Annotated in this window: 99 protein-coding genes, 3 pseudogenes and 1 riboswitch (2 of these 103 running past the window's edge); of the genes and pseudogenes, 83 read left to right on the forward strand and 19 right to left on the reverse strand. The window is 40.2% G+C overall.

Annotated features, from left to right (window positions below; all coding sequences use genetic code 11):
- The 8 genes from RCG24_RS20635 to kapD all read left to right on the forward strand — a co-directional run.
- Nucleotides 1–855, forward strand: the 3' portion of a protein-coding gene (locus RCG24_RS20635; protein WP_308077930.1) for an NAD(P)/FAD-dependent oxidoreductase. It extends 372 nt beyond the left edge of the window; 855 of the gene's 1,227 nt are visible here — the last part of the coding sequence; its start codon lies beyond the left edge, outside the window; the stop codon is at nucleotides 853–855.
- 187 nt (nucleotides 856–1,042) lie between these two features.
- The gene (locus RCG24_RS20640; RefSeq protein ID WP_202655661.1) at nucleotides 1,043–1,360 is read left to right on the forward strand and encodes a YuiB family protein; all 318 of its coding nucleotides are present in this window, start codon (nucleotides 1,043–1,045) and stop codon (nucleotides 1,358–1,360) included.
- A 113-nt stretch (nucleotides 1,361–1,473) separates the two neighbouring features.
- Nucleotides 1,474–2,079: a 3D domain-containing protein gene (locus RCG24_RS20645; RefSeq protein WP_202655662.1), complete on the forward strand. Its 606-nt coding sequence runs from the start codon at nucleotides 1,474–1,476 to the stop codon at nucleotides 2,077–2,079.
- A 129-nt stretch (nucleotides 2,080–2,208) separates the two neighbouring features.
- Nucleotides 2,209–2,589, forward strand: coding sequence for a DUF309 domain-containing protein (locus tag RCG24_RS20650; RefSeq protein WP_202655663.1), 381 nt, complete (start codon nucleotides 2,209–2,211; stop codon nucleotides 2,587–2,589).
- 61 nt (nucleotides 2,590–2,650) lie between these two features.
- On the forward strand, nucleotides 2,651–4,159 hold the full coding sequence (locus RCG24_RS20655; protein WP_308077931.1) for a leucyl aminopeptidase: 1,509 nt from the start codon (nucleotides 2,651–2,653) through the stop codon (nucleotides 4,157–4,159).
- Between the two features lie 258 nt (nucleotides 4,160–4,417).
- Nucleotides 4,418–4,636 (forward strand): hypothetical protein, encoded by a 219-nt coding sequence (locus tag RCG24_RS20660; protein ID WP_308077932.1) that lies wholly within the window; start codon nucleotides 4,418–4,420, stop codon nucleotides 4,634–4,636.
- Nucleotides 4,637–4,763: 127 nt separating this feature from the next.
- Nucleotides 4,764–5,147, forward strand: coding sequence for a hotdog fold thioesterase (locus RCG24_RS20665; RefSeq protein ID WP_202655666.1), 384 nt, complete (start codon nucleotides 4,764–4,766; stop codon nucleotides 5,145–5,147).
- Nucleotides 5,148–5,307: 160 nt separating this feature from the next.
- The gene (gene kapD / locus RCG24_RS20670) at nucleotides 5,308–5,931 is read left to right on the forward strand and encodes a 3'-5' exonuclease KapD (protein ID WP_202655667.1); all 624 of its coding nucleotides are present in this window, start codon (nucleotides 5,308–5,310) and stop codon (nucleotides 5,929–5,931) included.
- A 36-nt stretch (nucleotides 5,932–5,967) separates the two neighbouring features.
- Here the strand turns inward: kapD and RCG24_RS20675 are convergent, their stop codons facing one another.
- Nucleotides 5,968–6,351, reverse strand: a complete 384-nt coding sequence (locus tag RCG24_RS20675; RefSeq protein ID WP_308077933.1) for a kinase-associated lipoprotein KapB — start codon at nucleotides 6,349–6,351, stop codon at nucleotides 5,968–5,970.
- Between the two features lie 275 nt (nucleotides 6,352–6,626).
- Between RCG24_RS20675 and RCG24_RS20680 the strand changes: the two genes are divergently transcribed.
- From RCG24_RS20680 to gndA, 6 genes are all read left to right on the forward strand, one after another.
- The gene (locus RCG24_RS20680) at nucleotides 6,627–7,163 is read left to right on the forward strand and encodes a peptidylprolyl isomerase (protein ID WP_202655761.1); all 537 of its coding nucleotides are present in this window, start codon (nucleotides 6,627–6,629) and stop codon (nucleotides 7,161–7,163) included.
- Between the two features lie 77 nt (nucleotides 7,164–7,240).
- A complete protein-coding gene (locus RCG24_RS20685; RefSeq protein WP_202655669.1) occupies nucleotides 7,241–7,450 on the forward strand; it encodes a hypothetical protein in 210 nt (69 codons plus the stop codon).
- A 130-nt stretch (nucleotides 7,451–7,580) separates the two neighbouring features.
- Nucleotides 7,581–8,078 (forward strand): superoxide dismutase family protein, encoded by a 498-nt coding sequence (locus RCG24_RS20690; protein WP_202655762.1) that lies wholly within the window; start codon nucleotides 7,581–7,583, stop codon nucleotides 8,076–8,078.
- 170 nt (nucleotides 8,079–8,248) lie between these two features.
- Nucleotides 8,249–8,452, forward strand: coding sequence for a hypothetical protein (locus RCG24_RS20695; RefSeq protein WP_308077934.1), 204 nt, complete (start codon nucleotides 8,249–8,251; stop codon nucleotides 8,450–8,452).
- Nucleotides 8,453–8,654: 202 nt separating this feature from the next.
- Nucleotides 8,655–9,866: an alanyl-tRNA editing protein gene (locus RCG24_RS20700; protein WP_308077935.1), complete on the forward strand. Its 1,212-nt coding sequence runs from the start codon at nucleotides 8,655–8,657 to the stop codon at nucleotides 9,864–9,866.
- 70 nt (nucleotides 9,867–9,936) lie between these two features.
- Complete coding sequence (gene gndA, locus RCG24_RS20705; protein WP_308077936.1) at nucleotides 9,937–11,349, forward strand: NADP-dependent phosphogluconate dehydrogenase; 1,413 nt, start codon at nucleotides 9,937–9,939, stop codon at nucleotides 11,347–11,349.
- Nucleotides 11,350–11,408: 59 nt separating this feature from the next.
- On the opposite strand, the gene RCG24_RS20710 is transcribed toward gndA, so the two are convergent.
- Nucleotides 11,409–12,572 carry a MalY/PatB family protein gene (locus RCG24_RS20710; RefSeq protein ID WP_308077937.1) on the reverse strand — a complete coding sequence of 388 codons (1,164 nt, stop codon included), beginning with the start codon at nucleotides 12,570–12,572 and terminating at the stop codon, nucleotides 11,409–11,411.
- A 229-nt stretch (nucleotides 12,573–12,801) separates the two neighbouring features.
- A complete protein-coding gene (locus tag RCG24_RS20715) occupies nucleotides 12,802–13,029 on the reverse strand; it encodes a helix-turn-helix domain-containing protein (RefSeq protein WP_308077938.1) in 228 nt (75 codons plus the stop codon).
- 231 nt (nucleotides 13,030–13,260) lie between these two features.
- Between RCG24_RS20715 and yugI the strand changes: the two genes are divergently transcribed.
- Entirely contained in the window at nucleotides 13,261–13,659 is a 399-nt protein-coding gene (yugI, locus tag RCG24_RS20720; RefSeq protein WP_308077939.1) for a S1 domain-containing post-transcriptional regulator GSP13, read from the forward strand.
- A 165-nt stretch (nucleotides 13,660–13,824) separates the two neighbouring features.
- A complete protein-coding gene (locus RCG24_RS20725) occupies nucleotides 13,825–15,027 on the forward strand; it encodes an ornithine--oxo-acid transaminase (protein ID WP_308077940.1) in 1,203 nt (400 codons plus the stop codon).
- Between the two features lie 91 nt (nucleotides 15,028–15,118).
- Here the strand turns inward: RCG24_RS20725 and RCG24_RS20730 are convergent, their stop codons facing one another.
- Nucleotides 15,119–15,349, reverse strand: coding sequence for a DUF378 domain-containing protein (locus RCG24_RS20730; RefSeq protein WP_202655677.1), 231 nt, complete (start codon nucleotides 15,347–15,349; stop codon nucleotides 15,119–15,121).
- Nucleotides 15,350–15,480: 131 nt separating this feature from the next.
- Between RCG24_RS20730 and RCG24_RS20735 the strand changes: the two genes are divergently transcribed.
- From RCG24_RS20735 to RCG24_RS20760, 6 genes are all read left to right on the forward strand, one after another.
- The gene (locus RCG24_RS20735; protein WP_308077941.1) at nucleotides 15,481–16,644 is read left to right on the forward strand and encodes an iron-containing alcohol dehydrogenase; all 1,164 of its coding nucleotides are present in this window, start codon (nucleotides 15,481–15,483) and stop codon (nucleotides 16,642–16,644) included.
- A 169-nt stretch (nucleotides 16,645–16,813) separates the two neighbouring features.
- Nucleotides 16,814–18,112 carry an IS110 family RNA-guided transposase gene (locus tag RCG24_RS20740; protein WP_308077942.1) on the forward strand — a complete coding sequence of 433 codons (1,299 nt, stop codon included), beginning with the start codon at nucleotides 16,814–16,816 and terminating at the stop codon, nucleotides 18,110–18,112.
- A gap of 866 nt (nucleotides 18,113–18,978) precedes the next feature.
- Complete coding sequence (locus RCG24_RS20745; protein WP_202655679.1) at nucleotides 18,979–20,328, forward strand: glucose-6-phosphate isomerase; 1,350 nt, start codon at nucleotides 18,979–18,981, stop codon at nucleotides 20,326–20,328.
- A gap of 168 nt (nucleotides 20,329–20,496) precedes the next feature.
- Nucleotides 20,497–22,167: a DUF6044 family protein gene (locus RCG24_RS20750; protein WP_308079230.1), complete on the forward strand. Its 1,671-nt coding sequence runs from the start codon at nucleotides 20,497–20,499 to the stop codon at nucleotides 22,165–22,167.
- A 20-nt stretch (nucleotides 22,168–22,187) separates the two neighbouring features.
- Nucleotides 22,188–23,228 carry a glycosyltransferase family 2 protein gene (locus tag RCG24_RS20755; protein WP_308077943.1) on the forward strand — a complete coding sequence of 347 codons (1,041 nt, stop codon included), beginning with the start codon at nucleotides 22,188–22,190 and terminating at the stop codon, nucleotides 23,226–23,228.
- A 93-nt stretch (nucleotides 23,229–23,321) separates the two neighbouring features.
- A complete protein-coding gene (locus RCG24_RS20760) occupies nucleotides 23,322–23,948 on the forward strand; it encodes a LysE family transporter (protein WP_202655681.1) in 627 nt (208 codons plus the stop codon).
- A gap of 135 nt (nucleotides 23,949–24,083) precedes the next feature.
- Here RCG24_RS20760 and RCG24_RS20765 read toward each other — a convergent pair whose 3' ends face one another.
- Both RCG24_RS20765 and RCG24_RS20770 read right to left on the reverse strand, forming a co-directional pair.
- Complete coding sequence (locus RCG24_RS20765; RefSeq protein ID WP_308077944.1) at nucleotides 24,084–25,436, reverse strand: amino acid permease; 1,353 nt, start codon at nucleotides 25,434–25,436, stop codon at nucleotides 24,084–24,086.
- 14 nt (nucleotides 25,437–25,450) lie between these two features.
- Nucleotides 25,451–25,606, reverse strand: a complete 156-nt coding sequence (locus RCG24_RS20770) for a hypothetical protein (RefSeq protein ID WP_308077945.1) — start codon at nucleotides 25,604–25,606, stop codon at nucleotides 25,451–25,453.
- A gap of 208 nt (nucleotides 25,607–25,814) precedes the next feature.
- Between RCG24_RS20770 and RCG24_RS20775 the strand changes: the two genes are divergently transcribed.
- Nucleotides 25,815–26,570, forward strand: coding sequence for a TraR/DksA C4-type zinc finger protein (locus tag RCG24_RS20775; RefSeq protein ID WP_308077946.1), 756 nt, complete (start codon nucleotides 25,815–25,817; stop codon nucleotides 26,568–26,570).
- Nucleotides 26,571–26,711: 141 nt separating this feature from the next.
- On the opposite strand, the gene RCG24_RS20780 is transcribed toward RCG24_RS20775, so the two are convergent.
- Entirely contained in the window at nucleotides 26,712–26,924 is a 213-nt protein-coding gene (locus RCG24_RS20780; protein WP_202655685.1) for a YozQ family protein, read from the reverse strand.
- Between the two features lie 89 nt (nucleotides 26,925–27,013).
- Here RCG24_RS20780 and RCG24_RS20785 point away from each other — a divergent pair, with 89 nt between their 5' ends.
- The 5 genes from RCG24_RS20785 to RCG24_RS20805 all read left to right on the forward strand — a co-directional run bounded on the left by RCG24_RS20785 (nucleotide 27,014) and on the right by RCG24_RS20805 (nucleotide 31,367).
- Nucleotides 27,014–27,157: a hypothetical protein gene (locus RCG24_RS20785; protein WP_202655686.1), complete on the forward strand. Its 144-nt coding sequence runs from the start codon at nucleotides 27,014–27,016 to the stop codon at nucleotides 27,155–27,157.
- 82 nt (nucleotides 27,158–27,239) lie between these two features.
- Entirely contained in the window at nucleotides 27,240–28,136 is an 897-nt protein-coding gene (locus tag RCG24_RS20790) for a cation diffusion facilitator family transporter (protein ID WP_308077947.1), read from the forward strand.
- Between the two features lie 266 nt (nucleotides 28,137–28,402).
- A complete protein-coding gene (locus RCG24_RS20795; protein ID WP_308077948.1) occupies nucleotides 28,403–29,341 on the forward strand; it encodes a magnesium transporter CorA family protein in 939 nt (312 codons plus the stop codon).
- Nucleotides 29,342–29,517: 176 nt separating this feature from the next.
- Nucleotides 29,518–30,744 carry a tetratricopeptide repeat protein gene (locus RCG24_RS20800; RefSeq protein ID WP_308077949.1) on the forward strand — a complete coding sequence of 409 codons (1,227 nt, stop codon included), beginning with the start codon at nucleotides 29,518–29,520 and terminating at the stop codon, nucleotides 30,742–30,744.
- 221 nt (nucleotides 30,745–30,965) lie between these two features.
- Nucleotides 30,966–31,367 carry a cytosolic protein gene (locus tag RCG24_RS20805; RefSeq protein WP_308077950.1) on the forward strand — a complete coding sequence of 134 codons (402 nt, stop codon included), beginning with the start codon at nucleotides 30,966–30,968 and terminating at the stop codon, nucleotides 31,365–31,367.
- A gap of 39 nt (nucleotides 31,368–31,406) precedes the next feature.
- Here RCG24_RS20805 and RCG24_RS20810 read toward each other — a convergent pair whose 3' ends face one another.
- The 7 genes from RCG24_RS20810 to RCG24_RS20840 all read right to left on the reverse strand — a co-directional run bounded on the left by RCG24_RS20810 (nucleotide 31,407) and on the right by RCG24_RS20840 (nucleotide 43,615).
- Nucleotides 31,407–32,924 carry an MDR family MFS transporter gene (locus tag RCG24_RS20810; protein ID WP_202655691.1) on the reverse strand — a complete coding sequence of 506 codons (1,518 nt, stop codon included), beginning with the start codon at nucleotides 32,922–32,924 and terminating at the stop codon, nucleotides 31,407–31,409.
- Nucleotides 32,925–33,054: 130 nt separating this feature from the next.
- On the reverse strand, nucleotides 33,055–33,618 hold the full coding sequence (locus tag RCG24_RS20815) for an FAD-dependent oxidoreductase (protein WP_202655692.1): 564 nt from the start codon (nucleotides 33,616–33,618) through the stop codon (nucleotides 33,055–33,057).
- Between the two features lie 877 nt (nucleotides 33,619–34,495).
- Nucleotides 34,496–35,812: an IS1380 family transposase gene (locus tag RCG24_RS20820; protein WP_308077951.1), complete on the reverse strand. Its 1,317-nt coding sequence runs from the start codon at nucleotides 35,810–35,812 to the stop codon at nucleotides 34,496–34,498.
- Between the two features lie 209 nt (nucleotides 35,813–36,021).
- Nucleotides 36,022–39,471 (reverse strand): methionine synthase, encoded by a 3,450-nt coding sequence (gene metH, locus RCG24_RS20825; protein WP_308077952.1) that lies wholly within the window; start codon nucleotides 39,469–39,471, stop codon nucleotides 36,022–36,024.
- A complete protein-coding gene (locus RCG24_RS20830; protein WP_308077953.1) occupies nucleotides 39,449–41,317 on the reverse strand; it encodes a bifunctional homocysteine S-methyltransferase/methylenetetrahydrofolate reductase in 1,869 nt (622 codons plus the stop codon). Before RCG24_RS20830 ends, metH begins: the two co-directional genes overlap by 23 nt.
- Nucleotides 41,318–41,321: 4 nt before the next feature.
- Nucleotides 41,322–42,503, reverse strand: a complete 1,182-nt coding sequence (gene metC / locus RCG24_RS20835) for a cystathionine beta-lyase (protein WP_308077954.1) — start codon at nucleotides 42,501–42,503, stop codon at nucleotides 41,322–41,324.
- Nucleotides 42,503–43,615 carry a methionine biosynthesis PLP-dependent protein gene (locus RCG24_RS20840; RefSeq protein ID WP_308077955.1) on the reverse strand — a complete coding sequence of 371 codons (1,113 nt, stop codon included), beginning with the start codon at nucleotides 43,613–43,615 and terminating at the stop codon, nucleotides 42,503–42,505. Before RCG24_RS20840 ends, metC begins: the two co-directional genes overlap by 1 nt.
- Before the next feature lie 183 nt (nucleotides 43,616–43,798).
- A riboswitch (SAM riboswitch) is annotated at nucleotides 43,799–43,912 on the reverse strand.
- A gap of 484 nt (nucleotides 43,913–44,396) precedes the next feature.
- Here RCG24_RS20840 and RCG24_RS20845 point away from each other — a divergent pair.
- From RCG24_RS20845 to RCG24_RS20985, 29 genes are all read left to right on the forward strand, one after another.
- Nucleotides 44,397–46,220: a polysaccharide biosynthesis protein gene (locus tag RCG24_RS20845; RefSeq protein WP_308077956.1), complete on the forward strand. Its 1,824-nt coding sequence runs from the start codon at nucleotides 44,397–44,399 to the stop codon at nucleotides 46,218–46,220.
- 59 nt (nucleotides 46,221–46,279) lie between these two features.
- Complete coding sequence (galE, locus tag RCG24_RS20850; protein WP_308077957.1) at nucleotides 46,280–47,344, forward strand: UDP-glucose 4-epimerase GalE; 1,065 nt, start codon at nucleotides 46,280–46,282, stop codon at nucleotides 47,342–47,344.
- Between the two features lie 118 nt (nucleotides 47,345–47,462).
- Entirely contained in the window at nucleotides 47,463–48,077 is a 615-nt protein-coding gene (locus RCG24_RS20855) for a sugar transferase (protein WP_308077958.1), read from the forward strand.
- A 38-nt stretch (nucleotides 48,078–48,115) separates the two neighbouring features.
- Nucleotides 48,116–49,282, forward strand: a complete 1,167-nt coding sequence (locus RCG24_RS20860) for a DegT/DnrJ/EryC1/StrS family aminotransferase (RefSeq protein ID WP_308077959.1) — start codon at nucleotides 48,116–48,118, stop codon at nucleotides 49,280–49,282.
- A gap of 12 nt (nucleotides 49,283–49,294) precedes the next feature.
- On the forward strand, nucleotides 49,295–49,636 hold the full coding sequence (locus RCG24_RS20865; protein ID WP_308077960.1) for a helix-turn-helix domain-containing protein: 342 nt from the start codon (nucleotides 49,295–49,297) through the stop codon (nucleotides 49,634–49,636).
- A 33-nt stretch (nucleotides 49,637–49,669) separates the two neighbouring features.
- Nucleotides 49,670–50,407: a YveK family protein gene (locus tag RCG24_RS20870; RefSeq protein ID WP_308077961.1), complete on the forward strand. Its 738-nt coding sequence runs from the start codon at nucleotides 49,670–49,672 to the stop codon at nucleotides 50,405–50,407.
- Nucleotides 50,397–51,086 (forward strand): CpsD/CapB family tyrosine-protein kinase, encoded by a 690-nt coding sequence (locus RCG24_RS20875; RefSeq protein WP_308077962.1) that lies wholly within the window; start codon nucleotides 50,397–50,399, stop codon nucleotides 51,084–51,086. The genes RCG24_RS20870 and RCG24_RS20875 overlap by 11 nt, the downstream gene beginning before the upstream one ends.
- A gap of 49 nt (nucleotides 51,087–51,135) precedes the next feature.
- Nucleotides 51,136–51,900, forward strand: coding sequence for a tyrosine-protein phosphatase (locus RCG24_RS20880; protein WP_308077963.1), 765 nt, complete (start codon nucleotides 51,136–51,138; stop codon nucleotides 51,898–51,900).
- A gap of 83 nt (nucleotides 51,901–51,983) precedes the next feature.
- Entirely contained in the window at nucleotides 51,984–53,159 is a 1,176-nt protein-coding gene (locus RCG24_RS20885) for a glycosyltransferase family 4 protein (RefSeq protein ID WP_308077964.1), read from the forward strand.
- 23 nt (nucleotides 53,160–53,182) lie between these two features.
- Entirely contained in the window at nucleotides 53,183–54,217 is a 1,035-nt protein-coding gene (locus RCG24_RS20890; RefSeq protein WP_308077965.1) for a polysaccharide biosynthesis protein, read from the forward strand.
- Nucleotides 54,218–54,250: 33 nt separating this feature from the next.
- Nucleotides 54,251–55,360, forward strand: a complete 1,110-nt coding sequence (locus tag RCG24_RS20895; RefSeq protein WP_308077966.1) for a capsular polysaccharide biosynthesis protein CapF — start codon at nucleotides 54,251–54,253, stop codon at nucleotides 55,358–55,360.
- Nucleotides 55,361–55,365: 5 nt separating this feature from the next.
- Nucleotides 55,366–56,502, forward strand: coding sequence for a non-hydrolyzing UDP-N-acetylglucosamine 2-epimerase (gene wecB, locus RCG24_RS20900; protein ID WP_308077967.1), 1,137 nt, complete (start codon nucleotides 55,366–55,368; stop codon nucleotides 56,500–56,502).
- Entirely contained in the window at nucleotides 56,493–57,725 is a 1,233-nt protein-coding gene (locus RCG24_RS20905) for a glycosyltransferase (RefSeq protein ID WP_202655709.1), read from the forward strand. The genes wecB and RCG24_RS20905 overlap by 10 nt, the downstream gene beginning before the upstream one ends.
- Nucleotides 57,726–57,805: 80 nt before the next feature.
- Complete coding sequence (locus tag RCG24_RS20910; RefSeq protein ID WP_202655710.1) at nucleotides 57,806–59,134, forward strand: O-antigen ligase family protein; 1,329 nt, start codon at nucleotides 57,806–57,808, stop codon at nucleotides 59,132–59,134.
- A complete protein-coding gene (locus tag RCG24_RS20915) occupies nucleotides 59,131–60,444 on the forward strand; it encodes a glycosyltransferase family 4 protein (RefSeq protein WP_308077968.1) in 1,314 nt (437 codons plus the stop codon). Before RCG24_RS20910 ends, RCG24_RS20915 begins: the two co-directional genes overlap by 4 nt.
- Nucleotides 60,441–61,604 carry a glycosyltransferase gene (locus RCG24_RS20920; RefSeq protein WP_202655712.1) on the forward strand — a complete coding sequence of 388 codons (1,164 nt, stop codon included), beginning with the start codon at nucleotides 60,441–60,443 and terminating at the stop codon, nucleotides 61,602–61,604. Before RCG24_RS20915 ends, RCG24_RS20920 begins: the two co-directional genes overlap by 4 nt.
- Nucleotides 61,605–61,637: 33 nt before the next feature.
- A complete protein-coding gene (locus tag RCG24_RS20925) occupies nucleotides 61,638–62,657 on the forward strand; it encodes a glycosyltransferase (protein ID WP_202655713.1) in 1,020 nt (339 codons plus the stop codon).
- Nucleotides 62,650–64,137 (forward strand): lipopolysaccharide biosynthesis protein, encoded by a 1,488-nt coding sequence (locus tag RCG24_RS20930; protein ID WP_308077969.1) that lies wholly within the window; start codon nucleotides 62,650–62,652, stop codon nucleotides 64,135–64,137. The genes RCG24_RS20925 and RCG24_RS20930 overlap by 8 nt, the downstream gene beginning before the upstream one ends.
- Before the next feature lie 100 nt (nucleotides 64,138–64,237).
- A complete protein-coding gene (gene rfbA / locus RCG24_RS20935; protein ID WP_202655716.1) occupies nucleotides 64,238–65,149 on the forward strand; it encodes a glucose-1-phosphate thymidylyltransferase RfbA in 912 nt (303 codons plus the stop codon).
- Nucleotides 65,106–66,227: a DegT/DnrJ/EryC1/StrS family aminotransferase gene (locus RCG24_RS20940; protein ID WP_308077970.1), complete on the forward strand. Its 1,122-nt coding sequence runs from the start codon at nucleotides 65,106–65,108 to the stop codon at nucleotides 66,225–66,227. The genes rfbA and RCG24_RS20940 overlap by 44 nt, the downstream gene beginning before the upstream one ends.
- Nucleotides 66,184–67,221, forward strand: coding sequence for a dTDP-glucose 4,6-dehydratase (gene rfbB, locus RCG24_RS20945; protein WP_308077971.1), 1,038 nt, complete (start codon nucleotides 66,184–66,186; stop codon nucleotides 67,219–67,221). Before RCG24_RS20940 ends, rfbB begins: the two co-directional genes overlap by 44 nt.
- Before the next feature lie 37 nt (nucleotides 67,222–67,258).
- Nucleotides 67,259–68,959, forward strand: a complete 1,701-nt coding sequence (locus RCG24_RS20950) for a M28 family peptidase (protein ID WP_308077972.1) — start codon at nucleotides 67,259–67,261, stop codon at nucleotides 68,957–68,959.
- Between the two features lie 14 nt (nucleotides 68,960–68,973).
- Entirely contained in the window at nucleotides 68,974–69,315 is a 342-nt protein-coding gene (locus RCG24_RS20955; protein ID WP_308077973.1) for a hypothetical protein, read from the forward strand.
- 320 nt (nucleotides 69,316–69,635) lie between these two features.
- Nucleotides 69,636–70,862, forward strand: coding sequence for an ATP-grasp domain-containing protein (locus RCG24_RS20960; protein WP_308077974.1), 1,227 nt, complete (start codon nucleotides 69,636–69,638; stop codon nucleotides 70,860–70,862).
- Nucleotides 70,863–70,884: 22 nt separating this feature from the next.
- Nucleotides 70,885–71,805: a beta-1,6-N-acetylglucosaminyltransferase gene (locus RCG24_RS20965; RefSeq protein WP_308077976.1), complete on the forward strand. Its 921-nt coding sequence runs from the start codon at nucleotides 70,885–70,887 to the stop codon at nucleotides 71,803–71,805.
- Nucleotides 71,806–71,823: 18 nt separating this feature from the next.
- Nucleotides 71,824–73,074, forward strand: a complete 1,251-nt coding sequence (locus RCG24_RS20970) for a type III PLP-dependent enzyme domain-containing protein (protein ID WP_308077977.1) — start codon at nucleotides 71,824–71,826, stop codon at nucleotides 73,072–73,074.
- A gap of 17 nt (nucleotides 73,075–73,091) precedes the next feature.
- Nucleotides 73,092–74,105, forward strand: a complete 1,014-nt coding sequence (locus tag RCG24_RS20975; RefSeq protein ID WP_202655722.1) for an ATP-grasp domain-containing protein — start codon at nucleotides 73,092–73,094, stop codon at nucleotides 74,103–74,105.
- Nucleotides 74,106–74,175: 70 nt separating this feature from the next.
- Nucleotides 74,176–75,252 (forward strand): polysaccharide pyruvyl transferase family protein, encoded by a 1,077-nt coding sequence (locus RCG24_RS20980; protein ID WP_308077978.1) that lies wholly within the window; start codon nucleotides 74,176–74,178, stop codon nucleotides 75,250–75,252.
- Between the two features lie 74 nt (nucleotides 75,253–75,326).
- On the forward strand, nucleotides 75,327–75,740 hold the full coding sequence (locus RCG24_RS20985) for a VanZ family protein (RefSeq protein ID WP_308077979.1): 414 nt from the start codon (nucleotides 75,327–75,329) through the stop codon (nucleotides 75,738–75,740).
- A 56-nt stretch (nucleotides 75,741–75,796) separates the two neighbouring features.
- Here RCG24_RS20985 and RCG24_RS20990 read toward each other — a convergent pair whose 3' ends face one another.
- The gene (locus RCG24_RS20990) at nucleotides 75,797–76,849 is read right to left on the reverse strand and encodes a lactonase family protein (RefSeq protein ID WP_308077980.1); all 1,053 of its coding nucleotides are present in this window, start codon (nucleotides 76,847–76,849) and stop codon (nucleotides 75,797–75,799) included.
- A gap of 228 nt (nucleotides 76,850–77,077) precedes the next feature.
- Between RCG24_RS20990 and RCG24_RS20995 the strand changes: the two genes are divergently transcribed.
- Nucleotides 77,078–77,782, forward strand: a complete 705-nt coding sequence (locus RCG24_RS20995; protein ID WP_308077981.1) for a DsbA family protein — start codon at nucleotides 77,078–77,080, stop codon at nucleotides 77,780–77,782.
- Between the two features lies 1 nt (nucleotide 77,783).
- Nucleotides 77,784–78,200 (forward strand): disulfide oxidoreductase, encoded by a 417-nt coding sequence (locus RCG24_RS21000; RefSeq protein WP_202655726.1) that lies wholly within the window; start codon nucleotides 77,784–77,786, stop codon nucleotides 78,198–78,200.
- Between the two features lie 102 nt (nucleotides 78,201–78,302).
- Here the strand turns inward: RCG24_RS21000 and RCG24_RS21005 are convergent, their stop codons facing one another.
- A complete protein-coding gene (locus tag RCG24_RS21005; protein WP_308077982.1) occupies nucleotides 78,303–79,160 on the reverse strand; it encodes an alpha/beta hydrolase in 858 nt (285 codons plus the stop codon).
- A gap of 74 nt (nucleotides 79,161–79,234) precedes the next feature.
- Entirely contained in the window at nucleotides 79,235–80,848 is a 1,614-nt protein-coding gene (locus tag RCG24_RS21010; RefSeq protein WP_308077983.1) for a PucR family transcriptional regulator, read from the reverse strand.
- A gap of 212 nt (nucleotides 80,849–81,060) precedes the next feature.
- Here RCG24_RS21010 and fdrA point away from each other — a divergent pair.
- The 6 genes and pseudogenes from fdrA to RCG24_RS21040 form a co-directional block, all read left to right on the forward strand.
- Nucleotides 81,061–82,785: pseudogene (gene fdrA / locus RCG24_RS21015) on the forward strand (acyl-CoA synthetase FdrA); the annotation flags it as partial.
- Nucleotides 82,786–82,848: 63 nt separating this feature from the next.
- The gene (locus RCG24_RS21020) at nucleotides 82,849–84,066 is read left to right on the forward strand and encodes a YlbE family protein (RefSeq protein WP_308079231.1); all 1,218 of its coding nucleotides are present in this window, start codon (nucleotides 82,849–82,851) and stop codon (nucleotides 84,064–84,066) included.
- The gene (locus RCG24_RS21025) at nucleotides 84,035–84,955 is read left to right on the forward strand and encodes an oxamate carbamoyltransferase subunit AllH family protein (RefSeq protein WP_308077984.1); all 921 of its coding nucleotides are present in this window, start codon (nucleotides 84,035–84,037) and stop codon (nucleotides 84,953–84,955) included. Before RCG24_RS21020 ends, RCG24_RS21025 begins: the two co-directional genes overlap by 32 nt.
- On the forward strand, nucleotides 84,921–86,177 hold the full coding sequence (locus RCG24_RS21030; RefSeq protein WP_202655731.1) for an MFS transporter: 1,257 nt from the start codon (nucleotides 84,921–84,923) through the stop codon (nucleotides 86,175–86,177). The genes RCG24_RS21025 and RCG24_RS21030 overlap by 35 nt, the downstream gene beginning before the upstream one ends.
- Before the next feature lie 46 nt (nucleotides 86,178–86,223).
- Nucleotides 86,224–87,183, forward strand: a complete 960-nt coding sequence (arcC, locus tag RCG24_RS21035; RefSeq protein ID WP_202655732.1) for a carbamate kinase — start codon at nucleotides 86,224–86,226, stop codon at nucleotides 87,181–87,183.
- A 180-nt stretch (nucleotides 87,184–87,363) separates the two neighbouring features.
- Nucleotides 87,364–88,629: a dicarboxylate/amino acid:cation symporter gene (locus RCG24_RS21040; protein WP_308077985.1), complete on the forward strand. Its 1,266-nt coding sequence runs from the start codon at nucleotides 87,364–87,366 to the stop codon at nucleotides 88,627–88,629.
- A 120-nt stretch (nucleotides 88,630–88,749) separates the two neighbouring features.
- Here RCG24_RS21040 and RCG24_RS21045 read toward each other — a convergent pair.
- Nucleotides 88,750–89,197: pseudogene (locus tag RCG24_RS21045) on the reverse strand (Dps family protein).
- 462 nt (nucleotides 89,198–89,659) lie between these two features.
- Between RCG24_RS21045 and RCG24_RS21050 the strand changes: the two are divergent.
- From RCG24_RS21050 to RCG24_RS21105, 12 genes and pseudogenes are all read left to right on the forward strand, one after another.
- The gene (locus RCG24_RS21050) at nucleotides 89,660–90,259 is read left to right on the forward strand and encodes a cell wall hydrolase (protein ID WP_202655735.1); all 600 of its coding nucleotides are present in this window, start codon (nucleotides 89,660–89,662) and stop codon (nucleotides 90,257–90,259) included.
- Nucleotides 90,260–90,612: 353 nt separating this feature from the next.
- Nucleotides 90,613–91,968, forward strand: a complete 1,356-nt coding sequence (locus RCG24_RS21055) for an APC family permease (RefSeq protein WP_374049111.1) — start codon at nucleotides 90,613–90,615, stop codon at nucleotides 91,966–91,968.
- A gap of 255 nt (nucleotides 91,969–92,223) precedes the next feature.
- The gene (locus RCG24_RS21060) at nucleotides 92,224–93,510 is read left to right on the forward strand and encodes a Glu/Leu/Phe/Val family dehydrogenase (protein ID WP_308077986.1); all 1,287 of its coding nucleotides are present in this window, start codon (nucleotides 92,224–92,226) and stop codon (nucleotides 93,508–93,510) included.
- 22 nt (nucleotides 93,511–93,532) lie between these two features.
- Nucleotides 93,533–93,823 carry an SAV0927 family protein gene (locus RCG24_RS21065; RefSeq protein ID WP_202655738.1) on the forward strand — a complete coding sequence of 97 codons (291 nt, stop codon included), beginning with the start codon at nucleotides 93,533–93,535 and terminating at the stop codon, nucleotides 93,821–93,823.
- A 1-nt stretch (nucleotide 93,824) separates the two neighbouring features.
- Entirely contained in the window at nucleotides 93,825–94,094 is a 270-nt protein-coding gene (locus tag RCG24_RS21070; protein ID WP_308077987.1) for a biotin/lipoyl attachment domain-containing protein, read from the forward strand.
- A 118-nt stretch (nucleotides 94,095–94,212) separates the two neighbouring features.
- Nucleotides 94,213–96,339: a sigma 54-interacting transcriptional regulator gene (locus RCG24_RS21075; RefSeq protein WP_308079232.1), complete on the forward strand. Its 2,127-nt coding sequence runs from the start codon at nucleotides 94,213–94,215 to the stop codon at nucleotides 96,337–96,339.
- Nucleotides 96,340–96,610: 271 nt separating this feature from the next.
- Nucleotides 96,611–98,083, forward strand: a complete 1,473-nt coding sequence (locus RCG24_RS21080; RefSeq protein ID WP_308079233.1) for an aldehyde dehydrogenase family protein — start codon at nucleotides 96,611–96,613, stop codon at nucleotides 98,081–98,083.
- Nucleotides 98,084–98,204: 121 nt separating this feature from the next.
- Nucleotides 98,205–99,585, forward strand: a pseudogene (locus tag RCG24_RS21085) (putrescine aminotransferase).
- A 97-nt stretch (nucleotides 99,586–99,682) separates the two neighbouring features.
- The gene (gabT, locus tag RCG24_RS21090; protein WP_308077988.1) at nucleotides 99,683–101,053 is read left to right on the forward strand and encodes a 4-aminobutyrate--2-oxoglutarate transaminase; all 1,371 of its coding nucleotides are present in this window, start codon (nucleotides 99,683–99,685) and stop codon (nucleotides 101,051–101,053) included.
- Between the two features lie 4 nt (nucleotides 101,054–101,057).
- Nucleotides 101,058–102,518: an NAD-dependent succinate-semialdehyde dehydrogenase gene (locus tag RCG24_RS21095; protein WP_308077989.1), complete on the forward strand. Its 1,461-nt coding sequence runs from the start codon at nucleotides 101,058–101,060 to the stop codon at nucleotides 102,516–102,518.
- 141 nt (nucleotides 102,519–102,659) lie between these two features.
- Complete coding sequence (locus tag RCG24_RS21100; RefSeq protein ID WP_202655741.1) at nucleotides 102,660–103,787, forward strand: HAD family hydrolase; 1,128 nt, start codon at nucleotides 102,660–102,662, stop codon at nucleotides 103,785–103,787.
- Nucleotides 103,788–103,946: 159 nt separating this feature from the next.
- Nucleotides 103,947–105,182, forward strand: a complete 1,236-nt coding sequence (locus tag RCG24_RS21105) for a sensor domain-containing diguanylate cyclase (RefSeq protein WP_308077990.1) — start codon at nucleotides 103,947–103,949, stop codon at nucleotides 105,180–105,182.
- A 65-nt stretch (nucleotides 105,183–105,247) separates the two neighbouring features.
- On the opposite strand, the gene serA is transcribed toward RCG24_RS21105, so the two are convergent.
- Complete coding sequence (gene serA / locus RCG24_RS21110) at nucleotides 105,248–106,891, reverse strand: phosphoglycerate dehydrogenase (RefSeq protein ID WP_308077991.1); 1,644 nt, start codon at nucleotides 106,889–106,891, stop codon at nucleotides 105,248–105,250.
- A 246-nt stretch (nucleotides 106,892–107,137) separates the two neighbouring features.
- On the opposite strand from serA, the gene RCG24_RS21115 reads away from it, so the two are divergent.
- From RCG24_RS21115 to RCG24_RS21140, 6 genes are all read left to right on the forward strand, one after another.
- On the forward strand, nucleotides 107,138–107,266 hold the full coding sequence (locus tag RCG24_RS21115; RefSeq protein ID WP_308077992.1) for a hypothetical protein: 129 nt from the start codon (nucleotides 107,138–107,140) through the stop codon (nucleotides 107,264–107,266).
- 320 nt (nucleotides 107,267–107,586) lie between these two features.
- Entirely contained in the window at nucleotides 107,587–108,879 is a 1,293-nt protein-coding gene (locus RCG24_RS21120; protein WP_308077993.1) for a homoserine dehydrogenase, read from the forward strand.
- Between the two features lie 2 nt (nucleotides 108,880–108,881).
- Nucleotides 108,882–109,955 carry a threonine synthase gene (gene thrC, locus RCG24_RS21125; RefSeq protein WP_308079234.1) on the forward strand — a complete coding sequence of 358 codons (1,074 nt, stop codon included), beginning with the start codon at nucleotides 108,882–108,884 and terminating at the stop codon, nucleotides 109,953–109,955.
- Nucleotides 109,942–110,877 (forward strand): homoserine kinase, encoded by a 936-nt coding sequence (gene thrB, locus RCG24_RS21130; protein WP_308077994.1) that lies wholly within the window; start codon nucleotides 109,942–109,944, stop codon nucleotides 110,875–110,877. The genes thrC and thrB overlap by 14 nt, the downstream gene beginning before the upstream one ends.
- A 112-nt stretch (nucleotides 110,878–110,989) precedes the next feature.
- The gene (gene serC / locus RCG24_RS21135; RefSeq protein WP_308077995.1) at nucleotides 110,990–112,084 is read left to right on the forward strand and encodes a 3-phosphoserine/phosphohydroxythreonine transaminase; all 1,095 of its coding nucleotides are present in this window, start codon (nucleotides 110,990–110,992) and stop codon (nucleotides 112,082–112,084) included.
- Nucleotides 112,085–112,293: 209 nt separating this feature from the next.
- Nucleotides 112,294–115,343, forward strand: partial view of a winged helix-turn-helix domain-containing protein gene (locus RCG24_RS21140; protein ID WP_308077996.1) — the 5' portion only. 190 nt of this gene lie beyond the right edge of the window; 3,050 of the gene's 3,240 nt are visible here — the first part of the coding sequence; the start codon lies at nucleotides 112,294–112,296; its stop codon lies beyond the right edge, outside the window.

Genomic DNA, 115,343 nt, shown 5'->3' on the forward strand with positions numbered 1-115,343 from the left:
TATGCTTTTGGCATTACCAGTGTTAATTCGTCACGTCAATTACGCGAGCATATTGAATACCAATTTGCCACTTATAATATGGAAGAAGAAAAAGACGACAATCGGTTGACGATTATTGTTGGCGGAGCAGGTTTTACCGGGATTGAATTCCTTGGAGAATTAACGAACCGCATCCCTGAACTATGCCATGAGTACGATATCGATCAAGGAAAAGTGAAAATTATTTGTGTTGAAGCAGCGCCAACGGTACTTCCTGGTTTTGATCCGGAGCTGGTCGATTATGCAGTGTCGCAGTTACAACGGAGAGGCGTGGAATTTTTAATTGGTACCGCCATTAAAGAAGCTACTCCTGAAGGAATTTTAGTGGCCAAAGGCGATGAAGAGCCATGGGAAATTAAAGCGGGAACAGTCGTTTGGGCAGCCGGTGTCCGCGGAAATTCAATCATTGAGAAATCTGGCTTTGAAGCGATGCGTGGACGGGTGAAGGTCCAACCCGACCTCCGCGTACCGGGATATGATGATATCTTTGTTATTGGTGACAGCTCGCTTGTGATTAATGAAGAAATCAATCGTCCTTATCCGCCAACGGCACAAATATCGATGCAGCAGGGTGAAGTGGTTGCTCGCAATCTCGCCGCGCTGATCCGTAATCAGTCACAGTTGGAAAACTTCAAATTTGATAACAAGGGCACAGTATGTTCATTAGGGGAAGATGATGCGATCGGCGTTGTGTTTGGTAAAAAACTGACCGGCAGCAAAGCCGCATTTATGAAAAAGGTAATCGACAATCGCGCCCTTTATATGATCGGCGGTGTCTCCCTTGTATTGAAAAAGGGAAAATTGAAATTATTATAATTCGATCTTGAGCGATGAAGGACAGGGATTTTTACATCCTTGTCTTTTTTTGTCCCCGATCCGACAGGACGGGCTTCAACAGCCTTTCATCGTTTTTTGGGGGGACATGCCTCTGAAGCATATATTTTCATTGACTCCTCCATTTCCATTCAGTACACTAAAAATTGATGGTTAAAGGGGGATTTTGATGAATATTGCGTTTTTGCTCATCTCAATTGTACTATTTTTTGTCCTGTTTTTTGGAATCGGCTTCATTTTAAATATGATCCTGCGCATGACCTGGGTTATGACTGTGATTTATCCATTTATTGTTATTTTTATTATCGATAAAGTGCGTGTTCTTGATTATTTTGTAAAAAGCAAATATGCCTTTCAGGAATTAGGACAGCGGATAACCTCCCTAGCTTCCGCCGATATTATTATTTTGCTTAGCGGCCTTGCCGGAGCGATTGCCTCAGGGATTACCATCAAGCTTTTACGAAAAAAAGGATATCAAATGTTTTAATAGCCTCTTGCCTGTCGGTGAGAGGTTTTTATTTTTTAAAATTTTTCCCCTTCTTTTTTGAATATTTCCTAACATCTTGGGAATGAATATTTTGGGAGGAGTGAAAAATTTTAATGAATAAAATGAAGAAGTGGACAAAGCGTTTCGTGATGACATGTTTATTCATGATCGCATTATTTGTAACATTCCAATCGCTGTCTGGAGTGGACGCGAAAACATTAGTCAGCCGTTTGGCCAATGTTCTCTCCACCAGCAAAAATGTATCGGGGACCCCTTCCTTGGAAGAAGCCTTTGACTGGTCCAAGTACCCAAAATATACGGTGACAGCCACAGGCTACACCGCTGGATATGAATCAACAGGAAAAAATAGAAACCATCCGGAGTACGGAATTACCTATTCCGGGGTTAAGGTAAAACGCGACCTATTTTCCACGATAGCTGCAGACTTAACGGTATTCCCAATCGGTACGATTCTTTTTATTCCAGGATATGGTTATGGGGTCGTAGCCGATAAAGGGGGAGCGATTAAGGGGAATAAATTAGACCTGTATTTTGAAACCGTTGAAGAAGTGTACCGCTCATGGGGAAAAAAACAGGTCGATGTGTATGTCATTCAAAAAGGTGATGGCTCATTAACGGAGAAGCGGTTGCTGGCCTTAAATGAAGATAAGGCATTGCAAGTATTCCGCCAACAATATATGAAATCAGAAAAAAGATAAACAGGTCACGCACCTGTTTTTTTTGTTGCCAGGAAAAATAAGGTTCATCGGAAGGATAGCTCAGCTTTGCTTAAATCCCCTTTTTTATGGTACTTTTTTGTTTAAGTATATTTGAAGGTGGAGACCGGGATGAAGGACTTTCCAATCGAGTATTATGAGTTTTTTGTCAGCTTTAATGAAGGGGATTATTATACATGTCATGATTTATTGGAAGAAATATGGATGACAGATAAGCAGAATTTATTTTTAAAAGGGTTATTGCAAATGTGTGTTTCCCTCTATCACTATTCCTACGGAAATGTGAAGGGTGCGAGGATGATGATGCTTACTGCCTATTATTATTTACAGGACTATCGACCAAAATATTGGGGTCTGGATTTGGAGCAGGTCTATCCTTTCATTGAAGAGTGCCTGATGACATTTCCCAAGGATCTTGATAGTATCCCTTATGAAAGAATTGGTGAACTGCCCCAATTACCAACTTTACTGCTATATTTAGAAGATGATTAGAAAGTCGAAATAATGCTGTTTTTTCGCTATAATTGATACGAATAATGCGGAGGTGATGATCATGTTTCAAGTGAAAACAGAATTAGATTTATCAGCGGAACATGAAGGCTTGATTATTGGTCTATTGGACCAACCAGAGAAGTTTTCCGGTCCGTTAGCAATACTGGATGAACGTTTTGCTGGAATGCTGACAGAGCTTGTTAAATCCGGAGATATTTCGGCTAAGTTAAAATCGATTAGTAAAGTACATAGTTTAGGAAAAATTGCTGCTAAACGCATCTGGTTTGTCGGGCTTGGAAAGGAAAAAGAACTATCCTTTGATCAATTACGCGAGTCATTTGGTAAACTTTTTAAAGAAGTGAAGAACAGCCGCTTGACGGAAGCTGCCGTTTATTTAGATTCCTTCATCACTGAGAAATTCGATGGACGGGATGCCGCACATGCGCTAAGTGAAGCCGTTGCTCTTGCCAGCTATCAATTCGATGGCTATCGGCAAAAATCGAATGAACCGGAGCGAAAGCTTGAGCAGCTAACGGTGTACAGTGAATCGGCCGATGAAGCGGATGTTCAGGCATCTTTAACGGTTGGCTATGCTTTTGGCAGGGGAACAAATTCGGCAAGAACGCTTGTGAACACTCCGGGAAATATGTTGACGGCAACAGATTTAGCAAACTATGCTGCTGAGTTGGCTGCCAAGTATGATTTTGAAGTCGAAATATTAGATAAACCGGAAATTGAAAAGCTAGGCATGGGGGCATTTCTGGCGGTTAACAAAGGTTCTGACGAGCCGCCAAAAATGATCGTGCTCAAATATCAAGGTAAAGACGAATGGAAGGATGTCATCGGTTTAGTCGGAAAGGGGATCACCTTTGATACGGGCGGTTATTCGATTAAGACAAAAACCGGAATCGTCGGAATGAAAACCGATATGGGCGGCGCGGCAGCTGTTCTTGGAGTGATGGAAATCATCGGTGAGCTTCGACCGGAACAGAATGTTGTTGCCGTTCTTGCCGCTACCGATAATATGATTAGCGGCGGGGCTTTTAAACCGGATGATGTGATCACCTCGATGAGTGGAAAAACAATTGAAGTGCTAAATACCGATGCTGAAGGGCGCTTAGTATTGGCGGATGCCGTGACCTATGCGAAGCATCACGGTGCCGAGTATTTGGTTGATGTTGCCACGTTGACCGGCGGCGTCATCACTGCACTAGGGGTGCATACAACTGGAGCGATGACCAATTATGAGCCGCTATATGAGCAAGTATTGGAGGCATCGATGGAAGCCGGCGAGCAAATGTGGCAATTGCCGCTGTTTGAGTCGGAAAAGAAACGCGTCCGTAACAGTAAAGTTGCCGATTTAAATAACTCGCCTGGGAGCGAGGGACATGCGATTGTCGCTGGTGCGTTTATTGGTGAGTTTGCCGAAGAAACCCCATGGGTCCATTTAGATATTGCCGGGACCGCCACCGCTTCCAAAGACTATGACCTCGGTCCTGCAGGGGCAACAGGCGTCATGGTTCGTACGCTTGCATTGTTCGTTGAACGATTCGAACCGATTGAAAAATAACGGCAGCGGTTTGGGAACCCAGCGACCAAGAAAAATCCTGGAAATGATCTCATGAAGCGTTTATGAGAACTGCGGAATGATGGAAACAGCCGGAAATGATCTCATGACCCGTTTAAGAGAACCTCCGGGCCGGAAAAAGTTACTGTTCAGTTCTCATAGCTCAAACAAATCCGAAGCAATAACCACAGCCCGCCCACTCAAAAGGCCCGCTTCCGGCATATGAAATAGTATAGTAAATATTAAGGAGGTAAGGCCTTCATGTACCCATATTATCGCAGTCCCTATCCGGTTCCGGACCAAAGATTTTTCGGTTGGGGCTGGCCGTTATTGGCAGTAGGCGGGTTGAGCTTTTTAGGAGGATTAATTGGCGGTGGTATAGGCGGCGGACTTGGTGCTGCTTCAGTGCTGCGTCCACCGTTTGGATATGGTTATCCCGGTTTTGGCTATCCAGGCTTCGGATTCCCCGGTTTTTACTAGAAATGAAAAACAGCTGCGGCTGTTTTTTTTTATACAAAAAAAAGGAAAATCATGATGAAAGGGAGAATAGTGTATAGGAAAATTTCCTAATTGGGGAAATCAAACTGATAAAACATGGAGGCAGAAAATGATTGAAAATACGTTAATTGCTGCGTTAGGAATCGAAATTACCCATCTGGAAGAGGGAAAAGTCATTGCCACGATGCCGGTTGATGAAAGAACGCGCCAGCCATTTGGCATCTTACACGGGGGCGCTTCGGTTGCCTTAGCCGAGACAGTAGCGAGTCTTGGTGCCTATGAATTGGTCAATAAAGAAACAGAGGCAGTCGCAGGACTTGAAATTAACGCCAATCACGTGCGTCCAAAAGCAGAAGGTCTTGTAACTGCGGTTGGCACCGTCCTTCATCGCGGCAAAACAACGATGGTTTGGGATATTAAAATTACGGATGAACAGGATCGGCTTATTTGTGTTTCCAGATGTACCATGGCGATTATTAAAAAGACTAAATAATGTTGAGGATGGTATAATAGACCATCTTTTTTTGTAAAAAAATGCTTGTGAAATCGTGTTATAATGAAATAAATAAAAATAGAAAAAAAGCACAGTTTTTTGTACATGTTTCGCTATATAATGTATTACAAGACCAATGGTGATAAAGGGGGTGAAGACCATGAGAACGGAGCGGCAACATTTATTTATTGATTTCGAGTTTTCAATGCCGGAACGGAATGTCAGGATGAAGGATTTTTATGCGGAAATCATTGAGGTTGGGATTGTCTCAGTCGTGAATGATCAGATTATCGAGCAATTTTCTTCTTTTGTGACCCCTCTCAAATTTCCAAAACTAACCGAACGTTGTAAGACATTCTTACATATTACACAGCAGCAAGTTGACTCGGGGCTGTCCTTTTATGATTTTATTCGGAAACTGGAAGAATTTAATAAAAATAATTTAGACACTACCATTGTCACTTGGGGAAATATGGATATGAAAGTTCTACGTCATAATTGTCTAAAGGCAGGCGTAAAATTCCCTTTGAATGCTGTTGAATTAGATTTATCGATGGAATATAAACGTTTTTTTGGCGACCAAAATCAAACAGGTCTTTGGAAAGCCGTTCAGGAATATGGCAAGGAAGGGACAGGACGACATCATCGGGCACTTGACGATGCGCTGACTACCTACAATATATTCAAGCTGGTGGAAAAGGATAAACGCTACTTGGAAAAACCGAAACCGACGACGATTGGGGATCGGGTGGATTTCTCGAAATTATTAAATGAATTTGCGTAAATGGCCAAATCGTTCAAATTGATTTGGCCATTTAAATTATGCTTTAAAATAATCTTTTTCTAATAAATGCAGATTTTTTAGACTCATTTCTGCCCACTTTGTCGAATTTGCCTCAAGCTCCTGCTTCATTTTTTCCACTGCTTCCTTTAGGGAATCCCAATAATTTGGGATTTCCTCGGTAAATGGCTTGACCATTTGTTTTTGAATATTGGCCTGCTCTCTATAGGCAAGTGCTCGGCGTTCATGAAAAATCATCACATCTGCGTCCTTTGGATTGTGCAGATCCCCTTGCATAGGATGCTTCAACACCCCAAGTATTCTAACTAAATAATGCTGCGGACGGATATCCGTTATTTCCCCAATATATTTTCCTGTCTTATAAATCCCTGTTACGATAGTCCCGATTTGCAATTCAGGCATATGAACACCCCTAAAAGTATTTTGATACTTCTATTTTAGTATGAATTCGCGGAAAATGAAAAACAAAGTGTAATAAAGTGAAATTTAGAGGAAAGATAAGATGAAGAATTTCTTACCTCTGCTTATTCAAAAAAAGGTTGTTCCTGGGTTGGCACCAGTGTCTCAGGCATGTCAGTAGCGCCAAAACAGAACAGAAGGAAGGAGATCAAAAAGTGGCAAATTCCGTTTATCCTCAGCTGACGACAGAAGTGGCTGAGAACGAAAGGCTCGTAGAAATGGAAACATCGATGGGGAATATTAAGATCAAGTTATTCCCGGAGTATACGCCAAAGGCAGTGGAAAACTTTGTAAAGCACAGTGAGGAAGGTTATTATGATGGGTTGATTTTTCATCGGGTAATTAAAGATTTCATGATCCAGGGAGGCGATCCTTACGGTAATGGTACCGGCGGGGATAGTATTTGGGGGAAACCGTTTGAGGATGAGTTTGTTCATAATCTTTACAACCTGCGTGGAGCGCTGTCGATGGCAAATGCTGGTGCCAATACAAACGGGAGTCAATTTTTTATCGTGCAAAGCAGAAAACTCGATCCATCGATGAAACAACAGATGGAACAAGCCGGCTATCCAAGCGAAATCATTGAAGCATATGATAGAAATGGCGGCACTCCCTGGCTTGACCATCGCCATACGGTATTTGGACAAGTAATCTCAGGAATGGATGTGGTAGATCAAATTGCCGCTGTACCTGTTGATGCGAAAGACAAACCGAAACAAGATGTGGTGATCCAGACGATAAAACTATTAAAATAAGCCGGTTTCTTGGTATGAAGCATTTTTTACTGCTATAATTATGGTTAATAAGCTCCTTTAAGAAGGGAAGTAAAAAGATGTTTCATCCACTTGTATTGTCTTTGTTTTTATATTTTCCTGAAGATAAATCAGAATATATTCCGGCAGCCATCAGCTTTATGATTTTTTTAATCGGGGCATTTTTCACAATGCGCCTGATTATCAAGGTTTCTAAAAGGGAAGCAGATAGAGCTAAGGAATTAGAAGATAAAATCCTAAAAAAGCAAACTCCCAATCAGGACAGCTAATGACGGGCTGTTCCTTTTTTTACCTTCCAGATTAAATCAGGACTGATTACCATCGTATAACGACTGAGGAAAATCCCCATACTAAGGGCAAATTGTCGATCTTGGAGGTATTACATTGAGGAAGATTTGGATGATTGTTCCGCTGCTCCTGCTGACTGGGTGTACGGAAAAACAAATAACAAAGACAAATGTAAAAATGTATAATGCAGACGGGGATTCACTTGGGACGATTAAGCTGGATGAACAATCAAGCGGTGTAAAACTTACGGTGAATTTAAAAGGGCTGCCACCAGGTGAGCATGCGATTCATATTCATAATAAGGGAAAATGTAAACCGCCCGATTTTAAATCGGCCGGCGACCATTTTAATCCCGAGAGTAAAGACCATGGACTTCTCTATCCAAAAGGGGCACACGCCGGGGACCTCCCTAACCTGGTTGTGGAAGATGACGGCTCCGTTAAAACGGATTTAATGGCACCCAATGTTACCCTAAAGGATGGGAAGAAATCATTGTTTACCAAAGACGGTACCTCCATCGTCATTCACGATGGAAAGGACGATGGAATGACACAGCCGGCAGGCAACTCGGGCAAGCGGATTGCCTGCGGCGAGATTTCTAATGATTAGCAGAAAACCCCTACTGATGGAAGTTTCACTTTATGGTGAAGTGTTCAGTTTCATAAAAAACAGGGCGTCTTCCCATAGAGACCGCCCTTTTTTCTTTTTATAGGTAAAAATCTAAGCTTATCCCAAATTTTGTACATACACTACCATGAGATTGTATAGGAGGGATTTAGATGGAAAAAAGGCAATTCGGCATGTATCCAGGTCAGTATTTCCCGCATATGGGTTATCCACAAATGGGGGGGTTTCAAGGCTATCCGCAAATGGGCTACCCGCAAATGGGCGGTTATCATGGCTATCCGCAATTTGGAGGTTACCAAGGCTATCCGCAAATGTCGGCTCCATACTATGGCATGCGAAAAACAGACAAGAAATAAAGGAACGAATTCATTTGGTTCTTTGGAAGAAAGCCTGTTGCTGTTAAAGGACAGGTTTTTTCCGCTTTTTAGAGGTATAATTCAATTACACCTTTTTTTGCCTGTAATAGATTCGTTGATCAGCAGTTTGCTTTCAACTTGATTTATTTTTCATTTTTATTAACAATTAGGATAGAAGTTTACCTAATGGGAGTGCGAAACGATGACGAACAAATTATTTTATACCGACCCATATTTACAATCATTTTCAGCCGTAGTTTTAAAGCAGAGCCAGGATGAGAATGGCAGCTGGTACGTGGTGTTAAATCAGACGGCTTTTTATCCGACCGGCGGTGGGCAGCCATATGATACCGGAATGATTGGTGACAGCAAAGTAATCAATGTAGAAGAGATAGACGGGGAAATCCGCCACTATCTTGAAGCCCCTTTGTCGGAAATTGAAGCGGAGAAAAACTGTCAGATCAACTGGGAAAGACGATTTGATCACATGCAGCAGCATTGTGGCCAGCATATTTTATCAGCCGCATTTGAACAATTATTCGATTACGATACAGTCGGTTTTCATTTAGGGAATGATATTGTCACGATTGACTTGGAGACTGAACAATTAACGGAAGAGGAAGCAGCCCGAGCGGAGGAACTGGCCAATCAAATCATTATCCAAAACAGGCCGATTGAGATAAAATGGGTCACTGAGGATGAGTTGTCCCAATACCCGATGCGGAAAGCGCCAAAAGTAAAAGAAAATATCCGGCTTGTCATGATCAAGGACTTTGATTACAACGGCTGCGGCGGAACCCATCCGCATGGAACCGGTGAGGTCAGTGCCCTTAAAATCTTGACCTGGGAAAGACAAAGAAAAAACATCCGCCTGCAATTTGTCTGTGGAAAACGTGTCATCAACCAATTGGGACAAAAGCAAAAGGTATTGCAGGACTTAACCAAGCTGCTTAATTCCCCGGAGAGCGAAATGGTCCAAGCTGTCACCAGGATTTTGGAAAATGGAAAATTGCTAGATAAATCATTGGAGCAGGCACGCGAGCAATTGCTGCAATATGAGGCCCAAGAATGGCGGCGAACAAATCTTGACGAGAACCATGTGATTAGCCGCGTCTTTCATAATCGCTCGATTCAAGAGCTGCAAAAGCTGGCCAGAACGATCACAATCGAAGATGACGCAGCCTTGGTTCTAGCTGTTTCCGAAAATGAAAACCGCCTTCAGCTTGTATGTGCCAGGGGGAATAGAAGATCAGAAAATATGAAAAACTTGATCGCTAATGCTTTATCATTGATTAACGGCAAGGGCGGGGGCAATCCTTCATTTGCCCAAGGCGGCGGGGACTTATCTATGTCCGGCGAACAAATTCTTGAGCATCTGTTCACGCTGCTAAAACAGGAAAATGTGCAAGCATAGCCGTAGAAAATAGAGTGATAACCACGTTTGTCATCACGAAAAAATAATACACCATGAGAGGATGGTTTAGGTGCAAAAACAACAAATTGGTGTGGTGGGTGTCGGTGTAATGGGGAGAAGCCTGGCACTTAATTTTGAAAGCAAAGGCTTTTCTGTAGCTATATATGACCTTTCAGAAGAAAAGGTAAATGAACTATTAGCAAATCATCAAGGAAAAAATATTGTTGGAACAGCGAACATTCAAGCTTTCATACAATCGCTTGAACATCCGCGGAAAATTCTTTTAATGGTCACTGCCGGAGTGATTACCGACCGAGCAATTGAATCGTTGCTGCCTTATTTAGATAAGGGCGATATTTTGATCGATGGAGGTAATACTTTTTTTCAAGATACGATCCGCCGGAATAAAGAACTTGCTGAAAAAGGGATCCTGTTGATCGGCGCTGGAGTGTCCGGCGGTGAACAAGGGGCGCTTAAAGGGCCGGCGATTATGCCAAGTGGACAAAAGGAAGCATACGAGGCAGTTGAACCGCTGTTAACGGCTATATCTGCCAAGGTGAACGGTGAGCCGTGTTGTACATATATTGGTCCCGATGGTGCCGGTCATTATGTGAAAATGGTTCATAATGGCATCGAATATGGCGATATTCAGCTGATTTGTGAATCATATCATGTAATGAGGTCTCTGCTGGGATTATCGGCCAACGAACTTCATGAGGTATTTAAGGAATGGAATCAAGGAGAACTTGATAGCTATTTAATTGAAATCACGGCTGATATTTTTACAAAAATCGATGAGGTGACTGGCAAACCACTAGTCGATGTTATCCTCGACCGTGCCGGACAAAAGGGAACGGGTAAATGGACAAGTCAAAATGCGCTTGATCTGGGTGTTCCATTAACAATGATTACCGAATCGGTTTTCTCCCGCTTTCTGTCGGCCATGAAAGATGAACGTGTGAAGGCAAGTAAATGGTTAAAAGGACCATCACAGAATAAAGTTGTTGGCAATAAAAAGGAAATTATTGAGCAAATCCGTAAAACACTATATTTTAGTAAAATTATTTCTTATGCTCAAGGTTTTTCCCAATATCAAATTGCCTCCAAGGAATATAATTGGAATTTGCAGCTTCGTGAAATTGCCAAGATCTTCCGCGGGGGCTGTATCATCCGAGCGGCATTTTTGCAAAATATCATGGATGCGTATGAACGAAATCCTCAGTTAGAGAATCTGCTGCTTGATTCTTATTTCCAATCAGTAACGGCGGATTATCAGGAGGCGGCTCGTGAAGTTGTTTCGGCGGCAATCAAAGCCGGCATTCCCGTTCCCGGCCTTTCGAGTGCTCTTGCCTATTATGACAGCTATCGCAGTGCGGTGCTTCCGGCAAATCTGCTGCAAGCACAAAGGGATTACTTTGGCGCTCACAGCTACGAGCGAATTGACAAGCAAGGAAGCTTCCATACGGAATGGTTGGAAAAATAATCATCAAGCCGGACGACTTTATTTCGCGTCCGGCTTTTACTAAATCTGAGATTTAACCGTTATTTCAAAGCGTTTTTCAAACGCTTGAGTCCTTCGATTAAGTAGTCCTTCGGGCAGGCGATATTCATGCGGACAAAGCCTTCGCCGCCAGGTCCGTATTTTGATCCCGGTTCTAAGGCCAGCTTTCCTTTTTGCAGCAATGCTGTTCGCAATTCCTCATCCGATAACCCAAGCTTGCGGCAATCAAGCCAGAGCAGGTATGTTCCTTCCGGCTTAACACAACTGATTTCCGGTAAATGTTCCTGCAAAAATCTGAGCGCATATTGTTTATTTTCTTGTAGGTAATCGATTAAGTCCTCAAGCCAGGCTTCACCGTCACGATAAGCCGCTTCCATTGCAATGATGCCAAAGGTATTGAGGGAAAAATAACCCTGCCGCTTTAATGTCTCGTCAAACTGTTTTCGCAGCTTGGTATTTTTAATAATCGCCACCGAAGCTTGCAGGCCTGCTAAATTAAACGTTTTACTGGGAGCAATACAGGTAATGACATTTTCCGATAGATCATTTGTTAAGGAAGCAATCGGTATATGTTTATACTCTTTATAAACTAAATCGGAGTGAATTTCATCGGAAAGGATCAGGCAGTTATATTTTAGACATAACTCACCGATTCTTGATAGCTCCTCTTTCGTCCAGACTCGGCCCCCGGGATTGTGCGGATTGCATAATAAGAAAAGCTTGCAGCCTGATTTTAGTGCATCTTCAAATCTGGTGTAATCTATTTTATAGCCGTCATTCTCAAGAATAAGCGGTGCATTCACGACGATCCGGTTATTTTGTTCAATCATATTAAAAAATGGCGTATACACAGGGGACTGCAGTAATACGCGGTCACCCTCCTCTGTGAATGCCTGAACCGCGGTACTAATGGCCTGTACAACACCGCTGCAGTAAATAAGCCATGAAGGATCAATGGACCAGCCGTGTCTTTTTAGCACCCATGCTTGAATGGCTTGTTTGGTCGATTCGGGGATAAACGTGTAGCCAAAAACTCCATGATCAGCTCGTTTTTGAATCGCCTCAATCACGGCCTGCGGCGGTTTAAAGTCCATATCAGCCACCCACATCGGCCACAAATCAGCTTCGCCAAATACCTCTTTTGTTGCTTCCCATTTGACCGAAGCGGTGTTTAAACGGTCAATTTTTTCATCAAATATCGTCATAACTACGCCACCTCCAATAATTTCAATCCTACCAGTTTCACTTAATATGATAAATGATTCCAAGTAATTGTTAAACACTAACTGTACATAAAAAAAGTGGACAAACCATGGCGGTTGTCCACTAAAAAGGGGGGAATACTAGAAAGCTTATGTGATTATATTTGCCAAATTTCCCCTATTCTATACGTTGAAGTTTAAAAAATGCTAAGTTTTGTAGCAGCACGAGTCACTATTTTTTTTCATTGCTGGGCTGGGTAGGGATCTTTTCCAAAAGATCTGTAACCGCAATATCCAGAACAGTAGACAACTTTAAAATCGTTTGCGTACTCGGTATTTGTTCATCAGATTCATATTTTTCAATTGTATGCGTACCGACTCTAACTTTTTGGGCTAATTCCTCCTGCGACATTTGCTGCATTTCCCGAGCGGCCTTAATTGTTTCACCAATCGTATTCATACTGTTCACCCCTTATAGAAAATATACTTTCTCAATATAAGATTAACATGATAATGATTATTTTTTTAGACTTAATTTGAACATTCTGTTACGATTTTCGGATATTTTCACATTGGTTAACGATCTTAACCTTGTTTGTCCCGAATAGGTTTTGATTTAAACGGCTTCAATATGTTATAATTTTATACTGCGTATAAAAGGGTATAAATAAACTTATTTAGGAGTGTTTTCATGACAGGTAATATTGAAATAGGTAGTATTTTAACAGGTAAAGTAACGGGAATCCAACCATATGGTGCATTTGTTGCTTTAGACGATCATAATCAAGGACTTGTCCACATATCCGAGATCACCCATGGGTACGTGAAAGATATTCACGATCACCTTAAAGTGGGCGACGAGGTTAAGGTGAAAGTTTTATCCATTGATGAAGAAGCAGGAAAAATCGGTCTATCGATCAAGGCCACTGAAGAACCACCTGTAAACCAGCCAGTACGTTCAAGAAAGCCGCGGAGACGCCAGGCGGCAGCCATTATTTCCGAAGGCGACGGGCAACAGGGTTTCAATACTTTAAAAGAAAAGCTTCAAGAATGGATTGATCAATCCCAACGTGAAGAAATCAAAAAATAATGTTATAAAGCCTAAGATGCCCGGTTGCAGACTAGGCTTTTTCTTATTTTTTGGCTGAAATTGATATTGCTGACTTATTAAAGTTTTGTGAACTATTCACTCTTTTTTGTTCCTAGGCTACAATAGTAGTATGTACATATTTCTATGGAAAGTGAGGGAATGAAAATGACTGAAACGCAAAAATCACAAAACATCATTGAACAAACAGAGAAATATGGAGCACATAACTATCATCCGCTACCAATCGTTGTTTCACGAGCAGAGGGAGTGTGGGTGGAGGATCCAGAAGGCAATAAATATATGGATATGCTTAGCGCCTATTCCGCCGTCAACCAAGGTCATCGCCACCCGAAGATCATTCAAGCATTGAAGGATCAGGCTGACAGGGTAACGTTAACATCCAGGGCCTTCCATAATGATCAGCTTGGACCGTGGTATGAAAAAGTTTGTAAACTAACAAATAAAGATATGGCATTGCCGATGAATACAGGAGCCGAAGCTGTCGAAACGGCCTTTAAGGCGGCACGCCGCTGGGGCTATGATGTGAAGGGAATCGCCGCTGATCAGGCTGAGATTATTGGCTGCACAGGTAATTTCCATGGCAGAACGATGACAGCAGTTTCCTTGTCCTCAGATGAAGAATATAAACGGGGATTCGGCCCGATGCTGCCGGGAATTAAGCTTGTTCCATACGGAGATTTGGCAGCCTTAAAGCAGGCAATTACGCCAAATACAGCAGCATTCTTAGTGGAACCGATTCAAGGTGAAGCAGGGATTGTGATTCCACCTGAGGGCTATCTTAAGGCAGCATTTGAACTTTGTAAGGAAAATCATGTCCTGTTTATTGCCGATGAAATTCAAGCAGGCTTGGGTCGGACAGGTAAAATGTTCGCTTGTGAATGGGAAGGAATTGAGCCTGATGTTTATATTCTTGGCAAAGCGCTTGGCGGCGGTGTTATCCCGATCTCTTGTGTCGTTGCCAACAAAGATATTTTAGGAGTCTTTAATCCCGGCTCACATGGCTCAACATTTGGCGGAAATCCACTGGCATGTGCTGTTTCCATTGCCGCACTTGATGTGATCGTGGATGAAAAACTGGCCGAAAAGTCATTGGAGCTTGGGGAATATTTTATTGACAGGCTAAAGCAAATAAACAACCCTGTTATTAAAGAAGTACGCGGCCGTGGCTTGTTTATTGGCGTAGAATTACAAGATAAAGCCCGGAAATATTGTGAGCAATTAAAAGAAGAAGGGCTGCTGTGCAAGGAAACACATGAATCTGTTATCCGCTTTGCTCCGCCGCTGGTCATTACGAAAGATGAATTGGACTGGGCATTGGAACGAATTATGAAAGTACTCGGGGCATAAAATGGTAAGGGAAATTACCAAGTACCCTTGAGACTAACAAGTGAAAAGGGAATAATGAACCGGGCAGAGGATCGTTTGCCCGGTTTCCTTTCTATGTTCGATTGACTTCAGGCTTGTTCATGTAATCATCATTTGTTTGAAACAGAAGTCCAAGATTAATCAAACCGGCAACTCCGACTAAGCCATAAATAATTCTTGCAAGTGGATTATTGCTGCTGCCAAACAGGCTCGCTACAAGATCAATTTGGAAAAAACCGATTAATCCCCAATTGATTGCGCCGATAATCGTCAGCAGCAAGGCAATCCGTTGAATAGCGCTCATGCAGATACCTCCTTTTTGGATTAGTATTAGGCTTTGACAGTTGATGGCAATTTATTCAAATGAACCAAAACTGGTTTTTTAAAAAAAAATACATTATAACTAATAGGAGAATAGCATAGGAGGGATACACCTTGGAAAATTTCACATTTTATAATCCTACAAAATTAATTTTTGGAAAAGGGCAGCTCGAGAAATTAAAATCTGAAATTCCCCAATATGGAAAAAAAGTGCTGCTTGTCTATGGGGGCGGCAGCATTAAGCGATCTGGTCTTTATCAACAGGTAACGAGCTTGCTTGAGGAAATCGCTGCAGAAGTCTTTGAACTTCCCGGTGTTGAACCAAATCCTCGGGTTTCAACTGCCAGAAAAGGGGTTGAAATTTGTAAACAGGAAGGCATTGATTTTCTTCTTGCCGTGGGCGGCGGCAGTGTCATTGATTGTACAAAGTTAATTGCTGCGGGAGCCAAATATGACGGAGATCCTTGGGATTTAGTGATTAAGAAGGCATTTGCCAACGAAGCTCTGCCTTTCGGGACCGTATTGACACTTGCGGCAACAGGATCGGAAATGAACTCCGGCTCAGTGATTACCAACTGGGAAACGAACGAAAAATACGGCTGGGGAAGCCCTGCCACATTCCCGAAATTCTCGATTCTTGATCCGGTAAATACTTTTACGGTGCCAAAGAACCAAACCATTTATGGAATCGTCGATATGATGTCGCATGTGTTTGAACATTATTTTCACCTTGAAGAGAACACTGATTTCCAAGACCGGATGTGTGAATCCCTGCTATTGACGATCATGGAAACAGCGCCAAAATTGCTCCAAGACCTGGAAAATTATCAACATCGCGCCACCATTCTCTATGCCGGAACGATGGCATTAAACGGCATCTTGAATATGGGCTACCGCGGTGATTGGGCAACGCATAATCTGGAGCATGCCGTTTCGGCCGTTTATGATATTCCCCATGGCGGCGGGCTGGCCATTCTCTTCCCGCATTGGATGAAGCATCATCTCGCTGTGAAACCGGAGCGGTTTAAGCAAATGGCTGTCAGAGTCTTTGGGGTTAACCCTGAAGGAAAAACTGCAGAACAAGCAGGGTTGGAAGGGATTCAAAAATTACGGGAGTTTTGGAACAGTATCGGAGCACCGAGTCGGCTGGCTGACTACGATATTGATGACAGCAAGCTTGATGTTATGGCGGACCGGGCAATGGCGAACGGTGAGTTTGGTACCTTTTCTAAATTAAACCGGGAAGATGTGTTAGCCATCTATCGTGCCTCCCTTTAAAACAATTGAGTGTGAAAAAATGTCCGATGTGTGGTCGGACATTTTTTTGGCCGATAGGAAAGCATTCCTGTATTCAAGCAAAAATGAAGTTTGAAACAAAAAAGTCCTCTTGGTATGATACGAGGTGTCCAGTGCACAGGACCCTTAACTTGAACCAAGGAGGACTCAAATGAAGTATAAACAAAATAATAAGATTTTACAACTTACTGAAGACACGTTAATTATTGGAATCGATATTGCTAAGCATAAGCACGTAGCCCGTGCCCAGGATTTTAGGGGAATTCAGTTTGGAAAACCGCTTACGTTTAAAAATTCTTTATCAGGATTTACCAGTCTAATAAACTGGGTTAATACATTGAAAATAAAGCATGCAAAAACAGTTGAAATTTTTGGCATGGAGCCTACTGGACATTACTGGTTACCACTTGCCTATTGGTTAAAAAACAAAAATTTAAAGGTTGTTGTAGTTAACCCAGCCCATGTAAAAAAGTCAAAGGAGTTGGATGATAATTCTCCAACGAAAAATGATGTAAAAGATGCCCGGGTAATTTCAAGATTAATCGAAGAGGGACGCTACTCAGAACCTAATTTGCCCGAAGGCATTTATTCAGAGCTTAGGGAAGGTATGAACCTGTATGATCAGCTTATAACGGATCTGCAGGCTGTTCAAGGGCGCGTTCATCAATGGCTTGATCGATACTTCCCGGAATATATTGAAGCATTTGGTAAATGGGAAGGGAAAGCATCATTACAAATCTTACGAATGGGTTTATTTCCCGATGAGCTGCTGGAACGATCGGAAGAAGAACTCCTTTCTGAAATTCGGAAAGAAGTAAAACGTGGAGTAGGAATAAAAAAAGTGCGAAACCTCCATGAAGCAGCTAGTAACTCAATTGGAATCAAAGAAGGGAGAAGTCTGGCTAGACTTAAATTACAAACCTTATTAGCCCAATATTCCCTTATTAAAGAACAACTAGAGACGGTCTGGAGGGAAATAGAAGAGATTCTAAATCAAATTCCTGGCGTTGAGGAAATGATTTCAATAAAAGGAGTAGCTAAAACAACAGTTGCAGGGTTTTTCGCTGAAATAGGAGACCTTCAAAATTATGAATCACCAGAACAAATCATAAAATTGGCTGGGTTAAATCTTAAATTAGCGACTTCAGGAAAGTGGAAAGGGAAAACAATTATAACCAAAAGGGGACGGCCTAAACTGCGTTCTTTATTGTTTAAAGTTGTTCTTCCGCTAATCGCTCAGAACCCTGCATTTAAAGCTTTACATCAATATTTTACAACTAGAAATGAAAACCCATTAAAGAAAAAACAGTCGATGATCGCTTTATGTTGTAAGTTAATCCGTGTTTTGTTTACGGTTGGCAAAAAGAGAGTAGCATTTAGTCCAGAAAAAATGTTAAAGGATATCCCCCATTTTCAAGGGATGGAAGATCGTATAAAGCAGGCTGCATAATCCTCGCAATAAAAATTAAGGAGCAGTTGGCAAGTTTTTATACTAATGGGCGAAGACCCCGTAAGAAAGCATCGCCGACCCCATCTTGTGAAATATGTCAGACAGAGGAGATACTTCCGTTTCCCATGAAAGCATGGAGTATATCCTTCAAAAATATGAGAAACTTATGTTTAAAAAGGCTATTTATGGAGAGGAAGGTTACTTTTGCTCTCCTCCTCCGAAGAATAAAGAAATACAAAATATATGATTTAACAGGTAACGCTTTTAAATTTTGTAAGGTTAATTGTTTTCATTAGATTTTTAACAGTGTTAAATTGTTTTTTGACATCAGAAGCTCGGAGCAGTCGGTAATATTTATACTTTTGGGCAAAGACCCCGCAGGAAAGCAACACCGACCCCACTTCATTGGATAGGCAGAACGAAGGAATGTATGCGCATATGGATCATATGACGCCGTGAGAAATGGGAGGGTATGCCGCCATGAATATTGTGGGTCCGTTGAGCGACCATATTATTCATGAAAACCCTTTTTCTGTAAATATGAAAGAGGAGGGTTTATTTAGTTATGCCCTCCTCCTAACAAAATAAATATTCTTGACTGTCATTCATATAGCGTTCAAACAAAGTAATACGAAATACTGAGAAAAACAGAGAAAACAAGAGAAAAACTTACTTTTATGAGGGAGTATAAAAACTTTCCTATCAGGCATAAGTGTAACTACGCCTCATGAACCGCCTTAAAGGCTCGCCAATCGCCGAGTTTTCTTTATAAAATAGGTTGCGCTTACATTACAGGGGCTTCCTTGATAATCTAATTTCCATCATGTAAAGTGATTATTGAAAATAAAAGAATGGAGGATCAGGAGATGACACATGTTCGTTTTGATTACTCGAAAGCACTCGCCTTTTTTGGTGAACATGAAATTACATATCTACAAGATGCCGTCAAGGTGGCACATCATTCCCTTCATGAAAAAACAGGAGCCGGCAGCGATTTTTTAGGCTGGATCAACCTTCCCACTGACTATGATAGGCAGGAATTTGCCCGAATTCAAAAAGCGGCTGCAAAAATCAAAGCTGATTCCGACGTCCTTCTCGTCATTGGGATAGGCGGTTCTTATCTTGGGGCAAGGGCAGCTATTGAAATGTTGAATCATAGCTTTTATAATGCCTTGGCGAAGGAAAAACGCAATGCACCGCAGATCATTTTTGTCGGCAATAATATTAGTTCATCTTATATGCGAGACGTGATCGACCTGATTGAAAATAAAGATTTCTCGATCAATGTTATTTCCAAATCAGGAACGACGACGGAACCGGCGATTGCCTTCCGAATTTTCCGTAAGTTGTTAGAAGAAAAATATGGTGCGAAAGAAGCGCAAAAACGGATTTATGCAACGACAGATAAAGCTAGAGGAGCTTTAAAGACATTGGCGGATAACGAAGGCTATGAAACTTTTGTAATCCCGGATGATGTCGGCGGCCGCTACTCAGTGCTCACAGCAGTTGGCCTTCTGCCGATTGCCGTAAGCGGAGCCAATGTTGAAAAAATCATGGAAGGAGCAGCTAGAGCACAAGCGGATTTTAGCCAATCTGAACTTAAAGATAATTTGGCTTATCAATATGCTGCTGTAAGAAACATTTTATATAACAAAGGGAAAACCATCGAAATGCTGATCAATTATGAACCGGGTCTGCAATATTTTTCCGAGTGGTGGAAGCAGTTATTTGGTGAAAGTGAAGGCAAGGACCAAAAAGGAATCTATCCTTCCTCTGCAAACTTCTCGACTGACCTTCATTCTCTTGGGCAATATGTTCAGGAGGGGCGCAGGGACTTATTTGAGACCATCATCAAAGTTGAACAGCCGCGTCACGAGTTAACGCTTGAAGCGATGGAAAATGATTTAGACGGGTTAAATTATTTGGCTGGAAAAACGATTGATTTTGTCAATAATAAGGCATTTGAGGGCACCATGCTTGCTCATACCGATGGCGGAGTGCCAAACTTAATCGTGACGATTCCGGCAATGGATGAATATACCTTTGGCTACCTCGTTTATTTCTTTGAAAAGGCATGCGCGATGAGCGGCTATTTGCTTGGGGTGAATCCATTTGATCAGCCCGGTGTCGAGGCCTATAAAGTCAATATGTTTGCCCTTTTAGGCAAGCCTGGCTACGAGGAGAAAAAGGCCGAATTGGAAAAACGGTTAAAATAAATAGATGCATAAATCACGATTGAGGAGGGATTATCATCATTCCCTTCTCTTTTTTGTGGATTATTCTGCGTTTGCTTGTGCCATAAAGTATAATTTTTCCGTCTTTGCACAGTTTAAAGGTAAAACAACCCATTAATACGAGATTTTTGAGGTGCAGGTAATATCATGATGGAAACGAGAAACGAGCGGAGATTAATTGTCTTGGCTTTGATTGTGATCGCAATCTATCTCTCGCCGCTGTTTATCTTGCAGGAAAATGCGCATATCCGGGTCCATGATAATTTGGATTCCAACTTGGGCTGGTATAAGGTGCTGGCACGAAGCGGGGAACTATTTGGCGGGATTCATGGGGTCATTCCGCAAATCATCAACGGCCTGTTGTCACGTAACGCCTTTGGAACAGAGTACAGCGTGATCGTCTGGCTATATGCCCTGTTCCCAACCATGGTGGCCTATGGTTTCAGCCAAGCCTTGACAAGGGTTGTTGCCTTTTTCGGGATGTATTTGCTATTAAAGACTCATTTGCTTCCCGGAGTGAAATGGCAGCAGCTTAATATCGCCACAGCCCTTGCCTTTGCCCTGACACCGTTTTGGCCGTCCGGAATGCTGAGTACATTGGGGATGCCGCTTGCACTTTGGGCGTTCCTGAATATTCGCAATGGCACGGGCTCGTTGAAGGATTATCTCGTGCTGACATTTTTACCTTTATATTCGAGTATTGTCTTAGGGTTTTTCTTTTTCCTAACGGCAATGGGAATTTTCTGGCTGGTCGATGTAGTCCGTGGGAAAGGCTGGAATTTCCGTTTTTTGTTATCAATTCTCTACATGTCATTTATTTATCTGCTGGTCGAATATCGCTTAGTGTATTCGTTTCTTTTTAAAGGAGAGCCGAATAGCCGGGATGAATATTTTCATGCTGAACTGCCCTTTTGGCGGGCGGTACGTCTGACCTTTAAAAACTATATCCTTGGTCATACCCATGTAATGACAGTCCATACCTTATTCATTCTGCCGGCCACCTTGATTGCGATTTACTTTGTCTATTCGAAAAAGCTCTGGAAACAGGAAAAAGTCTTTGTGTTTCTGTTTGCTGTAAATTTTATCCTCTCGCTTTGGTATGCCTTTTGGTTTTATGAAGGCTGGCTGCCATTAACTAAAAAATTCCATTTTATGGACACCTTTAATTTTGCCCGCTACCATTTTTTACGACCGCTTGTGATTTATGCCAGCTTCGCTCTCGCTTTAAAGATCATTTCTCTCCAAGGTTTCAGCTGGGCGAAAACTGCTAAGTGGCTGGCAGTGATGCAAATATTATTATTGGGACTATTTAATGATGAAATCATTTATCATAAAAAACCGACCGTGAGGGAATTTTATGCCGAGGAATTGTTCGGGGAAATCAAGGAACATATTGGCTTGCCACAGGATGCGTACCGCGTGGCCAGCATTGGCATCCATCCTGTGATTGCTCAGTACAACGGCTTTTATACCCTTGATACGTATAATAATTTTTACCCATTAAGCTATAAACATCAGTTTAGAAAAATAATCGAAAAGGAATTGGCAAAAAATAAAACGATTCGCAAGTATTTTGATAAATGGGGCGGCCGCTGCTATATTTTTACTGCTCAGCTCGGGAAGCGGTACATGATCAAGAAAGACTCCAAGCGGCATTTGAAGGATTTGCAGTTAAATACTGCTGTGTTTAAGCAAATGGGCGGACGTTATATTTTTTCCGCACTACCGATTGATAATGCTGAGGAAAATCAGTTAACGCTGGAAAAAGTATTCGTCTCAAAGCTGTCGGCATGGAAAATTTACTTATATAAGACAATGTAGACTTCAGGGGGTAATCTAGCATGAGCGACGCAGTCCTTACTATTGTTGTACCGTGCTTTAACGAGGAAGAAATTTTACCGGAAACGATTAAATGCCTTCATGGACTGTTGACTGGGCTGATTGATGAAGCACTCGTCTCCGATCGCAGTAAAATTCTCTTTGTCGATGATGGCAGTAAGGATCGGACATGGGAGATTATTTATAAAGAAGGATTAAGAAATCATTATGTCAAGGGGCTGAAATTGGCCCGCAATGTCGGCCACCAGAACGCATTGATCGCGGGAATGCAGGCAGCAGCCGAACGCTCCGACTGTATTGTTTCAATTGACGCTGACCTGCAGGATGATATTCAAGTCATCCGCGAATTTATCGTAAAGTTCCATGATGGTTGTGAGATTGTTTATGGAGTGCGGAAAGGCCGTGAAACAGATACGTTCTTTAAGCGAACAACAGCACAAGGCTTTTATAAAATAATGAAAAGCCTGGGTGTCGACCTTGTCTATAATCACGCAGACTTTCGCTTAATGAGCCAGCGGGCAGTCAAAGAACTGGCGCGGTTTAAAGAGGTAAATCTGTTCCTGAGGGGAATCGTGCCGCTTCTCGGTTTTCGTTCCGATGTTGTCTTTTATGACCGTTTGGAAAGAAAGGCCGGTAAAACGAAATACCCTTTGAAAAAAATGCTCGCCTTTGCCTTCGATGGCATCACCTCTTTTTCGGTTTCGCCGATCCGTTTCGTGCTTGTTATGGGCATGATTTCTTTTCTGTTGAGCCTCGCCTTTGGCAGTTACTTTTTAACACTAAAGTTTCTCGGCTATACTCAGACAGGCTGGACATCACTGATTACTTCCATCTGGCTGATTGGCGGCCTTCAATTAATCGCCATCGGCCTGATTGGAGAGTACATCGGGAAAATTTATAAGGAGACGAAGCAGCGGCCCAAGTTTATTATTGATATCGATACCTTTAATTTGCCGATGCCAAAGCGCCATTTGCTATCGCAGCCGGGAGAGGAAGACCTCGTTCGCCGTGATTATCGAAAGATATCTGAAACGAGCAAATAGAAATTTCTCTGCTAATTTTTATGTCGTACAACCCCCGCAACGTGAATATGAATAGGTTGACAGGCTTTTTCACAGTCGGGGAGGAGAATGAACATGAATATATTTTTGAGCTACATTTTGCTGGGACTATCGCTGGCTGCTCCGATTGGTCCTGTTAATGCAGCCCAAATTGATCGCGGCATCAGAGGGGGATTTTTACATTCTTGGCTTGTGGGAGTCGGAGCAGTCATCGCTGATGGGATTTATATGCTGATCGTTTACATAGGCGTTGTCAGGTTTTTGGAAACAGAATTTATGCAAACATTGCTGTGGCTGTTTGGTTTTTTTATCCTTATCTATACCGGGATTGAAACGATCATGAATGCCGGAAAAATCCACTGGCAATATGCAAGAACGAAAGAGCCGCTAATCAAAGCTTTTCTCACCGGCTTCCTGATGTCAATCTCTAATCCCTTAACGATTCTTTTTTGGCTAGGGATTTATGGATCTGTTCTTGCCAAAACCGCGGCGGTTTATAAGACCAGTCAATTAGTGCTTTACAGCGGCGCAATATTTATTGGGTTGTTAATCTGGGATATTGCGATGGCGAGTGTCGCTAGCAGTTTCCGCAAATATTTAACCTCGCAGCTTTTAGTGACCATCTCATTGTTATCCGGTCTGTCGTTAATTGGCTTTGGGTGCTACTTTGGCTTTCAGGCCTTTGAAAATTTATTTACCTAAAAACAGCTAGCATGATAAGCGCTAGCTGTTTCCTTTGTCCAGTTTGCCATTGGGGACTTTAAATGAGACATCACACGAAAACGGATTATCTGCAAGGCGACTATTTGTCAATAAACGTATCCTGCCATCTGCTGCTTAGGCAGTCGGCCATGGGGAGAGTACTCGTTTCCGTTTTTTTTTCCACTTTGCCTGCATAATCAGAGTAATCCCGCCAATTACAGCAATGAAGGCTAAGCTGATAAACAACCCCGGCCTGCTTGTATGATGAAAAAGTGTTCCGCTGACTGCGATTAAAATCAACACAGCCCCAATGACATATTTAATTTTATCGCTTGTCGAAAGCTTCAGCAGTTTTCTCGTCGAGGCAAGGATAAACATCCAATTATAGAGCAGCATTAACCCGGCAGCAGTCGTAATATATTCATAAATACGATTAGGCATTAATAATGCGGAAATAACCGAAGCGGCAATTCCCAGCATTGTCAGGATCAGGGTCGGCAGCGGTACCTTTAATTTTCCTTTCTTTGAAAAACTTACGGGAGCATCGCCTTCTTCAGCTAAGGTAACTAACACGCTTGTCACCCCATAAAGGGAAGCAACCATTGTAGAAAACCCGGCAATAATTAAAGCCCCGTTAAAAATATGCGGGACAAACGAAAGGTTATAGGCATCCAGGGCGATAACAAACGGACTTTCTTTGGCGTTAAATTTATGCCATGAGACCATGGTAACGGCAAGGCCAATTGCCAGGGCATAAATAATCATAAGTGAAAACAACATCACCCGTCCGGCTTTTGGAGCTTCCTTCGGATCCCTCAATTTGGTGGCCATCAGTCCTAATATTTCAATCCCGCCAAAGGCGTAATAGGCAAAAATGGCTGCTGACCACAATCCGATAACGCCGCCGGGGAATATCTCCTTCATTCTATTTGGATATGCAATCGGGCGGTCGCCGTCAATAATCCCAAATAAAGCCAATAACGCAAGGATAACAAACATTAAAATGGCTGATATTTTAATCACGGCTAAAATATTTTCCAACTTATTTAGCAACCCGACACCAATTAAAACAACCACCAAGCCAAGCACCGCATAGCCTGCTGCAAACAGCCAAAGGGGCACTTTGGGGAACCAAAAGCGGGAAAAAATCGCCAGAGCGGTCATTTGGCTTCCCATAATCAGCACCTCCGAGACCCAATAGACCCAGCCGCTGCTAAAACCTGCCCAGCGGCCATAGGCTTTTTTGGCATAGGACCTGAACCCTCCATCGAGGGGTTCCTGTGCAGTCATCCTGGAAAGAGCATCAAAGGCGATATACGTGCCAACGGCAGCCATCATATAGGCAATTAACAACGAAGGTCCTGTCATTTTGATCGCCAAGCTTGAGCCAAGGAAAAATCCTGTTCCGATTGTGCAGCCGACGCCAAATAATGACAGCTGCCACCATTTCAAGTTGTTTTCCTGCGTCCCAGACTTAGATTTTCCCATCCACCTTCTCCTTCTTAGCGGCCAGTCGCGCCCGGCGATTTATCCGTAATGCCTTGATTATTAAAATCCCGATCGTTGAGTCCGGCTCTTTGTTTGCGATCTGTCCCTAAATGTTCTCCCTGGTGCTTCTTTTGAATTTGATTAAATCTTTCAAAATCAGGATTGATCATGTGAATCTCCTCTTTTCCTAAGTAATTTATTCATTCTTAAGATACACCTCAGGTTGTTTCTTATGCGGCAACGCTACTTGGATTTTGATGGAATTAAATATTTAGTACATAATCAACTGCAAAACAATTGAAAATATAGGAGAGCTATTTAATCCTTTGAACTTAATTTGTGATCTACACGCGCTTTTCTCTGAAAGGAGTAGATACGATGTTATCAACAGAAAAGCTGGCTGATTTACGTTTACAATTATTAGCTGAAAAGGCTGAAGTAGAAGAGCATCTAAAGCAGAATGATCATTTTGGTTATGAGCGAGGCTTTTGGCATGAGTCGATGGGGGAATTATCGAGCTATGATAATCATCCTGCTGACGAAGGAACTGAGCTATTTGAGCGAGGGAAGGACAACGCCTTGTTGGAGCACTACAAAATCCAGTTGAACAATATTGATAAGGCGCTCGCCGCAATGGAAAATGGCACTTACGGGAAATGTGAAGTTTGCGGTAAGGACATTCCTATTGAGCGGTTAGAGGCATTGCCCAATACCACCTACTGCCTTGAACATAGCCCAGATCAGGTTACTTCCCATATTCGCCCAATTGAAGAGGGGGTCTTACTGCCTCCATGGGGAAAGTTCGACATGGACAAAAAAGACGAAGATGTGGCCTTCGATGCAGAAGATTCGTGGCAGGCGGTGGCAGAATGGGGAACATCGGAAACCCCTTCTGATTTAGCCTCTTCGATGGATCATTATAATGACATGTATATAGAGTCAGAAGAAAACATTGGCTACGTAGAGGATTTTGAAAATTTTGTCGGTAATGATATGTATGGAAAAAATATCACGGTCTACCCCAATATGCAGCATGAACAATATGAAGACGCACTCGATGAAGAGGGCACTATGACAAGCTTTGGTGACCTGCCGGCATTTGAGCATGATCCGTATGTGGAGGATGACGAATAGCGGAGAAAGGAACTTAGCCTTCTGTTTTCAAGTTGGAAATGCAATCTATTTTACTCATGCTTCATTCCGAGTTTTAGTCACGTTTTACCCCCATACCTTAAGAAAACAGCTTTCCCTTTGAAAAGCTGTTTTCTCTGATTTTTACCCTTGGTCACTGTTGTGCAGTGGTACCTGTTTCCCGGTTCCATTATCAATAACCGCACCAATTTCACCCTCAGCATAGACGTCGCTAACCTGCTCATGGGTTTCCGCAAGTCCTGAGGAAAGCTGATCATGTTCATGATCATAACTTGGGTGATAGAAGCTCCCGGCAACCTCCTTTTTGGGATTTGCTTTTTGTTTCTGTTTATCCAATTCGTATCACTCCTTTTTAAAATGGATTCAACGGTATTTTCGTCTTTTTTTGTCAGGATTACTCATAAAAAATCAAAGGAGTCGCCTATATGAATAAAAAAACTGACTTTCCATCCCGTAAACAGCTGGATGAAGCGTTCCATTTTCTTCATGACCAAATCAATAGAATCGCGATAATGGAAGAAATTGAAATGATGAAACAGGAAAACGAGGAGAACGATTCGATTCGATAAATTTTGACAAAATGATTGTTTTCCGTGTTAAAACGATGTATAGTTTCAATGGTTCTACTGGATTGTAAAAGGTGGTCTATCAATGGTCATGAGAGAAACCCTGGCTAAAAAAATAGCCTGGATTAGTCTAATATGTAACTTGGTTCTTACCTTAGGGAAAATTATCATTGGCTCGATTGGAAATAGTGACGCGGTCTTTGCAGACGGGATCCATTCAGCAGCTGATGTATTTGCCTCTGTTATTGTCTTGTTGGTGATTAAAATTTCCAATAAACCGGCCGACAAAGAACATCCATATGGTCATGGAAAGGCTGAAGTGATCGTCTCCGAAATTGTTGGGATGCTGCTCCTGCTTGTTTCCATTTATGTTGCCTACGAAGGTATTGCCGGATTCTTTCAGGAAGTGGAATCACCAAGCATCTTAGCGATGTGGGTAGCCGTTTTTTCGTTTGCTGCAAAGGTGATTTTATACCGCAGCTCCTTACAGGTGGCAAGGCAGAATAGCAGTAAAGCAATTGAAGCAATTGCTTTTGATCATAAAGCGGATATTGTTGCTTCCATTGCAGCTGCCATTGGGGTCCTGTTCTCGATTATTGGCCAGCGCTTCGAGATCCATTTCCTTTTATACGGTGATAAGGCTGCCAGTATATTTGTTGCCTATTTAATTTTTAGAATTGCCAAGGAGATGTTAACCGAAGCCTTCGATATATTGCTGGAGCGGAATATTAACAATGAGATCATTCAGGAATATATTGATATTATCAGCGCATTTCCCGATGTGAAGCGAATTGACCGCATTAGAGCAAGGGAGCACGGCCATTATGTTTTAGTCGATCTGAGAATTTCGATTGATCATTTTAAAACAATCAAGCAAGGACATGATTTGGCTAAGGCTATCAAAAAAGAAATGATGGTACGGAACGATAACATTCATGAGGTGTTGATTCATTTAAATCCTTATTTTGCGGATAAAAATTAATTTCCAAAAAAACTGGTTTGTACTTTCGGAAGAATCGGTTTATGATAGGAAGGGATTAAAAAATTTTCATTCTGACGGTATGGAACATGACCGTCAGACCCTAATAAATGGTTATTGTAAAGGAGATGATATTTTTGAGTTATTCCATGGATCCAGACCCTAGCAGTAGGCAGGGGGAAGTCAATGTTTTCTATGAATTGATCAAGAATATCAACTCTGGAAGGGTTGTTGACTTCCCCAATTAAAGTAAGTGGGGAGGTTTTAACATGCTGGAAATTTTTAAAAGCACCGAAGCTAGGAAATTAGAAAAAGTTGATGTCATTTCAAAAGGCTGCTGGGTAAATGTGTATGCCCCAACGACTGAGGAGATTAATAAAGTATCCAATGATACTCAGGTGGATGTAGATATTATTAGGGACGCTCTGGACGATGAGGAACGTCCACGGATTGAACGTGATGATGGCCGGGTTTATATCATTGTCGACTTCCCATATATCGTTCATGATGAATCTGGTATGGCTGTATATGAAACGATTCCGATTGGAATTGTCCTGACTGAGGAAAATATGATTACGGTTTCCTTAAAGGATTCCCCGATCATTGAGGAATTTCGCACCAACCGTGTGAAGGAATTTTTCACCTTTAAAAAGACACGATTTGCCTTGCAGCTGTTGTTTGTTATCTCATCTTATTATCTGCGGTACCTAAAACAAATTAATAAGAAAACCAATGATATTGAAAAGGTCGTCCATCAATCATTGAAAAATAAAGAATTGTACGCTTTTCTGGCATTAGAGAAAAGCTTGGTTTATTTTACGACTTCATTAAAAGCAAATAAAGTCGTCTTGGATAAAATTTTGCGCTTCAATTATTTAAAAATGTATGAAGAAGATAAGGACCTTTTGGAAGACGTCATTATCGAAATAACCCAGGCGATTGAAATGGCGGAAACGTACCATACGATTTTAACAGGGATGATGAATGCTTTTGCTTCGATCATTTCAAATAACTTGAACATCGTTATGAAGTTTTTAACTTCGATTACGATTATTCTTGCCTTGCCGACAATGGTCGCTAGTTTCTATGGGATGAACGTCAATATTCCATTTCAACATATTCATTATTCCTTTGTTATCCCGCTAGTCATTTCTGGGTTTTTTGCTAGTTTAACAGCTTTTGTTTTTTGGAAAAAGAAATATTTCTAGATTGCCAGCCTTGTTCAGGCTGGTTTTTCTTTTAAAAAATTTAATCTTTGAAACAGGGATATCAAAAATTTTCCCAACTTTTTTGCTAAAATTTAAATAGTCAGAATAATTATTTCGAAATAAAAGCTAATAGGGTAAAATAATGATAAAAAAGAGACGAGATGGGTGATGAAATAATGGAATTTGGAGCCCTCATTAAATTTTACCGGACTCAGAGAGGATTGACCCAGGGAGAATTGGCCAAGGGAATTTGTTCAGTTCCCCATTTGAGCAAGATCGAAAACAATTCCAAAGAAGCAAACGAGGAAACGATCGCGCTTCTGCTCGAACGCTTAAATATAAGCATGGAGGAGGTGGAAGCGAATGAGGAGCAAATTAAACTCCTGCTGCGGGAATTTAGCAATAACATTAACTTTTATTTAAAAGATGAGGTTGAACAAACCTATCAGAAATTGAAACAGATTGAACATCTGATTCCATTCTCTCATTATATCCATATTTGGGAACTTTATAAATATCGATATCTTTTATTTAAAGGATTACTGGATGAAGCGGGGTCTCAAAAAGAACTTTTACATAAGCAAAGGAAAAATTTTTCCCAACATGAAGACTATTTATTTCGCTACTATAATGCGGTATGGTTAATGTGGAAGGGCCAATATAAGAATGCTGATGAGATTCTTGACTCCTTGCATATGGAAAATTGTTTTCAAACAACAGATGGAGAATTCCTTTATCATCGTGCACTGATTAAAAGTTTGCTTGAACAGTCGGGCCATGCGATCCATTTTGGTAAACAGGCGTTGCAAATCTTTATGAATGAGCATAATTTCTTGAGAGTCCTTCACACACTAATGCTGCTGGGGATTAACTATACCCACTCCAATATCTATGAAGAAGCTGAAGTGTGTTTCCGTCATTTAATTCGCAATGCCGAAATCATGAAGGAAGAAGCATTGTTGCCGCAGATCTTTCATAACATGGGCTACCTGCAGCGAAAAATGAAAAATTATAAGCTGGCACTCTACTATTTTGGGAAGAGTTTAGCTTTGCAACCAAGCCGTAATCATGATTATCTTGTAACTTTATATGTCATCGGGGAACTGCATTACTCTCTCAATGAGATGGAAAAAGCAAGGAAATGTTTTCAAGATGTTTATTCTTTGGCCAAAGAGCTGGGGAGTAAAAAATTTCGGCTGTTAGCGGATTTTTATCTGCTCCACATGGACTCGCCGGAAAAAGGGTTTAAATATTTAGAAACAAAAGTCATTCCTTTTTTAGAAGAGGCGAATGAGCATGCTGATGACATTACTCACTTTTATAAAATGCTTGCCGATTATTATACGAGGCAGGGAAATGCAATGGATGTAGTAAAATATTTAAATAAAATAACTGTGCAATAAAGGAGGAAAATCAAGTGAAAAGAATTGCGTTACAATTAGTTACATTTTCAGCAGTTTTGTTAGTTACTGTTCTAACATATCCAATTCACCCGCCAATCGGTTGATGAAAAAATCCCTGAGATTCTCAGGGATTTTTTTCGTTTATGGCTTGTTGATTTCCTAGAATAGGGCATAATGGAATTATGTGCTTTTAAATTTGGCTGTGAGCGAGGAGGATTTTTATGAAATCATTTGTTGTTAGCTTTCATCAAGAAGATAATGTCGATACGATGCAGGTTCAAAAATTAAATCAGGAGGATTTTGATAAGGCCACAGAAGGCGGGACAAGGCACTTATTTGAGCTGGATACCAACATTGGCTTTTTTGTCTTTTTCGATGCTGCCGATAAGGACGGCGACCTATCCTACATGGTGCTGCAATATGAGGAAGACAATGAAGAGCCTACTGCCTGTTATGCCTTTCAACTAAGTGATTTTTACGAGTTTATGGCTTTGTATTTGAATGATATGGAATTTAGTGAGGAAATGGATGAAGAAGAAGAAGAAGAGGAATACGGCCCGATCCATCATCTCGCCCACTTATTATTCCATGTAGTTGAAGAAGGTAAAGATCTTGAGGTATAAAAAATTAGCACTGGACCGCAACGGTTCCAGTGCTTTTTACTACCCTCGTGCAGATTCTTTATGGATGACAATCCGGGCTTTTCCCATGAAAAAGATCGTAATCGCGGCAAGCCCGATTGGGATCAAAGCGAGCAAGAAAGTTTGTGTAATCGATGCCGACATGGCATCAATAATTTTATCCAAAATAAAACCGGGGATTTTTGCCCTTTCACTTGCTTCGAAAATTTCCCGCGGATCGCCCATTTTAAATGTCTGTCCACCGGTTCCGCCCATTCCTTTAAATGCTTCTTTCAATTGGTCGGTAAAGACATTATTCTGAATCGTTCCGAAGATGGTAATCCCCAGTGTCATGCCAAATGAACGCAGAAAGGAGTTAGTCGAATTGGCTGTCCCGCGGAATTGCGGCTCAAGATTATGAATCGAAGCCGTCGGCAGCAAGGAGAAGGAAAAACCGACTCCAAAGCCTACGAGAATCATATAAACCGTAAGTATGATTCTAGCAGTATCAACTGTCATCGTCCCAAGTAAATACATTCCGGCAAGATATGAAATGATGGAGATCACCATCAAATTTCGATAAGAGGTTTTCGTCGAAAAAATCCCACCAATTGCACTGCCGGCAACCGACCCGAGCATCATCGGCGTCAAGATCAAGCCGCCATTTTTTGCTGTACCTCCATAAACAGCTTGAACGTAAATCGGAATAAACACAGTTAAAATAATAAATGTGCCACCATATAAAAAGGCGAGGATTTGCGAGGCGGCAAACAGCCTCCGCTTAAACAGCCATAGCGGTAAAATCGGCTCTTCTGCTTTAACCTCGGCAATAAAGAACACAATAAAAAGAATAAAGAAGCTTGCGAACAGACTGATAATGGGCGTCGAGTTCCATGCATATTCCTTGCCGCCTAATTCTAAAGCAAACATGAGGCTGATAACGGAAATGACCAATGTAATCGCACCAAGCCAATCAATTTTTTGCTTGGAATGCTGCAAAGATTCATGGTAATAGCGGATAATTAAAACAATAGAAACTAAACCAAGAGGGATATTGACGTAAAAAATCCAGTGCCAGCTGATGTAATCAGTAATATAAGCACCCAAAAGCGGACCTAATACACTTGATGTGCCAAAAACAGCTCCGAGCAGCCCCGTCATCTTTCCACGCTTTTCTGGCGGAAAGATATCAAATACAATAGTAAAGGCAATCGGCATCAGTGCACCGCCGCCAATTCCTTGAATCGCCCGGAAAATACTTAATTGTACAATTGTTTGGGCAATCCCGCATAAAGCAGAGCCAATTAAGAAGACAGATAATCCAAACATAAAAAAGCGTTTGCGGCCGTACATATCAGACAATTTCCCGAAAATCGGCATTCCGGCCATGACGGCAACCATATAGGCCGAGGTTACCCAAACAAACTTATCAAGTCCGCCAAGGTCCGCGACAATAGTTCCCATAGCTGTAGCAACAATCGTATTATCCATCGCCGACATGAGAATAGCCAGCAATAGACCGGTTACGACAAAATGAATCTTATTGTCCTTAGTGATCATGTAGAGTCTCCTTGAAAATAGGGATTTTTTTGAAATGATAAAGAAATTTTAATGGGAAAGGCTGTAAACTGTCAATGATTTTTTACTTAAGGAAAAAAAGTCCCCTTTTATTGGGGACTTAAAGTGGTATTTAAGATTTTAAAATATCATGGTCAACGTAGCGTTCGCCATTTAATTCACTAATTACGTTAATGGCAACCTTGGCTCCGTCACCGGCAGTAATGATCGTATGCATGCTGACCCCGGCAATGGTACCGGCTGCCCAGATGCCGTCAACATTTGTTTTTCCAGCAGCATCAACATCAAGAATGGTTTTTACCCTTGGTTCAGTACCTGGTTTTGTGTTAAGACCAGCCTTTTCCGCCAAGTCTGCGAGCATCCCCGTTGCCACGATAACATGTTTTGCTTCATATTGATGGTTATCTGTTTCAACTTTAAAACCGTCATTGGTTTTACTAATATTGGTTACGGTAGCTTGGACAATTTCAGCGCCAAATTTACTGGCTTGCTCTTTACCAATCTCTACGAGGTCGGGACCGGTAATTTCTTTTACCCCATAATGGTTTTCAATCCAAGCCCTTTTGGTTACACTTTTGTCATTGTCAACGATAAGTGTTTTCTTGCCAGCTTTTGCTGTAAAAAGAGCAGCACTTGCGCCAGCGGGACCTGCACCTACAATAACAACATCAAACATATGTAAAACCTCCTAATTGAATTTTTTTACAACTATATTATCGGCTAATGAGTGTCAAAAGTAAAACAAACTGCTTATTTCATAAATTTAGAAAAACGAAATAAGCAGTAGTTAAATAATTTTTGCATCTAAAAAAATAGCTTCCTTATAACAAGATGTTATCCAGTTTATACCAAACATTGTAAAAAAGAAGCGAGATTATGTAAAATTGCGCCCGGATTACGTAAAAAAGCACTCCGATTTTGTAAAATAAATTCTTTGGAATAAGGAGTGATCCAGTTTATACCAAACATTGTAAAAAACAAGCGGGAATATGTAAAATTCCGCGTGGATTACGTAAAAAAGCACTCCGATTTTGTAAAATAAATTCTTTGGAATAGGGAGTGATCCAGTTTATACCAAACATTGTAAAAAAGAAGCGAGATTATGTAAAATTGCGCCCGGATTACGTAAAAAAGCACTTCGATTTTGTAAAAAATTATTATAGATACCTGAATTATTCATACCTGCACATTAGTCAATAAAAAGAAATCTAGAAATTCAATTTGGTGCACAATTGCCATTAATTTATTTGTAAGTTACCTATTCATGAAAATCGCTAAGTGGCATGTCTTAAAGTGTTAGGTTTTTGAGCATACTACTCCCTTGGTCTTGAAAGTTGTTTTTAAATATTGGCTGCATTACATTTGTCTGTTGATTTCCGTTCCGGGCGCTTGCTTTCCGCAGGGAGGAAGTCGAGCCTCCTCGGCGTTCCGCCTGTGGGGTCTCGACTTTTCCTCTACATCCCGCAGGAGTCAAGCGCCCTCCACTTCAATCAACAGTGTGTAAAAATCAAAATCGCACATTAACACAGCCCAAATTAGATAGCAGATAAGTTTTATTCCAGCTTTAGCAGTTGAATTCTCTGTAATACTTTCCAAAAGAATTCTTGGTACACAAAACTGGAAGACAACTTAAAGTAAAGCGATCGTCCTGATTTCACTAATTTACTTGCGACCTTTATCAGTCTTGTTCGAATGGTTTCGATTTGTATGCTTTTTTGTCCCTCCGGAAAACAAAGCGTACGAAGCCAATTTGTTAGGTTATATGCCAACAAGCTCAACATCATCTTGGATTCATTTACTTGAAAAGAATGGCTGTTCATTTTATCCAAACCAAATCCATTCTTAGCTTCCTTGATATAGTTTTCCATTGTGCCTCTTTTTTTGTACGCATTCACGATATCCTTCGGGGAAAATGCGTCTATCAAGTTCGTTACAAAAAATGAATTCGTGAAAAACAATTCGCCCGCAGGGCGAACAGATTGGATGATCACTTTTCTAGGCTTAGACCATGATTTTGCTTGATATTCGGTTTCCTCATAATAAATCTCTGGTTTTGTTGTATCGGCTGGAAAGGAGGCAGGATGTAGTTCATCAGCGAGACGTTGCAAATTGGCATTTGATTTTAAACGAATCACATAATAAACCGACTCTTCCTCACACAAATCATACAAAGCTGGAACAGCAAAGCCACTATCCCCTCGTAGGAATGGGACAATCGCTGGGAATTTCTCATTATAATGTTCGATAAGAGGCTTGACAAATTCCACGACACCGTTGGAAGTATAGACATTTCCCGGTCTTAGTTGGGCCTTTAAAAAATCACCAGTTATTCCATCAAAAGCAACCAATGGATGGAAACCAACTGTTCCGTAATGAGAATTGTAAGATGTGGATTCCTGTTTTCCATACGTATCGGCATGTGTAGAATCCAAGTCGATAATAAGTGCCTTAGACTCTCTAATTTGATTCACTTTGTCTAAAAGTTCTTGATTAGCTTGATTTAATTGCACAATAGATTCCTTATCAAACCGTGCAAAAAAGCGGGATAAGCTAGGTTGGGAAGCTAATGCTTCTGTTCCAATGATTTGCGTAAACACGGGATCCTTCGTTAATTGATCAGCTGCATCATCTTCGGAATATCCAGCAACGATTTGATAAATCTTTTGACGAAGCAAGTTTTCATTCGAATGAAAAAAGTAGAGTCTTTCGTCTTTTAGTTGTAGGTATTTAGTTAATGTCTCTGAAAACCCTATTTTCTCATCGAATTCTCTAAAAATGAATTCACCGGTATCAGAAGAAAGGGAACCTCCATCATTTGACAATTTAATTTGACGATTGAAATTTAGGGTTAATTGCGGTAAAGTAGCCATTATAAGAATCCTTTCTGTGGTTATTTCGTAGTTGTTTTAACCTTATCAGAAATGGATTCTTTTTTCATTTATTAAGTGCATTAAAAATCGACTGAAAAGCTGATTAAATAGGAGAAAGCAGCCTATTTCAAAAAAACTGTGAATAATTCAGGTAGATATTTTTCCACAAAAAAGAATTCCGCGGCCTCCGCGGAACTCTTAACTAAATTCTATCTTAATACATTAAAATATCTGGCTTCTGGGTGGGCGAAGACCATTGCTGATACAGAAGCTTCTGGTTCCATCATGCAGCCATCCGTCAGCTCGACGCCGATTTCTTCTGGATGAATCAAGCCAAACAACTTTTTCTGATCATCTAAATCTGGGCAGGCCGGGTAACCAAACGAGAAACGCTGTCCCTGGTACTTTGCGGCAAACCGATCCTGCATGGTAAACTCAAGCGGATCAGGGAAGCCCCAGCGATCACGCATTTGCCGGTGGATGAACTCAGCCAACCCTTCCGCACTCTCAAGCGCCAAAGCCTGTAAAGCGTGACTCTCAAGAAAACGCCCACTCTCCTTCAACTGTTCAGCGACTTCACGAATTCCTCCTCCGGCGGTCACGGTAAATAAACCGACATAATCGATCATTCCGCTGGAGACCGGCTTCAAATAGTCTGCCAAACATAGATGTGGCGCTGATTCCTGACGTGGGAAATCAAAGGTTTCCAGGACAACATTAAGATTCTCAGGGTCATAAATATAAATTTTATTCCCCTCTGACTGCGCTGGGAAAAATTGATAAACGGCCCGCGGGGTAATCCAATTGTTGGCAGAAGCGTCAGCCAGCAATTGATCAACCATTTCTTTTACCTTTAAAGCCTTCTCATCCTTTTCGGCTAGTAACTTAGCGACTTTCCCTTTCACCCCAAGATGGTGGCTCAGCAGCATTTGCATATTAATATAAGGTTCAATATGCGATAAAGAATACGATTTGATGATATGCCGTTTAGTATCCTTTGGAACAAACACCGGGACCTCAGTCGAGACAGCCGGTCTTGTTTTCACTGCTACGGCCGCCGCCGCCCGTACCGGCAAATCAAGCGAAACAGCAGCAGCCGCCAGTTTTTCCTGTTTCGCATTGAGCAGCTTTTCCCGCTCCTCTGGTGACTGAACCTGATTGGCAAGTGACAAACCGGTCATCGCATCTTTTGCATAAAGGACGAGCCCGTCGTACTCTTTGGCAATTTTCGTATCGGTGAACTTCCGTGACAGGGCAGCACCGCCAACTAAAATCGGCAAGTTGATACCCGCTGCCTTCATATCTTGAGCAGTTAGCACCATTTGCTGGGCCGATTTCACCAACAGTCCTGAAAGGCCGACAATATCCGGCTTTTGCTCACGAATTGCCTTAATCAGATCCGCCGGTGCCACTTTAATTCCGAGATCATGGACCTCATAGCCATTGTTACTTAAAATAATGTCAACAAGGTTTTTACCGATATCGTGGACATCGCCTTTAACCGTAGCTAATAATACTTTCCCCTTCGCTGCCGACACATCGCCTTTTTCCATATATGGCTCTAGGAAAGAAACTGCTGTTTTCATCACTTCCGCACTTTGCAGAACCTCGGCAACAATTAATTGATTATCATTAAATAGACGGCCGACCTCCTTCATCCCGTCCATCAATGGGCCATTGATAATATCCAATGGAGTCGAGTACTCGGCTAGAGCAAGTTCCAAATCCGGAATCAGGCCTTCTTTCGTTCCTTCCACGACATAATAAGCAAGCCGCTCTGCAAGGCTTAGATTAAGTTCAGCCGTTTTTACTTGTTTCTTTTTCTCCCGATAAAAATCAGTAAACGAAGCCAGTGCTTCATTTGTTGTTGCAAACAACAGTTTTTCTGCTAATTCCACTTCCTCCTTGGCAATGGAGGCAAACCGTTCGAGCTTTTCCGTATTGACGATCGCGTAATCGAGTCCCGCTTGGGTACAGTGATACAAAAAGACTGAATTTAAAATTTCCCGGCCGACCGGCGGCAGCCCGAAGGAGACGTTGCTGATGCCCAGAATGGTTTGCACACCCGGTAGCTTTTCCTTAATCAGGCGGATTCCGTCGACCGTTGCTTTAGCGGAGCCAATATATTGCTCATCCCCTGTACCTACGGGAAATACTAATGGATCAAAGATAAGATCCTGCGGCTTTAGCTTATATTTGTTCACCAACAGGTCATAGGAACGGTTAGCAATCTCCAGTTTCCGCTCTGCCGTAACACCCATGCCTTGTTCATCAATCGTTCCCACAACGACGGCCGCGCCATAGCGGTGAATCAGGGGAACAATCGCTTTAAAGCGGTCTTCGCCGTCCTCAAGGTTAATCGAATTAATAATCGCTTTCCCTTGTGAATATTTCAGCGCTGTTTCAATCACCTTTTCATCCGTCGAATCGATGACGAGCGGTACTTTCACCTTTTTAACTACTTCTTTGATGAAATTTTCCATATCGGCTAATTCATCGCGGTCAGGGTCGGCTAAACAAAGGTCAATGACATGTGCACCGTTTTTTACTTGGGCGCGGGCGATTTCCGCTGCTTCTTCAAATTTCCCCTCGGCGATTAACCGCTTAAATTTGCGTGAACCAATGACATTGGTCCGCTCACCAACAAAGATCGGCCGCAGTGTCGGGTCATCGTAAACAAATGGCTCGATCCCGGAAACCATGTGAACATTGGCACGGCCAAATTCCCTCGGGGCGAAATCTTTCACTGCTTCTGCCATTGCCCGAATATGGGCCGGTGTCGTCCCGCAGCAGCCGCCGACAATATTTAGCCAGCCATGGGCGGCAAAATCAGCTAATTTTTTCGCCAAAGTTTCCGGGGTTTCATGGTAATGACCTTCTTCATCGGGCAGTCCTGCGTTTGGATAACAGCTGACCGCTGTATCCGCCAAGCCTGCCAGCGAGCGAATATGGTCCTGCATGAATTCCGGACCGGTGGCACAATTCAGCCCAACAGCGACAGGATTCATGTGTTGGACGGAAATATAAAAGGCTTCAATCGATTGGCCGGCAAGGGTTGTACCCATTGGTTCAATGGTGCCGGAGATCATGAGCGGCAATGTTTTGCCTGTTTTGGCAAAGGCATTTTGAATTCCGACATAGCCGGCTTTAACATTTAACATATCCTGGCTTGTCTCAAGCAGTAATAGATCGACACCGCCGTCAATTAAGCCAAGCGCCTGTTCCTCGTAGGCAGCAGCAAGGGTATCAAATGTTGTTCCGCCGGTGACGCTCAGCGTTTTGGTCGTTGGTCCCATTGAACCAGCGACATAGCGCGGCCACTCGGGTGTGGAAGCTTTTTCTGCTTCCGCGACTGCGATTTGTGCTGCTTTTTTATTTATTTCATAGGCTTTAAACCCGAGAGCATATTCGTCAAGAACAATGCTCGTGGCACCAAAAGTATTGGTTTCAATAATATCGGCTCCGGCCGCGAGATACTCGCGGTGAATATCGGCAATCACATCAGGGGCGGTTAAGTTCAAGTTTTCGTTACAGCCTTCATACTGCTCGCCGCCAAAATCAGCGGCAGTCAGTCCTGCTTGCTGCAGCATCGTTCCCATGGCACCGTCGATAACGAGAATGCGTTTTTTCAGTTGCTCAGTAAATGGTCGTTTCAACATAGCTGTTCCCCCTAAGAATACCTGCCCGTTCTTTAGCATAATGGGCAAGCTCAAGCGTTAGTTCGTATCGTAAAAATGGCGTAATTAAATAAATTCCATTGAATAAATCCAGGGCGGCATCAATGAGTTGTTTCGTAATTTCAATTCCTTCGCGGGCGGCTTGCTCTGGATCATTATTATAGGCAAACATCTGCTCGCGAATCGAATCAGCAATCTTGATGCCTGGCACTTCATTATGAAGAAACTCGGCATTTTTACTGCTCGTCAACGGCATCAAGCCGATATAGATGGGTGTCTCCAAATGTTTCGTATTTTCATAGACTTCGAGCAGCTTCTCCTCTGAAAAGACCGGCTGTGAAATAAAGTAGTCGGCACCATAGCTGATTTTTTTCTCCAAACGCTTAACTGCTTTTTCAACGGAGCGGACATTTGGATTAAAGGCAGCAGCAACGCTGAACACTGTTTTTTCGCCTAAATCTTTCCCGGAAAAAGATAAGCCTTGATTCATCTGCTTGATCATTTGAATCAATTCAAAGGAAGAGACATCGTAAACGGAAGACGCTCCTGGGAAATCCCCGACCCGGGCCGGATCACCGGTAATCGCCAAAACATCATTCATACCAAGGGTGTAGAGCCCCATTAAGTGCGATTGCAGGCCGATCAAGTTGCGGTCACGGCAGGCGATATGAATAAGCGGCCGCACGCCCAGTTCTTTTTTTACTAAATAGCCTAATGATTCATTGGAAATCCGCACGGTTGCCAAGGAATTATCAGCCATTGTTAAGGCATCAATCCCGGCTTGCTTCAGCGCTTTCGCTCCTTCAAAAAACTTCTTCGTATTCAGCTTTCTCGGAGGATCTAATTCGACGATGATCGAAGGCCGTCTTTTGACAATATCCTGAAGCGGCTCGTATTCAGGTTTAGCCTTAGGAGCTTTCTCTTTCATGACGATTTCCTTTTGCTTAAATTTTACTACTTTATTGGTAACGGGTGTACGGTCTTTTAAGGCAGCTGCAAAGGCTTTGATATGATCCGGAGTCGTGCCGCAGCAGCCGCCCAGCAGGCGGACGCCTTGGTCGCGAAAGCTTTCAGCCGAGCTGCGGAAGTAATCGGCATCACCCACATAATGAAACTTCCCATCCGTATAGGCTGGAAGGCTGGCATTCGGGTAAGCAGAAAGAAAGGCTTGCTGCGGAAGCTTGATTTGTTCCAATGTTAATAGCATATGGTAAGGCCCGAGCCGGCAATTAAGGCCAACAACATTGGCACCAAGTTCCTCTAATCTGGTTAGGGCATCATTGATGGGCGTACGATTTTGTAAAACACCCGGCTCTTGCAGGGAGACCTGAGCAATGATTGGCAGCTTCGTTTCCTTACGGGCAATCGTCAAAACCGTTTCCAGCTCTTCTAAGTCATAAAAGGTTTCCAGCAGCAAACCGTCGACCCCTTCCAGTAAAAGGAAGTCCAGCTGTTCACGAAAGCTTCGTTTGATGTCTTCTATTGGAATGGATTCCGGTTTGATACCGCGGTTCCCGCCCATCGTCCCGACAACAAAAGTATTCGCCCCGGCCGCCTGCTTGGCATGGCGGACCGCAGCACTGTTAATTTCTTTAACTGAATCTTCGATGCCGTAGCGCTGCAGCTTTAAATAGTTGGCCGCATACGTATTCGTCTGAATTACATCGGCACCAGCTTCAATATAGGCTTGATGAATCGCCTGGATTTGTTCCGGATGGGAGAGATTCAGTTCCTCAAAACAGCTGTCCGTTCCATAAGAATAGAGAAGTGTCCCCATCGCTCCATCAGCAATCAAAATTTCCTTGCTTAATTTTTCTAATAGGTTCATATTCTCATTCCCCTCGCAACAGTTCTGGCTGATCTAACTGTTCCAAACTGCGGGAGAAATCTTGAATCAGATCATCCGGATTCTCAAGGCCGACCGACAAACGCAGGAGACTGTTTTTGATGCCGCGCTTTTCCCGCTCCGCCTGCGGCATCGCCGCATGGGACATTTTTGCCGGATACGATAAAATCGATTCAACTGCCCCGAGACTGACAGCAAATACAGGGATTTTCACGCCGGCGACAAACGTGCGGAGAGCGGCTTCACTTTTAAGTTCAAATGATAAAACAGCCCCGGCCCCTTGAGCTTGGTCCCGCTGCAAGTGATAATGCGGGTGGCTGGCCAGTCCGGGATAATAGACAGTTTCGATCAACGGATGTGCCTGTAAAAATTTCGCGATCTTAAGCGCAGTATGTTGTGAAAAATCCAGCCGGACACTGAGCGTTTTCAAGCCGCGCAGTACGAGCCAGGCATCCTGGACCCCGAGAATAGCACCAAACGAATTTTGCAAAAATCCGAGCCGCTTCGCCAGCGCCTCATCATTCACCACAGCCAGTCCGGCAACTACATCGCTGTGGCCTGATAAAAATTTTGTGGCACTGTGGAGGACAAGATCAGCCCCAAGCTCAAGCGGCCTTTGCAGTGCTGGTGTTAAAAACGTGTTATCGACAAAGGTTAAGGCCCCAATCTCTTTCGCCAAGCAGCTGATCGCACGGATATCTGTCACTTTTAATAACGGATTCGATGGTGTTTCCACATAAAAGGCTTTTGTGCTTGGCCGGATCGCCTGTTTCACCTGCTCTAAGTCGGTCATGTCGACGAAGGTGTGCTCAATCCCAAAGCGAGATAGCACCTCAGTCACCATGCGGAAGGTTCCGCCGTACACATCCTCGGTGATGACCACATGGTCGCCAGCCGACAGCAACAGAAAAGCGGTGGAAATCGCCGCCATTCCGCTTGAAAAAGCAAAGCCTTTTACGCCGCCTTCAAGCTCGGCAATCACATCCTCAAGTGCTTCCCGAGTCGGATTTAAACTGCGGGCATAATCATACTTTCCAAAATGATCAACATCAAACTGGTGAAACGTTGAGGCGTGCTGGATTGGAACACTCACAGCGCCTGTTGCCGGATCGATTTTATGCTGATTATGAAGTAATCTTGTTTCAAAATGATATTCATCGTATGTCATTATACGGTCACCCCTTCATGAATATTAGCAAAGGCCTGATCTAGGTCAGCAATTAAGTCTTCTGCATCTTCTATACCGACAGAAAAACGTAACAAACGGTTGCAAACCCCTTGGGCAATCCGAATTTCTTCAGGAATATCGGCATGGGTTTGGGTTGCCGGGTAGGTTATGAAGCTTTCCGTTCCCCCAAGGCTTTCAGCGAAGCTAATCAGTTTTAACCCTGTTAAAAATGGATTGACCCAAGCCTCATCCTTGATACGGAACGAAACCATCCCGCCGTGACCGGGATAAAGCACATCTGTGACATCAGCATGGTTCGTAAGATATTCAACAATGGCCTTCGCATTTTTCTCATGCCTTTCCATACGCAGTGACAAAGTTTTCATTCCGCGCATTAACAGCCACGAATCAAACGGGCTAAGCACACCACCGGCGCCGTTATGATGAAATGCCAGTGCTTCGCAAAGTTCCGCGCCCTTCGCAACAATCAGACCGGCTAGGACATCATTATGACCGCCTAAATATTTCGTGGCGCTGTGGATGACAATATCGGCGCCAAGCTTAATCGGCTGCTGCAACAGCGGCGTGTAGAAAGTATTATCAACAATCAGTAACATTCCGTGTCGTTTGGCAATCTCCGCAATGGCGGCGATATCGGCCTGCTGCATCAACGGATTGGTCGGTGTTTCGAGGAAAATTGCTTTTGTATGCGGTGTAATGTTATTTTCAACGGTTTCCGGACAACAGGTATTGATATAGTGACAAGTCAGGCCCCATTTTTTAAAGCCTTGTTCCAATAAACGGTAGGTTCCCCCATATAAATCCTCGCTGACTAACCATTCATCTCCGGATTTGAATAAGGACAGCAGCGTAAAAATCGCCGCCATTCCGGAACTGCAGGCAAAGCCTTGATCGCCGCCTTCGAGATCCGCGATTGTTTTTTCAAGAAGCTGCCGCGTCGGATTTCCGGTACGGATATAATCAAAACCCGTTGACTGCCCGATTCCATCGTGGCGGTAGGCGGTTGAAAAATAAACCGGCGGGTTGACGGTTCCAGTTGTGGTCTCACTGCGATTGCCAATTTGGGCTAATTTGGTGTCGATTTTGTACATTATGCATTCTCTCCTTTAAAAAATTTTAGCAACTCGGTGCAGTCATTTTTAGCGGAGGCGGCTGTCTTTCCTAGACTAGCTCCAACGCCTTGTGACTACTCCGGATAGGGGGCTTTCGTTCTCCATTAAAAAAAGCCTTCTATAAGAAGAAGACTTTTGTAAGCACGAACCACTCGGTCATTCTTCTTATCTCGCAAATTACTAAAAATTTGCAGGACTTAGCACCTTTTCAATGGAATCCCACTGAAGGTTGCTGAGGTGTCATTGGGCCCTTCCCTCAACCTCTCTTGATAAGAAAATCGAATATTTTGATTTTCATTAAATTTACTACACTAAGACAATAGTGTCAATATATATTCAAAAGGAGGATGGTTGCAGAAGTTAAATACTTAGCAGTCTGTTCTTCCTAGTGAACAATTGATTAATAGCGAAACAAAAATTTTTTATAAAAAAGGGTTTATTTTTTAGGTAAATGGGATTATAATGTTCTTAATTAAGTACAAAAAGATTAGTTAAAAAGTAATAATTTTGAAAGGTTTATTTTTTTGCTCAATACGTTCTATAAAAAGAACGAAATAAATTTTGAGAATTTTGGGTGATGTCTCCTTACCATTATCAATGGAGACACTCGGTCATGCTGTGGGTAGAAATACCTTAGACGCTAGTCGTCGAGAGTGTGATGTGAGGGCGGGTTAGATGCCCATTTTAAAATTTATAAGTTTGTTCTTTTATTGATGGAGAGGATAAACTTATAAATTTTATAAAGAAAGTGGGTTGAGGGATGACGTATATTCAAAGATTATCATTTTTTATTTTTATTGATTCATGGCTAGTTTTGGCAGCCATTCTTGTTAGCAGTTTTTTAATTAAAGATGAGCTCGAAATTTTTTCCTTTTCTTTTACTCTTAGTTTAATTGTAATTTTACTTGTCCATCATTTTCTCTCGTTTCAATTCAAGTTATACAAAAAAGTTTGGGCATATGCGAGTGTGGGGGAGTTAATTAGTATATTAAAAGTCGAAACATTTACGATCCTCTTTACAGTAATCATCCAACAGCTTGTGTTAGATGAAGTCTTTATTCGCTATCTGATCGTAACTTGGATGCTGAATTTGTTGTTTGTTGGTTCTTCGCGTTTCTGTTTCAGATGGTTCAGAGATTCAGTGCTTAATAAAACAAATAATAAAAAAAGAACATTAATTATAGGTGCCGGATCAGCTGGGGTGATGGTGGCCAGGCAATTAAAAAAAACAAATGAAGCCAACCTTTTGCCAGTTGGGTTTATTGATGATGATGAAAAGAAACACAAACTTGATATTTTAGGGATTCCCGTCTTAGGTGGAATCACAAAAATTGAAGCAATAGTAAAGAATTTTAGTATTGATCATATTGTGATTGCGATTCCTTCCCTTAATAGAACAGAATTGAATAAAATTTTTGCAGAATGTGTGAAAACAAGTGCAAAAACACAAATTCTTCCAATGCTCGAAGATTTAGTAACGGGAAAAGTTTCGGTCAAACAATTTCGTGATGTGCAAGTAGAGGATTTACTTGGGAGAGAACCTGTGGATTTGGATATACAAAGCATCACAGCAATTGTCACGAATAAAGTTGTTTTGGTTACCGGTGCCGGCGGTTCGATTGGATCTGAAATTTGTCGCCAACTTGCCGCATTTTATCCTAAACAGCTGATTTTATTAGGTCATGGGGAAAATAGTATTTACACCATTGAAATGGAATTAAAAGAACGTTACCAACAATCACCCATTGAATTTATTTCTGTGATTGCGGATGTACAGGATGAGAGAAAAATGATGTCAGTGATGAGTACATACAGACCGGATGTTGTATATCATGCTGCTGCACATAAACATGTTCCATTGATGGAAGAAAATCCAGAGGAAGCAATAAAAAATAACTTGATTGGAACGATCAACACTGCAGAAGCCGCCAGATGGAATGGGGTAAAAGCATTTGTCATGGTTTCTACGGATAAGGCGGTTAATCCAACAAGTGTAATGGGGGCAACCAAAAGGCTTGCAGAAATGGTAATCCAATACTTGAATACAGAAAGTGAAACAAAGTTTGTTACAGTCCGATTTGGTAATGTTTTGGGAAGCAGGGGAAGTGTCATTCCGCTTTTTAAGCGACAAATAGAAAAAGGAGGGCCCGTTACCGTAACCCATCCGGATATGGTGCGCTATTTTATGACGATACCCGAGGCCTCTCGATTGGTACTGCAGGCAAGTGCCCTGGCCAATGGCGGGGAGATTTTCATATTAGATATGGGCCAGCCGGTAAAAATTCTCGATTTAGCAAAGAACCTTATTAAGCTTTCAGGTTTTTCTCTGGAAGAAATTGAAATTGAGTTTACGGGAATAAGACCAGGAGAAAAGCTTTTTGAGGAATTACTTAATGAAAATGAGGTTTATCAGCAACAAATCTACCCAAATATTTATGTAGGTAAGCCGTCTGATCTGTTTATTCAAGAAATTGAAGAATTAATTTCCCATTACTCAAACCTTGAAAAAGACGAAATTAGGAGCAGGGTTATTCAGCTTACAAATCGGAAAGAGGTAAAGACAAAGTTGTCGGTACCGATTTAATTGGGGTTTAAACATTATTATAAAAAAGAAAAGTTTCATAGACTGCGAAGGTGATAATTTTGGTCATACTTATTACCGGTGGAGCCGGGTTTATCGGCACCCATACGATTGTGGAATTGCTAGCTGCCGGATATGAACCAGTTGTTGTTGATAATTTTTTGAATAGCAAACCTGCATCATTACAAAGAGTACAGGAACTAACAAAACGAAATTTTAAAATATATAATATTGATTTATTAAATGAAACCAAGCTAGAAACTGTTTTTTTGGAAAATCAAATTGATGCGGTCATTCACCTGGCAGGAATTAAAGCTGTTGCTGAATCAGTGAGCAATCCTCTTTGGTATTACCAAAATAATATTTTGGCTACAGTAAATCTTTGCAGGTTAATGAAAAAATACCATGTCAAAAAAATGGTTTTTAGTTCATCCGCAACGGTTTACGGAATACCTAAAAAAGTTCCGATTACAGAAGACTATCCTCTTGATGCTTTGAATCCATATGGCCGGACAAAACTGGCGATTGAATTAATGTTGAGGGATATATATCAATCTGATCCAGAATGGAGCGTAGCCTTATTAAGGTATTTTAATCCAATTGGGGCTCATAAGAGTGGAAAAATTGGCGAAGATCCTAAGGGAATTCCCAACAATTTAATGCCTTTCATTACTAGAGTTGCAGCCGGCAAATTAGAGGTTCTTCCAATATTTGGTGATCATTATCCAACGGTTGATGGTACTGGTGTAAGGGATTATATTCATGTTTCGGATTTAGCCACCGGCCATTTAAAGGCTTTGGAAAAAGTAATCCAGTCTGCAGGGATAGATGCTTATAATTTGGGAACAGGACAAGGTTATAGTGTCCTAGAATTAGTGTCTGCGTTTGAATCGGTGACCGGTATTCGAATTCCTTATCAAATAACCTCTCCACGGCCTGGTGATGCTGCAATATGTTATGCCGATCCATCAAAGGCAAAAAATGAACTGGGCTGGAGGGCGGAGAGAGAAATTAAGGAAATGTGTGAAGATTCCTGGAGATGGCAATCTCAAAATCCGAATGGATATTTGGATGATGAAGAACTGAATAATCTTTTAGAAATACCAGATTACCAGAGTAGTAGTTAAAATTTTTAATGTTTCTTATTTTGAATTACAGCTGAGTGGTTTGCAGCAGATAGTATTGGTTTCCTTGTGATAAAAAAGTAAATTATTACATTGCTCGTAATTGAAGGGATTTTGTGATATGAAAAGATTGATGGATATATTTGGTTCATTATTATTATTGATAATATTCACACCGGTTATTTTGATAATAGCCATTTTGGTTAGAATAAAATTGGGTACACCAATACTGTTTAAACAAAGACGACCAGGATTAAATGGTAAAGCTTTCTATCTTTATAAATTTCGAAGCATGACAGAACAAAGGGATGCTTTTGGAAGACTGCTTCCGGAAGAACAAAGGATGACACCATTCGGTTCCTTTCTGAGAAAATTTAGTCTAGACGAACTCCCTCAACTAATAAATGTATTAAAGGGAGAACTAAGCTTAGTAGGTCCTAGGCCGCTATTAATGGAGTATCTTCCATTATACACTAAAGAACAGGCAAAGAGGCATAATGTGAAGCCAGGAATTACCGGGTGGGCTCAAGTTAATGGACGAAATGCAATTTCATGGGAAAAGAAATTTGAACTGGATGTATGGTATGTGAATCATCATACATTATTACTAGATATAAAAATATTGTTTTTAACCATTATTAAGGTAATTCGTCATGAAGGTGTAAATCAAGGGGAACATATTACGATGGAGACCTTCACGGGAACAAAAATAGAAGAAATAGGAAAGCATGGATAACTGAAAGGACAGTTATATCAATATCGGAGGTGATTCACATGCTGCAAACGGTCAAAAAAAATAGAATTTTCCTTTCCCCTCCCCATATGAGTGGAATGGAAATGGAATATATTCAAGAAGCGTTCGAATCCAATTGGATTGCTCCTTTAGGGCCGAACGTTGATGCGTTTGAAAATGAAATAGCAAGTTTTCTAGGAGTCAATGGGGCTGTTGCGGTGAGTTCAGGTACCGCCGCCATTCATTTGGCTCTTATTTTATTAGGAGTGAAAAAGGGTGACACCGTTTTTTGTTCGAGTCTCACTTTTGTAGCAACAGCTAATCCTATACTATACCAAGGTGCAGAACCGGTATTTATTGATTCGGAACCGGATACCTGGAATATGTCACCAAGAGCGCTTGAAAATGCATTTAAAGAAGCAGTTTCATTAGGGAAGCTTCCAAAAGCTGTTATTATAGTAAACCTTTATGGACAGTCTGCCAAGATGGATGAACTCGTCTCCATTTGTAAAAAGTTCAACGTCCCGGTAATTGAAGATGCAGCAGAATCCCTAGGCAGTCAGTATAAAGGAAAGATGAGCGGCACATTCGGAGATTTTGGCATCTTTTCATTTAATGGCAATAAAATCATCACTACATCTGGAGGAGGAATGCTTGTTTCCAATCATACAGAGGCGCTTTCAAAAGCCCGATTTTTAGCCACACAAGCAAGAGATGCGGCCCCCTATTACCAGCATAGTGAGGTAGGGTTTAATTATCGAATGAGTAATATTTTAGCAGGGATTGGGAGAGCACAACTTATGGTATTGACAGAAAGAATTGCGGCAAGAAGAAGAATATTTAATCTATACCAACAGGAGTTATCCCAACTGCCGATTACTTTTATGCCGGAATTAAAGAACACCTTTTCAAATCGCTGGCTAACCGCGTTTACAATAAACAAAGAAAAAACGACTATTACGATTAACGATTTATTAGCCGCATTAGAGGCGGAAAATATCGAGGCACGGCATATATGGAAACCACTTCATATACAGCCTCTGTTTAAAGAATATAAATACTATTCGCACGATGAGAATAGCAGTTTTTCAGAGGAACTTTTTGAAACCGGAATTTGTTTGCCTTCAGGTTCCAACATGACAATTTCAGATCAAATGAGGGTTATTGACTGTATTAAACAAGTATTTTCCAAATTAGCAAGGGGATAAAGAGGGTAGCTCATGATTGGAGAAAAAATTGCGGAAATACGGAAACAAAGAGGGTATTCCTTAACAGAGCTGGCGGAATTAGCCAATATATCAAAGTCATATTTAAGCAATATTGAACGCAATTTGAACAAAAATCCTTCTCTCAAAGTAGTGATTAAAATTGCAAAAGTTTTAAAAGTAGACTTATTAACACTACTAAAAAACGGAAGTGACCTTGAAACTCATATATATATCGAAAAGGAATGGGTCGAATTTGTGAATGAATTGAAGGAAATGGGAGTGGAAAAGGAGCAGTTGGAACAATACAAAACCCTGATAGAATTTATCAGGTGGAAAAATCAACAACCAGAATAAAATTTCTAGGGCTGAATTTTTTTGGAGGATTATATGGAGGGAACAATCAGTTTAATAGATATGATCAATATACTTAGGAAGCGCTGGAAGCTAATCGTCCTTCTGACAATAACAGCGGCGGTCGTGAGCGGGATCCTTTCTTATTATTATTTAACACCGGTCTATCGCGCTTCAACCCAGATTTTAGTTAATCAGAAAAATGAGAAAAACCAGCTCGACTATAGTCTGCTTCAAAGTAATGTCGGATTGATCAACACTTATAGCGCGATTATTAAAAGTCCAGTTATTTTGGAAAAAGTGATTGAGAAGCTGGAACTGAAAGAAAGTGTCGATAGCCTTAATCAAAAAATGACGATTAATAGCCAGGATAATTCACAAGTATTTTCCATCATCGTCGAAGATGAAAATGCTCAGGAAGCGGTGAAAATTGTTAATGCTATATCCGAAACGTTTCAACAGGAAGTCAAAAGTATTATGAGCGTAGATAATGTTAGCATCCTTGCGAAAGCCGTTTCGAAAGAGAATCCTGCCCCGGTAAAACCCAATCCTATCCTAAATATCGGAATTGCCGTTGTAATAGGGATGCTTGCTGGAATGGGAATCGCCTTCCTTTTAGACTTCCTGGATAATACCTTGAAAGATGACCGGGATGTCAATGCGATTCTCGGTCTGCCGGTGCTGGGAACGGTTAAGAAAATGTCTCGGAGTGAGAAAAGGAAAAGGGTAAATCGAACTGCCCGCAACGTGGGAGGGGAAACAATTGTTTCGTAAATTTAAAAAGAAAGATAAAAGAAGAGTACATTTAATTGCTCATTATAATCCAACGGCATCTGTTACGGAACAATATCGGCTAATAAGGAATAATTTGCAGTTTTCTTCGGTGGATAAAGAAATTAAATCGGTTGCGATTACATCACCGGAAGCATCTGACGGAAAGTCGACAACGGCGGTCAATTTAGCCATTGTCCTGGCACAGCTTGGAAAACAGGTATTGGTGATCGATACAGATTTAAGAAAGCCGACCTTCCACTATTCTTTTAGCGTTAGCAATCTGGATGGGCTGACAAGTGTCCTTACGAAGAAAATTGACCTAAAACAGGCCATATCGCATACAATTATTCCAAATTTGGATGTTTTAACAAGTGGTCCTACTCCCCCTAATCCATCAGAGTTATTGGATTCGAAAGCGATGGAAAATATCATGATGGAATTAAAAAATACGTATGATTATATCGTTTACGATACACCGCCATTGTTGGTCGTAACAGATGCCCAAATCATGGCGAATAAATGTGATGGCGTTGTCATGGTCGTTTCTAGTGGGAAAACGAAAAAAGACGGGGCACTGAAAGCAAAACAATTATTAGAAAAGGCCAATTCGAATATACTTGGTGTCGTCGTAAATGGAGTGGAATCGAAAAGGAAGAATAGTTATGGCCATTACAGTTAAACGGCCCATCAATAATTGGATCAATTGATTAAAAAGAGGGAAGAACAAGATGATTGATATCCATTGTCATATTTTACCTGGTATAGACGATGGTCCCCAGCACTTTCATGAGAGCATAGAGATGGCAAAAGCGGCAGTAGAAGAGGGGATTACTCATTTATTTGCTACACCGCATCACCTGAATGGACAATATGAAAATGTAAAGAGCGATATTCTGAACTACGTACTAAGCCTTAATCAACATTTGCAATCCGAAAAGATTCCCATTACGATCCATTCTGGCCAAGAAATTAGGATTCATCGAGAATTATTGTTTTCCCTTGCAAACGATGAAATATTGACCCTGGATAATAGGCAGGAATATTTGTTATTGGAGCTTCCTTCCGGAGAGGTACCGAAATACACCCTAGAAATGGTATATGAATTGAAACTTAGAGGGCTCACACCGATCATTGTCCATCCTGAAAGAAATAGAGGTTTTATCGAGAACCCCCTGCTTCTCTTTGAAATAATCCAAGAAGGAGGTTTGACACAACTTACCGCCGGAAGTGTCAGTGGTCATTTTGGGAAAAAAATAAAATCGTTTTCCGAAACAATGATCGAACATCATTTGGCGCATTTCATTGCATCGGATTCACATTTTACCAGGTCAAGAGGGTTCTTTTTTCAAAAAGCGTATGACACGATTACAAAGAGGTTTGGTATCCAACATACTTTTTATTTTAAGGAAAATGCTCAACTACTTTTATCCGGCCAACATCCACATATTGAAAAGCCGCTTCCAATTAGAAAAAAAATACTGGGGGTTTTTTGAAGGACAATGTCGGTATTGTGCTTCAAACCTAAACACGAAGACGGTGATGATGATTGAATATATTGTTTCTAACTTTAGCAACTATGGAGGATATTCATGAAAGGGGAATATATACAGACCTTGTAAGGGAACTAGCAAGTAAAGGCAATAATATGTATGTCGTCTCTCCAAGAGAGAAACGTACAGGACTACCTACTGAGGTAAAGATAGAAGAAAATATCAAATTATTAAAGGTAAGGACTGGAAATATCACCAAGACAAACTTTTTTGAAAAAGGTGTTTCTACTCTCACGATAGAGAACCGTTATCTAAGAGCAATAAGGAAATTTTTTTCGGGTGTTCACTTTGATTTAATCCTATACTCCACTCCGCCGATAACGTTTGAAAAGGTCGTTTCCTATTTTAAGAAAAAGCATCAGAGTAAAACCTATTTAATATTGAAAGATATATTTCCACAAAATGCGGTGGATTTAAATATATTAAAAGAAAATAGCCTTGCTTGGATGTATTTTCGCCAAAAAGAGAAAAGACTATATAAAGTATCGGATGTCATTGGCTGCATGTCAGAGGGGAATGTGAATTATGTATTAAATCATAATTCTTTTATCGAAAAGCATAAAGTGGAAATCTTCCCTAACTCGATTGAACCGGTTGAAAGATTGTCGAAAGCAGATGCGAGTAAACAGTTTTATAAAAAATATAATATACCATTTGGTATTACCTTATTTGTCTATGGAGGAAACTTGGGTAAACCGCAAGGAATTGATTTTTTGTTAGAGGTTACCGATAACTTCCATAAGATTGAAAATGGATTCTTGCTCATTATAGGGTCAGGAACTGAATATGAAAAAATCAGAAATCATATGGAAATGCATAAACCTAAAAATGTAAAACTGTTTAAAAAGCTTCCTAAAGAGGAATATGATCAGCTGCTGGAAATTGCAGATGTAGGGTTAATTTTTCTGGATAAAAGATTTACCATACCAAACATTCCTTCCAGGTTAACCTCTTACATGGAATACTCGCTGCCGGTCCTTGCCGCGACTGACAAACAGACAGATTTAAAAGATATATTAATGGATTCAAATAGCGGATTATGGTCTGAAAGCGGTGATATGAAAGCATTTATAAAGAATGCCAGAAGACTGGCCAACGATAACAGTTTAAGAGAGCAAATGGGAATCAGTGGGAGGCACTATTTGGAAGAACGTTATGACATTAGAAAAACGGCTCATATCATTACGAAACACTTGCAATAAATTTTAATGGGAGGAGTGAAGACATGTTTAGTAATAAAACGTTACTTATTACTGGAGGAACCGGCTCCTTTGGAAACGCGGTAATGGAAAGATTTTTAAATACTGATGTCAAAGAGATCCGGATTTTTTCACGCGATGAAAAAAAACAGGATGATATGCGAAAAAAATATCATCATGAGAAACTCAAATTCTACATAGGGGATGTTCGAGATCTCTCCAGCGTAAAAAATGCTATGTATGGGGTAGATTATGTTTTTCACGCTGCAGCCCTAAAGCAGGTTCCTTCCTGCGAGTTTTTCCCCCTCGAAGCGGTAAAAACAAATGTGTTGGGAACGGATAACGTCCTGACTGCTTCGATCGAATATGGGGTAAAAAAGGTGATTTGTTTATCTACGGACAAAGCAGCCTATCCCATTAATGCAATGGGAATATCCAAAGCAATGATGGAAAAGGTATTTGTCGCCAAATCAAAAACGGTGTCTCCTGAAAAAACATTGATTTGCGGGACTAGATACGGAAATGTGATGGCTTCCCGTGGTTCAGTTATTCCACTGTTCATTGAACAAATTAAAAGCGGACGAACCATCACGATAACTGACCCGAATATGACCCGATTTCTTATGAGTCTTGAAGAAGCGGTAGAACTGGTTATTTTTGCGTTTCAACATGCTGAGGCTGGGGATATTATGGTTCAAAAGGCGCCGTCCTGTCTGATTGGGGACTTGGCCCAGGCATTGAAGGAATTATTTGCTGCCGATAATGAAATCAAAATTATCGGAACACGCCACGGAGAAAAGCGGTACGAAACACTGCTGACAAAGGAAGAATATTTAGTTGCTGAAGATATGGGGGATTTTTTCAAAATCCCTGCCGATAAGAGAGATTTGAACTATGACAAGTATTTTATTGAAGGAGATAAAAAATTATCAGCAGAACAAGAATATAATTCTCACAGTACAAAAATATTAACAGTTGAAGAGATTAAAGAAAAACTGCTTGAACTCGACTTTGTTCAGAATGAACTAAAATTTACCCAAGTAAAAGCGAAGGCGATCTAATAATACACTGGTATCAGAAAGGCTTGATGATTTGTGAAAATCCTCGTTACGGGAGCAAATGGCTTTGTCGGAAAAAACCTTATTGCTGAATTGGAAAACAAGGGATATAAAGACATCTATAAGTTTACGAGGGATACAGATTCCTCCAAGTTAGAAACGTATGCGCGGGAATGTGACTTTATCTTTCACCTTGCCGGCGTGAACAGGCCTAAAGATGAAAAAGAATATTTGGAAGGAAATGTCGGGTTTACACTAAAACTAGTCGAACTGTTAAAAAAACATCTTAATCCATGTCCAATCCTTTTTACATCCTCTACCCAAGCTGCTTTGGATAATCCTTATGGTCAAAGCAAAAAGACGGTAGAGGATGTATTGTTTTCATACAGTAAAGAATATGGAGCCAAGGTGCTGATTTACAGATTGCCCAATCTGTTTGGTAAATGGTGCAGACCCAATTACAACAGTGTGGTTGCAACCTTTTGCTATCACATTGCAAGAAATAAAGACATTCAAATTCATGATCCTGATAGAGAGTTAACACTGTGTTATATAAATGATTGTGTAGCGGAATTTTTACAGGCATTGGAAGGAAAGGAAACAGTGAATGGAGATTTCTGTGTGGTTCCCGTCACTCATAAAATTACTTTAGAAGCGTTGGCAGAAAAGCTTTACTCTTTCAAGGAAAACCGTGAAACCTTAGTAATGCCATCATTAGAAAATGAACTGGATAAGGCGTTGTACAGTACATTCCTCTCCTATCTGGAAGAAAATCAATTTTCTTATAAATTAACAAAGAATGCGGATCACCGCGGCTGGCTTGCAGAGTTTATTAAATCGAAAGCAAATGGACAAATCTTTATTTCGAAAACAAAACCGGGTGTTACGAGAGGAAATCATTGGCATCATACCAAAGTGGAGAAGTTCCTTGTTATACAAGGGGAGGCGGCCATTCGGTTTAGAAACATCAATAGTGAAAATGTACTGGAATATAAGGTGAATGGGGAAGTTCCGGAGGTTGTTGACATCCCACCAGGCTATACACATTCTATCGAAAATACCGGGATGGAGGATGTTATTACATTATTTTGGGCCTGTGAAATTTTCAATCCGGAAAAACCTGATACCTATTTTGTGGAGGTATAAGGATAGTGGATAAATTAAAAGTGATGACGATTGTGGGCACAAGACCGGAAATTATTAGATTATCAGAAGTCATCAAAGCTTGTGACCGCTATTTTAACCATATTTTAGTGCATACAGGGCAAAATTGGGATTACACCCTTAATGAAATCTTTTTTGAGGAACTTGGACTGCGGCAGCCGGATCATTTTCTCGGTGTTGTAGGGGAAGATCTTGGTGAAACAATGGGAAATATTATTGCCCGTTCTTACAAGATTTTGAAACAAGAACAGCCGGATGCCTTGCTGATTTTGGGCAACACCAATAGCTGTTTAAGTGCTGTCTCTGCGAAGCGATTAAAAATACCAATCTTTCATATGGAAGCAGGAAATCGCTGCTTTGACCAAAATGTACCGGAAGAAATCAATCGAAAAATCGTCGACCATGTTTCAGATATCAATCTGGCCTATACCGAGCATAGCCGCCGCTATTTGTTATCTGAAGGAATTCGCAAAGAACATATCTTTGTGACAGGTTCCCCGATGACAGAGGTATTAAACAAAAATATGGCCCGAATTAAAGACAGCACAGTGCTTCAAGACCTAAAACTCGAAAAAGGCAAATATATTCTTGTCTCCGCACACCGTGAGGAAAATATCGATCATGAGGGAAATTTTCAATCATTGATGAATGCAATTAACTATATCGCTGAAAAATATCAGCTTCCTGTTATTTATTCAACTCATCCGCGGAGCTGGAAGAGGATTGAAGAGCGGGGATTTAGGTTTCATCCCCTTGTTCAAAAGCTGAAGCCATTTGGCTTTTTGGATTATAACCAATTGCAGCTTAATGCTTTTACTGTTCTATCGGACAGTGGAACACTTTCAGAGGAATCTGCAATATTAGGTTTTCCTGGAATCCTGATCAGGACATCAACGGAACGCCCGGAAGTTCTTGATAAGGGGACGGTCATAATAGGAGGGATTACAGAGGGAGATATCGTTCAGGCAGTAGAGCTGGCAAGGGCGATGTGGGAGAACGAGGAGAAGACATATGTTGCAAATGATTATCTTGATGAAAATGTTTCGGTAAAGGTTGTGAAGATTGTGCAAAGCTATACGGAAATTATTAATCAGGTGGTTTGGAGAAAAAATAGATGGAAATGAAAAAATACAATTTAGATATATTGTTTTTGGGGGGAGTTTTTAAAGAAGGAGAAATAATGAAACAAAGCAAGAGCAATGTGCAGTTTGCTGCCAATGTTCTTCAATGGAATATAATAGAAGGTTTAGATTATTTAAATGAGCAACCTGTAAATTTATTAAGTGCTATATTTATTGGATCATATCCAAAGTACTATAAAAAAATTCTGATACAAAGAAAAGACTGGTCCCATTTACCAGGAGCTAAAGACAAAGAAGTAAAGTTTTGGAATATTCCAATTCTAAAAAAATTTTCACGTGGGTGGAGTTTATCGAAAGAAATTATGATTTGGGCACAACAGAAAAATGAAAGAAAAAAAGTAATTATTGCATATTCAATGGATTATTCTATATTGAGTGCATTGAAGTCAGCAAAAGTAAGTAATTCAGAAATAATAACTTGTCTTATTGTTCCGGATTTACCACAATTTATGAATCTTTCCTCTTCAAAAAACTATAGTTATAAACTGTTAAAAAATATAGAAAGTGATCTAATTTCTCAACTCCAAAAATATGTGGATTCTTATGTTTTATTAACAAAGCATATGGCTGACTTTTTGAAAATACAAAATAAGCCATATGTAGTTATTGAAGGAATGGTAAACTTCAAGGATCAGACAACATATTTAGATAGAAGAAGGGAAGAACAGGAGAAAAGTCGTAAAACCATTTTATATACTGGGACGCTAAATGAAAAATATGGAATTTTAAATCTTTTAAAAGCATTTGAATTAATAAAAGATAAGAATTATAGATTACAAATATGTGGAACAGGGGAAGCAGAAAAAGACATAGTGGAAATGGCGAAACAAGATAATAGAATTGATTTTCGTGGACGTGTGTCTAGGGAAGAAGCAATACTTCTCCAAAAGAATGCAACGGTTCTAATAAATCCTCGAAATAGTGAAGGGGAATTCACCAAATATTCCTTTCCCTCTAAGATAATGGAATATTTGGTTTCAGGTGTACCAACAATTGCTTATTCATTACCAGGGATGCCTGAGGAATATAAAGATTATATGTACTTTATTAAAGATAATACAGTACAGGGCATAGCAAATACAATAATTAACGTATGTGAAACAAACCCGATTCAATTAAAAAAATTCGGAGAGGCATCTAGAAAATTTGTTTTATCCGAAAAAAATAATATAAGGCAGGTAGAAAAGATAATGAATATATTATGATGATTCAGTAAGACAATTTATGATTAAATCATTTAATCTTAACCATCCAAATGGTTCACATTAGTTAGTGAGGGGAAAAAATGCAATCAAATAAAAAACAAATAGAATTAATCAAATACGATTTTAAAACCAGCAAAATAACTAATGTAAACCCGCTCACAACTATTAATGAGTGGATAATCATACTTATGTGTATTTGGATTTCATGGCAGTATTTTAATTTTAAATTAGGAGTTTTACCTTTTTTAGCGCTGACTGCAGCTTGGTTTATTTCGTCTGATTATAGGTGGGCCTTTAAAGGTCTGCCTTTAGATATTGTGATGATTATCGTGTGGGGTTTAACATTCCTGCCATATATGGTAACGGGAAATTTCTTTTATGGTGGCTTAGATATTAAATATACAATAATAACTTTTATGTTATTTACCTTTGGAATATTTATAAATTATTACTATATGTATTACAACAATAATCCAGCGGTTTTAGGGAAAATTGTGTTTTTTACCATGTTTTTTTATTTGATTTCTTCCATTCAAACCTATATCGGCTTGAAGAAATACCCGCTTGCTGCTCGGGAATTAGCAACAGGAAGTGATCCATCGCAGGGTACCTATTCATCATTGGGAATTGGCGGCTTTGGTTTTATCTATAGTGCTGTTTTCTTAAATATTGTGATACTATATTTTGTTTTAATTAATAATCGAGTATCCAAAAAATATAAATTCTTCGCCATAACTGTTTGTTTTATGATTACGATTATGCTAATTTCTGCCTCATATGCTACATCTTTAATAATTGGTTTTTTAGGAGCATTTTTGGTAATTTGTGTTAGAGATAAAAAATGGTTTATCTTAAGCATGATCTTAGCTGTATTATTTTTTATTGCATTTCCTAAAGAAATAATTGGTTACTTTTTAATAGATATTGCTAAGTTATTTGACTCATCCTATGTGATACAATCAAAATTTTTAGATTTAGCACAAGGGTTTTTAGGTAATACATTAGGATCCCAGACTTCCGGAAGAAAGGAGCTTTATTTAGCATCATTACAAACATTTTTACAAAATCCATTTTTTGGGATTTATGGACCGTTTGGTAATGCCTTTCATGCAAAAGTAGGTGGCCATTCTGGTTGGCTGGACCTTATGGCTTATTACGGATTATTTGGATCGCTCCCATTATTTGCAGCGATCTTTTTTAATTTCAAAAAACAATTAAAATTTTTTTCTAAACATCCCTATTACCGGTTTTTGTTGACGGCGCAAGCTTTATTTGTCCTCTTTGGATTTATCAATCCAATTACCTATATTTACCAAGTGGGATTTATTTTATTTGTTGTAGCACCAGCAGTTCCATTTTTACCGCAAGCATTTGTAAAAAGAAATTTAGAGAAAGGGAATAGGAAATGAAAATACTTTGGGTTACTAATATTCCTTTACCGGAGGCAAGTTTACTTATGAATGAAGAACCAGCCTCTTCCGGCGGTTGGTTAATAAATGCTGCGGATGCATTAGCAAGAGAAGAAAACATTAAACTCGAAATCGCCTTTCCTAAAACTGGAACTAAAAAGGTAGGTACATTAAAAGGTGAGAAAGTATGTTATTACTCATTTCCTTTTATTCATTATCGTAATCATCAATCGATAAAAGATAATACAAATCTGTTAAGAATTATTGATCAATCACAGCCAGATATTGTGCATATTTTTGGAACAGAATTTGCACATACTGCTGCGATGGTAAATGTATGTAGACAAAAAAGCAAAAAGTTTGTCATTTCTATTCAAGGTCTTGTATCAGAGATTGCAAAACAATATACAGTGGGACTACCGAGAAAAGTGCAGTACAAATTTACATTTAGGGATTTTATAAAACAAGATAGTATTAAACAGCAACAAAGGAAATTTGAAAAACGTGGAAAACACGAAATAGAGGCACTTCTGAAGGCTTCACATATTATTGGGCGTACCACATGGGATCGTGCGTGTACATCATACATTAACCCAAGTGCTGAATACCACCACTGTAATGAAACATTGCGAAGTGTTTTCTATCAACATCAATGGAATCACAATAAATGTGAGAAATACTCCATTTTTTTAAGTCAAGGATCCTATCCAATTAAAGGATTACATTTTCTGCTTGAGGCTTTGCCGCTAATTCTAAATCGGTTTCCTGATACAAGGCTATATATTGGAGGTCCTGACATTACTAAGACGAATACATTGAAGGACAGATTTAAGATTTCCTCTTATGGAAAATACATTAAGGAATTGATAAAAAAATATCATTTACAAAATCATATCATATTTACTGGTATTTTAAATGCCGATCAAATGTGTGAACAGTATTTAAAATCTCATGTGTATGTATGCTCCTCTATGATAGAGAACAGCCCGAATTCTTTAGGTGAGGCGATGATTCTTGGAGTTCCATCTGTAGCAGCTGATGTTGGAGGGATAGCCGACTTATTAACTCATAAAAAAGATGGATTCATTTATCCTTCTAATGCGCCTTATATGATGGCTCATTATGTTAATGAAATATTTAGTAATAATCAACTTGCGCTAGAATTTTCGAAGAAAGCAAAAATAAAGGCTTCTATTATCTTTAACAAGGAGACAAACAATAGGGACTTATTGAGGATTTATCATCAAATTATCACTAATAATGCTGAAAGCTATGATAATGATCAATTAAAAGTGGGGTATTTGAAGTGAAAGTAACTTTTTTTTCCAACTTTTTAAACCATCATCAATTACCTTTATGTTTTGAAATGTATAGGTTGCTGGGGAATAATTTTAAATTTGTAGCAACTGAATATATTCATGAGGAACGATTGAAAATGGGTTACAAAGATATGAGTAATCAATATCCATTCACTTTAAATACTTATAAAAGCCACGAGGAATTTCTTAATGGATTAAAATTGGGAGATGAAAGTGATATTGTCATTATTGGTTCAGCACCGGACATTTTTATTAAAAATAGATTAAAAGAGAATAAAATAGTTTTTCGTTATAGTGAAAGAATATTTAAAAAAGGACAATGGCGAATTGTTAATTTAAGAAATACATTATCCCTAATAAAAAACCATACAAAATTTTCCGATAAGAATGTTTATATGTTATGTGCTAGCGCTTATACGGCAGCAGATTTCAACTTAGTTGGTGCTTATAGAAATAAAAGTTATAGATGGGGGTATTTCCCCGAGGCGAAAGAATATAATATTGAAGATTTACTATTAAGCAAGGAAAATATGCTTCCAAAGTTATTATGGGTAGGACGATTAATTAAGTGGAAGCACCCAGAATATGCAATCGAAGTAGCAGATAAACTAAAGCAACAAGGCTGGAAATTTACTTTGGATATTATAGGATCTGGAGAAATGGAAAGTGATATGAAGAAAATGATAAAAAGTAAAGGATTAGAGGATTGTATTAATCTACTAGGCAGTATGAGCCCAGATGAGGTAAGAATATATATGGAATCTGCAAATATCTTTGTATTTACTAGTGATTTTAATGAGGGGTGGGGGGCTGTACTGAATGAGGCAATGAATAGTGGTTGTGCCGTTATTGCCAGTCATTCAATTGGTTCAGCTCCATTTTTAATCAAAAATAATATAAATGGTTTAATTTATGAGAACGGAAATATCAATAGCCTATTAGAATGTGTTAGAAGGGTATTAGAGTCAAGTGAATTTCGCAAAGTATTGGGGGTAAATGCATATAATACCATTGTAAATGACTGGAACGCAAAAAAGGCAGCCGAAAGGTTTTTATATGTATCTGAAAACCTTTTAGCTGATAAAACTATCTTTTTTGATGACGGGATCTGTAGTAAGTCAGAAATATTAACTCAGAGATTTATTTATTAATTTTGGAAAGCTGTTAGTGGAGGTGAAAATACAATGGATATAAAAGTGAGTATTAACTGTATCACATATAATCATGAGAAATACATTGCAGATGCAATCGAAAGCTTTTTAATGCAGAAAACTAACTTCAAATATGAAATTCTTATTGGAGAAGATTGTAGTACTGATAACACTAAAAAAATTGTATCTGCATATGTAGAAAAATACCCGGATCTGATCAGATTGATAACATCTGAAAATAATGTAGGGGCGATGAAAAATTCACAAAGATTATTTGAGAATGCCAGGGGAAAATATATTGCTCTTTGTGAAGGTGATGATTTTTGGATTGATCCTTATAAGTTGCAGAAACAGATTGATTATATGGAGAGCAATCCTGAATGTACGATATGCTTCCATAACGCGGAGGTAAGAGATAAAAATAATGCTCCAATTGGAAAATTACATGTTCCTTGGTCAGTACATCAGCGGAAATATTATTATGGGAAAAATTACAGGTATTCAGCGGGAGAGATGGCACTACTGGACTTTATTCCAACTGCTTCAATCGTCTTTTTAAAGGAGTGCCTCAGTTCTCCACCTGATTGGATTAATCATTCTATAGTTGGAGATACCCCCTTGAGATTAATCGCTTCCAGTAAAGGATATGCTTTTTTTATAGATGAGGTCATGTCTGTTTATAGGCTTGGTGTAAATGGTTCGGAAACAGCAAGAGCAAATATTGAAAATATGGATAAAAAGAAATTAATTATCCGATTAAAAAAGCATATTGAGATTATAGATAACTTTAATGACTATACCAACTATCAATACGCTAATGAATTAAATAAAGCTAAAGTGTACTGGGAGGTGCCTTTATTATTACATACTCGTCAAATAGATAAATTGAAGAATCAAAAATATAAGGAGTATCTTAATAACTTAGGGTTCAAGGGTCTTACACACCTGTATCTCAGTTATTATTTCCCGAAGATTCATTCCAATATGACAAATTTAAAGCGGAAAATTAGAGGAATTTTTATAGAAGATGATTTGAGGGATACAAATGGTTAATCCAGAAACCTTAAAAGGAAAGACAATAAAAGGGGTGTTTTGGAGTTTTACAGATATTATGGCAAATCAGGGAGTACAATTTATAGTTTTAATGATTCTTGCTAGACAGTTACTCCCTGAGCATTTTGGAATTATTGGAATGATTACGATATTTATTTCCATATCCAATTCATTAATTGACAGTGGATTCACTCAAGCTTTGGTTCGAGAACAGGAGCCAACTCAAGAGGATTATTCCACTGTTTTTTATTTTAATCTCCTAATGGGGGTTATAGTGTACGGAATTCTATTTTTTTCCGCAGGATTCATTAGTTCCTTTTTTAAAGAACCAAACCTCTCATTTATTATTAGAATACTCGCAATAGTAGTTATTATTAATTCTGTTACGATTATCCAAAGAGCAATCCTTATCAAAAAGGTTGATTTTAAGACACAAATGAAAATTAATATTATTTCTGGAATAAGTTCTGGAATTACAGCTATTATTTGTGCAGGGTTTGGATTAGGTGTGTGGAGTTTAGTTATTAAAACATTGTTAATGCAAAGTGTTACTTCTTTTCTACTTTGGATTCATAATAAATGGAAACCATCCATAGTTTTTAATTTTAGTTCTTTCAAGCGCCTTTTTGGATTTGGATCAAAAATGATGATTTCTGGGATCATTGACACGATATATACGAATATTTATTATGTGATAATTGGAAAGTTCTATTCTTCTACTCAACTAGGTTATTATTCAAATGCTGTGAAATTAAGCGATGTGGCATCACAATCAATAACTTCTTCGATTCAACGAGTAACATATCCGGTTCTTAGTACTTTACAAAATGACCAAGAAAAATTGAAATTCGGCTATAAAAAGATAATGAAGGTCTCTGCTTTTATCAATTTTCCAGTAATGGCAGGATTGGCTGCAATTGCTGTCCCGTTAGTTAGTTTAATCTTTGGTGAAAAATGGATACAATTGGTTCCATATTTCCAGCTATTATGTTTAGCATATATGCTTTATCCGTTTCATGTAATCAACTTAAATATTTTACAGGTTAAAGGGAGATCAGATTTATTTTTACTACTTGAAATAATTAAAAAAATAGTAACAACTATATTGATTGCACTTGCCATATTCCTACATTTAGGGATAATCGGTTTGATATGGGCGGCAATCATCAATTCATTTATTGCCCTTTTTATAAATTCCTTTTTCTCAGCAAAAGAAATATCTTATTCGATATCAAAACAAATTGTTGATATACTTCCCCATTTTCTAATTTCTATATTTATGGGGGGAATAGTATACATCTTAGGAACTGTAATACAGGCTAATATAGCCATAAAACTAATTGTTCAAATAGGTTGTGGCGTATTATTGTATATCGCCTTTTGTTGGATGTTTAGGTTAAAAGAGCTCGAAATAATGTTTCAATTGCTAATACGACTTTTCCAGAATAGAAGGAAAAGAATAAAAATTGGAGGAATATAAAACAATGAAACTGAAAAATAATAGTTATCAAAAATATAAAGATATTTTTTAGAAATTTATAGGGGATTTTAAAAAAGTCATTTCAAAGAAGGTGATTTAAATGAAAGGGATCATTCTAGCCGGCGGCAGTGGCACAAGACTTTATCCGATTACGCTTGCTGTGTCCAAACAACTGTTACCCATTTATGACAAGCCTATGATTTATTATCCGTTATCCGTTCTCATGCTTGCAGGAATTCGGGATATTTTGATTATTTCCACCCCAAAAGATGCACCCCTCTTTAAGAATTTATTAGGGGATGGTTCTAATTGGGGGATTTCACTTCAATACGCAGTACAAAAGCATCCGCGTGGTCTGGCGGATGCTTTTATTATTGGTGAAGAGTTTATCGGTAATGATAACGTATGCCTTATTTTGGGAGATAATATCTTCTATGGGCAAGGATTTACTCCTGTCCTGAAAAGAGCCGCCAGTATCAAAGACTGCGCGGTTGTGTTTGGTTACCAAGTGAAAGATCCGCAGCGTTTTGGTGTAGTAGAATTTGACCAAGAATTTAACGCCATATCGATTGAGGAAAAACCATCCCACCCAAGATCCAACTATGCAGTAACCGGTCTCTATTTCTACGATAACCATGTAGTGGAGATTGCCAAGAATGTCCAGCCATCTGTTCGGGGAGAACTTGAAATTACCGATATTAATAAAGAATATTTAAAACAAAAAAAGCTCAAGGTGGGGCTTCTCGGAAGAGGATTTGCCTGGCTTGATACGGGTACAGTTGAAAGTTTCTTGGCAGCAAGTCAGTTTGTCGAGACAATAGAGAAACGCCAAGGCTATAAAATTGCCTGTCTTGAGGAGATTAGCTATCGAAACCAGTGGATTTCTTCAGATGAGGTTTTGGCTAGAGCGATTCAGTATAAAAATGATTATGGCCATTACTTATATGACTTAGTGCATGGGAGGTTTCATGATGATTCCAGTTACACAGCCGTTTCTGCCTCCCAAGGATGAATATGATCACTTGATATCAAGGCTATGGGTTTCCAAATGGCTAACCAATAATGGTATCTATGTGAGACAATTAGAGGAGGAACTTGAAGAATATTTGAATGTTCCTTCTTGTTATTATGTAGGAAATGGCACGATTGCTCTTCAACTGGCCATTCAATCACTTAAATTGAAAAATGAAATTATCACTACTCCTTTTTCATTTGTGGCTACTACAACATCTATCCTGTGGGAAAATTGTGAGCCGGTATTTGTAGATATCGATCCCAATACATTATGTATCGATCCAAATAAGATCGAAGAGGCGATTACAAGTAACACAGAAGCAATCCTTGCCACTCATGTATATGGGATCCCTTGTGATGTTGAAAGAATTGAGGAAATTGCCAAAAAGCATCATCTAAAAGTAATTTATGACGCCGCACATGCTTTTGGTGTTCGTTATAAAGGAGAATCCTTGTTGCAGTTTGGTGATATTTCCACACTCAGTTTTCACGCAACCAAGCCCTTTCACACAGTAGAAGGCGGAGCCATTATCAATAATATGGGGGAAAGAGTTGATAACCAAATTGCGTTATTAAGAAGTTTCGGTTTTCGTGGTGATGATTATGTTACTGCCGGGATTAATGCGAAAAACTCAGAATTTCATGCTGCGATGGGTTTATGTAATTTGAAATATATCGATGACATTATCACAAACAGAAAGAAAACTTCAGAAACATACGATACATTATTAGAAAACAGGGTTGAAAGGCCATTTATTTCGGGGGATGTGCAATATAATTATGCTTACTATCCGGTTATTTTTGAAACGGAAGAGGAACTTCTTCATGCTAAGAGCCAATTAGAGAATAACGACATTGAATCGAGAAGATATTTCTACCCATCTTTAAATACAATGACATATTTAAAGAATACAATATCTTGTCCAATATCAGAAGACATGGCAAGAAGAATCTTATGTTTGCCCCTTTTTAGTGGATTAAATGATGAAGATGTTGAAAGAATAGCAAAAATAATAATAGGAGAGAAGATCAATGAATTTGCTCATAACCGGCGGAGCCGGCTTCATCGGGTCTAACTTTGTTTCATATTTATTGGAGCAGCGAAAAGATATTCAGATTATAAATCTTGATCAATTAACTTACGCTGGGAGTCTTGATAATCTTAGGGAAGTGATCGACCATCCCCGCCATATCTTTGTGGAAGGCGATATTTGTAATCGCACCCTCGTGGAAAGGCTGTTTGAAGAGTATCAAATTAAAGGGGTTATTCATTTTGCAGCAGAATCTCATGTGGATAATTCGATTAAGAACCCAACCTTTTTTGTAGAAACGAATGTACTTGGTACATCTATCTTGCTTGAAGCAGCACGCGAATTTTGGATGGATGGGGAGGGGATTTACAAATCTGATTTTGAGCATGCCCGGTTTCATCACATTTCCACTGATGAGGTTTACGGAAGCCTTGGGACGGAAGGGTACTTTACGGAAAATAGTCCATATGCTCCAAACAGTCCTTACTCAGCTAGCAAAGCGGCTAGTGATATGATGGTACGCAGTTATTTTCATACTTATGGTATGAATGTTGTTATAACCAATTGCTCGAATAATTACGGACCAAAGCAGCATGCAGAAAAATTAATTCCAACTATTATTCGTAAGGCGATCTCTCTTGAGGAAATCCCTATTTATGGGGATGGCCAGAATGTTCGTGATTGGTTATATGTCCTTGATCACTGCCGTGCGATTGAAAAGGTATTTTTTGAAGGGCAATCAGGTGAGACCTATCTAATCGGCGGCCATAATGAGAAAAGTAATACCGAGATCGCTCATATTATTTGTGAAATTCTTGATTCGTATCAACCAGTTCCCAAGAATCAAAAAGGGGTTACAAAATATGAGCAATTGATAAGGTTTGTAAAAGACCGGCCTGGGCATGATTTTAGATACGCCATTAATGATAGAAAATTACGAGATAGTTTGGGCTTTCAGAATGAATATAAGTTTAACGAGGGAATTAGGAAAACCGTTTTATTCTACCTTGGAAAATCTAATGTGAAAATGAAGAGGTAAAAAACATATCACTATTTGTAAAAAAAGTGAGGTAAAGATGGAAACTAAATCTAACGTTACCCAATTGAACAAGAAAAAACTATCCGTAAGACATATTATATTTTCGGTTTTTATTATTTTCATATTACTGTTGGTGATTTGGATAAGTCTTTTGCAATTTCAAACTCCCAAGGTAATTACTGTAGAAAGTACAGAGACAGATCAGTTTTCTGCAGAAAGAGCAATGAGTTATCTAAAAAAATTTGCCGTAAAACCTCATCCACTGGGATCAAAGGAGCACGATAGAGTAAGAGATTATTTAATGAAAATTTTACGAGATTTAGGAACCTCACCCGAAATTCAAAGTGTAGATGGTATTTCCCAGAAATGGGGAATTGAATATGAAGGAAAGATAGAAAATATTGTAGCCAGAATACCAGGTAAAGATTCTACCAAGGCGATTATGATTTCTTCACATTATGACTCAGTAGAGAACAGCCCGGGAGCTTCTGATGCAGGCTCTGGGGTATCTGCGATCCTAGAGACAGTAAGAGTTATAACGCAATTTTCTCCTTTAAAAAATGATCTAATTATTTTAATCACCGATGGAGAAGAAGACGGATTGTTAGGGGCAAGGGCATTTGTTGAACTTCATCCATGGGCAAAAGAGGTTGGATTAGTGTTTAATTTTGATGCCCGAGGAAATACTGGTCCTTCCATTTTATTTGAAACAAATGAAGGAAATGAACGATTAATAACTGAGTTTAAAAAAGCAGCACCTAACCCAGTTGCCCATTCCTTTCTTTATGATATTTATAAAATATTGCCGAATGATACTGATTTTACTATTTTTAAATCTGCAGGTATGTACGGATTAAATTTTGGTTTGGTGCAAGGGTTATATAGTTACCATACTCCTGAGGATAAAGTAGAAAACATGGATATAAATAGTCTTCAACATAATGGCGAAAATATGGTTCACTTAGTTCAACATTTTGGAAATATGAATCTAGTTGCAAAAAAAGATGGGAACAAGATATTTTTTAACGTATTTGGAGAGAAAATGATCCTTTATTCTGAGAAACTGGTTATCCCATTTATGATAGTTGCGATATTGATCTTTTTACTTTCATTTATTCACGGGTATAAGCTAAAGAAACTTTCATTTGGCAATACAAGTAAAGGGTTTATTGTATTTGCAATCACGTTTTTTTTAGCCTTTTATTTTGGTAAGGCACTATGGTTTCTAATTAGGGTTATTTTCCATGACTATTCTTGGACAATTGAAGCGAATCCGAGTATAAGTATTCAGTTTTTTGCTTGCTTTATTTTATTCTTACTTATGTTCATCGGTGTTCTTTATCATTTGGCCTCAAAAAAAATGAAAGAACATAATTTTACAATGGGTGTTCATTTTGGTTGGCTTATATTGGTTATTATTACCAGCACCCTATATAAAGGCTCAAGCTATATTTTTTTATGGCCATTTTTGTTTGGATTAATAGGGTTGAATATACAAATGAGAATGAAAAATGAAAAGGTCTTTAAGAATCTTACAATCCAAATCATATTTGCAATACCACTGCTACTTATAATGGTACCAGTAATATATTTAGTATATATTTTACTGACTCTGGAAAAATCGGGTATATTATTGGCTCTTATTTCCTTAGTTGGAACATATTTATTACCAATATTAAATTGGGTAAATTTACAATTTGCCTTTCGTGAAAAAACGGTTGAAACACGAGGTATATAAGGGGAGTAGATGAAATGATAGCATCACTTGCAAGTGTACAAAAATATCAGGAAGTTTTTTATCATAAAGGTCTTGAATTAGAACTATTGACTAAAAGTGCGGATGATATGAAGAGGACAGAAAGCGTAATTATTCAGATAGACCCTAAAAATTTTTCTCCGCTAAGAAAGCAAGAGCTAATGAGAGATTATACAAAAAAAATACTCGAATATGGATACAACTTTATGTTGAGAGATGGAGATCAGGATATTGCTTTTTTATCCATCTATGGAAATGATCAAATGACAAAAACGGCATTCGCAAGTATTATAGGAATCATACCAACCTATCGTGGGGAAATATTGTTATTCACTTAGTCAGATTTGCTTTGGATTTTGCAAAAGACATTGGAATGGAAAAATTTAGGGCTGAAATTCATAAGGAAAACGCTAAATGGCTAAAATACTTATTGCACAGGCATAATTTTTTTATTGAAAGTGAAACAGACAATAATACAGTAATGATTATAAGGGATCTTTAAAGAAAGAATAATGTAATAATCAAATTTCGCCTATATAGTTATGGAATGATTTTAATGTAGAGAATGATTATTGCTTACGTCTTAGAATGGAATTAACGCACGCTCTTTTATTTTTGAAAATGTTAGAAAAAATGAAAAGAAATGAAGTGTTGATAAATGAAAAAGCTTCTTTTATTAGGTGGATCCACTCAACAGATTCCGGCAATTGTAAGGGCTAAGGAACTTGGACATTATACAATCCTATGTGACTATTTACCTGATAATCCAGGTCAGCATTATGCACATAAATTTTATTGTGTTAGCACAACGAATAAAGAAAAGATTCTAGAGGTTGCTCAAAAGGAACAAATCAATGGTATTCTTGCATATGCTTCTGACCCCGCCGCACTAACAGCAGCGTATGTTGGGGAAAAATTAAATTTGCCCACACAACCTTACCGCTCTGTAGAAATTCTTACAAATAAAGATTTATTTAGAGTGTTTTTGAGAGAGAATGGTTTTTTAACCCCAAAAGCAAAAGGATATGCTTCGTTTGAAGAAGCTAGGGCGGAAATAGAAGAATTTAGATTACCTGTCATTATTAAGCCTGTTGATTCCTCCGGAAGTAAAGGTGTGGGTATGTTAACAGATGTAAAGGATTTGGACAAATATATAGTGAATGCTTTACATTTTTCTAGGGTAAAAAGATTTATTATTGAGGAATTTATAGAAAAGAATGGATTTCAAGTGGCGGGAGATGGTTTCTCTATAGATGGGAAATTAGTATTTAGATGCTTTTCTAATAATCATTTTAATAAAGAATGTATGAATCCTTTTGTTCCGGTGGGGACAACTTTCCCAAGTATTAAGTGCCAAGTCATTCAAGAAAAGATACATGATGAGATTCAGAGATTGTTAGATCTTCTAGGAATGAGAACGGGGGCATATAACTTTGAAGTATTCCTAGATAGTAACGAAGATATTTACTTAATGGAAGTAGGTCCGAGAAATGGTGGTGACTATATTCCTCAAGTTATTCGACATGCTACAGGAATTGACTTGGTACAATATTCAATTAAAGCTGCCTTGGGGGAAAAGTGCAGTGAACTACAAATGAAAGAAACAAGCGGGTATTGGGGTTACTATGCAATTCATAGCAGAAATGGCGGTTATCTAAAAGAAATAAAAATGGATGAAAAAGTAAAGATTCAAAACTTGGTAGAAAGCTATTTAAATTACAATGTCGGTGATTATGTTCCTGCCTTTAATGGTTCTAATTGTACATTAGGGATTATCATAATGAAATTTTCTTCCATGAATGAGATGTTGGATAAGTTTGAAAACCCCCATCACTGGATTGAAGTAGACGTGGAAGAGTCCAGCTTAATGGGAACATTCAATTAATAATAGAAGAATAGGTGATAAAATGAAGTCGAAATCACTTCGAACAGCATTTATTTTTCAAATTCATAAAAATCCCAATCAAGTAAATCAGTTTATACATCAGATTACCTCAAGTGGAGAGGCTGATGTATTTATTCATATTGATAAAAAGAACTTTGAAAGTATGGCAGGGAAGATTGTTAGAGGAGAAAATATTTATATATTACATCAAAGTGTTTCTTGCGAGTGGGGAGATATAAGCCAGATCGATGCTACTCTTCTATTATTGCAGGAAGTCATAAACTCCCATAATGAATATGATTATGTCTGTTTACGAAGTGGTCAGGATTTATTGGTGAAAAATGGATTTAAAGAATTTCTAAAGGATCAAAATGGCAAAATATTTATGAGCTACCGCCAATTGAATAGGGATAGTTTAGGTTTAATGAAGATAAATTGGCCTAAAGCAACGCGAAAAAGATATACGACACCCCATCCAATTAGGGTGTATAGAAGAATCCTTTTAAGTTTATACGCTAAGGGGATTAATGTCTATCCAAATTATCACAAATGGCCAAAGGAATTTTCATTTTACAAAGGGTCACAGTGGTTTACCATTCCTTTTGAAGTCGCAAAGTACATGATCGACTATTTGAATGAAAATGAATGGTATTATCAATTCTTTCAAAATACGTTAGTTCCTGATGAGAGCTTTTTTCATACACTTATTTTGAATTCACCGTATAAATCTCGTGTTGTAAATAATCATCTGTTTTATTTGAAATGGGGCGAAAGTTTAAGTGATCGTAATTCACCGCAGGATTTGACGTTTGAAGATCATAAATTAATCGATGAATCCAATCTTTACTTTGCGAGGAAATTCGATGAAACCATTGACAAATCAGTCATTGAATATTATGTCAAAAATATAAGGTTTGGAGGAAAATCAAAAATCAGTATATAAAAATGTAGTGAGGTTAGGATGAATATGAACTTTCTGCAAATTAGAGACCTTGAGCAGCAATTTGGGTCTCCCTTTTTTTTACTTGATGTCAATACATTAAGAAATAATCATAAAAAGATCGATGATGCATTTAGAAGCAGATATCCCCGGTTTATTATTGGATATTCCTATAAAACGAACTATTTACCATTCTTATGTAAAGAAATGAGAAGGTTAGGTGCTTATGCTGAAGTAGTATCTCGGTTAGAGTACAATTTAGCACTAAAAATTGGTGTAAACCCCGAAAATATTATCTTTAATGGACCATTAAAAACAGCAGAGGATGTTGAACTGGCTTTAGATAATGGAAGTTTATTAAATATCGATTCTCTTTATGAATTAGAATATATTAGGGACTATTGTATTGAAAACCAGTATAAAATGGTGAAAGTTGGATTAAGGGTAAATCTCAATATTTATAATAATAGTGAAACTAGAATTCAAGAGGGATATAAAATAAGCAGATTTGGCATATGTGTTTCTAATGGTAATTTTGAATATGCAATAAATAAACTGAACAAAATTAAGAATCTTAAAATTGTGGGATTACATGGCCATATTTCGACTAGTGAAAGGAAAGTTTCGACCTATAAACAGATAACGATGGAACTATGCAAATTGGCCCATGATTATATTGGAGATTCGCTAGAATATATTGATATCGGCGGAGGGATTTTTGGGGAACTTCCGGCATCATTTCATATTCAAGCTCCGAGTTTCGATGATTATGCAGAAGCCGTTAGTTCCGTCCTGAACCAAGAGTTTAGTGAAATTGAAAATAAGCCATATTTAATACTGGAACCAGGCATTTCTATGGTAGCAAATACCTTTACATTTATTTCAAAAGTGGTGGAAGTGAAGAAGGTTCAAGATAAGTATTTTGTCTTGATTGACGGTAGCGTCCACAATATTAAGCCTACTTTGCATAAGCGCAACTTGCCTATGGAGGTAGTGAAGCAGTATAACGAAACGACGCCAATTGAAACCTACAATGTTGTTGGATATACCTGTATGGAAAAGGATTATTTAGCACATAATGTCTTCGGGGAGCTGCCGGAAATAGGAGATTATATCCTTTTTGAAAATGTAGGTGCCTATACGATCGTATTTAATCCACCGTTTATCAAAGAAAGGCCGGGAATTGTGGCTGTTGATCACGGTGCTTTTTTTATTGTCAGAAGAAAAGAAACTCTGAATGAATTTGTTAACGAGAATCTATATGTATTCTAGAAATGTAGGGGTGTAGAATGAATATTTTAATATGTAGTGCAGGAAGAAGAGTCAAATTAGTAAAATATTTTAAAGAAGAGCTTAAGAAAGTTGGGGGAGAAGTTATTGCAGTTGATTGCGACGCATCAGCCCCGGCACTGCAATTCGCGGATATTGCCCATATAGTACCACGTATTACTGACAAGGGATATATAGCCCATATTATGGAGCTATGCCGAAAGTATAAGGTTGATGCCATGCTATGCCTGATTGACCCGGAATTAAGTTTATTAGCGGAACATAAGGAAGAGTTTGAACAAGAACATGTTAAAGTGATTGTATCTGATAAAGACGTGGTAAATATTTGCTTTGACAAATACTTAACCTATCAATTGCTACAAACACATGGACTTCCGGGAATACCGACCTATTTATCTATTGATGAAATAGTTGAGGAAATGGATCAACAGCGACTTGATTTTCCATTAATTATTAAACCAAGAAACGGCAGTGCCAGTTTAGGAATATCTATCGTACATTCGTATGCGGAACTAACTGCACTTTGGAAAGATCATGGTAATTTCATTGTCCAGCCATTCATTGAAGGAAATGAATATGGTGTAGATTGCTATATTGATATATTAAATGGCAAACCAACGAATATATTTTGCAAACAAAAAATAAAGATGAGGGCTGGGGAAACAGACAAATCCATTGCCATCCATGATCCTAATTTAGTGCAATTAATTGAAGAATTGCTGTGCATCTTACGCCCTATAGGTCCAATTGATATTGATTGTTTTAAAACGGATAAAGGCTATATGATTTCCGAAATCAATCCAAGATTTGGCGGAGGGTACCCCCACGCACATGAAGAGGGACAAAATTTTGTTACATGCATTGTGAACAATCTAATGGGAATACCTAATAAGGTTGAAATTGGTAACTATGAGCATGGTTCTGTCATGATCAAGTATGATGATGTTGTATTACTGAAATCAATCGATATGATGAAAGAACAAGGTAATTTCCAAAAGTCCTTTATTGAATAGAGGAGCAAGGGCCAATTGATTTTCACCATCTGGTAAAATTTTAAAAATCTATCAAGCCGGAGTGGTTAGTATGGTAAAAGCACTGGAGTTAGTCAGCTCTTTAAGTATAATCAGGAAAATACCTATTGGATGGAAATTAAAACTTCAATATTTAATATCGAAAAAACCAAGTTATCCATTATTATCTAAAAATGACTTAAAAGTAATTGTTACCCTTGCAGCTGATTATGGAAATCTAGGCGATATAGCTATTACTTATGCACAAACAAAATTTTTGAAAGAGCATTTTCCCGATCGTCAAATTATAACAGTGCATGTTAAAGATACTTACATGCTTAATATTCTGAAGAAATCAATTGGCCCAGATGATATTATTACGATTATAGGCGGAGGAAATATGGGAAATGTATATGAGAGTTATGAAGGCCGTAGACGCTATATCATTCATTTATTTCCCAATAATAAAATCATTTCATTTCCTCAATCCATTGATTTTAGAACAAAAAAGTCACTAAACAAAAGCGTAAAGATATATTCTAAACATCAAAATTTGCATATCTTTGCGAGGGAGACTAAATCATTTGAATTAATGAGGGCCAGTTTTATTAATAATTATCTTTATTTAGTTCCTGATATTGTTTTTTACCTTAATAAGGTTATGCCGACTTTCCACCGGGATGGGATTATCCTGTGTTTACGAAATGATATTGAGAGAAGTATTTCAAAAAATCAATGGGCTAGTCTTGTAACTTTGATAGAAGGAAAATATCAAAATATTCAATATTACGACACCTTTATCGGTGATTACCAAAAAGGTAAGGAGGATGTTGAATTAGATAATATATGGAGTGCTTTTAAAAAGGCTAAGGTAGTTGTTACCGACAGATTACATGGAATGATTTTTTGTGCAATTACTAACACTCCGTGCATTGTGTTACCAAATGGTAATCATAAGATTTCAAGTACGTATTATAAATGGTTAGATCATTTAAAGTTTATTATTTATATTGAGCATTTTGATGAAAAGCAAATAGTAGAACATATAGATTCTATTTATCATAACAATCCTGAGAATGGAAAGTTTAGTTTAAATCTAACTAGTAAGTTTAGATCGTTATCAAAGGTTCTAAAGAGTGAAGAAACATAATGTAATGATTGAGGACGATTTAAATGCTATTAAAAATATACAGGTTTTTTATTTCATTGCTCCCTATTGCTTACATGGTAATTATTTGGCTGCAATCCAGCCATTTTAACCCAAATTCCATCGGAAATATATTAACGATGGTGAATAGTTCCATTATTTTAGTTATCGGCACACTGTTAGAGCTTGCCCATTTAATTGAATTTGGAATCCTTTATTTTTTCATTGTAGTGGTGTTTCTTTGTTATGGATCCTTAAATAAAAGGAAAGAATTTATAGCAATCATCATCTCAGTTTTGTATGGATTAACCGATGAAATCCATCAGATATTTGTTCCATTTAGATCATTTTCATTAATAGATCTGTTAAAAGATAGTATTGGAGTTTTGGCAATTTGGTTCCTTATTCATAAGATTTATTATGCAGGAAACGATACAAGATTTAGTTTATTTTTAAAAGGGATCTCAGCTGCCTTTAATAGTAAAAAATAAGCTTTCTATTTCTATTTGACGACAGGATAAGACGTCCTCTTATCCTGTCTCCCCATTTAGTCATGCAAAAACTTCACACAAACCGGTTGCGGCACGGCAATATCCGATTCCATCAAAGTCAGCCTCCCCGAGTCCTCGTCTCTGGCAAACAGCACAAGATTTCCCGACTCCTGATTGGCCGCCACGATAAATTTTTCGCTTGGATCCAAAGCAAAATCCCGCGGCCAATCGCCCTCAGTCGAAGTATTTTCGATAAAACTAAGCTCCCCTGTTCCTTGATTTACGCTGAAAACGGCAATGCTGTTATGGCCCCGGTTGCCGGCATAAACAAAGCGTCCGTCGGAAGAAATGTGAATCGCACTGCATTGGTTATTCTCTTTAAAGTCTTCCGGAATGGTGGAGATGTATTGTTTCTCGGAAAAACGCCCATTTTCATAGTCCAGCACAATAACCTCGGAGCTTAACTCTGTCAACAAATAGGCAAAGCGGCCATTTGGGTGGAATTCTAAATGGCGCGGCCCGCTTCCGGCTTTTAATGGAAGCAATTTAACCTTTGTTAGTGTGGCATCATCATGAACCTGATAGGTAATTAACGCGTCGATGCCGAGATCAATCACTGCCAGAACCTTTCCATCCGGGGTGAATCTGGAATAATGACAGCGGGCCTTATCCTGTCTGGGATCTGGACCTCGGCCTTGATGCTTAATGGACGATGCTACCGGCAGAATCGAGCCATCATTTCTGTTAAGAAGATGTGATTCTACTATCCCCTTATGATAGTTAGCACTAAATAAGTATTGATTTTTATCATCTGCACTTATGTAACATGGTGGTGCTCCCGGCGATAGTTGTTGATTAATGAAACTTAATTCTCCGGTTTCATTGATCGAAAAGGCTGCCACGCCTCCGTTTTCTCCATCTTTCACGATTGAATAAAGAAAGCGATTATCGCTGCTGATGGCTAAATAAGTAGGGTTTCCCAGCTCCGCCGCGACTTTAATATCTTCAATCTTTTTTTCATCCGTATTTAACGTAAAGCAATATATCCCCTTGCTTTCTCCTTTTGTATAGGTTCCAATATAACCCTTATATTTATGTATTTCCGTCATTTTTAAGCTCCTTTAGCAAATTTAGTCGTCTTATTATAACAAAAACGGTTAGTTTTTATGAAAAGGAATGCATAGCAAAGATAAATCAGTTATACTGACAGAAAGAAATAGGATGATGCACTCTTTTATTGGCAATATTGAAAGAGTTGGGTATTATTTAAACTGTATGGGACTATATTTTGTGCCTTATTTTCTGTACATATAACCGTTCGGAAAAGGAGTTTGAACATGGTAAATAAAAAAAATACAAAGCAGAGAGCGAAATCCTCATCTAAATTTGTTTTTTGGATGATCGGGTTAGTGGCTGTTTGCCTGTTGGCGTTTATTTTTATTAGTAACATGAATGATAAACCGGAAACCGCAAAAACAAAGACCAATGAGATCGATTATGCAAATCAGCCCTATCTTGGTGAAAAGTCTGCACCGGTATCGATAGTTGAATTTGGTGATTATAAATGCCCAAGCTGCAAAGATTTTGCCGAAAATGTTGTACCAATGATCCAGAAAGAACTGATCGATACGGGAAAGGCCAAGTTTTATTTTATGAATGATTCGTTTATCAATGTTGACTCGAAGCGATCGGCGCAATTCGCCGAAGCTGTTTTTCAAGAGCTGGGTAACGATACATTCTGGAAATTCCATGAGCTTCTATATAAAAAGCAGCCCGATCCAAAATACGAAAAGACCGATGTCTTTACGGAGCAATTTTTAATCGATATGTTAAAAGAAGTGGCTAGTGAACAGGAAACAGAGAAGGCAGTAAAAAATTTTAAAGCCAAGAAATCGATGAATGCCTGGAAAAAAGATATGGACTATGTTGATAAGTTAGGGGTGACGGGGACCCCAACCCTATTTATAAACGGCAAGATGTTTACTGGCAAAACAATCGATGATTTGAAAGATATGGTAGAAAAAGCAGCAAAGGAGAAGTAATATGAATAAATCCCTGCTTCTTTCTTGGATTGCTGCGATCATTGCAACGCTCGGCAGTCTGTATTTTAGTGAGGTCATGCACTTTATTCCGTGTACGTTATGCTGGTACCAGCGGATTTTCATGTACCCATTGGCGATTATTTTAGCAATAGCCGTATACCGCAATGATACCGGTATTTATAAATATGTACTACCACTATCAGTGATCGGTATGCTGATTTCGGGATATCATATTTTGCTGCAAAAGGTTCCGGCGTTGCAACCATTTGAAATGTGCAAATACGGTGTACCTTGTTCAAGAGATTATCTTAACTGGCTTGGGTTTATTACGATCCCGATGTTAGCCTTTACAGCATTTACGATAATTACTGTATGCATGATCATGATTGCCCGCAGCCATAAGCAAGAATCTCATTAATAGCTATTGAAAAAATACCACGGTTGTTGAAAACCGTGGTATTTTAATCGTAAAAAACATTAATTCATCGGGGTCTTACATATGATGGCAGTCAGGTAATGTTCAGCTCACCGTTTGATTTCCTAGGAAATCGAGGATGCGTTTATACAGTTCTTGTGACTCAGGTAAATGGGTGTTCCGGTCATAGTCATGTTCGAGGCCGTGGACGGTGTATAGCTCGTTTTCTGGTATCCATTTTGCCATGGTGGATGTGATTTGATAGGGCACATCTTGATCGTCCGTACTAGCTGACAAGAAGGTCGGTGGCAATTGTCTTACCTCTTCTTCCGAAAGCGAGTAATTTTCCAGCGAGTCATTTTCATTCAGCAAAGAATAGACCCATTTGCCCGTTTGCCGGTAGTAAACATAGAGCGAATACCTTTTTTCAATTGGTCCCGCGGTTATCGGTTCATTTCCAATTAGATTCTTTATTGTTGTGTACTGGAATTTCGGGAATTTTAAATAATGACGATTTGCCGCCTTTAATGATCCATTCATTAAAGAATAATAGCCATATAAACAAATGATCGCTTTTGGGCGCTTGGCAAGATGGCCTTTGGTCAATAATAAACTGAGATAAGCCCCGCTTGACCGGCCAAATAATATAAAATCGGTTGATTGAAGATCTAATGCAGCGGCGCCCTGTTGTAAAAACCAATTTACCCCGCTGGCAGCACACATAACAATATCCTTCAATTTCGTTTCAGGTGCCAGCGGATAATCGATGGCGAGAAAATCATATCCGTTATCAATGAATTGGCGGAGATAAGCTTCCGGTAAATCCAGCCGGTTCCCATAAACAAGCCCGCCGCCATGAATATAAATGATCGTTTGTTCTTTGCGGTTAGTTAGCGCTTTGGTAAAAGTCGCCTCTAAGGGAAGACTGCCCAAGCTGCCATATGGAATGGTTGTTGATTGCATTGCATTTTACTCCTTTTGCTGTGTATCGTTTTTTGCTTGTACTTATCCATGATAATTCGATTGCTAGTAAAAAATCACTTCAAAAACTCCAACACCCGTAATCCAATGTTGATTAGTAAGAGTTCTTCCGGGTCATTCAAATGGATATTAGCGATTTCCACAGCCCGTTCAATTCGATATTTTGCCGTTTTTGGATGAATATACAACACATCGGCAGTTGCTGTGAAGTTTTGGTTATGGTCCAAAAATACCTTTAAGGTCCGGTTCAGTTCCGGATTGACTTGTTCTATTTTCCGGATTTTATCAGGAATAAAGGAGTCCAACTCATTGATTTTACCTGCTTCCAAAAATAAACGGTAAATACCTAAATCATGATAGGAGACAATTTTATTCCACTTACCTCCCTTCCTCAACAGCTTCAAAATATTATTTGCCTGCCTGTTGGCAACGGGTAAATCACGGCAGTTGACTTTACTGCTAATACTTATATTTTTCGGCTGGTTTGCAAATAGAGACCTTCCGGCAAGGGAACGTACCCCCGAAGTAATCTGTTCCTTAAATGTCAACTCATCATCATCATTGGCAATGATAAAAATGATTTTGCCTTTTTTGATTAAGGAAACATACTTTTTCCAAAATTTATTGATACATTTTGAAAATTCAAGGGCGATGGTAGTACTTTCTTTCCATTTGCCTTCACTCACTTTTAAATGATCATCAATATCAAGAGTGACAATGGTAAACAAGTCAGATTCGTTAAAACGAAGATAATCTAAAATCTCCAACATTTCATCATCTGAATGATAACGTCCCAAAATGAGGTCATTGATCAGCTCATTAATATGATTTAAATGAAGCTGTTCCAAAGCATAATTTTTGATCAGCTCCATTTGCAGAAAGTTGACAGTATTTTCAAGCACCATAAAGTTTTCCGCACTCATTCTGCTGTTAAAGCAATGTATAATCAATTGATATGAATCAGTACCCAAAGAGGGGACCTCAACAACCAGCTGTGATTGGGGAGCCTCTTTTTCAATGCAGGTATAGCTTACCATGCGCTGGATGTATTCATAGCTTGTATATTTTTTTTTCGGCAGTGTGGTTGTTCTAATGACTTGGAAATCATCCAGTGTCGGGTCGGTGCTGCAGAATGCGGGCTGAAGATTTTTGGATAAACTGACATGCATGCCGATCATCTTGTGTAAATAATCGATGATATCCTTAGGTTTCGGTTCGTCAAGCGCCATTTTAGTATATTGCTGATTTATATCATAATAATAGTCCAAAAGAATCTTATTCTTATTGATCAACGTTTCCATGACTTTGGTGATAATTTCCTCATATTTTGTTTTTTTTGGAATTTTTATCAATGGGATATTGTACTTGTTACATTCTTCAATAAAGTTATCAGGAATCAGTTGAACGAGGCGCTCCATCTTGACAATAATGGCAGCGATACCGATTTTGTATACCTTGGCGAAAAACTCCTTTGTCTGGGCATCGGAAAAATCCCTTAGTGCGAAAAAGCTTGTTAAAATAATTTCTCCAGATTTTCCCCAATGCTCGATGTCTGGTGCTTCCATTACCATAATTCCCGTAACTTCTCTTTGCAAGCCGTTTGTTCCGGCAATCAGCTTCGAATTTTGAAAAATATCAAATTCGATTGTATCTTGAACGGTTAATGGCATCTTTCTCTCTCCTTGTATTTCCCTGAGTTGTTATCCAAAACGGTGAAAACTCTATTTATCAAAAATATATAATTATTTCAAAATAACAATATCATAGATTCACATTATCCACAACGGATAAAAATATGCTCAATATTTATCTTTTTTCACAAATGAAATCACTTTCTCACGGGATTATACTTTAAGTATCAAAGAAAGGAGATAAAAAAATAATGCTATACACAATTATAAAAGCAAATAGCTACCAGGATTCCATCAACCTAATGCTGTTGACCAATGCTGTAAACGCATTAGAGGGCGTCAATAAGAGCCAGATTATGATGGGAACTGATGCCAACAAAGATATCTTCAAAAACTCAGGTTTGTTGACACCGGAAGCTGAGGCCGCGAGTCCGAGTGACATGGTAATTGTCGTTGATACAGATGATAAAACAGTTGTCGACCAGGTATTAGCAGAAACAGAACGGTTTCTGAATGACTTGTCCGTAAAAAACAATCAAAGTGAAAGTGTTAAAAGTGTTAAAAATTGGAATGCGGCACTTGAAGCGCTGCCAGATGCCAATTTGGCGCTTGTTTCCATTCCGGGCGAATACGCAGCCGACGAAATTGAAAAAGCGTTGGACCATAATTTACATGTATTCTCCTTCAGCGACAACGTTTCCCTTGAAGATGAAGTAAGGCTGAAAAAGAAGGCACATGAAAAAGGACTGTTATTAATGGGTCCTGACTGCGGAACAGGAATCATTTCTGGCATCCCGATGGCATTTACAAACGTGGTAAATCAAGGAAACATCGGGATTGTTGGAGCAAGTGGAACCGGCATTCAAGAAGTTACCGCGATGATTGATAAATTAGGCGGCGGTGTGGTTCATGCTATCGGCACCGGTGGACGGGACTTAAGTGATAAAGTGGGCGCTATTACGGTAATGGATGCCATTGTCGGCTTAGAACATCATGATCCAACAGAGGTAATTGTTGTCATCTCCAAACCACCGGCACCGGCAGTCAGAGATAAAGTCGTACAATTGCTCCAAGATGTATCTAAGCCAGTCGTAGCCATCTTCCTTGGCGAAAAACCAGATCATCATGAAGGAAATGTGTACTTGGCCCATACATTGGAAGAAACGGCAAGAATGGCTGTCGATTTAGCAAATGGTGAAAAGGTAAAAGCAAATTACTATGAACCTGTCAGCTTTGAAGTAAAAGAGCCTCTTGCTGAGGGAAAAACAGCAAAAGGTCTCTACTCCGGCGGAACCCTTGCAGCCGAAGCAGCCATGCTGATTTCCGAAGCATTGGATTTAGGTGGCCTTATCAAAGAGGAAGGCTACATTTTAAAAGCAAACGGATTCGAAGTCATGGACCTCGGGGATGATATCTATACCCAAGGCAAGCCGCACCCAATGATTGATCCTGATGTAAGAATTAACAAAATTAAAGAGTATGCAAAGGATCCGGCAACCGGTGTTATCTTACTTGATTGTGTGCTCGGTTATGGATGCCATCCGGACATGGCAAATGCATTGGCACCAACCATTAAAGAAGCGATTGCAACAGCCAAGGCTGACGGAAGAGAGTTGTATTTTGTCGGAACGGTCGTAGGAACCAAACAAGACCCGCAGGACTACAATCAAGCTGTTAGAACGTTAGAAGAAGCCGGCGTCATTGTCGAAAAAAGCAATGCCAAGGCCGTTCAGCTGGCACTGAAATTCATGGGGAAAGAAATGGTGGAGGCAGATAAAGAAGTCATTCCGTACACGAAAGAACGGAATCCGCTGCCAAAATTAAGTGCAGCTGTTGATGAACTGTTAAATTCTATGCCTCGTGTCATTAATATTGGTCTTGAAAGTTTCACTGAGCCAATTATTAAATATGGCGGCGAAACGGCTCAATTTAGCTGGAAGCCAATGGCTGGCGGCAATAAAAAATTAATTAAGATCTTGAATGCATTAAGTAAACGGGAAGACGAAATTAAGGTCTGGAATGAAGAAGTAATTGAAAGAATGAAAAACTCACAGCCATTTTTACTGGATGTTGTTCCGGCAAAATCCGTCATTCCGGAATTAAACGGCAAAGTATTGCTTCATGCAGGCCCGCCAATTACTTGGAATGAGATGACAGGTCCAATGCAAGGATCCTGTATCGGAGCTTCGCTTTTTGAAGGATGGGCACAAACGGAAGAAGAGGCCGTGAAGCTGCTTGAATCCGGTGAAGTATCCTTTATGCCATGCCACCATGTTCACGCTGTTGGTCCAATGGGCGGAATCACTTCAGCCAATATGCCTGTGTTGGTAGTCGAGAATAAAATTGACGGCACAAGAGCTTATTGTACCATGAATGAAGGCATTGGTAAGGTGTTACGTTTTGGCGCCTACTCTAAAGAAGTGATTGACCGCTTAACTTGGATGAAGGATGTTTTAGGTCCTGTTTTGAGCCAGGCATTAAAACAAAAAGACGGCGGCATCAACCTAAATGTTATTATCGCTAAAGCCATTACCATGGGGGATGAATTCCACCAAAGAAATATTGCGGCATCCCTTGTCTTCTTAAAAGAAGTGGCACCGTTAATCCTTCAATTAGATATTGAGGAAAGCAAGAAACAGGAAGTAGTTCAATTCCTGGCAGATACCGACCAATTCTTCTTAAATATCATGATGGCAACGGGCAAATCAATCGTTGACTATGCTAGAAAATTTGATAAAGGTACTGTTGTGACAACGATGACGAGAAACGGCAAAAACTTCGGTATTCGCATCAGCGGCATGGGTGACCAATGGTTTACCGCACCGGTTAACACACCAAAAGGATTGTACTTTACCGGATTCTCTGAAGAAGACGGAAACCCTGATATCGGCGACAGCGCGATTACTGAAACGGTCGGAGTTGGCGGCATGGCGATGGTCGCAGCACCAGGGGTAACCCGGTTTGTCGGTGCCGGCGGCTTTGCTGATGCTTTAAATGTATCTAATGAAATGGCAGAAATTTGCATTTCACATAACCCGAACTTTAGTATTCCAACATGGGACTTCAAAGGAAGCTGTTTAGGGATTGATATGAGGAAGGTTGTGGAAACAGGTATTACGCCAATTATCAATACCGGTATCGCCCACAAAAAAGCTGGACTTGGACAAGTTGGTGCTGGAACCGTAAGAGCTCCATTGGCTTGCTTTGAAAAAGCTTTGGAAGCATATGCCGAGAAATTGGGAATTGTTGTTGACTAATAAACCTTGCCCTTTAGTCGTGGAATATGGGACAAAAAGTAATTTTTTGTCCCTAATCCTGACTAGACCTTTACGGGGAGAAATCCACAGTGTATTTCAAACAAGTTTCAACATCCGGATTCAGCATTCCTTGATTCACATCGGGGCACTGGGAACTCCTTTATCTGCCTTTGGCATCAATATACCCCAATCGGTGCTGCAAAAATTCCTGGTAAAACTAAAGGCAGGCATGCCGATCATTTATCAAGCAGGATACTTGCAGATGGATACAGCCGATCAGCCATTTATCATCCGGCTTGACAAGCTTTCAAGCATTGATTTAAACGTGAAGCCGTTACGGATTAGGAAAGAATGGTTGGAAGAAAACGAGATCATAAAGGCAATAAAGAAAATAGATTTTGTTCAAATGACAGGGATTATTCAGGTAAAACAGGACTCTGCTATGTTGGAAAGGCTAACCAATGCGGCCCCCACCGACACGAAGATAGCTGCAGAGTGCATTGCCCATTTTTTTGGCAGAGGAATTGGTCTTACACCAAGCGGTGATGATTTTCTCTCGGGGCTTTTAATGGTGGAGGCTTTCTTTACTGATCATGCCGTTTGGAAGAATACATTAAAACGGTTTTTAAAAAACCATATGACCACAGATGTCAGTTATAGTTATTACGATTGCCTTTTAAATGGCTATGTCAGCGAGAATTTTAAGAACTTATTTTGTAATATATCCATCCAAGTTGATAAAACCAAAGCAAAAAGGCTGATAAAAAATGTTACAAACTATGGGCATACATCTGGTTATGACACTTTATTTGGGATTTTGACGGCTCTACATCAAAATTATTGGAGGATTGTTCATGGAAAACACAGCAAAAAAGAACCAAGCTGTTGAAGTTTCAAACCAGTATTGGTGGAAAGTTGTTATCTTGTTCACAATTGGCTGGGCATTAATGTATGCTGACCGCACGATTTTGAATCCAGTTCAAAACATTATTGGTGAACAATTTGACTTAAGCAATTCACAGATTGGTTTAATCAATAGCATTTTCTTCCTTACCTATGCGATTACGCAAATTCCTGGGGGGATTATCGGCGATAAATTTGGAAGAAAAATGATTATCTCAGTAGGTTTTATATTATTCGGTTTAACAACGGGTTTAACCGGTTTGGCAGGGACCTTTGGGATCTTTATGATTTGGCGGGCACTTACTGGTATTGGTGAAGGATTCTATTACGGACCGCAATACGCTTTGTCAACAGAATCGATTCCAACGAAGAATCTGACTTTAGGTACGGCGATTATTAACAGTGGTCAGGCCTTGGGTATCTCAGGCGGTTATCTGTTGTCCAGTAAATTAGTCCTTGCAGAAGGCGGACACTGGAGCCAGCCGTTTTACATCATGGCGATTCCAACGGTTATTGTCGGAATTTTATTCTACGTTATATTGCATGAAAAAGTTATTCGCCCTGAGGATAAGGGGAAAGACAGTAGTACGAAAACGAATGAACCAAAACAAAAAGTATCCCTGGGGTCTATTTTTAAAAATAGGAATTTACTGTTTATCTTCATAATGTGTTTCTGTTCCTTGTATGGCTTTTTCGTTGTAACTACTTGGCTTCCGCAATTCTTACAAGTAGAAAGAGGCTATGCCGGAACGGAAGTAGGATTCATTTCCTCATTGGTTCCTTGGGCTTCGATTCCAGGTGCGATTATTTTTGCAAGGCTTTCGGATAAATTAAAGAAATCGAAACTATTTATCTTTATTCTCGTTCCATTAGCCGCCATTTCCATTATTGCAATTGCAAATGTTCAAAATCGCACAGCACTGATCATTGCATTAATTTGTTACGGTTTATTCGGTAAGTTGGCACTTGACCCGATTATGGTTGCCTTTGTATCGAAACATGCACCAAAAATGGCCTTATCAACTGCTTTAAGTGCTTATAATTTTATCGGCATGTGCAGTTCCATCTTGGCGCCATATTTTACCGGTTGGTTCGCTGATATAGTCGGATCCATGGAAATTAGCTTCTATATTTCAGGCGCTCTGTTAATTATTGGAATGATATTCATACTGTTTACGAAAGAAAAACCTGACAAAGCAGCAGCGTAAAAATGGAAGTTTTACAGAAAAGGAACAATGGAAGAGGAGTATAAAAATGGGAAAAAGAATTGTCGTAGCATTAGGTGGAAATGCGATTTTAACAGATGATCCAACGGCGCAGGGACAACAAAACGTTTTGCGAGAAACCGCCGAAAAATTAGTTACATTAGTAAAACAGGGACATCAATTAGTGATTGCTCACGGGAATGGCCCGCAAGTCGGCAACTTGCTTAATCAGCAGCTGGCGGCTAATTCTGAAAAAAACCCGGCATTGCCACTGGATACTTGTGTGGCTATGACACAAGGGAGTATCGGCTACTGGGTACAAAATGCGATGAATGATATTCTAATAAAGGAAAACATTCAAAAGCAGGCAGTTTCAGTCGTTACTCAATGCTTGGTCAATCAAGACGATCCAGCATTTCAAAACCCTTCAAAGCCGGTTGGTCCATTCCTAACTGAGGAAGAAGCAAAAGCTGCCTCCGAAAAAGATGGGGCCCATTATAAAGAAGATGCCGGCAGAGGCTGGAGAAAGGTCGTTCCATCACCAAAGCCGGAGGAAATTCTTGAATACCCGATGGTAAAGAATCTAATTGACAACGGCTTTATCACGATCTCCGCAGGAGGCGGCGGGATCCCGGTAATTGCTACGGAAGATGGATATAAAGGGGTAGAGGCAGTGATCGATAAAGACTTTGCAGCTGCCAAGCTGGCGGAAATGCTGAATGCCGACTACTTTATTATCCTTACTGGTGTGGACAATGTGTATATTAATTTTGGTAAGGAAAATCAGAAAAAGCTTGAACAAGTCCATATTTCCGAATTAAAAGAATATATCAGCCAGAATCAGTTTGCCGCCGGTAGCATGCTGCCGAAAGTGCAAGCAGTCATTCAATTCCTGGAAAAGAGGCCGTTTGCCCAAGCGGTTATTACTTCACTCGATAATCTGGAAAACTTATTGACAGGAACGGTTGTCTCCAATTCAAGTTTAAAGGCAGTCAACCAAAACGCATAAGTAAAGTCGGATTAAATGCAGGACAAGTTGATTATTTACGATTATATGGTGTGAACCGGCTTTATTGGTCTGGGGAGAATATCAGTCTGCCCCAGACCCTTTATTCCCCTCCGATGGCGTTCCCCAGGTAAAATCATCAACATGTCCGGGTCAAGAGTAGAAAAGCTAGGGGAGGTACACATGGATAAAATCAAAAAAATGAACATGACCACTCAGATTATTATAGCTACTATATTGGGCGTGCTTGTTGGTGTACTGTTTGGGGAACGAATGACGGCAATAAATGTCATTGGAAATATTTTTCTGAGGCTGATCCAAATGTCCATTGTCTTATTAGTAATGGGACAAATTATAGAAGCTGTCGGCAACCTAAACCCCAAACAATTGGGAAGGCTCGGCCTCAAAACGGTCATCGTATTCATGGTGTCTTCGCTATTGGCAGCTTTCTTCGGTACGCTGATGGGGGTTTTTTTTCAGCCGGGAAAAGGAATTGATTTCAGTCTAATAACGGGTAAAAAGGTTCCTAAACTGGGTGCTTCCAGTTCACTCCAGGATACCATTTTAAATTTCTTCCCGAATAATATCATCCACTCCATGGCACAAGGGATGATTGTTCAAGTCATCGTGTTTGCTGTCCTTTTTGGCTTGGCGATAAGTTTCGTAAGGCTGGAGAATCCGGACAATAAATTATTGCAAATCACAATCGATTTCAACTCTGTTGTGTTAAAGATGATCAGTTTCATTATGAAATTTGCCCCGATCGGCATCTTTTTTATCCTTGCTTCTACAGTTGGCAAAATGGGAATAAAAGTATTATTGCCATTAGGAAAATATCTGGCTGTTTATGGTCTTTCGACACTTCTCTTTTTGTTCATATGGATCATAGTGGTGGCATTGTACTGTCATGTCCGTCCTGCCCGGTTAATAAAAAATATGATGCAAATGTCAATGATGGCTCTGGCAACAACATCCTCTGCAATCACATTACCTGTTGAGTTGAAGGATGCTCAAGAGAAATTGGGTATCAAAGAGAAAGTGGCAAAATTGGTGCTTCCGCTGGGAATGTCCTTGAACAGCAATGGTTCAGCGATGCATATGGCGATCACCCTAGTGACAATCTCACAAATTTACGGTTATTCTCATTCGGCAGGCGGTTATTTTTACATCGTTGTTCTATCTACCTTGGCTTCTTTGGCAAATGCCGTTGTGCCAGGTGCCGGTTTGGTTTCCCTGTCCATTGTCATCCCGCAAATGGGACTGCCGATGCAAAGCATTGCCTTGTTTGCCGGTGTAGATTGGTTCGTCGGCATGCTGCGGACCATCCTCAATGTAGATTCCGATGTATTTAGCGCCTTAATTGTTGCCAAAGGAGAAAAAGCCATAGACTACGCTATATTTAATCGAGACAGTCAAAGCGTAAAATTAGAAATGACAAAGATCCGTTAGGAAGCATGGGGAGCGTACCCATGCTTATTTGTTTCATTAGTTTACTCATTCGAACTGTGCCCCCATATAACAATAAGCCCAACCAGTAAAAGTTGGGCTTTCGCAACGTGTTTCTTCTATTTATATTGCTTTGCCAAGAAAGGCAGTTAACATCCAGACATGCTTTTCCAATCCGGAATGAATGGCCAGCAGCATATCACCAGTCGTTTCATCATGCAGCTCATCGGCACGGCTCATTCCTTCTTTTAATTCGCCAATGATGATTGAAAAGTCATTAATAATGGATTGTACCATTTCAGTGGCCGATTCATTTCCCGTTGCTTCCTGGATAGAGGAAATTTCCAGGCATTCTTTCATTGTCGCAACAGGGCTTCCACCAATTGCCAACAGCCGTTCGGCCAATTCATCTGACATGGGTTCCGGCTTCATTATAAAATTCCTCGAATTTAGCGTGTAAAGTGAAGAACTGATCACCTTTCACATACCAATGGTAATTATGTAATTTGACATACATAACAGACCAATTAGCGACTTGTTTGTTCAATACGTCCACTAATTGTTTATCCATCAATAAAGCCTCCTTTTTTAGCTAATAGGGATAAAATTTGTACAAATTTTATCCTTTCCTATACCGCTTAAATTCAACTACGCCTCATGAACCGTCCTTACGGATTCGCCAGTTGGCGAGTTTTCATTTAATACATATATATTTTACCCGAGTTGAGGTGAAAATCTTCGGTCAATTTTGTGAAAAAGTTGTCGATATTGTGAAATTAAGTGGAGTTTTTTGGATTTACAATGTTACTTTTTTGTAATCGTTTGTAATATTGTATCCTTCTCCAACCAACTGTGGATAATACCGGAAATAAAACACGATCGGGTAAAATTTCCAACCTGTATGAAAACATTATCATAATAGGAGATAAATCATCTTTTTTATAGTTACCATATTTTGGGTAATGATTAGCAATGTTACAACTGATAGCCTTATAGATAGATAAGCCGAGCAACTATCTAGGAGGTTATGAACATGAAAAAATTAAAAAAGCTAGTTATTTCAGCAGGATTAATTTTATCAATGTCGGCATTTACGCTGAACGGAACAACGGAAGCAGCAACAACACATAAGGTTCAGTCTGGAGAAACGTTTTGGAAGATTGCCGTAAAATATGGAGTACCAGTTAAAAGTCTTTTAACGGCTAACCATAAAACTGGCAGTCTGTTATATCCAGGAGAAAATCTAGTAATCCCAAATTCTTCGGTTACAGCGGCTGAAAAAGACTTAATGGCACGACTTGTTCATGCTGAAGCTAAGGGAGAACCATATGCCGGTAAGGTTGCCGTTGCCACCGTTATTCTTAATCGTGTAGCCAGCCCGGATTTTCCGAATACGATAAGCGGGGTAATCTATGATAAAGAAAATGGCCACTATGCGTTTACACCGGTAATGAATGGTGCGATTAAACAACCTGCTGATGCCGCATCAAAGAAAGCTGTCAATGAAGCATTGGCATTTAGAGGCCAAGGCAGTGGATCCCTCTTTTTCTATAATCCAAAAACTGCGGTCAGCAAATGGGTTGCCACGCGCCAAGTAACAGTAAAAATCGGCAACCATGTCTTTGCAAAATAATCATTTACTCTTAGAATCTCAAAAATCATAGCATTTTATCCAAAAAGCAGCGAATCCAAAAACGGATGATCGCTGCTTTTTTTGCATGTCTGAATATGTTCTTAAGGAACAAAGTTGTTATGCAGCTACGAGTAACTTATGCAAAATGACATAAATATTAACTGAATAATTTAAAATTTCACTGAAATGGATAGTGTAATTTTGGCATGAAAATTGCAATTATTTAAAATAATTAATTAACTCATTCCTAAAGGAGATGATCAGCCTGTTATAAGGAATTGTATGTAAGAGCACTCCAGTAAATAAATGTAAGGGATTTCATTCGAAAGATAAACAATTGGGGGATGATAAAATTGGGCACAAATACTTCGTTAAAACGGTCATTAGGGTTATGGGCAATTGTTGGACTAGGTTTAGGATATATGACACCAACAGTCGTATTCGATACGTTTGGAATTGTATCAGAAGAAACGAATGGTGTTGTTCCGCTTGCCTATCTTACAGCACTGCTGGTGATGTTGCTGACAGCCATCAGTTACGGAAAAATGGTCAAAGTTTTTCCAAGTGCAGGTTCGGCATATACGTATACAAGAGAAACCATGAGTCCGCACCTTGGTTTTTTGGTCGGTTGGGCAGCACTGCTTGATTATATCCTGCTGCCGATGGTAAATGCCTTAATTATTCGGATTTATATGGTTTCGGTGTTTCCGGATGTCCCGGCCTGGATTTGGGTAATCAGCTATGTGGCTGTGGTAACGGCCATTAATGTTTGGAGTATGGGGAAAACCTCTAATTTAAATTCCTTACTGGTTGTTTTTGAAATTGTCTTAATCGGGGCATTTATTGTTTTGGCATTTATTAAGCTTTCGCAGGGAATGGGACAAGGTACTATTTTTACAGCTGAACCACTGTTTCATTCAAATGTTCATTTGGGAGCAGTTTTAACAGGAGCAACGGTAGTTTGTTTCTCGTTTATCGGTTTTGACGCGGTAACGATGTATGCCGAGGAAGCCATTGATGAAAAAACATTGCCGCGGGCGATTATGTTGACGGTGCTGATCGGCGGCGCGATCTTTTTTGTTGCCGGTTATTTTGCCCAGTCGCTGTTTCCAGATGTATCTGGTTTTAAAGTAACAGATGACACACTGCCGGAAATTGGCTTGTATGTAGGGGGAACCATTTTCAAACTTATATTCCTTTCCGGTGCTTTTGCGGCAACCGTAGCTTCCGGACTTGCCTCTCACGCCAGTGTATCACGGCTTTTGTATGTAATGGGACGTAATGGGGTCCTGCCAAAGCGGTTTTTTGGTTATGTCCACCCAAAATTCCGGACACCGGCTTTTAACGTGATCATTGTTGGTCTTGTTTCACTTCTGGCGATTGCACCAAGCTTGGAATTGATTTCATCCTTTATTAACTTTGGAGCGTTAATTGCCTTTACCTTTGTAAACTTATCGGTCATTGCTTATTTTATTTTCCGGAAAAAAAGATATAAAACCGGGAAAGATATATTTTCCTACTTGATTATGCCGATTCTCGGGGCCGGCTCAACCGGTATTCTGTGGGTAAACCTTCAGGCTGATGCTCTTATCGGAGGAATCGTCTGGGTTATCATCGGGTTTCTCTATCTGCTTATCCAAACCAGATTCTTTAAAGTCAATATGGCTGATTTTGCATTTGAGGATGCTGATCGAAATACAACATTATAATGGATACAGGAGGAGCAAAACTGCTCTTCCTTTTTTGGTTACTAAGAAGGCATAAGTTTAACTACGCCTCATGCCAGCCGGTAAGCTTTCATTTTCAATAATATTATTCAATTTTGCATAATAAAGTCATTTCTTCATAATGTTTTTATTCACTTTTGCAACAATGACTGAAAAATACACCGAGAATCTCCTTTTCTAGGTGTTGGCACGGAACTTGCTTAGTGTTTTTATAACAACTATAAATGAGGTGTTAACATGGCAATCGACTCACTTGATGTCAAAAAGAAAGAAGTTTTACCGGAGGACAATGCCTTAATCGAGTTCCAGGAAACGCTTAAAGAAGCGGTTGAAATTTTACATTATCCGGAACAGGTTTATGAATTTCTAAGGAAACCGATGAGATTTTTGGAAGTAAGTATTCCGGTTCGAATGGATAATGGACAAACGCAAATTTTCCAAGGGTTCCGGGCCCAGCATAACGATGCAACCGGACCGACAAAAGGAGGGATTCGCTTTCATCCGGATGTGACAGCGGATGAGGTGAAAGCGCTGGCCGGCTGGATGAGTCTGAAGTGCGGTGTGACCGATTTGCCGTACGGCGGGGCCAAAGGAGGAATTATCTGCGATCCGCGAAAAATGAGTCAGGATGAGCTGGAACGACTAAGCAGAGGCTATGTCAGAGCAGTCAGTCAACTGGTTGGACCGACGAAGGATATTCCGGCACCGGATATGTATACAAATTCGCAAATCATGGCTTGGATGCTCGATGAATATGATCATATTAGGGAATTTGACTCACCAGGCTTTATTACCGGCAAGCCGATTACCCTTGGCGGTTCGAAGGGCAGGGAAACGGCTACATCTAAAGGGGTTTTATATACATTACAGCGGGTTTGCGAATTAAGAAAATTGGAGTTAAAAGACACCCGTGTTATCATTCAAGGATTTGGTAATGTTGGCAGCTATCTAGCAAAATATTTATATGAACTTGGAGCAAAAGTCATTGGAATTGGTGATGTGCTAGGCGCGTTATATGATGAAAATGGTTTGGATATTCCGTACTTATTAGAAAATCGAGACTCCTTCGGGATCGTCTCAAACCGTTTTGATGACGCTATCAGTAATCAGGAGCTATTGGAAAAAGAGTGCGACATATTAATTCCAGCAGCTATATCCGGCGTTATTAATCAGCATAATGCAGATAGAATCAAATGTCAGATTGTCATTGAGGCGGCAAATGGCCCTACAACGAAGGACGCGCTAGCCATATTGGATGAACGGGGCATTCTTGTTGTTCCAGATATATTGGCCAATTCCGGCGGTGTGATTGTGTCTTATTTTGAGTGGTGCCAAAACAATCAGGGCTTCTATTGGACAGAGACAGAAGTGGATACCCGGCTTAAAGAAAAAATGAATACAAGCTTTGAAAATGTTTATCATACGGCAAAAAAATACGGTGTCAATATGAAGATTGCCGCTTATATTGAAGGAATACAAAAGTTAGCAGAAGCTTCCAGGCTGAGAGGATGGTTAAAATATTGATCTTATAAGGGGGAATAAATGAATGAATCTTGAAATCTTATCAGAATTAAAAGAACACCAGCTGCTGCGCTATTTTTGCCTTATTTCCAATAATCACCGTTATGATTTAACGGTTGGCTATTCCGAACATTTTTTTGGAAAAGCAATGGTAACGTCGATTCAGACAGGAAAGATGGTGCTGCTCTGTAAGGCTGATATAAATGAAGATATCTACTGGGCTGACAGGCTGGGAATTCAACAGGAAGATATTGCTGAATTCAAGGATTTCTTTGGAATGGTATTACAAAAAAGTCCCTTTCAGGAGCAATATTAAAATGAGGTTAGAAGGTGATTATATGTGTTTTGGTGTTCTCCTCAGCCCTTGTTATGGAAAAATAGCGACGATTCCGATTAAAGATGCTGATCGAATTTACGAGTGGGAACCATTGTTTACAATCAGGCGAGAAGATGGATCCTACGAAATTGTTCAAACCTCCTTGAGCGGAAGAATTGAATCAATTGAAGTGCAGGAGGGCGATACCGTCATTCCTGGAATGGTTCTGGCTTATGTAAAAGAGGATTTATTTGTAACCGGCAGTGACTAATAAAAAGTTGAGAGGATGTGGTGCTTGGAGCCATATCTTCTTTTTTTTAGTATACTATTTATAAGATTCAGAAAAGTGGTAAGATAAACTTGATACGTGCAAAGGGGGAGTCATAATGATGTATTCCGTTAAAAAGGAAAAGATTAAACCGATTATTTCTGTTGCCATAAATGAGGGTAAGGATGTATTATGCTCTACTTTGAAGAACCTCAAAGAACCATTTGTCTTTTTGAAAAAAGAAGATCAAATATTTGCTTATGCAGCATGGAATAAACCTTTGCAGGTGGCGCTAGAAAAACATGACTATTCCCATGAGGTATTGGTTGAACACGCTAAATCAATTGATAGTATTTGTTGCCTAAGGGAACAGATTTCCTTTACGGATTTATTTCAAATTATTGGGGAACCATTTGCGCTAGTCAGGGCCGAGGATGGCAGTCCGCAAGGTTACATAAGCCGGGAGGATGCACTGGCAGAGCTTTTTAAACAGGAAAATAAAGGTGTTGACCTGCTCAAAATTCTCCTCACCTCTATTCCAATGGGGATATTTATATTAGATAAAGAAAAACAAATTATTAATTGTAATGAGTCCGGTTTAAAAATGATAAAATCAACTGCTGACAAAGTTTTAAACGCTCCAGGGGAAAGGATTTTTAGCAAAAAACATCTTAGCAAGGTCTTTTCCAGCGGTAAAACGCTTCTTAATCACCTTGAAATTACTAATGGAGTAGGAGTACTTGTTGATTATAGTCCAATTTTAGGTTACGACCAGCAGGTTGAAGGGGCGGTTATCGTTGTTCAGGATTTACCAATGGTGGAAGAGATGGCCATGGAAATTGAATATATTAAGGATTTAAATAAAGACTTAAATGCCATTCTATCCAGTATTTATGATGAAATTCTTGTGGTAAATGCAAAAGGCGAACTCATCCGCTATAGCGAAAATATCATTCAAGACTTTTGGCAGGTGGACTTGAAGGAGTTGATTGGAAAAAACGTCCTTGACCTTGAAGATCAGGGGCTCTTTACGCCATCTGTGACCAGACTTGTGATTGAAAAGCAGAAAAAGGTATCGGTTGTTCAGGAAACAAAAAGCGGCCGAAAAATCCTTGCAGTCGGCAATCCCGTGTTTAATGAAAAACAGGAATTGGAACGGATTATTATTGCCTCACGCGATATTACCGAGACCACAAAGTTAAAAAGTGAATTGCAGGAAATGAAGAAAATCTCGGAGCAATATAAAAAGGAGTTAGATGATTTTAAAAGCAAGGACCGGTTCTTAAAAAAGTTGATATACTGCAGTCCAAAGATGGAAAAAATTATGAATCAGGTTCAAAAGATTGCTGAGTTTTCCTCGACAGTACTGTTATATGGTGAATCGGGGGTCGGAAAAGAGGTTATTGCTCAAGCGATCCATCATTTAGGCAACCGTTCGCATAAGCCATTTTTAAAATTGAATTGTGGTGCGATACCGGAAAATTTATTGGAAAGCGAATTATTTGGTTATGCCAAGGGCGCATTTACCGGTGCTAATAAGAATGGTAAAGACGGCTACTTCAAACAGGCGGACGGGGGAATTTTGTTTCTCGATGAAATTGGTGAAATGCCGATGCATCTCCAGGTGAAATTATTGCGAGTGCTTCAGGAGCAGGAAGTGATTCCGGTCGGAAGTACGACTCCGATTAAAGTGGATGTGCAAATTATTGCGGCAACCAATAAAAATTTGGCGAAAATGGTTGAAGCCGGTACTTTTCGCCAAGATTTATACTATCGCTTAAATGTTATTCCAATTCAAATTCCGCCGCTTCGGGAGCGGACGGAAGATATTTCCTTGCTCGCATTTCACTTTTTGCAGCAGTTGAATGAAAAATATAATCGTAACTATCATTTAACGCCTGATGCTATCAATGTCCTTGAATTTTATTCATGGCCGGGAAACGTGCGCGAGCTGCAAAATATTATCGAAAGGCTAGTGGTCACTGCTGACCATCCTGCCATTGACGCGGAGTTTGTTAGTCAATTTTTATCATTAGGCTATGAAAATAAGAAAATGAAGCCGGTTATTACGAGAGTGATTCCATTACAGGAAGCGCTGGACCATGTTGAAGAGCAGCTGATCGTCATGGCGATGAATCAATACAAAACGACAACAAAGGCTGCCAAGGCATTGGGAATCAGTCAATCATCCGTAAGTCGGAAATATCAAAAAATTTTAAGTGAAAAAAATATGAAGGTTGAAATGTGAGACATTTATCCTTCCTTAACGGGCAGTAAGACCCCCACTAATGGAAGTTTCACTTTGTCATGACAAAAAAGCTGTTTGGATGTTCGGATCTGAAACAGCTTTTTTAATATTCTGTTTTCTATGCAAATGGAAATACCTCTATGCAAATATGAATAGGTTTTCTAGGAGATCCCCCGGCGCTTGCGCTTTTCTAATTGGCACGGTTCTTGCATTTATAAATAAGTGAGGAATCTAAAAGGAGGAATTGGATATGGTTGAGGTAAAAAATCGTGTGATTAATCTTAAAATGTATATCGATGGCGAATGGAAGGACGCCGAAAATCAAGAAACACGCCCTGTCATAAATCCTGCTACCGGAGAAGTAATTGCCCATGCTCCTGAAGGAACGGTTGCAGATGCCCGCGCGGCCATTTATGCGGCCCGAAAAGCTTTCGAAGCTGGTGTTTGGTCCGGATTATCTGCACAGGAAAGAGCCTCCTATTTATTGAAAATTGCCGATAAAATTGATGAATATGCCGATGAATTAACCGAACTTGAAACAATGGATAACGGAAAACCATTGAGAGAAGCAGGCTTCGACGTTGCCGATGCGGCTGCCTGCTTCCGCTATTATGCAGGCTTGATTAAAGCACCGGATGGTTATACTTACCATGTAGCCGACCCGATGCAGGCAATGGTCGTTCGGGAACCGGTCGGTGTCTGCGGACTGATCGTTCCCTGGAACTATCCATTATTGATGAGTGTATGGAAGCTTGCTCCAGCGCTTGCGGCAGGTAATACCGTCGTCTATAAACCATCAGAGGTTACCCCGGTTACGCCGATGAAACTGTTTGAAATTTTTGAAGAGGTTGGTTTACCAAAAGGGGTAGCCAATATGGTTATGGGTGCCGGCCCAGTGGTTGGTCATGAAATCGCCTCCCATCCGGAAGTTGATATGGTTTCCTTTACCGGCGGTACAAAAACAGGAAAACATATCATGAGAACGGCTGCCGATACGATGAAAAAAGTTTCCTTGGAGTTAGGCGGAAAATCGCCAAATATCATTTTTGCTGATGCTGATTTTGAAGTCGCGGTTGATTATGCATTATTCGGGATTTTTTCCGGAGCCGGTCAGGTTTGTTCTGCAGGTTCAAGAATTCTGGTTGAAGAAAGCATTTATGATCAATTTGTGGCCCGCTTTGTAGAAAGAGCGAAAAAAATCAAGGTCGGACCGGGTAATGACCCAGCGACTGAAATGGGCCCGCTTGTCAGCGCCCAGCATTTAGAAAAAGTACTTCATTATATTGAGCTTGGTAAACAAGAAGGGGCAACGGTCGCCTGCGGCGGAAACCGTATCGTCAAAAGTGGTTTGGAAAAGGGTTATTTTGTTGAGCCAACTGTATTTGTTGATGTCAAGCAAGACATGCGAATCGTTCAGGAGGAAATCTTTGGCCCTGTTTGTGTCATTCAGAAGTTTAAGGATGAAGCGGAAGCCATCAAGCTTGCCAACGGCACTGTTTATGGACTGGCAGGAGGAGTTTTCTCCAATGATGGAGCAAAAGCCTTGCGGGTGATTAAAAGCTTGCGCGCCGGAATTACTTGGATCAATTCCTACCATCCTACTTATAATGAGGCGCCATGGGGCGGTTATAAGCAAAGTGGAATCGGTCGCAGCCTAGGCACATTTGGTCTTGAGGAATTCCAGGAAATTAAACAAATTAATATCAATTTACAAGTTGAGCCGGTTGGCTGGTTTGAAAACTAAAAAAAGTGTTGTGATGCCTTCATTTAGCAAGCCCTTTTTTGCTTGAAATGTAGATATAGTGAAGATAAAAACTAAATACGCAAACACAATTCATATTTTACTAAAATGAGGAGAGATCATGATGAGTATCGATATGACAAGTGAATCAAAGAGTGAAAAGCTGCAAAATGTAAGTAAGTATATTGAGAAGGTTTTAAGTTTAGTAGAAAAGGAACAAATAACCGAAGAGGATGCTGCCTGGATTACGAAGGAAACGGTTGACGGCTTCCGTGAGTATGTCAATCCAGGGTTCCTGGAATATCGCAAAACCGTAACTGAAGGTGGTCAATTTGCCGCTGTTGAATGGTCGGATAACGGTGCCTGCTTTAAGGATGTAAATGGTAAAGAATACATTGACTGTCTTGGTGGTTTTGGCATTTATAATGTCGGCCACCGCAATCCGAAGGTTGTAAAAGCTGTGACGGATCAGCTTCTGAAGCACCAGGCACTTCACAGTCAGGATTTGCTTGACCCGCTGCGTGCGATGCTGGCAAAAATTTTAGCAGAAATCACCCCAGGGGATTTAAAATATGCCTTTTTCACTAACAGTGGAACGGAAAGTGTTGAAGCAGCATTGAAGCTGGCAAAAATGTATAGTGAGCGGACAACATTTATTTCAACAACGCGGGCATTCCACGGAAAAAGTCTGGGATCATTATCCGGTACGGCAAAAGGGATGTTCCGTAAGCCATTCCTGCCATTAATTCCAGGCTTCCGTCATGTCCAGTACGGTGATATCGAGAATGATGCGTAAGACATTTGAAACCTGTGCGCTTGTTGGTGAAGATGTGGCGGCCGTCATCCTTGAGCCAATTCAAGGAGAAGGGGGCATTATCCTGCCACCTGAAGGATACTTAAAACAAGTTCGTGAGCTTTGTGATGAGTTTGGGGCGCTATTGATTTTTGATGAAGTGCAAACAGGGATGGGCCGGACTGGAAAAATGTTTGCTGCCGAATTGTACGATGTCGTGCCGGATATTATCTGTCTAGCCAAAGCATTTGGCGGGGGCGTTATGCCGGCCGGAGCCGTTGTAGCGAAAGAGGAAGTATTCAAAAGTTGGTTTCCAAATCCATTTATGCATACCACCACCTTTGGCGGCAATCCGCTGGCTTGTGCTGCCGCAATTGCGACGATTGGCGTCTTAATCGATGAGAAATTGCCGGAACGAGCAGCGGTTGTGGGTGAGTATTTTCTAAATGAATTGAAAAAAGCAGCGGTCGGTCATGAAGACAAAGTCCAGGAAATCCGCGGTCAAGGTTTAATGATTGGGATCGAGTTCCACAAGGACGAAATCGGTTATGAAGTCTCAAAAGGAATGTTTGATAATGGTGTTCTCGTAGCTGGCACGCTGATTAATTCAAAAACAATCCGAATTGAGCCAGCATTAACCATTAGCTATGAAGAGGTTGATAAAGTGGTCAGCACCTTCAAGAAGGTATTGGAGAATGTGAAAGAAGTATAATTAGGAAAATTTTCATCAAAGCAATCGGTCCAGTACCGATTGCTTTCATTCCTACTAAAATAAAAAAATCAAAATATATATATAAGGGGAGTTAAAATTGGACGATTACATCGTAAAACAGCAAACAGCCATTCCAGGGCCAAAATCTTTAGAAATATTAGAGCGGAGAAATAAGTATGTGCCCAAGGGCATTAGTAATAATTGCCACTCCTTTGTAAAAAAAGCGGAAGGAGCCGTTGTTGAAGATGTCGATGGGAATATCTATATCGATTTTGCCGGTGCGATTGGAACACTGAATGTCGGCCACTCCCATCCAAAAGTAGTTAAAGCGATTCAAGAACAGGCAAGCCAGTTCGTACATACCGGATTTAATGTCATGATGTATGAATCCTATATCGAACTTGCTGAAAGACTTTGTAAGCTTGCGCCAGGCGAGTTTGCTAAAAAAGCAGCCTTTTTTAACAGCGGGGCCGAAGCAGTTGAAAATGCCGTGAAAATTGCCCGCAAATACACGAAACGCCAAGGAATTATTTCGTTTACAAGGGGGTTCCACGGCAGAACTTTAATGACCATGACGATGACCAGCAAAGTTAAGCCTTACAAATATGAGTTTGGCCCTTTTGCCCCGGAGGTGTACAAAGCGCCTTATCCATATGTTTACCGCCGGCCGGAAGGAATCAGCGAACAGCAATACAGTGAAATGATGATTGACCAGTTTGAACAATTTTTAATCGCTGAAGTTGCCCCGGAAACAATTGCTGCGGTAGTGATGGAACCGGTTCAAGGAGAAGGCGGCTTTATCGTGCCTGATATCGCTTTTGTTCAAAGAATTAGAGAAATCTGTACGCAGTATGGCATCCTTTTTGTTGCGGATGAAATTCAAGCAGGCTTTGCCCGGACCGGAAAATATTTTTCCATTGAGCATTTTGGTGTTGTCCCTGATTTAATCACGATATCCAAATCAATGGGGGCCGGGGTGCCAATTAGCGGGGTCATTGGCCGGGCAGAAATTATGGATGCAGCTGCATCCGGTGAGATCGGCGGGACATACTCCGGAAGTCCGCTGGGCTGTCAGGCTGCACTGGCGGTGCTAGATATTATTGAAAGTGAAAAACTTAATGAACGTGCAGCCATGCTGGGTGACAGGATTATCGACAAAATGAAGCAGCTAAGCACTCGCTTTGATTGCATTGGTGATGTCCGCGGTCTTGGGGCAATGTGTGCGATGGAAATCGTAAAAGATAAACTTACGAAAACTCCTGATAAAGAAGGAGTCGCAAAACTGGTAAAAGCAGCCGGTGAAAGAGGGCTGATGATCTTAAGTGCCGGGATTTACGGAAACGTCATCCGTCTGTTGATGCCAATTACGATCACGGATGAACAGCTCGAAGAAGGTTTCCAAATACTTGAAGAAGCCTTTGCCGACGTTTATCATAATAATGAATCTACTGTTTTAGCTGGGAGGTAAGAAAATGAGTGTCGCAAATCAAGAGTATCAAATTTATCCAATGTATCTTGATGGAAAATGGGTCGGCAATGATTATGAGATTTTCACTGAAGTGATTAATCCAGCAACGAAAGAGGTAGTAGGGGCAATCCCGACCGGAGGCAGTTTAGAAGCAAAACTAGCTGTAGATGCAGCCCATCGTGCTTTTAAAACGTGGTCGAAAAAAACAGCAGAAGAGCGCTCCCGTCTTTTAATGAAATGGCATCAATTGATCGATGAAAATAAACTGGAGATTGCTAGAATCATGACTACAGAACAAGGTAAGCCGTTAAAAGAGGCCCTTGGTGAGGTTGTCTATGCCAATAGTTTCATCTCCTGGTATGCCGAGGAAGCCAAACGTGTTTACGGTGAAACGATTCCGGCGTCGTTCCCTAATAAACGAATCCTGGTCCGTAAAGAACCAGTAGGGGTTGTTGCTGCTATTACACCTTGGAACTTCCCGGCGGCGATGATTACGAGAAAGGTTGGTCCAGCACTTGCAGCAGGCTGTACCTGTGTCGTAAAACCAGCAAACCAAACACCTCTGACAGCCTTGAAAATGGCGGAGTTGGCCCATGAAGCGGGAATCCCAAGCGGTGTGTTAAATGTGATTACCGGTAAGTCTTCAGAAATTGGTGATGTTTGGCTCAAGGATCCGCGCGTAACCAAGATTACCTTCACTGGTTCAACAGAGGTAGGGAAGACATTGATGCGCGGGGCAGCGGAAAATGTTAAAAAGGTTTCCCTTGAGCTCGGCGGCAATGCTCCATTTATTGTCATGGATGATGCCAACTTGCAAAAAGCGGCTGTTGGTCTCGTGCAATCCAAATTCCGTAACGCTGGTCAAACCTGTATTTGCACAAACCGGGTTTACGTCCAAGAAGGAGTGGCTGAGGAATTTACCAAGCTTTTTCAAGCAGAATTAGCGAAGCTAAAGGTTGGCAATGGACTTGAAGAAGGGGTAGACATCGGTCCATTAATCGATCAGGCTGCTTATAAAAAAGTCGAAACACTTGTCAATGATGCTGTTAAACAAGGTGGTAAGGTCGTTTACACTGGTGCCAAGCCGGAAGAAGAGAATGGCTATTTCTATGCTCCAACGATCATCACGAATATTGATGACAATATGGAGTGCATGAAGGATGAAATCTTTGGACCGCTTGCCCCAATTTCAACGTTTAAAACGGAAGAGGAAGTCATCGAGCGGGCGAATAATTCTCGTTACGGTTTGGCTGCTTATGTCTATACAGAAAATTTAAGCCGTTCATTTAGAATCACGGAGCAGCTGGAGTATGGAATTGTTGGTCTGAATGATGCGCTGCCATCGGTTGCCCAAGCCCCATTTGGCGGCTACAAGGAAAGTGGAATCGGCCGTGAAGGCGGTCATTTCGGCATTGAGGAGTTTTTGGAAGTAAAATATATTTCTATAGGATTGGATTTAGAATAAGTAATCATAGAAAAAGCCGCCAGCTGTGAAAGCTGCGGCTTTTCCTGCTTTCTGATTTTTAAGTTAATTTACTTTAACTCTAATGATTAGCTGTGTTACGATAGATTGAAATGAATGGTCATTGGAAGTGGGGGCAACGCTTTGATTAAAACAATTTTGTTTGATGTAGACGGAGTATTATTAAGTGAAGAACGTTATTTTGATGCTTCGGCATTAACGGTTTGGGAAATGCTGATGAGTCCCAATTACCTGGGCCTTTCCCCTGAAAAATTTGTTACCAACCCAAGTGATGCTGAAATAAAAAAAATAAGAGATACAGTTTTCCAACATGACGAAGTGCTAAAATGGCAAAAATCACGCGGCCTCAATGCCAATTGGGACATGATCTATCTATCCTTCAGCCATCAACTCATTCACCTGTTGTCACAAATTAAAGACTATGAGAATGAAAGCATCAGCAAATGGTGTCAGGCACCTATCGATCGGGAAGTATTAGTGGAGATTGGCAAAGTCCTTAGCCGCTATGAGGTGAAATTGGATTTTGGCTTGTTTGTGGCGGAGTTTAAACGCTCACAGGCGGAGAAGCAGGAACTGCTGGGCTATTTGAATGAGCTGGCGAGGGAAAAGCTGGGAGTTAATGCTGCTATTTTCGAAAAAGGGGAGCTTTGGTCTGTATGCCAGCATGTCTGCCAGGAATGGTATGTCGGCGATGAACATGTCTTTGCTTCTACCGGCAGAGCCTCGGTGCAAACAGGTAAACAGGGATTCTTGGCGAAGGAAACCACTCTCGCTCCAAAGGAAAAAATTGCTGAGCTGTTTCAGTTTCTGACCTCAAGAGGATGCACAATCGGAATTGGAACCGGCAGACCGGAACTGGAAGTCATCCAACCGTTTCAACACCTCAATTGGCTTCAATATTTTGAAGAACAGCGAATTGTAACAGCTGATGATATTTTGAAAGCGGAACAAGAACTTACCGGTTTGTCATCGTTATCAAAGCCACATCCGTTTACCTACATCATGGGGCTTAAAGGAAAAGGCATAACCGCAGAAGAATGTTTAGCTACTGCACTGCCAATCGAGCAGGGAGAAACGGTGCTGATTGTCGGTGACTCCTTAGCCGATCTGTTAGCCGCCAGACAAATGGGCTGTCAGTTTGCCGCGATACTAACAGGCCTGTCGGGAAAGGCTGCCAGAGCAGAATTTGAACAATATCAGGCAGATTATATCTTTGATTCTGTCTTGGATGTATCTACTGTTTTAAGATAATTTTTGGCTAACAAATATTTCAAATATGGTAAAATATTTAATAGATTAAGAGATAGAAGGTGAGGATTTATCAAAATAAATGTCAACTCCCTTGGAAGATTAGGAAATCGCCATTTATCTTCTATCATCGTTTCCGCATTTATTATTGTTCTTTTAGTCATGATTAGTATTGGGAGTATTCGCTACTCTCTTAATGTTAATATTAAAGGCCAACGAGCATTAGATAGTATTGAAACGTCATCCAATCATTTATTTAAAGCGCTAATCGATCAAGAAACGGGACAAAGAGGCTATAACTTAACCAAGGATGCTGACTTCTTGGAACCGTATTGGCAAGGGGCTAAGGAGTTTTCAGAAAGTTCAGAAGCGCTTTTACAAAAGACAAAGGAGTTTCCGGATTTGCATGCTGAGGCCCAAAAGATTGTAGAAAAAGGGCAATATTGGCATGATCATTATGGTGCAGCCTTGGTTGTTCAGACTCAAAAAGGGAATCAACCAAGTGTTCAAATATTAAATGAAGGTAAAAAGGCAATTGATGATTTCCGCCATTCTACTAAGAATTTTTCCGATAAAATCGAGGGACAGAGAAGCATTGTAAGAAATTTAATGAAGACAAGGATAAATTTCACTCTCGCCGCCTTAATGATCAGTATTTTTGTGATTATCGTTATCGATTTATTGATAAATATCAAGCTCTTAAAGTCGCTCATTAAACCGATTATTGAGCTGAGCAATTGCGTTAAATCTTATACAGAGCATGATTTTTCCAAAGGTATTCCATCTTATCGAAAAAATGATGAAATGTTTGAGCTGATAAAGAATGTTGATTTCATGCGAATGGAATTGTCGAATAGTATTACCTCATTAAAGTCTCAAGTGAATATTGATGAATTGACTGGTTTATACAATCGGCGGCATTTTAATGAATTTATTGAGAAAGAATGGGAATTGGCAAAGGAAAACTCGGAAAATTTCTCCTTAATCCTTTTTGATATCGATTATTATAAAAACTATAACGATACTTATGGGCACTTAGCGGGTGATGACTGTTTGAAAATAATTTCAGAGCGGTTACAAGACCTTAATCATGACCCCCCCAATTGTATTGCCAGATATGGCGGAGAGGAGTTTGGTATTATCCTGCTCCAACGGACAGAACAAGAGGTACTGGCATTGGCCGAAGAAATAAGAAATGCGATATTGGATTTAAAAATTCCCCATCAAGGTTCCCCGGTTGCTGATTATGTAACGATAAGCCTCGGTGCTGCCTCCATTAAACCGACGGGAGATATGAAGCCAAATGAGATCATTTCCATGGCGGATAAGGCTTTATATGCATCTAAACAAAAGGGACGTAATCAAGTAACTTATTATACAAAACAATTTTCTTATTAATATGGTAAAACACGCCCGGAAACCAACTATCCGAGCGTGTTTTGTATTTTTTTTGACTGGTTTAATTAAATGGTCTCCACCTTTTGCGGCTCGATGCGTCCGGGTTCAAAGGAATCGACATTGGTTAACTCAAGCAACTGGGCTTCCTCCAAGCCATCAATAAGGGTCAGCTCATGGAGAATTTCGGTGCCTAATGTTTTATCAAGGGTTAACACCATAATCGCCTCTCCGCCGACTTCTGTCCGGCCTACCTGCATGGTACCGATGTTAATTTGATAATTTCCTAGTAAGGAGCCTACTTTTCCAATCATCCCCGGTACGTCATGGTGTTTAATATATAATAGGTATTTTTCCGGTTTAACATCAATACGGTAATCGTTGATCTTGACCACCCTTGCCCCGTAGCCATTTAACACAGTTGCTCCAATCCGCGCTGATTGAAATCCCTGGGAAACAGACAGTTCCATATAATTGGCGAAGCCTTTATTAGTGGCATTTTTTTGCACATTATAGGAAACACCCTGTTCTTTTAAAAGATGCAGAACGTTGATGAGATTGACAGAATCGCTCAAGTGATAGGATAGGATACCTTTTAGCATCGTCCGTGTTAACAACTCGGTATCTTCGTCAATTAAATCACCGTAGTAATTGATGGTGATTTTTTCAGGTGCCTGCTTATTCAGTAATTGAATCACCAGCTGGCCGATTTGGTCGCCCAGCAGTAAGTACGGTTGCAGTTTGGCTTGGGTTTCCCCCGACATTTGCGGCATATTCACAGCATGCTGAATCGATTGTGTTTCAAAAATATCGATAATTTCCGCGCTGACCTCCTGGGCCACTTTTTCTTGAGCCTCCACTGTTGAAGCCCCAAGATGCGGCGTCACAATGATATTCGGGTTTTGCAGTAATTCAGGATCGGCAACGGGTTCTTTTTCAAATACATCCAAGGCTGCCCCGGCTACATGGCCGGATGCGATTGCCCGTACTAATGCCTTCTCGTCAATAATACCGCCGCGGGCGCAGTTAACGAAGCGGACTCCTTTTTTGGTTTTTGCCAAAAATGCATCATTAATAATACCTCTTGTATCATTGGTCAGCGGGGTATGAACGGTAATAAAATCAGACTCGGCAGCAATTAAATCCAGGCTTGCTTTGGTAATTCCCAGTTTTTTCGCCCGCTCTTCCGTTAAATAGGGATCAAACCCCAAAATAGTCATGCCAAAGCTTTTCGCCCGCTTGGCGACTTCTGTCCCAATTTTCCCCATGCCGACTACACCAAGTGTTTTCTTGTACAATTCCACACCTTTAAATGAATTGCGGTCCCATTCGCCTGAAGTGGTTTTTTGATGGGCTTGCGGGATCTTGCGTGCCAGTGCCAGCATCATCGCCAGTGTGTGTTCTGTTGCCGCGATCGTATTGGCGCCAGGGGCGTTAATCACAATGATTCCTTTTTTGGTTGCGGCGTTGACATCGATATTATCGACGCCGACCCCTGCCCGGGCGATTACCCGCAGGCGGTCTGCTGCCTGCAGCAGCTCCTCCGTTACCTTTGTTTGGCTGCGGACAATCAGGGCATCGTAATCACCAATCATCATTTTTAATTCGGCTGTTGGCAGTGTTGGCTGCCGATCGACGATAAAATGGGGATGATTTAGCAGACTCTTTAAACCTGTTTGGCTAATCCCGTCTGTGACAAGTACTTTAAACATTCCAAATATACCTCCTGAGATCTTTTTTCGCTAATCCATAAGTCCATCTTTTCATACAAACCATTTAACGAGATTTCAATTTTGATCTGGAAATATCAACATCCTTTTAATCTTAATTTATAAAAAAACGTCCCTCATAACAGACACAATGGTCGTGTTATGAGGGACGTGAATGTACGTGGTGCCACCCTCGTTTGCCGCCGGGAAAGTCCTGCGACCTTATACATGTAACGGTTTTAACCGGGCTTGCCTACGAATAAGTGTTCAGCAGCCAGTTCAGAAGTGCTGGGCAATTCGTTAAGCTTCAGCAAAGGTGCGCTGTTTGCTTATCAATTAAAAAAAGGCACCGGTTCACAGCGGCCACCGGCTCTCTGAAGCCATTTTTTAATGCCGTCTTCATCATTACTGATCATTTGTTGGATTAAACAAAATATAATAAAATTTCAAAATCATTTAATATAGCCATATTCTACATGTCAACTTCTGTAAAGTAAAGGGATAAAGCAGAAAAAAATCTAAACATTTTTCAGGAAAAATTTTAACTGATGACAAGAATTCAACAACGGTGCAAGGGTAAGCGATTACAGTCGGTGGCCCAAAAAACATATCTATTGTAAAAAGATTCAGTGAATAATATAATGTCTACAACAGAAATACATTTGTTCACTGTGGGAGGACACTATGCGGAGGGAGATATGATGAAAGCTATCTCAATAGGTTTACTGGGGTTAGGGACAGTCGGTACGGGGGTTGTCCAAATTATCAAAAATCACCAAGACAAATTAATGCACCAAGTAGGCTGCCCGGTGGTTATTAAAAAGATCCTTGTCCAAAATGTACATAAGAAGCGGCCAATTGAAATAGATTCTGAACTGTTGACTTCAAGTGCTGATGATATTCTATTAGATCAAGAGATCGATGTCGTCATTGAAGTAATGGGCGGAATGGATGAGACGAAAGATTATTTAATTACAGCGCTCCGACAAGGGAAACATGTCGTGACTGCCAATAAAGATTTAATGGCCCTGCATGGTTCAGAGCTGTTAACGGTTGCTTCAGAATATGGCTGCGACCTTTTTTACGAAGCCAGTGTCGGCGGCGGTATTCCCATTTTAAGGGGCTTGGTTGATGGGCTGGCATCTGATCGAATTACGCAAATGATGGGGATTGTTAATGGAACGACCAATTATATTTTAACCAAAATGAGCAATGAAGGCAGATCGTATGAAGAGGTCCTGAAAGAAGCGCAGGAACTGGGATTTGCAGAAGCCGATCCGACTTCAGATGTGGAGGGCTTGGATGCCGCTCGAAAGATGACGATCTTAGCGACCTTGGGTTTTTCAATGCATATTGACTTGGACGATGTTCAGGTAAGCGGGATCACAAGTGTTACAGAAGAAGATATCGCCTATGGCAAAAAATTGGGCTATACGATGAAGTTAATCGGCTATGCCCATCGCGAAGGTGAAAAAGTCGAGGTTAGTGTCGCTCCGACCTTCTTGTCGAATAATCATCCGCTTGCTGCGGTCCAAAATGAGTATAATGCCGTATATGTATACGGTGAGGCAGTAGGAGAAACGATGTTTTATGGCCCGGGTGCGGGCAGTCTGCCAACCGCATCAGCCGTTGTTTCGGATTTGGTTGCTGTGATCAAGAATCTGCGGATTGGCGTGAATGGTAAAAGCGCGGTCACACCACAATACCCGAAACAATTAAAGGAAGACAGTGAGAAGTTTTCGAAGTATTTCTTACGGATTCATGTCCAGGATGAGGTCGGCGTTTTTGCGGAAATTACCACCATATTTGCAAAACACGGGGTAAGCTTTGAAGAAATCCTGCAGCTGCCGATTAAGAAACATGAAACTTCTGAAATAATTTTGGTAACACATCATGCTTCATTAACAAGTTATCAGCAGATTTTACAAGAATTACATGATTTACAAGCAGTCAAGGAAGTAAAAAGCACATATAGGGTAGTGAGGAAATAATGATGAAAAGATGGCCAGGATTACTAGAAGCGTATAAAGAGTACTTACCAATCAATGAGAGGACCCCAAAACTGACTTTAAATGAGGGGAATACACCGCTAATTAAGCTTGAAAGGCTGTCCGAGGAATGGGGCGTAGAGCTTTATGTGAAAGTGGAGGGGGCCAATCCAACCGGATCGTTTAAAGACCGGGGCATGGTGATGGCGGTTGCCAAAGCGGTAGAGGAAGGCAGCAAAACCGTTATTTGTGCTTCCACCGGAAATACATCCGCCGCCGCTGCTGCCTATGCCGCTCGTGCCGGAATTAATTGCATCGTGGTCATCCCGGAAGGAAAAATTGCCTTGGGAAAACTGGCGCAAGCGATGATGTACGGAGCGGAAATTATCTCCATTGAGGGGAACTTTGACCAAGCGTTACAAATGGTTCGCAATATTAGCAAAGTGGAACCAATTACTCTTGTGAATTCAGTGAACCCTTACAGACTGGAAGGACAGAAGACCGCTGCTTTTGAGGTATGCGACCAGCTGGGCTCAGCACCGGATATCCTCGCGATTCCAGTCGGAAATGCCGGTAATATCAGCGCCTATTGGAAAGGGTTTAAAGAATACAACGACAAAAAAGAGACAGGACTGCCAAGAATGTTTGGCTTTGAAGCGGCCGGTGCTGCCGCACTTGTCCATAACCGCGTATTTGAAAATCCGGAAACAATTGCTACGGCCATCCGGATCGGGAATCCGGCAAGCTGGAATTTAGCTGTAAATGCAGTCCAGGAATCGGCTGGACAGTTTGATGAGGTCACCGATGAAGAAATCGTCGCCGCCTATAAAAAATTAGCCTCCACTGACGGTGTTTTTGCAGAACCGGCATCCTGCGCCTCCATCGCAGGAGTTTATAAAAGTATTCAAAATGGCAAAATCGCCAAGGGAACAACCATTGTTGCTGTCCTTACAGGCAATGGCTTAAAGGATCCGGACACGGCGATTAAAAGCAGCCTTGTAGCACCAACTCAATTGCCAAATGACGAAAAGGCGGTTGCAGAACATATTCGAGGGGTTGTAAGTGATGCCTCTAAATAATCGAATGCGAATCAGGGTCCCTGCCAGCACGGCCAATCTTGGTCCGGGGTTTGACTCCATCGGCTTGGCACTTAATCTGTATTTAACACTGGAAGTGGAGCAAAGTAACCAGTGGGAGTTTTATTCCGCAAATCAAGAGCTGGCAAATCTTCCAAATGACGAGCAGCATTTTATCGCCCAAGTGGCCATCGGGGTAGCGAAAAAGTACGGGAAAGAAATGTCTCCATACAAGGTGAAAGTCGCAAGCGAAATTCCCCTGGCCCGTGGTCTCGGTTCCAGCGCCTCCGCGATTGTCGCGGGAATTGAGCTGGCCGATATCGCCTGTGAGCTGGCATTAACTAGAGAAGATAAGCTTTTATTGGCAACGGAAATAGAGGGCCATCCGGATAATGTTGGAGCGTCTATTTACGGAGGTTTAGTCGTCGGCAGCTATCAGCAAAATGAGGTTGATGTGCTGTCGTTTACCAATCTTCCTTTTGAGGCGGTTGCGGTTATTCCCAAGGAGACATTATTAACAAAGGATTCCCGTGATGTACTCCCTAAAGAGTTTTCACGCAGTGAGGCAATTGCAGCGTCTTCAACAGCCAACCTATTGGTTGCCGCTTTATTAAGCGAAAATTGGCAATTGGCAGGTAAAATGATGGAGAGGGATCGTTTTCATCAGCCCTATCGCCGTCCACTTATTCCTTTTTATCAGGCTGTGGAGAGTGCGGCCAAGAAAAATGGGGCATTCGGAACTGCCTTAAGCGGGGCCGGTCCTACTGTGATCTGTTTTACCGAAAAAGCCAAAGGTAGAAAGCTGGCACATAACCTGCAGCAGCTTTTTTCCGAAATGTCGGTAAAACTATTAAGCATCGATTATTTTGGTAGTCTGGTAGAAGACTGCGAACCCAATCCCTTTCAAACGAAGAAGCTTGTATAAATGAAAGGGCAGCGTGATGGCTGCCCTTCGCTAAGGACCGAAGTAGTCGTGCAACTGCTAATCTTGAGCGTAGATAGATAAAGATAACATGTTATAAACAGGAGTGAAAGAAATGAATGTACAAGTGACACGCGCCTACAACTTTAATGCGGGTCCATCTGCCCTCCCCCTTGAGGTTTTAGAAAAAGCCCAGCAGGAATTCCTTGATTTTCGCGGTACCGGTATGTCTGTAATGGAATTAAGCCATCGCAGTAAGGAATATGAGGAGGTACATAATCAAGCCAAGGCCTCCTTGAAAGAACTGCTGTCGATACCTGATCATTATCAGATTCTATTTCTCCAAGGCGGTGCAAGTCTGCAGTTTTCGATGATTCCAATGAACTTCTTAAAACCGGAACAAAAAGCAGGCTATGTTTTAACCGGTTCGTGGTCTGAAAAAGCCTTTAAAGAAGCTGAAGTTTTTGGGAATCCTTATGAAGCTGCGAGCACAAAAGACGATCATTACCGCCGGATTCCTTTGCAAAATGAGCTTCAGTATAATGCGGATGATGCCTACCTGCATCTGACATCTAATAACACTATTTACGGTACCGAGTGGAAAGACTTTCCTGCTGTCGATGTGCCACTAATTGGAGATATGTCGAGCGATATTCTGTCACGGCCTATCGATATCAGCAAATTTGCGCTTATCTATGCCGGTGCCCAGAAAAACCTCGGACCTTCAGGTGTAACAGTTGTCATTATCCGTGACGATTTGATTGAAAAAGCAAATAAAGATATTCCGACAATGTTAAAATACAGCACTCATGCAAAAAATAATTCGTTATACAACACACCGCCGACCTTTGGCATCTACATGCTTGGGGAGGTTCTCAACTGGGTAAAGAGCATTGGCGGCATTACTGAAATAGCCAGAAGAAACGAAGAAAAGGCAAAATTACTTTATGATGCAATTGATGAAAGTAACGGATTTTACATCGGACATGCGGAAAAGGACAGCCGTTCGCTAATGAACGTCACCTTCCGTGTGAAAGATGAAGTGTTAGAAAAGAAATTTTTGGCTGAAGCAAAACAAGCAGGCTTTGTTGGGGTAAATGGTCATCGTTCTGTCGGCGGCTGCCGCGCTTCCATCTACAATGCGGTTCCCTATGAAGCCTGCCGGGCATTCCGTGACTTCATGAAACAATTCCAACAAGTAAATGGCTAATAATCGATAAGAACTGAATGAATCGGAAAAAACTGCCCGTCCTATTTTTTGCTGGACGGGCAGTTTCTTCGTTTAAAATACGCCCCGCTGAATAAATAGGTTGCAAAAGCAGCTCTTAAGCTCTTTTTCTTATTGTTGCTCGTACACGACTCAGCTGTAATATGATAAAATAGTGTAAAAATTGGAAATATTGGGAGATGGACAAATCTATGAAGCTTCCAATCATTCAAACAAAGCTGCGGGTTCCGGCTGTTAAAGAAAATTTTATTAGACGGGCAAGGCTGACACAAAAAATGAAGAAGATAGCTGAATATCCTTTAACAATCATCCATTCTGGTGCCGGTTTTGGTAAGAGCACGGCGCTGGCATTATTTATTACGGATGAAAAATTACCCGGCTGCTGGTACTCCATTTCATCCATGGATGATGATGTCCTTCCGTTTCTTTGGCATATTATTCACTCGGTACGCAGCGTTGCTCCTGAGTTTGGTAAGGAATTATCTGCGTATATTGAAACCATCGATCACTATATTCGCGAGGAAGAAATTGGTTTATTATGCTCCTTGTTTATTAATGAAATCAATGAGCTGGATGCGGATGTGACATTAATTTTGGATGATTTTCATCAAATTGAACATTCCTATACCATCAACAGCTGGATGGAAAAACTGCTGGAACATATCCCACCAAATTTACATTTGGTTATTTCCAGCAGAAGTCGTCCGGTATGGAAGTATTTAACGAAAATGAAAGTTTGCGGACAGTTTCTAGAGATTACCAGAGAAGACTTAATCCTGACAATGGACGAAATGGAACTGCTAATGACCGATCTTTATGGGTTAACAGTGGAATCCAGCCATGTACAAACGATTTATCAGCTGACCGAGGGTTGGGTTATCGCCATTTGTATGATTGCCCAGCAAATCCCATTAAAAAAGGACATTGCCGATATTTTTGAACATTCCTCACAGTCCCTGCAAGACTTTTTTCAGTATCTTGTCATGGAAGTGTTTTCAAAACAGCCTCCCATTGTTCAGCAGTTCCTCGAACAGGCCTCGATCTTTGAAGAAATAGAAGAAGCCATGTGTGAAGAAGTAATCGGCCTTCACGGAGCCGCTAAAATGTTGGAACAGTTGAAAGATAGAAATTTATTTATTCAAAAAGTAGGCGGAACGCATTATCGTTTTCATGCTCTATTTAAAGAGTTTCTCGAAAACCTATTGAAAAATAATCAACCGGAAAACTATTATCTGCTTCATGAACGATGTGCCCGCTACTTTGAGAAAAGACAACTATGGGAGGAAGCGCTCCATCATTATAAAAAGATTGAACACAATCAAGCGATTGCCGCGATCTTACAAGAACAAGGCTTGAAAATGCTGGAAGGAGGGAAATTGGAAAGCCTTTCTGATCAACTAACGATGATTCCTGAGGCGAATATGGATATATACTACCCACTTTGGTACTTGAAGGCGGAAATCCATCGCTACCGTTCCCAATATCAACAAGCAGAGAATTGCTATCATCGGTCTTTTTGCGGTGCCGAGAAAAAGCAGGATCATCTCGGAATGAGTATGGCATTAGAAGGAAAGGCAAAAATTTATCTCGATACGATTCAACCGCATCAGGCGGAACGGATTTTATACGAGGCGATCACCCATCGGGAAAAAAGCAGAGCTTCTGATGAAGAAAAAGGCAGACTCTATCAATTGTTATCGGAAAATTTATTAAATGCCGGGAAAGCTTCGGAAGCAGAAAAATGGATTCAAAAAACGAAGGCGATCGATCTTGATGGAAATTTGGAAGCAAGACTGTATTTACGAACCGGCCGGTTTGAGGAAGCAAAGAGACTGCTTTACCGGAAAAAGGAGCAGTTTAACGCGACAAATTTCACATCACTGCCGCAAGCTCACCGGGAAACAGATGTTTTGCTATCTTTGATCGAAGCTTTTACCGGAAATGGGTTGAGAGCAAAAGAGCTTGCAGAGAAAGGGATTCAACAAGGGATCACGCAGAAAGCTCCGTTTGTTGAAGCCTGTGGCTGGATGCGGCTGGGTCATGCCGTGCAAATTTTAAATAAATATGACTCCCGGTTGGCCGAAAACTGCTATCAGACCGCATTGGAAATTATGGACCAGCTGCATGTGGATAGAGGAAAGGCAGAGCCTTTAATGGGCCTTTGTCGTTTATACGGGATCAGGGGAGAGTTGGAACGCGCCTTGGATGTTGGAAATAAGGCATTGCTGGAAACAGAGAAGGTGAACGATGTTTGGCTTTCTGCGTTAATTACCTTGGGAATGGGGATCACCTGCATTTATAATGAACGATTAACAAAAGCCCATCATTTTTTGAAAAAAACCGATTCCCTTTTCCAGCATTGTGAGGATTCCTATGGACAGATGCTGAGTAAATTTTGGTTGTCCTATCTATTCTTTCTTGAAAAAAAGGAGGAGCTTTTTAAGCAAACGATCGATGAATTTTTAACACTAGTGCAAAATCATGAATATGAATTCTTCTTTTACCATCAAGCGATTTTTAGCCCGCGCGATTTACAAGTTATCGTGCCTTTACTTATTACCTGTTTGAAAGTGGAAATTCAAACACCATTTGTCAGAAAAACATTGGAGAATCTGGGGGTCAGCACTCTTGACTCGCATCCAGGCTACTCGCTTCGCGTGCAAACGTTGGGCCAATTCCGGCTTTGGCTGGGTGAGAAAGAGATTGCTGAAAAAGACTGGCAAAGAGAAAAAGCGAAGGAATTGTTCCAGTTATTCATCACCTTGAACGAGCCGATTGCCAAGGACGAGATTATCCAAATTCTTTGGCCAAATCAAGATAAAAAAAATGCCGACCGTGATTTCAAGGTGGCATTAAACAGTCTATTGCATGTCCTTGAACCGCAGCGGAAGGCGAGAGCCGCATCCTTTTTCATTATCCGTGAGGGGATGTTTTACGGGCTCAATCCCCATGCAGTAATTGAAGTGGATACGACTCAATTTCAAAAACTGATTGAAGAAGGCTTAAACGCAACTGATAGCGTAAAGGTGATTGATTTCCTTAAGCGGGGATTAAACATTTACCATGGCGATTATCTGCCTGAACGACGTTATGAGGACTGGTGCATCAGCAAAAGAGAGAATCTGCTCGTTTATTTTTTACGTGGTGCCGAGAAGATGGCGCAGGTAATGGTCCGCCGCGAAAACTATGATGCCGCGATTGCTTGGTGTGAAAAAATTCTTGACCGCGACCGTACATGGGA

This window comes from Neobacillus sp. OS1-32 (assembly GCF_030915425.1).
GTDB lineage: Bacteria > Bacillota > Bacilli > Bacillales > Cytobacillaceae > Neobacillus > Neobacillus paridis.

Excerpts from the sequence above, each read along its gene's own strand:
- RCG24_RS20640 (WP_202655661.1), top strand. The coding sequence starts at position 1,043 with ATGAATATTGCGTTTTTGCTCATCTCAATTGTACTATTTTTTGTCCTG.
- RCG24_RS20645 (WP_202655662.1), top strand. The coding sequence starts at position 1,474 with ATGAATAAAATGAAGAAGTGGACAAAGCGTTTCGTGATGACATGTTTA.
- RCG24_RS20650 (WP_202655663.1), top strand. The coding sequence starts at position 2,209 with ATGAAGGACTTTCCAATCGAGTATTATGAGTTTTTTGTCAGCTTTAAT.
- RCG24_RS20655 (WP_308077931.1), top strand. The coding sequence starts at position 2,651 with ATGTTTCAAGTGAAAACAGAATTAGATTTATCAGCGGAACATGAAGGC.
- RCG24_RS20660 (WP_308077932.1), top strand. The coding sequence starts at position 4,418 with ATGTACCCATATTATCGCAGTCCCTATCCGGTTCCGGACCAAAGATTT.
- RCG24_RS20665 (WP_202655666.1), top strand. The coding sequence starts at position 4,764 with ATGATTGAAAATACGTTAATTGCTGCGTTAGGAATCGAAATTACCCAT.
- kapD (WP_202655667.1), top strand. The coding sequence starts at position 5,308 with ATGAGAACGGAGCGGCAACATTTATTTATTGATTTCGAGTTTTCAATG.
- RCG24_RS20675 (WP_308077933.1), bottom strand. The coding sequence starts at position 6,351 with ATGCCTGAATTGCAAATCGGGACTATCGTAACAGGGATTTATAAGACA.
- RCG24_RS20680 (WP_202655761.1), top strand. The coding sequence starts at position 6,627 with ATGGAAACATCGATGGGGAATATTAAGATCAAGTTATTCCCGGAGTAT.
- RCG24_RS20685 (WP_202655669.1), top strand. The coding sequence starts at position 7,241 with ATGTTTCATCCACTTGTATTGTCTTTGTTTTTATATTTTCCTGAAGAT.
- RCG24_RS20690 (WP_202655762.1), top strand. The coding sequence starts at position 7,581 with ATGATTGTTCCGCTGCTCCTGCTGACTGGGTGTACGGAAAAACAAATA.
- RCG24_RS20695 (WP_308077934.1), top strand. The coding sequence starts at position 8,249 with ATGGAAAAAAGGCAATTCGGCATGTATCCAGGTCAGTATTTCCCGCAT.
- RCG24_RS20700 (WP_308077935.1), top strand. The coding sequence starts at position 8,655 with ATGACGAACAAATTATTTTATACCGACCCATATTTACAATCATTTTCA.
- RCG24_RS20710 (WP_308077937.1), bottom strand. The coding sequence starts at position 12,572 with ATGACGATATTTGATGAAAAAATTGACCGTTTAAACACCGCTTCGGTC.
- RCG24_RS20715 (WP_308077938.1), bottom strand. The coding sequence starts at position 13,029 with ATGAATACGATTGGTGAAACAATTAAGGCCGCTCGGGAAATGCAGCAA.
- yugI (WP_308077939.1), top strand. The coding sequence starts at position 13,261 with ATGACAGGTAATATTGAAATAGGTAGTATTTTAACAGGTAAAGTAACG.
- RCG24_RS20725 (WP_308077940.1), top strand. The coding sequence starts at position 13,825 with ATGACTGAAACGCAAAAATCACAAAACATCATTGAACAAACAGAGAAA.
- RCG24_RS20730 (WP_202655677.1), bottom strand. The coding sequence starts at position 15,349 with ATGAGCGCTATTCAACGGATTGCCTTGCTGCTGACGATTATCGGCGCA.
- RCG24_RS20740 (WP_308077942.1), top strand. The coding sequence starts at position 16,814 with ATGAAGTATAAACAAAATAATAAGATTTTACAACTTACTGAAGACACG.
- RCG24_RS20745 (WP_202655679.1), top strand. The coding sequence starts at position 18,979 with ATGACACATGTTCGTTTTGATTACTCGAAAGCACTCGCCTTTTTTGGT.
- RCG24_RS20750 (WP_308079230.1), top strand. The coding sequence starts at position 20,497 with ATGGAAACGAGAAACGAGCGGAGATTAATTGTCTTGGCTTTGATTGTG.
- RCG24_RS20755 (WP_308077943.1), top strand. The coding sequence starts at position 22,188 with ATGAGCGACGCAGTCCTTACTATTGTTGTACCGTGCTTTAACGAGGAA.
- RCG24_RS20760 (WP_202655681.1), top strand. The coding sequence starts at position 23,322 with ATGAATATATTTTTGAGCTACATTTTGCTGGGACTATCGCTGGCTGCT.
- RCG24_RS20765 (WP_308077944.1), bottom strand. The coding sequence starts at position 25,436 with ATGGGAAAATCTAAGTCTGGGACGCAGGAAAACAACTTGAAATGGTGG.
- RCG24_RS20770 (WP_308077945.1), bottom strand. The coding sequence starts at position 25,606 with ATGATCAATCCTGATTTTGAAAGATTTAATCAAATTCAAAAGAAGCAC.
- RCG24_RS20775 (WP_308077946.1), top strand. The coding sequence starts at position 25,815 with ATGTTATCAACAGAAAAGCTGGCTGATTTACGTTTACAATTATTAGCT.
- RCG24_RS20785 (WP_202655686.1), top strand. The coding sequence starts at position 27,014 with ATGAATAAAAAAACTGACTTTCCATCCCGTAAACAGCTGGATGAAGCG.
- RCG24_RS20790 (WP_308077947.1), top strand. The coding sequence starts at position 27,240 with ATGGTCATGAGAGAAACCCTGGCTAAAAAAATAGCCTGGATTAGTCTA.
- RCG24_RS20795 (WP_308077948.1), top strand. The coding sequence starts at position 28,403 with ATGCTGGAAATTTTTAAAAGCACCGAAGCTAGGAAATTAGAAAAAGTT.
- RCG24_RS20800 (WP_308077949.1), top strand. The coding sequence starts at position 29,518 with ATGGAATTTGGAGCCCTCATTAAATTTTACCGGACTCAGAGAGGATTG.
- RCG24_RS20805 (WP_308077950.1), top strand. The coding sequence starts at position 30,966 with ATGAAATCATTTGTTGTTAGCTTTCATCAAGAAGATAATGTCGATACG.
- RCG24_RS20810 (WP_202655691.1), bottom strand. The coding sequence starts at position 32,924 with ATGATCACTAAGGACAATAAGATTCATTTTGTCGTAACCGGTCTATTG.
- RCG24_RS20815 (WP_202655692.1), bottom strand. The coding sequence starts at position 33,618 with ATGTTTGATGTTGTTATTGTAGGTGCAGGTCCCGCTGGCGCAAGTGCT.
- RCG24_RS20820 (WP_308077951.1), bottom strand. The coding sequence starts at position 35,812 with ATGGCTACTTTACCGCAATTAACCCTAAATTTCAATCGTCAAATTAAA.
- metH (WP_308077952.1), bottom strand. The coding sequence starts at position 39,471 with ATGTTGAAACGACCATTTACTGAGCAACTGAAAAAACGCATTCTCGTT.
- RCG24_RS20830 (WP_308077953.1), bottom strand. The coding sequence starts at position 41,317 with ATGAACCTATTAGAAAAATTAAGCAAGGAAATTTTGATTGCTGATGGA.
- metC (WP_308077954.1), bottom strand. The coding sequence starts at position 42,503 with ATGACATACGATGAATATCATTTTGAAACAAGATTACTTCATAATCAG.
- RCG24_RS20840 (WP_308077955.1), bottom strand. The coding sequence starts at position 43,615 with ATGTACAAAATCGACACCAAATTAGCCCAAATTGGCAATCGCAGTGAG.
- RCG24_RS20845 (WP_308077956.1), top strand. The coding sequence starts at position 44,397 with ATGACGTATATTCAAAGATTATCATTTTTTATTTTTATTGATTCATGG.
- RCG24_RS20855 (WP_308077958.1), top strand. The coding sequence starts at position 47,463 with ATGAAAAGATTGATGGATATATTTGGTTCATTATTATTATTGATAATA.
- RCG24_RS20860 (WP_308077959.1), top strand. The coding sequence starts at position 48,116 with ATGCTGCAAACGGTCAAAAAAAATAGAATTTTCCTTTCCCCTCCCCAT.
- RCG24_RS20865 (WP_308077960.1), top strand. The coding sequence starts at position 49,295 with ATGATTGGAGAAAAAATTGCGGAAATACGGAAACAAAGAGGGTATTCC.
- RCG24_RS20870 (WP_308077961.1), top strand. The coding sequence starts at position 49,670 with ATGGAGGGAACAATCAGTTTAATAGATATGATCAATATACTTAGGAAG.
- RCG24_RS20880 (WP_308077963.1), top strand. The coding sequence starts at position 51,136 with ATGATTGATATCCATTGTCATATTTTACCTGGTATAGACGATGGTCCC.
- RCG24_RS20885 (WP_308077964.1), top strand. The coding sequence starts at position 51,984 with ATGGAGGATATTCATGAAAGGGGAATATATACAGACCTTGTAAGGGAA.
- RCG24_RS20890 (WP_308077965.1), top strand. The coding sequence starts at position 53,183 with ATGTTTAGTAATAAAACGTTACTTATTACTGGAGGAACCGGCTCCTTT.
- RCG24_RS20905 (WP_202655709.1), top strand. The coding sequence starts at position 56,493 with ATGGAAATGAAAAAATACAATTTAGATATATTGTTTTTGGGGGGAGTT.
- RCG24_RS20910 (WP_202655710.1), top strand. The coding sequence starts at position 57,806 with ATGCAATCAAATAAAAAACAAATAGAATTAATCAAATACGATTTTAAA.
- RCG24_RS20915 (WP_308077968.1), top strand. The coding sequence starts at position 59,131 with ATGAAAATACTTTGGGTTACTAATATTCCTTTACCGGAGGCAAGTTTA.
- RCG24_RS20925 (WP_202655713.1), top strand. The coding sequence starts at position 61,638 with ATGGATATAAAAGTGAGTATTAACTGTATCACATATAATCATGAGAAA.
- RCG24_RS20930 (WP_308077969.1), top strand. The coding sequence starts at position 62,650 with ATGGTTAATCCAGAAACCTTAAAAGGAAAGACAATAAAAGGGGTGTTT.
- rfbA (WP_202655716.1), top strand. The coding sequence starts at position 64,238 with ATGAAAGGGATCATTCTAGCCGGCGGCAGTGGCACAAGACTTTATCCG.
- RCG24_RS20940 (WP_308077970.1), top strand. The coding sequence starts at position 65,106 with ATGATGATTCCAGTTACACAGCCGTTTCTGCCTCCCAAGGATGAATAT.
- rfbB (WP_308077971.1), top strand. The coding sequence starts at position 66,184 with ATGAATTTGCTCATAACCGGCGGAGCCGGCTTCATCGGGTCTAACTTT.
- RCG24_RS20950 (WP_308077972.1), top strand. The coding sequence starts at position 67,259 with ATGGAAACTAAATCTAACGTTACCCAATTGAACAAGAAAAAACTATCC.
- RCG24_RS20955 (WP_308077973.1), top strand. The coding sequence starts at position 68,974 with ATGATAGCATCACTTGCAAGTGTACAAAAATATCAGGAAGTTTTTTAT.
- RCG24_RS20960 (WP_308077974.1), top strand. The coding sequence starts at position 69,636 with ATGAAAAAGCTTCTTTTATTAGGTGGATCCACTCAACAGATTCCGGCA.
- RCG24_RS20965 (WP_308077976.1), top strand. The coding sequence starts at position 70,885 with ATGAAGTCGAAATCACTTCGAACAGCATTTATTTTTCAAATTCATAAA.
- RCG24_RS20970 (WP_308077977.1), top strand. The coding sequence starts at position 71,824 with ATGAATATGAACTTTCTGCAAATTAGAGACCTTGAGCAGCAATTTGGG.
- RCG24_RS20975 (WP_202655722.1), top strand. The coding sequence starts at position 73,092 with ATGAATATTTTAATATGTAGTGCAGGAAGAAGAGTCAAATTAGTAAAA.
- RCG24_RS20980 (WP_308077978.1), top strand. The coding sequence starts at position 74,176 with ATGGTAAAAGCACTGGAGTTAGTCAGCTCTTTAAGTATAATCAGGAAA.
- RCG24_RS20985 (WP_308077979.1), top strand. The coding sequence starts at position 75,327 with ATGGTAATTATTTGGCTGCAATCCAGCCATTTTAACCCAAATTCCATC.
- RCG24_RS20990 (WP_308077980.1), bottom strand. The coding sequence starts at position 76,849 with ATGACGGAAATACATAAATATAAGGGTTATATTGGAACCTATACAAAA.
- RCG24_RS20995 (WP_308077981.1), top strand. The coding sequence starts at position 77,078 with ATGGTAAATAAAAAAAATACAAAGCAGAGAGCGAAATCCTCATCTAAA.
- RCG24_RS21000 (WP_202655726.1), top strand. The coding sequence starts at position 77,784 with ATGAATAAATCCCTGCTTCTTTCTTGGATTGCTGCGATCATTGCAACG.
- RCG24_RS21005 (WP_308077982.1), bottom strand. The coding sequence starts at position 79,160 with ATGCAATCAACAACCATTCCATATGGCAGCTTGGGCAGTCTTCCCTTA.
- RCG24_RS21010 (WP_308077983.1), bottom strand. The coding sequence starts at position 80,848 with ATGCCATTAACCGTTCAAGATACAATCGAATTTGATATTTTTCAAAAT.
- RCG24_RS21020 (WP_308079231.1), top strand. The coding sequence starts at position 82,849 with ATGAAAAACTCACAGCCATTTTTACTGGATGTTGTTCCGGCAAAATCC.
- RCG24_RS21025 (WP_308077984.1), top strand. The coding sequence starts at position 84,035 with ATGCCGAGAAATTGGGAATTGTTGTTGACTAATAAACCTTGCCCTTTA.
- RCG24_RS21030 (WP_202655731.1), top strand. The coding sequence starts at position 84,921 with ATGGAAAACACAGCAAAAAAGAACCAAGCTGTTGAAGTTTCAAACCAG.
- arcC (WP_202655732.1), top strand. The coding sequence starts at position 86,224 with ATGGGAAAAAGAATTGTCGTAGCATTAGGTGGAAATGCGATTTTAACA.
- RCG24_RS21040 (WP_308077985.1), top strand. The coding sequence starts at position 87,364 with ATGGATAAAATCAAAAAAATGAACATGACCACTCAGATTATTATAGCT.
- RCG24_RS21050 (WP_202655735.1), top strand. The coding sequence starts at position 89,660 with ATGAAAAAATTAAAAAAGCTAGTTATTTCAGCAGGATTAATTTTATCA.
- RCG24_RS21060 (WP_308077986.1), top strand. The coding sequence starts at position 92,224 with ATGGCAATCGACTCACTTGATGTCAAAAAGAAAGAAGTTTTACCGGAG.
- RCG24_RS21065 (WP_202655738.1), top strand. The coding sequence starts at position 93,533 with ATGAATCTTGAAATCTTATCAGAATTAAAAGAACACCAGCTGCTGCGC.
- RCG24_RS21070 (WP_308077987.1), top strand. The coding sequence starts at position 93,825 with ATGAGGTTAGAAGGTGATTATATGTGTTTTGGTGTTCTCCTCAGCCCT.
- RCG24_RS21075 (WP_308079232.1), top strand. The coding sequence starts at position 94,213 with ATGTATTCCGTTAAAAAGGAAAAGATTAAACCGATTATTTCTGTTGCC.
- RCG24_RS21095 (WP_308077989.1), top strand. The coding sequence starts at position 101,058 with ATGAGTGTCGCAAATCAAGAGTATCAAATTTATCCAATGTATCTTGAT.
- RCG24_RS21105 (WP_308077990.1), top strand. The coding sequence starts at position 103,947 with ATGATTAGTATTGGGAGTATTCGCTACTCTCTTAATGTTAATATTAAA.
- serA (WP_308077991.1), bottom strand. The coding sequence starts at position 106,891 with ATGTTTAAAGTACTTGTCACAGACGGGATTAGCCAAACAGGTTTAAAG.
- RCG24_RS21120 (WP_308077993.1), top strand. The coding sequence starts at position 107,587 with ATGATGAAAGCTATCTCAATAGGTTTACTGGGGTTAGGGACAGTCGGT.
- thrC (WP_308079234.1), top strand. The coding sequence starts at position 108,882 with ATGAAAAGATGGCCAGGATTACTAGAAGCGTATAAAGAGTACTTACCA.
- thrB (WP_308077994.1), top strand. The coding sequence starts at position 109,942 with ATGCCTCTAAATAATCGAATGCGAATCAGGGTCCCTGCCAGCACGGCC.
- serC (WP_308077995.1), top strand. The coding sequence starts at position 110,990 with ATGAATGTACAAGTGACACGCGCCTACAACTTTAATGCGGGTCCATCT.